Raw genomic sequence first — 113,106 nt, forward strand, 5'->3', positions numbered from 1 at the left:
CACGAATGACCTGGTACTTCAGTACCTCGCGACGCACAGCCCAGATGCTACCGACGTCAGTCGGTAGTGGTTCACTTTCTTCAAATATACCCCGCGCGGCGCGCACCCGCCCGCGTTAGCGGGCGGCCCGGCCCAACGGGAGGACGGAGCGTCAGCGACGGAACGACGGGCGGGAGGGGCCCCCTTTGCTTCGGGATCGCGGGGCTAGCGTGAAACCGGAAAGATAGCTACACTCCTCCCGATGACCGCACAAAGAGGCGGCGCGAGCAGGTATAACAAGAGGCAGGACACTCCATGACCGATATGGTGCATGGGTCCGTTCATGTGGATCCTTATGAAAATGGGGAGCCGGGATTGGCCCGGTGGTGGCGCAGCGTGGATCGCTGGACCCTGGCGCTGGTGCTGATCCTCTTTCTCATTGGCTTGTTGCTCGGGCAGGCGGCCTCCCCCCCATTGGCGGAGCGCAATGGCCTTGATCCGTTTCACTACGTTACGCGACAGGCGTTTTTCGGTGTGCTTGGCCTGACGGTCATGCTTATCATCTCCCTTATGTCGCCCTCGGCGGTGCGCCGCTGTGCGATTGTGGCCTTCATCATTGTCACCATTGCGGTGATCCTGCTTCCGGTGCTCGGCACCAACTATGGCAAAGGGGCCACGCGCTGGTATTCGCTGGGCTTCATGTCGCTACAACCATCGGAGTTCCTGAAACCGGCTTTCGTGATTTTTGCCGCATGGCTGATGTCCGCCAGTTTCACCCGAAATGGTCCGCCGGGGCGCAGTCTGTCTTTTCTTGTGCTGATGTTCCTTGTGGCCCTTTTGGCGATGCAGCCCGATATCGGGCAGGCAAGCCTTCTGTTTGCCAGCTGGGGCGTGATGGTGTTCGTCGCAGGCGCGCCTTGGGCTGTGCTGATCGGCATTGTCGGGCTCGCTTGTGGCGGGCTTTATGCTGCCTATCTTTTGTTCCCCAACCATATCGCCCCGCGCATTGACCGGTTTTTGGAAGGCGAGGTGGGTGCCAACAGCCAGCTTGAATTTGCCACTACGGCGATCCGCGAAGGCGGCCTTTTCGGCGTGGGGCTGGGCGAAGGGTCCGTCAAATGGCGGCTGCCCGACGCCCATACCGATTACATCGTCGCCGTCGCGGCAGAGGAATACGGGCTCGTGATGGTGCTCGTCCTTCTGGCGCTGTTCCTGACCATCACCCTGCGCGCAATCTGGCGGTTGCGGCTCGAAAAAGATCCCTTCATCCGCATTGCGGGCACCGGGCTTGCCATGCTGATCGCCGTGCAATCCTTCATCAATATCGGTGTCTCCGCGCGGCTATTGCCGGAAAAGGGCATGACATTGCCCTTTGTCAGCTATGGCGGCTCCTCCCTTCTGGCGGCGGGCATCACGCTGGGCATGCTGTTGGCCTTCACCAGAACGCGGCGTCAGGATGATCTGGAAGACGCGCTTTACGCAGGGCATGTGGAATGAGCGCGCCTCTTTTGGTGATCGCCGCCGGGGGCACGGGCGGGCATATGTTTCCCGCACAAGCACTGGCCGAGCAGATGCTCGCGCGCGGCTGGCGGGTGCACCTCTCCACGGATGATCGCGGCGCGCGCTATGCGGGTGGGTTCCCCGATGGGGTGGAGCGCAGGATCGTAGCCTCTGCCACTTTCGCGCGCGGAGGGGTTGGCGCGAAACTGCGCGTGCCCTTTGCCATATCGAAAGGGGTCTTGGCCGCGCGCGCGCAATTGCGCGCCGATCCGCCCGCCTGCGTTGCAGGCTTTGGCGGATATCCGACCATTCCGGCCATGGGGGCGGCAGTGCTGTTGGGCCTGCCGCGCCTGCTTCATGAACAGAACGGCGTGATGGGTAAGGTCAACCGCCTATTCGCCCGGCGCGTCGATCAGGTTGCCTGCTCCGTCTGGCCAACCGATATGCCCTCGGGGGCCAATGCCGTGCATGTGGGCAATCCGGTGCGGGATGTGATCCTTGAGCGGGCAGGGGCCCCTTATACCCTTTCACTCGATGGGGCGCTCGACCTTTTGGTGATTGGCGGATCACAGGGGGCGCAAATCCTGTCCGCCGTCGTGCCCGAGGCCATCGCGTCCTTGCCCGAGCCGCTCCGCCAACGCCTGCGCATTGCCCAACAGGCGCGTGCGGAGGATCAGGAGGCCGTCATCGCCCGATATGCCGATTTGGGCGTTTCGGCTGATATCCGCCCCTTCTTTGAGGATATTCCTCAGCGGTTGGCGGGGGCTCATCTGGTGATTTCACGCTCCGGCGCGTCCTCGGTGGCCGATATCGCCACCATCGGGCGACCGTCGATCCTTATTCCCTATGCGCTTGCCCTTGGCGATCATCAAACGGCCAATGCGCGCCCGCTCGTGACCGCCGGCGCTGCGGAGATGATCCCGCAATCCGCGTTGACGGCAGAGGGGCTTTCGGCCCATATCGCCGCAATTGTGCAATCGCCAGCGCGCGCGGCAAAGATGGCGCAAGCCGCCCTGACCGTCGCCCGCCCGGATGCCGCAACCCGCCTTGCCGATCTGGTTGAGACCATAAGCCAAAGGAGCGCCCCGTGACCCCACGCCCCACCCGCCTGCCGCAAGATATCGGACCCATCCATTTCGTCGGAATGGGAGGCATCGGCATGTCGGGGATTGCGGAGGTGATGCTCAACCATGGGTATCGGGTACAGGGTTCTGATCTGAAGGACAGCCCGATCCTTGAGCGGTTGCGCAGCCTTGGCGCGCGCACCTTCCTTGAACAACGGGCGGAGAATATCGCGGAGGCAGAGGTCGTCGTGATCTCCAGCGCGATCAAGAAGGGCAATGCCGAGCTTGACGCCGCGCGGGAGGCGGGCCTGCCCATCGTGCGCCGGGCAGAGATGCTGGCGGAGCTGATGCGCCTGAAATCCAACGTCGCCGTCGCGGGCACCCATGGGAAAACCACAACGACCTCTCTGGTCGCAGCCGTGCTCGATGGCGGCGGGGTCGATCCGACTGTGATCAATGGCGGGATCATCCATGCCTATGGCTCCAACGCGCGGATGGGGCAGGGCGAATGGATGGTCGTCGAGGCCGATGAAAGCGACGGCACCTTCCTCAAACTGCCCGCAACCATCGGGATCATCACCAATATCGACCCCGAGCATATGGACCATTACGGCGATTTCGACACGCTGCGCGCCGCGTTCGACAGTTTCGTCTCCAATATCCCGTTCTATGGCGCCGCCGTTTTGTGCATCGACCATCCCGAAGTGCAGGCGCTGGTGGGTCGTGTGACGGATAAGCGGATCATCACTTATGGGTTCAGCCTTCAGGCCGATGTCTGCGCGGTGAACCTGCGCTATGACGGCACGGTCGCCTGTTTTGACGTGATCGCGCGGGGCCGCATGGGAGAGCGGCGGCTTGAAGGGCTGCGCCTGCCCATGCCCGGCGATCACAACGTACAAAACGCGCTTGCCGCGATTGCCGTGGCGCTTGATCTGCGGATTGAGGATGAGGCGATCATCCGCGCGCTCGCAGGGTTTGGCGGCGTCAACCGCCGCTTTACGCATGTGGGGGAAGTGAACGGCGTCACGATCATCGACGATTATGGCCATCACCCGGTGGAGATTGCCGCCGTGCTGAAAGCCGCGCGCCGTGCCGCCACGGGCCGCGTGATCGCCATCCACCAGCCCCACCGCTACACCCGGGTCGAGAGCCTGTTCGAGGAATACTGCACCTGCTTTAATGAGGCGGATGTGGTCGCCATCTCTGACATCTATGCCGCCGGGGAGGCTCCGATTGACGGGATCGACCGCGACACGCTCGTCGCCGGGATCAAAAAACACGGCCACCGGGACGCCCGCGCGCTTCCGGGGCAAGAGGCGATCCCCGCGTTGGTGCGCGACGTGACCGCGCCCGGCGATATCGTCGTATTCCTTGGCGCGGGCACGATCACCCAATGGGCGCACGCGCTGCCGCGCAGCCTCGCCTGAGGATATGACGGCCATCCTCGTTTTCGCCGTCTGGGCGCTGATTGGCCAGATGATCGCGATTGCCAACAGCCGCTATCATTGGCAGGCGTTCTATGTCCTGAGTGCCACGCTGATCCCGATCCTGTGGCTGCTCTATCAGGCCCACAACTGGCCCGCCGTCGCCATCGCGCTGATCGCCGCTGCGAGCGTCTTTCGCTGGCCGCTGTGGTTTGCGGTGAGGTGGCTGGGGCGGCAGCTTGGCCTTTGGCAACGAAAGGAATAGGTGTAGCGGATGACCGATCTCCTCTCTCTCCTCCCCCCCGTGCGCGGCACGCTGACACCCGGGTTTGACCTGTCCCGTCTGTCGTGGCTGCGTGTCGGTGGGCCAGCGGAGGTGTTGTTTCAGCCTGCTGATGCGGATGACCTCGCGGCGTTTCTGGCGGGCTGTCCGGCGGAAATCCCTGTGTTTCCCATCGGGGTCTGTTCCAACATGATCATCCGTTCCGGCGGGATTGCGGGGGTCGTGGTGCGGCTTGGTCGTGGATTTAACGGGATCGAGGTCAAGGGCGATCAGGTGATTGCGGGCGCGGCAGCACTCGATGCCTATGTGGCGCGCAAGGCCGCTGCGGCAGGCGTTGACCTTACCTTTCTGCGCACCATCCCCGGCGCCATCGGCGGGGCGGTCAGGATGAACGCGGGCTGTTATGGCAGCTACATGGCCGATGTGGTCGAAGCGGTGCATGGTGTCACACGGGACGGCGCGGCGCTGACCCTGACGGGGGCGGAATGCGGCTTTGCCTATCGGTCGAGCCGGTTGCCCGATGGCTTCATCATCACCCATACAAGTTTGCGTGGCCCAATGGGCGCACCGGAGGCGCTGGAGGCCCGCATGGCCGATCAACTCGCCAAGCGGGACGCGACCCAACCAATCAAAGACCGCTCCTGCGGCTCCACCTTCCGCAATCCGGCGGGGTATAGCTCCACCGGGCAGGCGGACGATCGCCATGACCTGAAAGCGTGGAAGGTGATCGACGATGCGGGCTGCCGGGGGCTGACACGGGGCGGCGCGCAAATGTCCCCGAAACACCCCAATTTTCTGGTCAATACCGGGGAGGCCACGCCCGAAGACCTTGAAGGATTGGGGGAGGACGTCCGCGCGCGGGTCCGGGCGCATTCCGGCATTGACCTGACATGGGAAATACTGAGGGTCGGCGTGCCAAAACCGTGACAAGGGATATCGGCATTCAAGGTTTGAGCATCAGATGTGTGATTTGAACAATCTGAGCTTTGGTGAAAAGACTCTGCTCTGGGAAAGGCATCATTAAGCGCCCAATAGCCGCCCAATAGAGGAGCCGCGCCCGCGTTGTCGCCAAATCGCTTGGTAGGCCGCATTTGATGAGCAACTCTTCGGTAACGTTTATCCGGTTGGCATCCACCTTCTCAACTTCGATAGCCACCTTTGGGTGTTGCGTTGCCCATGAACGTACTGCGCGTTCCAATGCCTCACCGGATTGGAAGGTCACTTGCAAAAGGTGTTCTAAGGCTTCGCGCGGATCGGGTGTTGTTTGAGCCGTCGCGATGACCGGTCCGCTTGAGCGCTTGGACCAATGTGCAATGACAGCCGAGTGAAAGACCTCCAGACTTTCAAAATGATGGTAAAAGCTGCCGCGCGTCACGTTCAGCTTTTTCGATAGAGGAAGCGCCTTAAGCGCGCCTGCGCCATGCCCTTTCAGCTCCTCCAAGGCGAGGTTGAGCCAATCATCTGTGTGTAACGGTTTTTCTTGCATTTAGAAAACATACACATATGTATGGCATTCGCAAGCATACATAGGTGTATGGCGATGAAGCTCAGACTGGGAGGACGACTGCATGAAGCGCGCATTTACCAACATTCTAACCGATGATGTGGACGGAACCGCGTCTTTCTATGAAAGCCTTCTTGGTCTGAGACGGTCTGGTGACTTTGGGTGGTTTGTGCTTCTTGCCCATCCAGACATGCCCGCGTTCGAGCTAGGCGTGTTGGACAATTCTCATGAAACGATCCCGTCAGGGCACGATGCGTTACCCGGCGGGACCATGCTTACATTTGTTGTGGATGCGGTTGAGGCAATCCACAAAACGGCCTCCGAATTGGGTGTTGAGATTGTTCAAGCACCAACGGATTTATCCTATGGTCAACGACGTGTTTTGTTGCGTGATCCTAACGGTACATTGGTTGATGTCAGCGCGCCGATCCGCTGAGCGGCGCAGGCTCAGGTGAACTTGACGGAGTATGGCAAGAAAGGGGCTGTTCCGGCGGGCGGGATGGCGCTACACTCACCACCAATTCGACCTGAAAACAGGCGAAGCACGAGACCCCGAAAATGGGGCGTAGATTTGAGGCGGGCCCATGTCGAGCAGGACTGGTCCCCGTATCGCGGTCATCATGGGTGGCCTTTCCGCTGAGCGGGAGGTGTCTCTTGTGTCAGGCAGAGATGTCGCAGCCGCGCTGCGGGAAGAGGGATTCGAGGTATTCGAGGTCGATGCTGGCCCCGATCTGTGCTCCGTTCTGACGGATCTCACGCCCGATGCCGTGTTCAATGCGCTGCATGGGCGCTGGGGCGAGGATGGCTGCGTTCAGGGCCTTTTGGAATGGATGGGCATTCCCTACACCCATTCGGGCGTGCGTGCCTCCGCTCAGGCGATGGACAAACGGGCCAGCAAGGCGATTTTCCGCGCCAATGGCCTGCCTGTGGTCCGCGATGTGCCCGTGACCAAGGCGGAAGCGATGGCGCGCCATCCGATGGAGCCGCCCTATGTCCTGAAGCCCGTGACGGAAGGATCGTCGGTCGGTGTGTATATCGTGCCGGAGGGTGCCAATGGCACTGCGCAGATCGCTCCGAGTACCCCGGATAAGCTGATGGCCGAAGCCTTCATCCCCGGTCGCGAATTGACGGTGACGGTGCTGGATACCAGCGGCCAGCCGGTTGCCTTGGGCGTGACCGATATCGTGGTGAATGCGGGCTGGTATGATTTTGACGCCAAATATGTTGCGGGCGGCTCGACCCATATCCTGCCTGCCGACCTACCGGAGGACATCACCCGCCTTTGCTTGTCCCATGCGGTCGCAGCGCATAAGGCGCTGGGCTGTCGTGGCATGAGCCGCACCGATTTTCGCTGGGACGAAGCGCGCGGGACAGAGGGCTTGAACCTTCTTGAGACAAACACCCAACCCGGCATGACCCCGACGAGCCTTTCGCCGGAGCAAGCCGCCCATGTCGGGATCAGCTATGGTGCGTTGTGCCGAATGCTGGTGGAGGATGCCACATGCAACCGGTAAAGCCGCGCCGCGATCCCGCGCCCTCGCGCCTTGCCTATCGCATCTCCCGCTTGTGGATGCGCCGGGGCGTGCGGCGGGCCGTGACCGTTTGGCTGCCCGCGACTGTCGCGGTTTGTGCGGTGGCAGGCGTGGCGCTATACCCTTCCCATCGCGCGTTGATCGCGCAGACCTATACCGAGCTGCGGCAGGATGTGATCACCCATCCCCGCTTCATGGTGGACGACGTCACCGTCGCCGGGACCGCGGCGGATGTGGAGGCGCTGATCCGGGAAAAGATCGCGCCGGTGCTGCCGGCCTCTGCGTTGACGCTGGACCTTGCCGCGCTGCGCCTTCGGATCGAAGAAGTCCCGGCCGTGCGTAATGCCGCGCTGTCGATCAATGAGACCAACACCCTGACGATTGATATCCAGCAGCGCCGCCCGGCCGCCGTGTGGCGCCATGCGGGTGGGTTGGACCTGATTGACCGGCATGGCGTGGTCCTTGGCCCGCTGGACGCGCGCGCCGCGCGACCCGATTTGCCGCTTGTGATCGGGCAGGGTGCGGCGCCCAAGGTGAGCGAAGCACAAATCATTCTGGACGCGATCCGCCCAATCCTTGGCGACGTGCGGGGGATCGTCCGCATGGGCGAGCGGCGGTGGGACATCGTGCTCGCCGGAAATCGCCGCATCCTTTTGCCCGAGAGCCGCCCGGAACAGGCCGCGTTGCGTCTGATGGCGCTGAACCGCTCCACCGACCTTTTGCAGCGGGACATCGCGCTGGTCGATCTGCGCGACGAGGCCCGCGCGATTGTGCGTCTTGGCCCTGACGCTGTGCCGCAAATGCGCCGCTTGCGGGCCATGACCCAAGAGGAGGATGCCTGAGCCCATGACCCGGATTGCCCTCTACAAATCCCAACGCGCGATGCGTGAACGCCGCGAAGCCGCCCTGCGGCGCGGCAATGTTGCCATCGTGGATGTTGGATCGAGCAAGATGACCTGTCTCGTGCTGGAGGTGGACGCGGCCAAACTGCGCGCGCCCCGTGCCGACGGGGTAGGGCGGCTTGACGGTCACGCGGCCTTGCGGGTTATTGGCGCGTCCACCACCCAATCGCGCGGCATCGACCTTGGCGAAGTGGTGTCGATGGAAGAGGTCGAGCGCGGTCTGCGGACCGTTGTGTCCGCCGCCCAGAAAATGGCCGAAACCCGTGTCGATCATGTCATCGCCTGTTTTTCCGGTGGGCGGCCCCGGTCCTATGGCCTGTTGGGGGAGGCGGAGGTCGAGCATGGCGAAGTGTCGGCCTCAGACATTGGCGCGGCCCTCGGCAGTTGCGATGTGCCCGATTATGGCGAGGGGCGCGAAGTGCTCCATGCTTTGCCCGTGAACTTCACACTCGATAGCCGCACCGGCCTATCCGATCCGCGCGGGCTAACGGGCGCGAAACTGACCGTGGACATGCACATGATGACGGTCGCGCGTGCACCCGTGCAAAACCTTCTGCAATGTATGCGTCGCTGCGATCTGGAACTGTCAGGGCTGGCCCATTCTGCCTACGCGGCGGGCCTGTCGAGCCTGACGGAAGAGGAATTGGACCTAGGCGCTGCCTGTATCGACATTGGCGGCGGGACGACCGGGATTTCAGTCTTTATCCGCAAGCAGTTGATCTATGCTGACAGCGTGCGGATGGGCGGGGCGCATGTCACACGCGATATTAGTCAGGGATTTGGCGTGTCGGCAGGTTTGGCCGAACGGCTCAAAACCGTGCATGGCGGGCTGGTGGCCACATCCATGGATGACCTTGAAATGCTATCCCTAGTCGCGAGCGATCCGCATACCGATCCCAGCCGCAACCGGATCAGCCGGACGGAGCTTATCGGCATCATGCGTCCACGGGTTGAGGAAATCCTTGAGGCCGTGCGCGAACGGCTGGACGCGGCGAGCTTCTCCGATCTGCCGGGGCGGCGCATCGTGCTGACGGGCGGGTCGAGCCAGATCCCTGGGCTGGAGGATATCGCGCAGCATATCCTTGGCCGCCGGGTCCGCATCGGTCGCCCGCTCTATATCCCGGGTCTTCCACAGGCAAAAACCGCCCCGCAATTCGCGGCGGCGGTCGGTCTTGCGCTGCATCTCGTGAAACCGCAGGACGAATGCTGGGATTTCGAGATGCCCGACGATCGTATCGGAGGACAACGGATCAGGCGCGCCTTGCGGTGGTTTAAGGAAAGTTGGTGACAGCCCCCCGAAATGGGCGATTTTCTGCTTATGGTTGTGTGTGCTCGATTTCAATTTTTGCCGAAAAATCAGATTCTAGGCGCGGTTTGTTGAGACGGAATACCACTTCGAATTAAGGCTGACTGAAGCCAAAATCGCCACCAAATACTTACGCCACCGCGCGCAAATCTTTGAATCATTGCGGTTTTTTCGTGACGGCGAGTCCCCGTTGCGCTACCTTACGAATCAGAAGGATGGCGGCAGATCATCCTCATAATTTGAGCAGTCACATATACAGGCGGGATCTCCCATGAGCTTGAATCTCCGTATGCCGGAGCAGTCGGACCTGAAGCCGCGTATCATCGTTTTCGGTGTGGGCGGGGCCGGCGGCAACGCAGTTAACAACATGATCGAAAAAGACCTGCAGGGTGCGGAGTTCGTTGTCGCGAATACCGACGCGCAGGCGCTGATCCAATCCACCGCCGGGCGGAAAATCCAGCTTGGCGAAAAGGTGACCGAAGGGCTTGGCGCCGGGGCAAAGCCCGAAATTGGCCGCGCCTCCGCCGAGGAAAGCATCGAAGAGGTGATCGACCATCTCGCAGGCTCCCACATGGTGTTCATCACCGGGGGCATGGGCGGCGGCACCGGCACGGGTGCTGCACCAATCGTCGCGCAGGCCGCGCGGGAGATGGGCATCCTGACCGTCGGTGTTGTGACCAAGCCATTCCAGTTTGAAGGTGCAAAGCGGATGCGCCTTGCCGAAGAGGGCATCGCGGAGCTGCAAAAGCATGTCGATACGCTGATCATCATTCCTAACCAAAACCTGTTCCGCCTCGCCAATGAGAAAACGACCTTCACCGAGGCGTTCTCCATGGCTGACGATGTGCTCTATCAGGGTGTGAAGGGCGTGACCGATCTGATGGTTCGTCCGGGTGTGATCAACCTTGATTTCGCGGATGTCCGCTCTGTCATGGACGAGATGGGCAAGGCGATGATGGGCACGGGTGAGGCAACCGGTGAAAACCGCGCTGTTGAGGCGGCGGAGAAAGCCATCGCCAACCCGCTCCTTGATGAGATCAGCCTCAAGGGCGCGAAGGGCGTTTTGATTAACGTCACTGGCGGCCATGACCTGACGCTGTTTGAGCTGGATGAAGCCGCGAACCGCATCCGCTCCGAAGTGGACCCGGAGGCGAATATCATCGTCGGCTCCACGCTTGATCCTGATTTGCAGGATGTGATGCGGGTGTCGGTGGTGGCCACGGGCATCGACGTGGAGGCCAACGCACGTCCTGTTCCGGCAGTGCGCCGGTCCGAGGCGCCGGCACGGGCCAGCATGTCCGCGCCCGCCCCGGTTGAGGCAGAGCCTGCACCCGCCCCGCAGCAGCCCAACGTGTTTGTGGAGCGCCGCGTCGCGGACATGCCACCGCAGCACCATGTCGAAGAGCCGGGCCTGTTCGCGCAGCCCGCGCCGCAGCCGCAGCCAGAACCGGCTCCACGCCAGCCCGAAACGTTTATCGCGCCGCAGGCCGCCGTCCCCGGTGAGCCGACGCCCGAAACGCTGGCCCGGCTTGAGGCCGCTGTGCGCAAGGAGCCGAAAGCCCCGGTCGCAGTCCAGCGCCCCGAGCCGGTCGAGGAGCCGCGTCAGGCCGTGACTGAGGAGCGTCATCGCCGCTCCGCTATCGGGTCGCTCGTCAGCCGCATGACCGGCACGGCAGAACGGGAGGAGCCCGCGCGCGCCAACCCCGCCCTGACCCCGCGCGTTCAGGAAGACAGCCTCGACGAAGAAGAGCGCCGCCGGATGGAAATCCCCGCGTTCCTGCGGCGTCAGGCCAACTGACCCCCTGAAAACTGACCTGGCGTCACTTGGGCCGCCCCCTTATCGGGGCGGCTTTTTGCATTTAAGATCAAATGTTTAGGGATTGTTGCAAACCGACACATTCCTTGATTTGAACCTTAGGGTTTAAACCGCATATCTTGATCACATCGGACAGGGCGATATGCGTCCATCCGGTCCGGGAGAGGCAAAATGCCCACCGGCAGGACAGGAAAGAATGAGGCCGCAGGTGCAGACACATCTTCAAACGACGATCCGCCGTCCGATCACGCTGACAGGTATTGGCCTGCATCGTGGCCGCACTGCGCGTATGACGTTGCTGCCTGCTGCCGCGGAAACGGGCATCTGGTTCAAGCGGGTGGATGTGGTGGGCGCTGATCCGCTGATCCCCGCCGCCTATGACCATGTGACCGATACCCAGCTTTGCACGTTGTTGTCGAACCGCGATGGCGTGACGATTTCCACCGTTGAGCATATTATGGCGGCTCTTGCCGGGCTTGGCCTGAGCAACGTGATGATTGAGGTCGATGGCCCCGAAGTGCCGATCATGGATGGCTCAAGCAAGGTATTCGTCGATGCGATCATCGACGCGGGCATGACCGTTCAGACCGCGCCGCGCCGGATCATCCGTATTCTGGACCGGGTCGAAGTGCAGGTCGGCGGGGCGTCGGCGGCGTTGTCGCCCGCATCCGCGTTCGAAGTGGCGTTCGAGATTGATTTCCCCGATGCCGCGATTGGCTATCAGGCGCGCAGCATGAAGGTCGCCAATGGTGCCTTTGTCGAGCATTTGGCCAATTGCCGGACCTTTGGCCGGGCCTATGAGGTCGATGCCATGCGCGCGCGCGGATTGGCGCTTGGCGGGTCTCTCGACAATGCAATCGTGGTTGATGGCGCGCGGGTGCTGAACGTGGATGGCTTCCGCCACCCGGACGAATGCGTGCGGCACAAGATGCTGGATGCGGTGGGCGACCTTGCCTTGGCGGGCGCGCCGATTCTGGGCCGCTATGACGGTGTCCGCTCGGGTCATGGTGTGACCAATCAATTGCTGCGCACCCTCTTTGATCGCCCCGATGCGTGGCGCATGGAAGAATGCGGGCCGATGGATGTCTACGGCCTGCCGGGGCTTGTCCCGCAGCGGGATGAGCTGCGCCGGATCGCCTGAAACAAGCCTGCGTGAGAGGCGGCGCGGGGTGTTCCCATCCATGCGCGTTCCATGCTAAACCTCGCCAAACAGGGTGCGGAGGAAACCGGCCCAGATCAATGGCTATCGGGGGTTCCATGCGCGCGATCACAGGGTTTGTTGGTGTCTTGGCAATCATGTTGCTCGCAGCCTGTGAGCAGCCGGATGAGCAGGCCATTCTTGAAGCAACCCCACCGCAGGATATCTTTGCACAGGCCGAGGGCGAACTGAACGAGGGTCGCAATTTCAACGCGGGCGAGCTGTTTGGGGAGGTGGAGCGGCTCTATCCCTATTCCGAATGGGCGCGCCGGGCGATCATCATGTCCTCCTTCGCCTATTATCAGGCCGCCGAGTTTGAGCGCAGCCAGGCCGCCGCGCGCCGGTTCCTCGAATTCTACCCCAATGACGAGGACGCGCCCTATGCGCAGTACCTCATCGCCTTGGCCTATTACGATCAGATCACCGATGTGGGCCGCGATCAGCAGGCGACGCTCAACGCGCTACAGGCCTTGCGCGAGGTGATCGAACGCTTCCCCGGTTCGGCCTATGCGCGCGATTCCGAGTTGAAATTCGATCTGGCGATGGACCACCTCGCCGGGAAGGAGATGGAGATCGGCCGTTACTACCTCAAGCGGGGGCAATACATGGCCGCGATCAACCGGTTCCAGACCGTGATCGACGATTTCCAGACCACGACCCATGTGGAGGAGGCGCTGCACCGCATGGTCGAAGCCTATCTCGCGCTTGGCCTTGATGAGGAAGCGGGCAAGGCAGCGGCCCTATTGGGCTATAACTCCCCCGGCTCGGACTGGTATGAAAACACCTACACCCTGATGCAGACACAGGGCACGAGCAACGGGACAGAGGACCGCTCGTTCTTCCGATCCATCTGGTCCCAGGTGATCCGCGGCCGCTGGCTGTGACGCATTAGGAGATCGCGCCGCGATGCTGCGTGTCTTGTCCATCCGCAATGTTGTGCTCATTGATGCGCTCGATCTGGAGTTTCAGCCGGGCCTCAATGTGCTGACCGGTGAGACCGGGGCGGGCAAATCCATCCTGCTGGACGCGCTCGGCTTTGCGCTTGGCAACCGGACGCGCGGTGACATCGTGCGCAGCGGGGCCGATCAGGGCAGTGTCACGGCGGAATTCGATCTGCCGCCCGATCACCCGGCGCACAGCGTGCTTGCCGAACTGGACCTGCCGGATGAGCCGGGGGAGCCGTTGATCCTGCGCCGCGTGGCGACCGCCGATGGGCGCAGAAGTGGTTACATCAATGACCGCCGGGCCTCGGCAGAGGCATTGCGGCAGGTGGCCGACACGCTCGTGGAAATTCACGGCCAGCAGGATGATCGCGGGCTGCTCGATCCGAAAGTGCATCGTAGCCTACTGGATGCCTATGCCGGGCATCCGGACCTCACACAATCGGTGCAGGCAGCATGGGCTGCGATGAGCAAGGCGCGGTCGGCCCTGTCGGAGGCGCGCGCCGCCCGCGAAGAAGCCGCGCGGGACGAGGATTTCCTCCGTCACGCGGTGGCGGAGCTTGACGCCTTCGCCCCGGAACCGGGGGAGGATGCCGCCCTTGATACCGCGCGCCGCCGGATGCAGGGCGCGGAAAAGCTGCGCACGGTTGTGGAGCGCGCCGCACAGGCCATCAGCGGGGCGGACGGGGCAGAACCGCTCCTTGGCAATGCCCTGCGCTGGATCGAGGATGTGGCCGCACAGAGCGACCCGGAGCTGGCCAAACCGCTCACCGACGCGGCAGAGGCGCTCAACCGCAGCTTCGCGGAATTGGCGGAGGCCGACGCTGGCGTGCAGGCCGCACTTGGCCTGCTGGAGTATGATCCGCTTGAACTGGAACGGTGCGAGGAGCGGCTGTTCGCGCTCCGCGCCTTGGCGCGCAAACACTCCGTCACACCGGATGCGCTGCCGGATTTGGCGCGCGATCTGTCGGGCCGATTGGCGCGGTATGAGCAGGGGGAAGATCAGATCGCTACGCTGGAGGCTGATCTGGCGCAGGTGCAGGCGCGCTATACCTCTGCCGCAGAGGCGCTGTCTGCGGCCCGGCAAGAGGCCGCGACACGGCTTGACGCTGCGATGGCCGCCGAACTTGGGCCGCTGAAAATGGAACGCGCGGTGTTCGTCACGGATATATCCCCCGCCGATCACGGCCCCAGCGGCACGGATGCGGTCACTTTCACCGTGTCCACCAATCCCGGCGCGCCCTCTGGCCCGATCAACCGGATTGCGTCGGGCGGGGAATTGTCCCGCTTCCTTCTGGCGCTGAAAGTGTGCCTGACCACGCGGGCCGCGGGCCTGACCATGATCTTTGATGAGATTGACCGCGGTGTCGGTGGGGCCACGGCGGATGCGGTGGGCCGCCGCCTGCGCGCCCTCGCGGGCCAAGGGCAGGTCATCGTCGTCACCCACAGCCCGCAGGTCGCAGCCCTTGGCCAGCATCATTGGCAGATCGCGAAATCGTCGGATGGGGAGACGACGCTCACGGACGTGCGGCCACTCGATCCGCTCTCCCGCGTCGATGAAATCGCGCGTATGTTGTCCGGCGATACTTTGACGGATGAAGCAAGGGCGGCTGCCCGATCATTGATCGACAGGTAATATATAATTATACGCATGTATTTTTGTCAATGCGTGAATTCTGCGTGAATTTTATGTTCAAGCCGGTGATTGTATTGATGGCTTCGTGCGATACAAATATAGGCAAGGTGCTGATTCATATTGGAGTTTAAAATGAACGCTGCACCATTTATTATTTCCTCTGCTCTTGTGATCGCCACCACATCCGCTGCCATGGCGTGTGAAGGGTGTGCGGCCCCTCAAGCGGGATTCACCATCGGGGGCACGGCGTCCACCACTACGATCGACCCGCAAACAACCACGGATTTTGACGCGACCGGCTTTGGCGTGCTGGCGCGCTACACCCATCCGCTTTCCGCCCGGATTGGCGTTTACGGTCAGCTTGACTACCAATTCCTTGATGGGAAATCACCGACTGGCAACACCGAAACCAAGAATGGCCAATCGGTCGCGGTTGGTCTGCATCTCCAAGCTGCTGATCAGGTAAGCCTGCGCGCCTCTGCTGGGCGGGCCTTTGTTAATTCAAAGCATGTGACCTTGGGCGATGTGGAGGCCAATGGAACGGTGATCGGCCTTGGCCTTGGGTATCACTGGGATCAAAGCTCTGCGATTGTTGGCGAATACCGGACCTTTAATCTGGACGATCGGTTCGGGAATGCTGATGCCACGTCGTTTGCCATCGGGTACGAATACCGCTTCTGATCAGCGCGGCGGGCGGTAATCCACCGCCCGCATGTCACCCCTGGTGACGAGATGCGTTTCCTTGCCGGGCGCGATATCGGTGTTTTGCGCGGTCACGATCAGCCAGCCCCCCGGCTGACGGTGCAGGACGAAGGTGAACAGGTTCTGCCGATCCCCTGCCGTGCTGCCATCCGGCGCGATTTGCCCGCTCAGATGCATCCGGGATTGCACCACCGCCACATCGCCAAGATCGCGGATATTGACCCGCCCGACACGTAGCGTGCTGTCGCGGAAAAAGGTGGTCAGCCCGTAATGATGCGCCTTTTCAATCGCTTGCCGGTCATGCCACCACAAACCGGTGACATTCACAAAATCTGCATCTTCTGCGAAAAGGGCCGCGAGTGCGGCGGCGTCGCGCGCCATCCATGCCGCGACAAACAGGTGGGGTGCATCGCCGGGCGTGGGGATCAATTCAGGTCCACCACTTTGCCGGGATTAAGGATGTTTTGCGGATCAAGCGCGCGTTTGATGGCCCCCATCACGGCCCAGCCATCGCCATGCTCCTCCGCCATGTAGCGTTTCTTGCCCAGACCCACGCCGTGCTCCCCGGTGACTGTGCCGCCCATGTCCAGCGCACGTTGGTTCATGCGGTGGGCGAGGTCTTTTGCGATTTTCAGCTCCTCCGCATCTCCGGGGGCGATCAGCAGGGCGGCGTGGTAATTCCCGTCTCCCACATGGCCCAGAATCGGCCCCTCAATGGGGGAGGCCGCGATATCGGCTCGCGTCGCCTCCACCGCTTCAGCAAGGCGGGAGATCGGCACGCACACATCGGTTGTGACCGCCTGACAGCCGGGGCGCAGCCCCTTGACCGCATAATATCCGTTGTGCCGCACATGCCAGAGCCGGTTGCGATCTTCGGCCCGCGTGGCCCATTCAAAGGCGCTGCCGCCCATATCTGACATGACTTCGCCGACGCGTTCCGCCTGTTCGGCCACGCCCGCCTCCGTGCCATGAAACTCCATGAAAAGGTGGGGTTTTTCGGGCATATCCGTCTTGGCATAGGCGTTGAAACCGCGAATGCAGTCGGCATCGACAAATTCGATCCGGGCCATGGGAATGCCCATCTGGATCGTCAGTTGCACGGCCTCGACCGCGGCGGAGACGCTGTCAAACGTGCAGGTTGCCGCCGATATCGCCTCAGGCTGGCCCTGCAGGCGCACGGTCAGTTCGGTGATGATACCCAGCGTCCCCTCAGACCCGATCATCAGCTTGCACAGGTCGTATCCTGCGGAGGATTTGCGCGCACGGCTGCCCACGCGGATCGCGCGCCCATCGGCCAGAACGACCTCCATCGCCATGACGTTTTCGCGCATCGTGCCATAGCGTACGGCTGTGGTGCCGGACGCGCGGGTCGCCGCCATCCCGCCAAGCGTCGCATTGGCCCCCGGATCGACGGGGAAAAACAGGCCCGTCGCGCGCAGATCCTCGTTCAGCGCCTCCCGCGTGACACCCGGCTGTACGATCGCATCCATATCCGCGGCATGAACGGCGAGCACCTTATCCATCCGGCTCATATCAAGGGAGATGCCCCCCGATGTGGCCAGCGCGTGCCCCTCCAGCGAGGTGCCGACACCCCATGGCACGATGGGGCAGGCATGGGCTGCGCAAATCCGCACGACCTCCTGCACATCGGCGGTGCTTTCGGGGAACACCACGGCATCGGGCAGGGTCACCGCGAAATAGCTCTCATTCTGCCCATGGTGGTCGCGCACGGCGTCAGAGGTGCTGACCTTTTCGCCGAGCGTCTTGCGCAATGCGTCGATGGCGGTTTCAATCGTCATCCAATCCTCCCCGTTTTGGTCGGAGTGTACGGCGCGTTCGTTAAGAGTAAAGAAAAAAGGACAGCAGATATGACCAAAGAGCCGATTGGCGGCCATGATGGCCCCTATGCCGCGCCCCTCGAAACCGCGCCTCAGACGGTGTCCTCCGATTGGATCGACTATAACGGGCATATGAACGTGGCCTATTACACAATGGCGATTGATCAGGCGATTGACCGGCTGTTGGAAGATCACCTTGGCATCGGGGAGGCCTATGCTGCTGCCGCGCGCGAAGGACCATATGCGCTGCAATCTCATATCCATTACCTCGGGGAGATGCTGGAGGGGCAGACATTCCATTGCCGCCTGCGCCTGCTGGATCATGATGCAAAGCGGATGCATATCTTTGTCGAGTTCATCAATGGGCAGGGGGGCGTCGCGGCGACCTGTGAACAGCTTTTGATGAATGTCGATCTGGAGGCCCGGCGGTCCACACCCTATGCCGCCTCCGTGCTCAAACGGCTTGACCGGATGAAGGCAGATCACGCGCATTTGACGCCCGCGGCCCAGATTGGTCAGCCGATTGGGATAAGACGCAAAAGCTGACCCTTCCCAAGCTGTCACACGAGTGTTACGCAAGGGTAACGGGGCGACGGGACGAAACCGGTGCGCGACACCTTGAAGCAAAACTACGCCGAATTGCGCAGCTTATGCGTCGCTGGCGTGCGCAAGGTGCGCGAGGACGGCCCGAACAAGCTCCTTTTCTGGATCATCGCCCTTTTGATCGGGGTTGCGGCTGGTATTGCCGCGATCCTGTTTCGCGACGGGATCGCCCTGTTGCAAGAAACCTTCTATGGTGCGACGGATCGGGAACTGCATTCGCTGCTGGCGACCTTGCCATGGTATTGGGTGGTGGGCATTCCGATCATCGGCGGGCTGACCGTCGGCTTTATCCTGCATTTCTTTACACCTGATGGGCGCGCGCGCTCTGTCGCGCATGTGATCGAGGGGGCGGCCATCGGCAATGGCCGGGTGGAGCGCAAGGCCGGATGGGCCTCCGCCCTTGCGTCGATGATCACCCTGTCGACCGGCGGGTCCAGCGGGCGCGAGGGGCCGGTGGTGCATCTTGCAGCGCTGATGTCGTCTTATGTGTCGGACTGGATGCGCGCCAATGCCATCACGGCGCGCGATCTGATGGGATGTGCGGTCGCAGCCGCGGTCTCTGCCAGTTTCAACGCGCCGATTGCGGGGGCACTGTTCGCGCTGGAGGTCGTGCTGCGTCATTTCGCGATCCATGCCTTTGCGCCGATTGTCGTGGCCTCCGTCATGGGCACGGTGGTGTCGCGGCTCTGGAGCGGGGAGGCCACGGAATTTATCCTGCCCGCGCATACGCTTGCGTTCTATATCGAAATCCCGGCCTTCATGATCCTTGGTCTTGTCTGTGGGTTGGCGGCGGTCGTGATGATGAAAGCGATCTTTTGGGCGGAGGATGCGGGCGACGCGGTGCAAACGCGGCTCAGGATGCCCAATTGGCTGCGCCCGGCCCTTGCCGGTGCGATCCTTGGGGCCATCGCGCTTGCCTTTCCGCATATCATCGGCGTGGGCTATGAGACGACCAACCGCGCGCTGACCGGCGGCTTTTTGATGTGGGAAGCGGTGGTTTTTGCCATCATCAAGATATTCGCCGTGGCGATCACCTTTGGCGGGCGCATGGGGGGTGGGGTATTTTCGCCATCGCTGATGCTGGGGGCGCTGACGGGGCTGGCGTTTGGCCTTGTTGCGACCAATATTTTTCCCGAAGTGTCCGGCTCGGAGGCGCTTTATGCGCTGGCGGGCATGGGGGCGGTGGCAGCGGCGGTGCTGGGTGCGCCGATCTCCACCACCTTGATCGTGTTCGAATTGACCGGGGATTGGCAGGCCGGGATCGCGGTGATGGTGAGCGTGTCGCTGGCGACGGCCCTGTCGGCCCGGCTGGTTGATCGCAGCTTTTTCCTCACACAGATCGAGCGGCGCGGCGTGCATGTGGCCGCAGGCCCGCAGGAATACCTCTTGTGTACGATGCGCGCGATGGACCTGATGCGCCATCGCGGGGCGGAGAATGGGGCCTCAGATACACAATGCTGGGACATGGTGGAGCAAGGCGCGTTCCTGACCCGCAATGCCACGCTGGAGACGGCGATGCCGCTCTTTGACCGATTTGGCGCGAATTCCATTCCCGTGGTGGAGGAGAATGGGGATGGGGAGGCGCCGACCCTGATCGGGGCCTTGTTCCATGTTGATGCGCTCAAAGCCTATAACCGGGCGCTGGCAGAAACCGCCCGCGAGGAGCATTCGTAAGGGGCGCTCCCGCACGTCGCCGCCTTATGGGCATAAGGCGTCTCCCTTTGGGCCGGGCCGCCGCGTGTGCCACGCGGCGGTGCGCGCCGCGCGGGGATATTTTAAGAAAGTGAATTGGGGTGAGGTCGCAAGAGCGGCTCGGCGTGCTGTTTTTGGGGCGCAGTCATGCGCAAAGGGGCGCGCGCGGTCAGAGTTGCTCCACCGTTGCTTTATCCTCGTAGAAGGCGATATGGCCTGCGATCCGGGAGACCTCCTCCTTCGGGGTGACATAGCTCCAGCCCGCGTTTTCGATCCGGCCGCTTTTGCCCTCGATATGGAAATAGGTCGCATCGCCCTTGTGCGGGCAATGGCTGGTCTGGTCGCTGTCTTCGAGAAAGATCATCCCGATATCTTCGCGCGGGAAATAGATCACCGGGTCAGCGGACCCTTCGTAGAGTTTGAGCGCATTGCTGCTTTCCGCGATGACGGCACCCTGCGCGCGCACCACCCATGTGCCGCCTGCCGCACTGATCGTGATGTGTTTCTCTACCATGTGTCGTCTCCTTAACCGTCGCGCGCGAGTGTTCGCACGCGGTGTGACCGTTTCGTGACTGATCCCGGTATCGGGGCCCTATGTCACAGGGGGGCGCAGGCCTGAGCGAGCCAAGAGGCCGTGTCAGGCGAAACCACCGGGGTGAGCGCCGTGAGGACATGCGCGTGATAGGCATCCAGCCAGTCGCGCTCGTCATTGGTCAGGAGCATAGGGTTGATCAGCCTGCGGTCAATAGGGGCGAGGGTCAGCGTGTCGAACTGATGCATGTTGATATCGCCTCCTTCAACCGGTGCGGTCGGACGCACGACGATGAGGTTTTCGATGCGGATGCCAAACGCGCCCTCGCGGTAATAGCCCGGCTCGTTCGATAGGATCATGCCCGGCTCCAACGGGATATGGGAGGTGCGTGCGATGCGCTGTGGCCCCTCATGCACACCGAGATAGCTGCCGACCCCATGCCCAGTGCCATGGGCATAGTCATACCCCGCCTGCCAGAGGGCCGCGCGGGCGAGCGCGTCGATATCCCGGCCCGCAATCCCGGCGGGAAAGCGCAGGCGGGAGATGGCGATCATGCCCTTCAGCACGAGGGTGAAGGCGCGCCTTTCCTCCTCACCCGCCGGGCCAATGGCGATGGTGCGGGTGATGTCGGTAGTACCGTCCTGATATTGCCCGCCACTGTCCACCAGAAGCAACTCACCCGATTTCAGCGCGCGGTTCGTGTCGGTGTTGACCCGGTAATGCACGATGGCCCCATTTGGCCCCGCGCCGCAGATCGTCTCAAAGCTGATATCCTTGAGCGCGCCGGTTTGCTGTCGGAAAGCCTCCAGCTTTTCACACACGGCAATCTCCGTCAGGTCACCGGGCGCGGTGTGATCCAGCCAGCAAAGGAATTCGGCAAAGGCCGCGCCATCGCGCAGATGGGCGGCATGTGCGCCCGCGATCTCTGCCTCCGATTTGCGGGCCTTGGGCAAGGCGATCGGATCATGCCAATCGAGCGTGGCCCCGCCTGCAAGCGCCGCCTCGATCACCGCAACGGGCGTGCTGGCCCGATCCGCACTAAGCGTGCCGCCAAGCTCCTCGACATCCGGCAAGAAGCGGGCCGCGTCATGGCTGCGGATGCTGTTGCCCAGATGGCTGCGCACCTCCGGCGTGAGTTTCTGCTCCATTCCGTAGAGGTCCACCTGCCCATCCGCATGCAGAATGGCAAAGCCCTGCGCCACCGGCATCCGCGCTATATCGCTGCCGCGAATGTTGAGCAGCCATGCGATCGCATCGGGCAGGGTGAGGAGTGCGGCCTGTGCCCCGCGCGCACTCAATCCTTCCGCGATTTCCAGCCGTTTTTGCTCATGCGTGGCCCCGGCAAGCGCGTGTGGCTGGATCGTCATCTCTCCTTGCGGGGGGGCGGGCTGATCGGGCCATGCCGCGTCGATCAGGTTGGGCGTGGTTTGCAGGGTGATGCCAGCGGGGCGCAGCGCGTCGCTCAAGGCATCTATCTCTGCCACGCCGTGCAGCCATGGGTCATAGGCGACGATGCCGCCTTCTGGCAGCAGGGCGCGCAGCCAGCGGGCAGGGGCCTCCCCCGGAAAAGTGCCAAATTCGAAGACGCCCGCGTCACATTGCGTGCGCACCTGCAACGTATAGCGGCCATCGACAAAGACGGCGGCGCTCTCCCGCCCGGCGATTGCCAGGCCGGCAGAGCCGGTAAAACCCGTCAGCCATTTCAGCCGCTCATCCCGTGGCGCAACCGTTTCGCCCTGATGCGCATCGGCGCGGGGCACCAAAAACGCATCGACGCCCGCGCGGGCCATCTCCGCGCGCAGGGCGGCGATCCTTGGGGCGGCTGTGTCGGGGGAGGTCTGAATATCGAATGTTTGAAACATGCTGGTCTTGTCCTGTGCTGCATGCCGTCACAAATCCTTGACAGCATAGCCCTGTTTCGCGCGATACTTTCATGCGACCATCAGGTCAGCAAGGGGGCAGGGCGGATGACAAAACGGCGGATGTTCGGGCTGGCCTTTATGGCATTGGCAGCGGTGAGTTTTGCCTTTGACCTTATGTCGTCGGTGGTGAAGGGCGACACGCTGGCCTTTCGCGAATTTGGCCGGGTCTGGGCTGGATTTCACCGCGACAGCCTGCTGTTGCTCCAGCCTGCGGTGGAGCGGTATCTGGCCGAATGGCTGTGGGATCCGTTGATCCTCAGCCTATTGACCACGCCGCTGACCTTTCTGCTATTGGCGATTGGGCTGTTCTTTCTGGCGATCAGCGCCGGGCCGTGGAGCCGTAGCTGATCACGGAGCCGTGCAAGCCGCCTGAAGCGCAACCCAGTCATTGTCCCGCGCGGCGGGCTGATAGGCCGCAGCGCCAATCCGATCAAGGCTCGCGACGGTTTGCGCGCGCAGATCGCGGCCCTGACCGATCAGGAAATCGGCATAGGGCGTTGTGGGCAGACCTGCGGTTTCCATCATCGTGGCAAAGCGCGCATCGCTTTCCTCCGATTGGGGAAGGGTGTGCAGCGCTGTGCGCAGCATCTCCGCGTCCTGTGGGCCGGGCGTGCCATTGAGCACAAGCCGCAGCGCCATCCAGCCCATGTCGCGCGCCACCGTGCGGGGCAGCTTGAGGTCCGTTCGGCTGATCGCCTCGGCCAGTGCTGCGGCGGGCACGTCTGGGCTATTGGACTGGATCAAAAGGGATGAGGGGATCAACACCCGCCCATCGGGCACAACGAACACCTGCCCCCCATAGCCCTGTGCCACCATCAGCCGCGCTGGATCAAGCGACAGCCGCGTCGCGATCTGGCGCAGCGCGCGGTCGGGCGCGCGGGCGCAGATGCGCGCGCCGCCGCGTTCTTGCGCCAGGACAAGCGTTGACAGGCGCTCCCATGTCTGAGGCGGGATGCGCGCGGTCAACGCGGCAGTGAGCGCGGGAAGGCTCAGCCAAATCATCGCCGCCAGCACTGCCGCCGCACCCAATGTCCACAGACCCCGGCGGCCCCAGCGCCGCGCCGAAGTGTCAGTGCCGTTACTGCCGGCATGGACCTTGCGGATCGCCTCAACCAGCACGCCATTCTCGACGCTGAGCGTCTCCCCGAACCCATCCTCGGGAGAGAGGGTGATTTTGCCGTCCGGCTCCTCCCGCATCAGGATCGCCGCGATGGACCATTGCGTCAGCGGCGCATCGGCCATGTCGCAAATGGTCAAGCGCGCGTCCCCGAACTTCACGACCACCTCGCGCGCGGGCGCATCCCCTTGGCTCCATTGGGCAATCGCCTCAATGCGGCTGAACTGATCAAGCGCTGTCACGATGGGGTCAACGCCTCCTTCAGGGGGTTAGCCGGGCAATGTGTACCCTTGCGCATGAAGCTTTTTCCGCAGTTCCAGTTTGGAGATCTTGCCGGTTGCGGTATGCGGAATTTCGTCCATGAACACAACATCATCCGGCACCTGCCATTTCGCGAATTTCTGTGCGACTTGGGCAAGGATGCTGTCTTTCTCCGGCGATTTTCCAGGGACGGGTACGACGACGAGGATCGGGCGCTCATCCCATTTCGGATGGGGCACGCCAATGGCGGCGGCTTCCTGCACCTCTGGATGGGCGACGGCGGCGTTTTCCAGATCAATCGAGCTGATCCATTCGCCGCCCGATTTGATCACGTCCTTGGAGCGGTCCGTGATGCGGACATATCCATTGCGGTCGATGGTGGCCACGTCGCCAGTATCAAACCATCCATCGGCATCGGTCGCGGACGTGTCAGCATAGAGGTATTGCTCTACCACGGCCGGCCCTTTGGCCCATAATTTGCCCTGCGCTGTGCCGTCCCATGCAAGTTCGGCTCCGTCATCATCGGTGATGCGCAGATCAATGGTGAAGGGCGGGTGGCCAACGGTTTCCTGCACGTCAAGACGGCCTGACGCGTCCTTGGCCAGCACTTCGGGCTTGAAGCTGCATACGGTGCCAAGGGGCGACATTTCCGTCATGCCCCAGGCATGGAGCACTTGCACGCCATAAACATTCTGGAATGCTTCGATCACCGCGCGAGGGCAGGAGGAGCCGCCGATTACGACACGCTTGAGCGTGGAGAAGCGGCGCGACGTGTCGGCCTGCATATGTTGCAACAGCATCAGCCAGACGGTTGGGACCGCGGCGGTGAGCGTCACGCCGGTTTCCAACAATTCGTAAAGCGCGCCGGGCGTCATGTCCCGCCCCGGCATCACCAGCGACGCGCCCACCATCGGGGCGGTATAGCCGATGGACCAGCCATTGGCGTGAAAGAGCGGCACAACCGGCATCACCACATCCGCAGATCCAATGCCAAGGCTGTCGGGCGTGGCCGAGGACAGCGCATGGATCACGTTGGACCGGTGGGTATAGACGACGCCCTTCGGGTTTCCGGTGGTGCCGGAGGTGTAGCAGATACCGCAGGCGCTGCGCTCATCCACCTCGGTCCAGCCATCAAGCCCGTCTTCGGCCGCGATCAACTCCTCATAGCAAAGCGCGTTGAGCGTCGTGTCTGGCATATGGGCGCGGTCGGTCAGGACGATATAGGTTTCGACACCCGCGAGCTTGTCCGCGATCGCTTCGATCACGGGGACGAGATCGGCATCGACCATTACGATCCGATCCTTTGCATGGGTGATGACATAGGTCATCTGCTCGGCAAAAAGGCGCGGGTTGAGCGTGTGAAGGGCAGCACCCGCGCCGGGCACGCCATACCAGACCTCCATGTGGCGCGGGGTGTTCCAAGCCATCACGCCAACCACATCGCCGGGCTGAATGCCAAGCCGGCGCAACGCCTGAGCACATTTCAGCGCGCGGGTGCGAATTTCGGCATAGGTGCTTGAGACCATATGCCCTTCGGCAGCACGCCCGCGCACGGGGCGATCCGGGTGATAGCGGGCCGCGTGATCAATGATGGCGCTGACATTCATTTGCCAGTCTTGCATGAGATTGTGCATGAACCCCTCCCGGTCGTGTCCTTGTTTTGGATGAGCCTAGCGCGCCCCCGGGGCGGTGCAAGCCGGATCACACGGGTCGGTCGCGCAAACGGCGAAAGACTGTTGCTGAATTTCTGGGTTATCCTTTTTGGTGCCCGGAAATAGCTTAGATGCAGAAACAATATGGAGACCATCATGGCAATCGATCCGCGCGTGCAAGTGGGGCATGTCCATCTCAAAGTGGCCGATATTGACCGGGCTTTGGGCTTTTGGCGCGATGTGCTCGGGTTTGAGGAAACCGCCCGATATGGGGAGGATGCGGTGTTCCTGTCGGCAGGTGGCTACCACCACCATATCGCGCTCAACACATGGATGAGCAAAGGGGGCACTCCGCCTGCGCGGGGGCATACTGGTCTGTTTCATGTGGCGCTGCTCTATCCGGATCGAGCATCCCTTGGCGCGGCGGTACGGCGCGTGCTGGAGGCTGGCATCAAGCTTGAAGGTGCGTCGGATCACGGGGTCAGTGAGGCGGTGTATCTCTCGGACCCCGATGGAAATGGTGTAGAGTTGTACCGGGACCGGGCAAAGGAAGACTGGCCGTGCCATGAGGACGGTTCGCTTGCCATGATGACCGAGCGGTTGGATCTGGACGGACTTTTGACGGCGTAGGCGCTCCCGCACGTCGCTGACGCTCCCTTTGGGCCGGGCGCCGCGCCTATCGGCGCGGCGATGCCTCCGGCGGGGTATATTTGAAGAAAGTGAATTGGACTTGGTGTGGCAAGAGCAGCCTCCGCGATTCGACCGTGGGTCAAGGTCCGAGGAACGAGCGGCCTTGACGCACGGGCGAATCGTTACACCCACAATTGAGCGGGTGATTTGAGGAACAGACCTGTTCCTCAAACACCTCAGTGCAATCTTAATCCGGCGCGCAGCGCCGGCTCGGCCCAAGGGCTGGAAGGAGCATCGCGACTGAACAGCGTGCGGGAGCGCTGCCTTGCTGGGTTTGTCTATTGCCCTGATTCCGCACGGTGCCATCTCATCTGGAATAAGGTGGCACCGTGCGGGTGGGCTTTCTTATGCGGCTTTTTCTTGGTCGCTGAAGCGTCCATAGAAGGTTTCGCCTTTCTCTGCCATCTCACGCATCAGTGCGGGGCAGGCGAAGCGGTCGCCATAGGTTTCCGTCAACCGGTCACAAAGTGCGACCGCCGCCGGGATACCCATCATGTCGAGCGACGAGAACGGACCACCGGACCATGGTGCAAAGCCCCAACCCAGAATGGCGCCGACATCGCCTTCGCGGATATCCATCAGCACGCCTTCTTCCAGCGCGCGGACGGCCTCAAGCGATTGGATCAGCATCAGGCGGGATTTGACGTCCTCAAGCGATATGTTGGTTTCGTCATTCGCCCAACGGTCAAGCCCAGACCAGAAATCCTGCCGTTTGCCCTTCTCGTCATACTCGTAGAAGCCCGCGTTGGATTTGCGACCCAAGCGGCCCTCTTCAAACAAGGTAAAGAGCACCTCATCGGCGGCTGCGTTGTCGTAGTCATCGCCCATCGCCGCCTTCGTCGCCTTGGCGATTTTCACGCCCAGATCGATCGACGTCTCATCATTCAACTGCAACGGCCCAAGTGGCATACCAAAGAGCTTCGCTGCACCTTCGATAAGCGCAGGCTCCACGCCCTCATGCAGCATCCGCAGCCCTTCGTTGATATAAGGAATGATGCAGCGGTTGGCGTAGAAAAAGCGCGCATCGTTGACCACAATCGGGGTTTTGCGGATCTGGCGCACGAAATCGAGCGCTTTGGCCACCGCGCGGTCGCCGGTTTCGCGGCCCTTGATGATCTCCACCAGCAGCATCTTGTCCACGGGGGAGAAGAAGTGGATGCCGATGAACTGATCCGCACGAACGGACGCTTTCGCCAATTCCGTGATCGGCAGGGTGGAGGTGTTGGTGGCAAAGATACACTCCGCGCCGACAATCGCCTCAACCTTCTTGGTCATCTCCGCCTTCACGCCCACATCCTCGAACACCGCTTCAACGATCAGGTCGCAGCCCTTGAGCGCATCAAGATCGGTGGTCGCGGTGATCTGGCCAAGCACGGCGTCTTTCTTCTCTTGCGTGACCTTCTTGCGGCTCATGCCTTTGTCCAAGAGCGCCTCGGAATAGCCTTTGCCCTTGTCGGCGGCGGCCTGTTCGCGGTCGATCAGCACAACCTCGATCCCCGCCATGGCGGAAACATAGGCGATGCCCGCGCCCATCATGCCGGCCCCCAGAATGCCGACCTTCTTGACGGACTGATCCGGCACGCCGGCGGGCCGCACGGCACCCTTTTCCAGCGCTTCCTTGTTGAGGAACAGGGAGCGGATCATCGCGGTGGAGGACGGGTTCATCAGCACATTGGTGAACCAGCGCGCCTCGATCCGCAGGGCAGTGTCGAAGGGCACCATGGTCATTTCATAGGCCGCGGACAGCATCGCCTTGGCCGCAGGGTACACGCCCTTCGTCTTGCCATGGACCATCGCGTTTGCCCCGACGAAGGTTTGGAAACCCGCCGGATGATAGGCCGCACCGCCGGGCATTTTGTAGCCCTTCGTGTCCCACGGCTTCACGATGTCCGCGTCGGTCGCGTTCAGCACCCATTGCTTCGCGCGGGCCATCAGGTCATCCGCCGGGACGACCTCATCAATCGTGCCTGCCGATTTTGCCTTGGCGGGTGCGAGCATCTTGCCCTCCAACAACAGCGGAGAGGCCGCCATGACGCCCATCATGTGCACAAGCCGCGTGGTGCCGCCCGCGCCGGGGAAGATGCCAACGAGGATTTCGGGCAGGCCCAGCTTGGCCTTTGGGTTGTCCGCCACGATGCGGCGGTGACAGGCCAGAGCAATCTCAAGCCCGATGCCAGCAGCCGTGCCGGGGGAGGCCCACGCGACAGGCTTGCCGCCCTTGTTGGTCTTGGCGTCCATTGAGTTGCGCTCGATCTTGCGCAGCAGGCCGTGGAGCGCCATCACGCCGTCGAAAATGCCCTGCGCGGGGTTTGCCGGATTGGCTTCGGCCATGCGGCTGATCGCGTTGAGGTCCATCCCACCCGCGAAGTCTTTCTTCGCGGAGGTGATCACGATGCCCTTCACGGCGTCATCTGCGATGGCTTTGTCCATCGCGGCGTCAAGCTCGCGAATGCCGTCCTCATTGAGCACGTTCATGGATTTGCCGGGCAGATCCCAAGTGATGGTGGCGACGCCATCTGCGTCAACGTCATAGTGGAAAATGGTCATGTCTTGTCTCCATGTGCGGATCGCGTCAGCGCCGATTTGAGGCTCGGCGCCTGCCGCGTATCTCGCGAAATGTCCTTAAACCCGTTCGATGATCGTGGCCGCACCCATGCCGGAGGCGACGCAAAGCGTGGCAAGGGCGGTGCCTTTCCCGGTGCGCTCCAACTCGTCAAGGGCCGTGCCGATGATCATGGCGCCGGTCGCTCCCAACGGATGGCCCATCGCGATGGAGCCGCCATTGGGGTTGACCTTCGCGTGATCCGCGCCGAACGCGTCCATGAACAGCAGAACGACAGAGGCGAACGCCTCGTTCACTTCGATCAAGTCGATATCGTCGATGGTCATGCCGGTCTGGGCGAAGATACGCTCCGTCACGGGCACGGGGCCGGTGAGCATGATCGTGGGATCAGTGCCGATCTTGGCCGTGGCCTTGATCCGCGCGCGGGGCTTCAGCCCGTATTTTTCGCCAAACTCCTTGGACCCGATCAAGAGGCCGGAGGAGCCGTCCACGATGCCGGAGGAATTCCCGGCGTGGTGCACATGGTTCACCTTGCCAAGCTCAGGGTATTTCAGCAGCGCCACATTGTCGAAACCGGGCATCACCTCGCCCATATCCTTGAACGCGGGCTTGAGGCCGCCAAGGGACTGCATATCGGTGCCGGGGCGCATGTATTCATCGCGGTCGAGCATCGTAAGGCCGTTCTGATCGCGCACGGTCATCACGGATTTGGCAAAGCGGTTATCGGCCCAGGCTTCCGCCGCGCGGCGCTGGCTTTCCACGGCGAATGTATCGCAATCATCGCGGCTAAAGCCGTATTTCGTGGCGATAATGTCTGCAGAAATACCCTGCGGCACGAAGTAGGATTTCATCGCAACGGAAGGGTCTACCGCGACGGCAGCACCGTCGCTGCCCATCGCAACGCGGCTCATCATCTCCACACCGCCCGCGATATACGCCTCGCCGGCGCCGCCCTTGACCTGGTTCGCGGCAAGGTTCACCGCTTCCATGCCGGACGCGCAGAACCGGTTGATCGACAGGCCCGGAATACGCTCATCCAGATCGGATTGCAGAACAGCGGTGCGCGCAAGGCAGCCGCCCTGTTCCTTGACCTGCGTGGCGTTGCCCCAGATCACATCCTCGACCGCGTGACCATCAAGGCCGTTGCGCTCTTTCAACTCATTGAGCACGACAGCGGACAGGCGCGATGCCGTGACCTCGTGCAAGGTGCCGTCCTTGCGGCCCTTTCCGCGCGGGGTGCGCACGGCGTCATAGATATAGGCTTCGGACATATCAGATCCCCTTCGTTATGAGAGTATTTGCAGGCCGAGGAAGGCCGCGATCAGCATCGCGACCACGCTCAGCGTGAGTTGGTGTTTGTAAAGTGGTTGCAGCGCGCCCCGTTTCCCGGCGAGCCGCATTCCGGCCCAAAGGGCCACAACGGTAAAGGCGGGCACGATCACGCCCACATAAAACGCCGCGACCAGCACAAGACAGGCAAGCGCCAGGTTCGCCACGAAATAGGCCCATGCCGCACGCAAGGCAGGCGGCGCATCGACGCTCGTGGTGTCGGGATAGGTTTTGCGCGCAGCTTCGGTGGCGAATGCCACGCTCGCCAGCCCGATCCCTATAGCCCAGAGCATCCAGAACATCAGCCGCGCGCCTCCAGCGGATGACCGGGCATCAGATCGTAAGGGTGCTGCCAGCCCGGCAGCCCCTTGATCCGCTCCAGCCACGCGGCAATCGCGGGGAAGGTGGCGGCGTCATAGCCGAACGGCTCGGGGTAGTAGAGGTATCCGCAGGCGGAGATATCCGCGATGGTCGGGCGGTCAGCGGCCAGCCAATCCTGCTTGGCCAAATGCCGCTCCAGCACCTTGAGCGCGGTGACCACGCGCCCTTGGGCAAACGCGATCACATCCGCGTTGCGGTGCTTTTCCGGCAGGAAGTTGATCAGAAAGCGGGTCATGCCCTGTTGGGTCGAGCCTTTGTGATTGTCCCACAAGAGCCAGCGCATGACCTCCCGCCGCTCTGCGTCGGTCTTGGCCTCAAACTGCCCGGTCTGCTCTGCGATATAGTCGAGCATCACGCCCGATTGCGTCAGCCGCACATCGCCGTGGTCCAGAACCGGAACCTCACCCATTTCGTTGATCGCCAGAAACGCCGGATCGCGCGCCGCCCCGCCAAAGAAATCGACGAATTCGGCCTCCCAATTACAACCTGTGAGCGCCAGCATCAGCGCAGGCTTATAGGCATTCCCGGATTGGGCGAAGCAATGCAATGTGTAATCAGCCATTTGTCTTCTCTCCCAATGGGTTACAGGTTACGCGCGATCAATTCCTTCATGATCTCGTTGGTGCCGCCATAGATGCGCTGCACGCGGGCATCGGCCCACATCTCCGCGATGTCGTATTCCATCATATAGCCATAGCCACCGAACACTTGCAGGCAATCATCCAGCACCTTGTTCTGCAAATCGCTGAGCCAGTATTTGTTCATCGACGCGGCCTCATTGGTCAGCTCACCCTTGATATGGGCCGCGATGCAAGCGTCGTTGAAGGTGCGGGCGACGACCGTGTTTGTTTTGGCTTCCGCCAGCAGGTGGCGCATGGTCTGGAATTTGTCGAACAACGGCCCGCCGAACGCCTCACGCTCTTTCGCGTAGTCGATGGCGCGCTGCACGGCCCCTTCCATTGCGCCAATGGCCCCCGCGCCGATGGTCAGGCGCTCTTGTGGCAATTGTTGCATCATCTGGTAAAAGCCTTGCCCCTCAACCCCGCCAAGGAGGTTTTCGGGCGGCACCTGCACGTCATCATAAAACAGTTCGGACGTGCCGTTATGCTTATGGCCCAGCTTGTCGAGGTTCTTGCCCCGGCGGAACCCTTCGCGGTCCGCCTCGACCATCATCAGGCTCACACCCTTGGCCCCGGCGGTCGGATCGGTCTTGACCGCGGTTAGAATGAGGTCGGCGTGCTGGCCGTTGGTGATGAAGATTTTGGAGCCGTTGACTTTATAGGCATTCCCGTCCTTTACCGCGCGCGTCTTGATCCCCTGAAGGTCAGAGCCTGCGCCCGGTTCGGTCATAGCAAGGGCGGCCACGGCCTCCCCGGTCACCATCTTCGGCAACCAGCGCTGTTTCTGCTCTTCGGTGCCATAGGCGAGGATATAATGGCCCACGATAGGCGTGTGGATCGGGAACCCCCAGCTTGCCAGATTGGCGCGGCAATATTCCGCGATGATCACCGCGTCATGGCCAAAATCGCCGCCAGAGCCGCCATATTCCTCCGGGATCGACGATCCAAGAAAGCCCATTTCGCCCGCTTCATTCCACGCTTCACGGTCCATCAGGCCCTGTTTGCGCCATTTCTCGGCCTTGGGCTTCCACTGCTCGTTGAAAAACTGCGCGGCCATTTCCTGGAGCATCTTGTGCTCATCGGTCATCCACGGGGACTGCAATCCGGCGAAATTCATGGTCTCTCCCTTAAATGCGTGTTGCCTCTTTGCGGGCGAATTGAGGATGGGGCGCACCGTGTGGGCGCGCCCCATTTGATCAGAATGCCTCGGCGGGCAGGCCCATCACCGGGTCTGCGCCGGTCTTGATCCGGGCAAGGCGCAGGCCGGTTTCTGGCAGCAGGCGCTGCATGTAGTATTTGCCGGTGTGCAGCTTGGTCTCATAGAACGCTTTGTCGTCGGCGTTCCCGTCGAGCGCCTCAAGCGCGACCTTCCCCATCCGCGCCCACATGAAGCCAAGGCAGACATGGCCAAAGAGGTGCAGGAAGTCGGTGGAGCCTGCCAGTGCTGCGTTCGGGTTCTTCATCCCCGCCTGCATGAAGAACATCGACGATTCCTGAAGGTCTTTCGACGCGGCCTTGAGCGGATCAAGGAAATCGGCTTTCAGCGCTTCATTGCCTTCGTTTTCCTTGATGAATGTCTTGATCATCTCGAAAAAGCCCATGACGTGCTTGCCGCCATCGGTGGCGAGCTTACGACCCACCAGATCGAGCGCCTGAACCCCATTGGCCCCCTCATAGATCATCGCGATCCGGGCATCGCGGGCGAATTGGGACATGCCCCATTCCTCGATATACCCATGCCCGCCATAGACCTGCTGCGCGGACACGCAATAATCAAAGCCCTTGTCGGTCAGGAAACCCTTGATCACAGGGATCATCAGCGCGATGAGGCCAGCGGCGTCCTTGTCACCCTTGCGGTGTTCCTGATCAATCAGGGACGCACCCCACAGCGCGAAGGCGCGCGCGCCCTCGATAAACGCTTTCTGGTCCATCAGCGTGCGGCGGATGTCGGGATGCACGATCAGCGGGTCTGCCGCCTGATCGGGGGCTTCCGCGCCGGTCACAGCGCGGCCCTGAATGCGGTCCTTCGCGTATTCAACCGCGTTTTGGTAGGACACGACCGCCTGCGTCAGACCCTGAAGGCCAACGCCAAGGCGGGCTTCGTTCATCATGGTGAACATCGCGCGCATGCCCTTGTTTTCCTGCCCCAGGAGGTAGCCGGTCGCGCCATCGTAATTCATCACACAGGTCGAGTTCCCGTGGATGCCCATCTTCTCCTCGATCTTGCCACAGGCAAGGGAGTTGCGCGCACCCAAGGAGCCGTCTTCGTTGACGAGGAATTTCGGCACGATGAACAGAGAAATGCCCTTCACACCTTCCGGCCCGCCGGGGATTTTCGCCAGCACGAGGTGGATGATGTTGTCGGTCATGTCATGCTCACCAGCGGAGATGAAAATCTTCTGCCCGGTGATCTTGTAGGTGCCATCCTCCTGCGGCTCGGCCTTGGTGCGCATCAGGCCCAGATCGGTGCCGCAATGCGGCTCCGTCAGGTTCATGGTGCCGCCCCATTCGAAATTGACCATCTTGGGCAGATAGGTCGCTTTCTGCTGGACGGTGCCATGGGCATGGATCGCGGAATAGGCACCATGCGTGAGGCCGGGATACATCATCATCGCCATGTTTGCGGCGGACATCATCTCCCCCACGGCGGTGGCCATCACATAGGGCATGCCCTGACCACCATATTCGGGGTCACAGTCCAGCCCGGTCCAGCCGCCTTCGCGCAGGGTGTCGATCGCCTCTTTGAAGCCCGTCGGGGTCCGCACGACGCCGTTCTCCAGCTTGCAGCCTTCGGTATCGCCCACAACGTTCAGCGGCGCGAGCACATCGCGGCTGATCTTGCCCGCTTCTTCGAGGATCGCGGAGGTGAAATCACGGTCCAATTCGTCATAGCCGGGCACGTCGGATTGATCGACTTTCAGCACGTCATGCAGGACGAAGGAAAGGTCTTTGGTCGGGGGGGTATAGCTTGGCATGGTCCTGTCTCCCGTCAGGCTGTGGTGTTGGTATGTTTGTTTTTCGCGCATGGCAGAACCGCCGGATCAACGCCCCGCTCGGCGAGCACGTCGCGCACGAGGTCAAGCTGATCTTCAAGGTCGGCAATGGCGGTGGTCAGTTCGTCGCGCTGGGCGCGCATCTCCTGCCGCCGTTCCAGCGCGATTTCATAGGTCTTGCGCAATTGGGTGACCTGCTGGTCGCCAATATCGTAAAGGTCGAGAAGTTGCCGGATTTCCTCAAGGCTAAAGCCAAAACGCTTGCCCCGCAGGATCAGCGTAAGCCGTGCGCGGTCCCGGCGCGTGAATAGGCGGCGCGATCCGTCGCGGATCGGCATCAAGAGTTCCTTGGCCTCATAAAAGCGGAGCGTGCGCGGTGTGACCTGATAGGTCTCGCACATCTCTCCGATCGTCATGATTTCGCCAGTCATCGCACGTCCTCTCCTTCACTTGACGTTAAGGTGAGGTAGCCAGCGATTCCGATCAAGGGTGAAAGTTGACGTGCACGTCAAGTGGACGCGACGTCATATCCCGCGACCGCGTTCCGGATGGTTCACGGGGCGGTTTTTGGCTGTGTGGCGGCGGGGGCGCGTTGCAATCAGGCGCGGAAATCGGCGCGATAGGCGCGCGGTGTCGTGCCCACGGCGCGGTGAAAGGCGCGCGCGAAATGGGCTTGATCGGAATACCCGGCCAAAAACCCGATCTCCGCCAAACCCGGCCCATCCGGATCACATAGATGACCCGCGGCCACCTGCAACCGCGCCTCAGCGATGAGGGAGGAAACGGAAAGGGACTGCGTCGCCAAACGACGCTGGAGCGTGCGTGGTGACAAGCCCGCATCCGCCGCAATCTCTGCGACCGACCAGCGGCGCAACGGGTCAGCCACGATCCGCTCCCGCAGATCGGAGAGGGCGGCGTCGTGGCGGCCCGCCTGACGGGTGGGACCGTCAGCGCGCGCCTTCTCCACCCGCAACAGGACCGGTCCGGGCGCGGGCGCCACATCCCCAACCTGCCACGCGCCATCCCGCCGCAAAACCGCACCCCCGTCCGAGTGCAGCGCGACATGCCCGGAAGTGGCCCCCTCCGCCAAGATGGCAATCAGGGACACCACAAGAAGGCTCTCAATCGCGGACGGGGCAGGGCCAGTGTCGCGCGCCTGATGGGTCAAGCGAAGTGCGCCACTGGCTTGCGGGTCTGTCAAGACCCGGTGTCGGCCATGGCTGAACCGCTCCATCCGCTGCCAGCGCTGCATCAGATCCTCCAGACCCTTGGCGCGCCGCAGCGCCTCGACCACGGGTTCGGGCGGCATATGGGGTGCCGCATCGGCAAGGGCGCAGATCGCACGCGCCCCATGGCTGGCATAGATATGCCCTAACAAATCCTGTTTTTCCCGTCGCGGCACATGCGCGGTTGAGAGCGGGCGCAGGGTCACCGACAGCCCCTGCCGTGCCAGACCCGCCGCGATCAGGCGCATCATCGTGGCAGCGGCGAAATCCGCATTCGGCGCGCTGTCAGGCATCTGGCTCCTCCGTTCTGCGCAAGAGATAAACCGAAGCGGGTGGCATGTTCAAAGGGGTGAAGGCTATCCGCTTTGCCGTCAGCCCTAACCGGTCGAGAATGCGCGGCGAAATCGGGCATCTTGGGCCATAGGTGAACAGGCGACATGCCCCGCCGGGGCGCAGGGCCATGAAACTGCCCGACACGATGCGAAAAACCTTGCCCGGCGGCATCGACAGCAGGGGCAAGCCGCAGATCACCGTGCCAGCGCCACCCACGCCAAAGGGCATGATGTGGCGCAGGCGGGCAGCATCGCCTTGAATGATCATGACCTCTGGCAAGGTTGCGCGCAACGCGGTGGTAAAGCCGTTGCTGGCCTCAATCGCGGCGATCTGCGGGGCAGGGATGCCGCGCCTCAGCAACGCTTTGGTAAACACCCCCGTTCCGGGGCCAAGTTCGATCACGGGGCCGGAGTGTTGGGTGAGTCCGCGCGTCATCGCCGCCGCCAGATGCGGGCCAGAGGGCGCTATTGCGCCAACGCCCAAGGGCGCACGCAGCCATTCGCGCCCAAAAAGCGCCACTGGGGGCGCAGCGGCGGGCGGTTTGCTTTTGGCTTGGGTCAGATCGTGGATGGTCATAGTGCAAACTCCGTCGGCTGGAGGGGGAAACGGGTGGCTCGGCGCCCGGTTGCGGCGCGCAAGGCGTTGGCAATCGCCCCGGGTCCGGCAACGATGGCGGTCTCCCCCGCGCCGGAAAGCGGCCCTGTGCCCTCGATCAGGTCCACGGTGATTTCGGGGAGGTCGGTCATGCGCGGGATCGGTGCGTCGGCGAAGGTTTCGGCCACGACGCGCCCCTGTTGGGTGGGCAGATCGTCGGTAAGGATCATGCCAACGCTCCATGCAAGATTGCCCTCGCATTGGGCGCGCACTTGATCGGGATTGATCACGAAACCGCAATCATGGGCGCACCAGAGCCGCGTCACCCTCACGCTGCCGCACGCATCGACGGCCACATCCGCGACGACGGCGGCGTAGCTCGTGTCCTTGTAGATGCCGCAGGCCACGCCACGCCCGGTCCGTGCGCCCGCCACCTGCGGCGGACCGGAGGACCAATCGGACAGCGCGGCCACACGCACCAGCACATCGGACAGGCGGGGATCGGTCACATGATCCAGCCGAAAGCTCAAGGGATCGACCCCGGCGACCCGTGCCGCCTCATCGATGGCGCTCTCAATCGCCAGCCCATTTGGCCCGGCCCCCAAGCCACGCCATGGCCCAGCATGAACGGACAGGCGGATCGCGTCATAGGCCGCACGGGCCCGGCCCAGCTTGTAGGGTGCTGCCATGCCTCGCGCCACGCCGGGATCGCCAATCACCATATCGGTGCCGGTTTGCAACCATGCGGGCACCCCCGCGCCAGTAAATAGGATATGGGAGGAGACCTGCGCATGATCCCAATCCGTGATCCGCCCCTCCGCCAGCCGCGCGCGGATGCGGTGGGACGAGGGCGGGCGATGAAAGCCAAGCGCGTATTCCTGCGCCCGCGTCCACTGGATTTTCACGGGCGCTGAGGTCGCACGGGACAGGGCCGCGGCCTCTGCCTCGACCGTACACAGGGTCTTACCCCCGAACGCGCCGCCAACCCGGCAGGATGTCACGACAACGCGGTCCTGCGTGACGGAGAACGCATCCGCCAACACATCCCGCACATAAAACGCATCCTGCGTGCCGGACCAGACGGATAAGCCATCCTCCTGCCACTCCGCGACAGCGGCGCGCGGCTCAATCGGGCCATGAGCCGCGAGCGGAATGTCGAGGCGCATATCCACGTCCCATAGGCCATCCTGCGGCGCACCGTCCAGCACCAGATGAGGCAAGCCGCCCGGCGCATGGGCATCAACGTCAATGAGCATCGCCATGTCAGGCAAGGGTGCCGCGTCGTCCATGTCCCATTCGACCGCCAAAGCGCGGGCCACGGGGTCAAGCGCACCGGGCCTGCTGGTGACGATACCAAGCCCGCGCGCCTTGCCAATCGGGGGGCCGCAATCCTCGACAATGGCGACAAAGCCCGGCACGGCCCGCGCGGCGCGGCTGTTCCAGCGTCGGGGGCGGGAGGTAAGCTCGGTCGAGGCAGGTGCGCGCAGCACCCGACCGTAGAGCATCCCGGGCCGGGTCACATCGGCGGCATAGAGCGGCGCGCCAGTGACGATCGCCCGCCCATGCGCAATCTCCGGGCTGGCGCCGACGATTGGCCCGGCGCGAAAGGCACGCAGATCCGCGAAGGGGCGCGTGACGACCGTGACCTCTCCCTCACTTTGGCCGGAGGCGAGCGCATCGCGCAGCGCCGCACAGGCCTGCGCGAGTGGTTCGGCAAAATGCATGATGGATTCGCTGCCCACCGTGGCCCGCACCCGCCCCATGTTCGTGTCATGCATCTCGACCGTCACCCTGCGCCAATCGGTGCCAAGTTCGGCGCAGGCGATCTGCTTTAACGCGGTGGTGATATTTTGCCCCATCTCGATCCGGGGCAGGGTGAGCACATACGCCCCGTCCCGATGACTGATCCAGCCAAGGGCGGAGGCTGCGTCGGGCGCTGGGCGTTTGGGAAAGATCGGTGCTTGGCTCCAGACCGCCGCACCTGCCCCGATCAGGGCGACCAAACCGCCACCTGCGGCTTTGAGGAACGTGCGTCTGCGCATCACGCCCCCTCCGCTACATGGAGGATCGCCGCGCGAATGCGTGGATAAGTCCCGCACCGGCACAGATTACCGTCCATCGCCGCATCAATATCCTGATCCGTGGGGGCGGGCGTGTCGTTAAGGAGCGCCACGGCGGTCATGATCTGACCTGCCTGACAATACCCGCATTGGGGCACTGCGTGATCGAGCCATGCCTGCTGGACCGGATGGAGGGTTTCGCCCTTCGCCAGCCCTTCGATGGTTTGCACTTGGCGACCTTCCACATCGTCGAGCGTGGTGATGCAGGCGCGCGTCGGCACATTATCCACAAGCACCGTGCACGCGCCGCAAATGCCGACGCCGCACCCGAATTTCGCGCCAACGAGCCCGAAATGCTCCCGCAGGATGAACAGCAGCGGTTCATCCGCCCATTCGGCAGGAGGCTCCTGCCGGTAACCGTTGAGAATGAATGACATGAAAATCTCCCGTATGTGGTGACCCACGGGGAGGTATTTCGCGTCCAAGGCCCGTTCTTGAACAATCGCGCCAAAATGTGCGGGCGTGGTTTTAACTCAGGGCGTCCGACCGACTAGCAATACGGTCGATGAAGGGAGGGCTGATGGTTGCAGGATCACTGAGATCGAAAGGGCGCTGATCACCCCTCCTTGGCGAGCGCCTCTTCAGCCACGCTGCGCAATTCCACCAATTCCTGAATGGCTTCTTCCAGTTCGGCCTGACGTGAGCGCAACTCGTCGATCTGCTTGGTCGAGAGCGCGATCCATTCGCGATACTGCGTCTTGCCGCCATCGCCGACTTCGTAGAGTTCGAGCCATTGCCGGATTTCTTCGAGACTGAACCCGAATTTCCGACCGCGCAGGATCAATTTCAGCCGGGCGCGCTCTTTCGGGCCGTAAAGGCGCTTGCGGCCTTGCCGTTCGGGGGCGAGCAACTCGATATACTCGTAATAGCGCAACGTGCGTGGCGTGACCTCGAAGGCTTCGCACATTTCCTGCAAGGTCATTTTCCGATCTTTCATGGCCCCTCTGCTTTGCTCTTGTTGCCGCTCGACACGTCACTATGTGGCGTTTCGTTACGCTACGTCAAATATGGTGGCGAGGCTGCGTGAATTGCAAGCGCTGCGTGTGTTTGTTGACGTGCACGTCAGTTTGAGCCTATGCCTTACAAAAGTATCCTCCGACGTGGAAGGCCCCAAGGTGAACAGCACATCCGACACGCATCGTCATGAAATTGCGCGGAAATTCACCGCCGTCATTCCCCATTCGCTTGCTCTGGGAATGAGTATCGAGGATTTGGGAGATGGTGAAGCGGTGATGAAAATTCCGTATGATGAACGCTTTATCGGTGATCCCGAGACCGGCGTTCTGCATGGTGGCGTGATCACGGCCCTCCTTGACAGTTGTTGCGGCACGGCTGTGATCAGCCATCCGGCGACGAAAGGGCCGACCGCGACGCTTGATCTGCGGATCGACTATATGCGGGCCGCGCGCCCCGGAGAGGCCGTTCTGGCCTTTGCGCAGTGTTATCGGCAGACGCGCTCTGTCGCGTTTGTTCGCGCGGTGGCCTATGAGACCGATCGCGACGATCCGATTGCGACCGCGACCGGAGCCTTCACCGTGGCTCCCGCGTCGGAGCCAAAGTCATGAGCCGCAAACGCCCCGAACCCGTGCAGGTCGTCAAACAGCGGCGCGACGCGGCGATGCAGACGCTGGCGCAAGCGGTGCCCTATATCCGCTATCTGGGCGTGCAATTTGAGCGGCGTGGCAATGAATTGACGGCGGTGTTGCCCTATCGCGAGGATCTGATCGGCAATCCGATGCTTCCGGCGCTGCATGGTGGGGCGACGGGGGCTTTTCTGGAGATTACGGGCCATATGCAGGTGATGTGGGCGCAGGTCTGGCCGCTGATGGAAGGTGGCGGGGCGGCAGCGGAGGCGATTGATGCGGGCCAGTTCCCGCCATGGCCCAAAGTGATCGACATAACCGTGGATTATCTGCGCACGGGCCTGCCACGGGACGCCTATGCGCGCGCGCGCATCGTGCGGCAGGGGCGGCGCTATGCTTCTGTCCAGGTCAGCGCCTGGCAGGACGAGATCGACCGTCCGTTTGCTGCGGCGACGGCGCATTTTCTGATGCGGCAATAGGCGCTCTGCTTCGAACCCGTTGGTTGGGCCGGAGAGATGCGCGCTCGCCGCGCGGGCGAGGTATTTGTGGAAAAAAGAAACCATGGGTGTTTCGCGCTGGACAGGGCAGGGGCGCGCGTGAAAAGGCTCTGGCATGTCTGACGCCACTGCCATAACGCCGAAAGCGATCACCCATCGTAGGGTTTTGGCGATTGCGATCCCCATCGTGTTGTCGAATGCGACAATCCCCCTGATGGGGGCTGTCGATACCTTTGCCGTTGGCCAGCTTGGCCGGGCCGAGCCCATTGGGGCGGTGGCCATCGGGGCCGTGATCCTGTCCGCGATTTACTGGATTTTCGGCTTTTTGCGGATGGGAACGACCGGGCTTGTGGCACAAGCGGAAGGGCGCGGGGATGCGCAGGAAGTCTCCGCCCTGTTGTCACGCGCGCTGTTGATCGCGTTTGCGGCGGGGGCAGCGTTTATCCTGTTGCAAGGCCCAGTGATGCGCGCGGCCTTTGCCATCTCCCCCGCAAGTGCGGAGGTGGAAAGCCTTGCGCGGGACTATATCGCCCTGCGTATCTGGGGCGCGCCCGCCGCGATTGCGGGCTATGCGATCACCGGATGGCTGATCGCACGCGAGCAGACGCGCGCGGTTCTTGTGCTGCAACTTGTGATGAATGGCGGGAATATCGTGCTGTCGCTGTGGTTCGTCCTGGGCCTTGGCTGGGGGGTAACGGGGGTGGCGGCGGCGACATTGATCGCGGAATGGGTTGGGCTGATGTTGGGCCTATACCTCTGTTGCGGGGCGTTCACGTCGGGTGCGTGGCGGAACCGGGCGCGGGTGTTTGACCGCGCGCGCGTGGCGCGGATGATGGGGGTGAACGGGGACATCATGATCCGCTCCGTCCTGTTGCAGGTCTGCTTTTTGTCAGTGACGTTTCAGGGGGCCGCGCTGGGGGATGTGACGCTCGCTGCCAACCAGATCCTTTTGCAGTTTTTCACGATCTCCGCCTATCTGCTGGATGGGTTTGCATTCGCGACGGAGGCGCTGGTGGGGCAGGCGCTGGGGGCGCGCAACCGGGCGGCGCTGCGGCGGGCCGCGATTTTGGGCAGTCTTTGGGGCGGCGTGGTGGTGATCTCCCTTGCGCTGTCCTATGCGCTGGCAGGCACTCTGATCGTGGAGCGGATGACCACTGCCATAGAGGTTCAGGAGGCCGCGAAATCCTATCTCATCTGGTGTGTGATGGCGCCCATTCTGGGGCTGCCTGCCTTCATGCTAGACGGGATATTCATCGGGGCGACGCGGACGCGGGACATGCGCAACATGATGATCATCTCGGCCGCAGGCTATGGGCTGATCCTGATGGCGTTTGTGCCGCTGTTCGGCAATCACGGGCTGTGGGCGGCGCTGATGCTGTTCTTCATCCTGCGCGCGGTCACTTTGGCGGCGCGGTATCCGGCATTGGAGCGCGCGGTCTAATCCCGTTTCGGGCGGTTGCGCGCAATAAAGAGGCCCGACAGGATCAGAGCGGAGCCCGCGAGCATCCGAAGGGTGATCGGTTCCGACAGGAAGGTCACGCCCAGAAGGGCCGCCCAGATCGGGATCAGATAGCTGACCATCGACATGAACACCGGGCCGGAGCGTTTCACCGTGTAGTAGCGCAGGATTTGCGCGGCCCCGGTTTGCACCAATCCCAGCGCAAGGATCGCCATCAACGGCCCGTGCGGCGCGTCCGGCAGGGCGGTCACGAAGCCGCTTGCGCCAAAGGGTGCGAGCATCAGCGTGGCGACGATCAGCCCGGCGGCGGTGGCGCTAAAGGGGTGCAACGGCGGCATCACCTTCGTCGTGACAGAGGAGCCCGCATAGCACAGGGCCGCTGCGATCACGGCGAGTTGCGGCAAGGGCGGCGCGCCGTCAAGGATCGCCTCAATCCCGCTGAGCACCGCGATCCCGATCACACCCACCACAAAGCCAATCCATTGGCGCGGGCGGATCGCTTCCTTCAGGATCAGGCGCGCAAGCAGGAGGATGAACAGGGGGGCTGCACCGATCAGAACCCCGGTGATGGAGCTTGCCAGAGTTTGCTGCGCCCAAGAGATCAGCATGAACGGAAGCGCCAGCGACAAAAGCCCGACGGCCGTGCACCAGCCCCAATGCTCCAGCGTGCGCGGCAGGCCTTTTCCGGTCAAAAGGGCCACGCTCGTGATCACGATGGCCGCAAGGAAGATGCGGGAGAAGGCAACGACCTCCGGCCCCGCGCCACCCAGCGCCACATCCGTCAGCGCAAAGGCAGAGCCCCACATGATCGACAGGGACAAAACTCCCGCCCAACTGATCCAATCGGTTTTCATTTTACGAGCCCTCTGCGGCTGATCAATTGGCCCGACAGGATCAGCACCAAGGCGATGGCGAAGCGGCCCGGCACGTCCTCCCCCAGGATCACGATCCCCAGTGCCATGGCCCAGACCGGCACTTGGTAATGCACGAGGGTGAAAAAGCTGGGCCCCGCGCGCTGGATCACAAACACCAAAAGGAGCGTGGCAAGCCCGGTGGGGATCAGACCCAGATAGAGCACGCCAAGGGAGGCGACCATCGGCCACGCCGTCGGCAGCCCCTCAAAGGCCAAGGTGATCGGGATCATCACGGCAGAGGCAATGGCCAGACCCGCAGCGGAGAACGCAAGCGTCGGCGCCGGGGGCGACAGCCGGGTGATGATCGAGGCCACGGCATAGCAGCACGCGGCCGCCACACAGGCCAGCATCGACAGGATCGGCGCATCGACCAGCCCGGGACCGGGACCGATCAGCACAACGACGCCGATAAATCCTGCGGTCACGCCAAGCGCCTTGAGCCAGTTGAGCCGCTCTCCCGGCACCAGAATATGCGCCAGCGGCAGGATCAGGAGCGGCACCACGGCCATCGCGATGCCCGCAAACGCGCTGGTCACATTCTGCTGACCGAAGGAGATCAGGGTAAAGGGCAGGGCATTCGCCATGATCCCCATTCCGGCTGCCGCCAGCCAGACGCGGCGATCCTTGGGCATATGCTGTCCCGCAACACGGGCAATCAGGATCAGCGCAACCGCGCCGAGCACGATGCGGCCTGCCGCCACGGTCAACGGTCCGAATCCGTCAATGGCCAGTTCCACCGCCATGAAACTCGACCCCCAGATGAAACCGAGGGCCGCAATCGTGGCAAAATCGCGCCAGTCGGGCTGGTGTCGTGTCATATGCGCAGGTCCGGTGGGGTGGAGAATGCGGGAGCGCTCGCCGCGCGGGCGAGGTATTTGTGGAAAAAAGAATTTGGGGCAGTGTTTCCAAACCCGCCCGGTTGCGCAACCGATGAATTGTGAGGCGATCTATCATCACCGGTGATGCGTGTTTCCGATCGGAAACAGGTCCGCGGCATTTTGGGGGGCATAAGCGACATTTTTGGCGTTGACGGTTTCGGGGCGCAGTCATAGAGAGGCTGCGGGCAGGTCACCCGGTTAAGGGCGAACGGGGGCAGGCTCAGGAATTTCGCCCTGACGACGGAGCCGTCCATGAGCTTCCCTACAAAGCCGCAGGTTGTGCCTGCGCGTGCTGAATTTTCTTCTGGTCCATGCCCCAAACGCCCCGGTTACGATCTGGCTGAGATTGCCAAGATCGCTTTCCTCGGGCGGTCGCATCGTGCGGCAGGGCCAAAGGCGCAGATCAAAAATGTCATCGACATGATCGCCTCCACACTCGCTGTGCCCGAAGGCTACCGCGTGGGGATCGTGCCCGCCTCTGACACGGGCGCCTACGAGATGGCCATGTGGTCCATGCTGGGCGCGCGGCCGGTCGATATGCTGGTCTGGGAAAGCTTCGGGAAAGGCTGGGCCACAGATGCCGTCAAGCAGCTCAAGCTGGATGACTGCCGGGTGATTGAGGCCGATTACGGATTGTTGCCCGATCTGAGCACCGTGCGGATGGATGCCGATATCTGCTTTACCTGGAACGGGACGACCTCTGGCGTGCGGGTGCCGGACGGAGATTGGATCGCGGATGATCGCGCGGGCCTGACCTTCTGCGATGCAACCAGCGCGGTTTATGCGCAGGACATGCCGTGGGAAAAGCTCGACGTGACCACGTTCAGCTTTCAAAAGGTGATGGGCGGGGAGGGCGCGCATGGCGTTCTGATCCTGTCGCCGCGCGCGGTGGAGCGGCTGGAAAGCTACACCCCCGACCGCCCGCTGCCCAAAATCTTCCGGCTGACGAAAGGTGGCAAGCTGATCGACGGCATCTTTACCGGGGCCACGATCAACACGCCCTCGATGCTCGCGATTGCGGATGCGCAGGACGCACTGACATGGATCGCGGGCCAAGGCGGGGCGGCTGGCACGCAAAAGCGGGCTGGCGCGAATTTCGCCGCCTTGCAGGCATGGGTGGACCGCACGGATTGGGTGGAAAACCTCGCCATTGATCCTGCCACCCGCTCCAACACCTCCGTGTGTCTGAAAGTCGCTGATCCTGAGATCGCTGCGATGGATGATGCCGCACAGCAGGCTTTCACCAAGAAGATGGTCAAGATGCTGGATGCCGAAGGGGCCGCCTATGACATTGGCGGATACCGGGACGCGCCTGCGGGCCTGCGCATCTGGTGCGGCGCAACTGTGAACACTGCCGATATCGAGGCGCTGACGCCATGGCTTGATTGGGCGTTCCACACCGCCAAAGCCGATAGCTGACACATCATGAAGGGTCCGGCCCGGTGCCGGACCAGCGATCAAGGGCGCGCCGCGCCTCGCTCCAAAGGACAAGACACATGCCTAAAGTACTCATTTCCGACAAACTTTCCGAAGCCGCCGTTCAGATTTTCCGCGACCGTGGGGTCGAGGTGGATTTCCAGCCGACACTGGGCAAGGATCCAGCCAAACTGGCGGAGATCATCGGCAACTACGATGGCCTCGCCATTCGGTCCGCGACCAAAGCGACCGCTGAAATCCTCAGCAAAGCGACCAATCTGAAAGTGATTGGCCGCGCTGGGATCGGTGTCGATAACGTGGACATTCCTGCAGCGTCCCAAAAAGGGATCGTGGTGATGAACACGCCCTTCGGCAACTCGATCACCACCGCAGAACATGCTATCGCGATGATGTTTGCGGTGGCGCGGGAAATTCCGGCGGCTGACGCATCGACCCGCGCGGGCAAATGGGAGAAGTCGAAATTCATGGGGGTCGAGATCACCGGCAAAACGCTTGGTGTGATTGGCTGCGGGAATATCGGCTCCATCGTTGCGAACCGGGCGCTGGGGCTCAAGATGAAGGTCGTTGCCTACGATCCGTTCCTGTCCGCCGAGCGCGCGCAACAGATCGGCGTGACCAAGGTTGAAACGGTTGAGGAATTGCTGCCGCTGGCCGATTTCGTGACGCTGCACCTTCCCAAGACGGAAAAGACCGCGAACCTGCTGAACGCAGAGCGGGTCAAACTGTTCAAGAAGGGCGCGCGCCTGATCAACTGCGCGCGCGGTGGTCTGGTCGATGAGGCCGCTGTGGCCGAGGCGCTCCATTCCGGAGCGCTCGCCGGGGCCGCGTTTGACGTGTTCGCTGTGGAGCCTGCGACCGAAAACCCACTTTTCGACGCGCCGAACGTGGTTTGCACTCCGCATCTGGGGGCCTCCACCGGGGAGGCGCAGGAGAATGTGGCCCTTCAGGTCGCTGAGCAGATGTCGGACTATCTGATGGATGGTGCGGTGTCGAACGCGCTTAATGCGCCTTCCGTCACGGCGGAGGAAGCACCGCTTCTGAAACCATGGGTCGAGGTGGCCGATATGCTTGGCGGTTTCGCGGGCCAAGTGACCGAAAGCCCGGTGACAGAGATCGAGATCGAATTTGTCGGCGAGGTTGGCAAGCTGAACCTCAAGCCGCTCATCGCGTCCCTGACCGCGGCCATGCTGCGCCCCATCGTGGGCGAAGGGGCCGTCAACATGGTGTCCGCGCCCTTCGTGGCGCGCGAGCGGGGCATGAAGATCACCGAGACAAAGAAAGACCCGCAGGGCGCTTATGGCTCCTACATGCGTCTGATCGTGACCACCGAAAACCAGACCCGCTCCGTCGCGGGCACCGTATTTTCGGATGGCAAGCCGCGCTTTATCCAGATCAAGGGGATCGGGCTGGAAGCAGAGCCGCAGCAATTCATGCTCTACACCACCAACTCGGACACGCCGGGCTATATCGGTGCGCTGGGTATGAAGCTGGGCGATCTGGGCGTGAACATCGCGACCTTCGCGCTGGGCCGTGCGGCCAAGGGCGAAGAAGCGATTGCGCTTTTGGGTGTGGATGCGGAACTCTCCAAAGAGACGATCGCGGAGATCGCGGCGCTGCCGCAGGTCCGTCAGGCAAAAGCGTTGAAATTCTAAGAGCGAAAACGGCCCGCGCTGGTGTCAGCGCGGGCCATTCGATCAGGCGGCGTTCTTCTCATGCGCGTCGCCATCCTTGGCCAATGCGCTTGGTTTTGTGTCCTTGGACCCGAGGCGCTTTTCCGCCTCATATTTTCCAAACATCGACCAAATCAAAAGTGCGAGCATCGTAAAGAGTGCGAGCACGGGGATCAGGAATGTCACGTCGGTCATTGGTTTCTCCTTTTTCACGTCGATTGGGGGGATAACGCGGCGCCGCCCGCGCTGTTCCGCGCCTGTGCGCTCTTGCCGCAAGGCGGATATGGGTTAGGCTCAGGCAGGTCCACCACAGGAGTGCTGTTATGTTGGAAGCCCCGTTCCTCGAATTTCGGCCTGCGGGTTTTGCCTGGTTTGACGGGTTGGAGCGCGACAACTCAAAGGCATGGTTTGACGCCCATCGCGACATCTTCGAGGCGGAGGTCAAAGGGCCGCTAACCCGGCTTTTGGATGAGATCGGCGCGGAGTTGGGCGGCGCGGTCAAGATATTCCGTCAGAACCGGGACGTTCGCTTCTCCAAGGATAAATCACCCTATAAGACAAACACTTACGGTGTTGTGTCGGGCGTCGGCGGTGGCTCTGACGGACTTTATGTGTCCATTTCCTCACGCGGTGTGACGGCGGGGACGGGCTATTATGATATGGCCAAGGACCAGTTGGAACGGTTCCGCATTGCGTTGGTTGAGCCAGACAGCGGTGCTGCGTTCGCGGCGCGTCATTCCGCGGCGATTGCGACCGGGCTGGAGGATCGCGCCAATGCTCTGAAAACCGCGCCACGCGGATTTCCCAAAGATCACCCCCGCATCCAGTATCTGCGGATGAAACAGGTGCTGCTGATGCAAACGCTCGACCGGTCGGAGGCGCAGGGGCGCGTGCCGCTGGAGCATGCGCTGTCAGTCTGGCACCGGGCGCAACCGGTGATGGCGTGGATGGGGGAGCATGTGGGCGAAAGCACTGTGCCGCCTGAGGCGCGCTTTCGCCGCTAGACCCCCCGCCCCATGATCGGGGCTGGGGGGTGCGCGTTTTACGCGGCTGGTTTGATCGACACCATTTCCACGGCGAAGGTCAGATCCTTCCCGGCGAGCGGATGGTTCGCGTCGAGAGTCACTTCGCTTTCCGTCACGGCGGTGACGATGAGCGGGACGGTCTGCCCTTCCGGCGTGGTGGCCTGAAGCTGAAGCCCTTCGGCCACGGGAATTTCTGCTGGCAGATCGCTGCGCGGCACGGTTTGCACCTGTCGCGGATCATGATCGCCATAGGCTTCGGCGGCGGGAACGGTCACAGTGTGCTTGTCCCCGACCGACAGGCCGGTCAGCGCGCCATCGAGCCCGGAAATGATCTGCCCGGTTCCGAGCGTGCATTCCAGCGGATCACGCCCTTCGGAGCTGTCAAAAACGGTCCCGTCTGTGAGGGTGCCAGTGTAGTGAAAGGCGACCGTGTCGCCCGACTTTGATGCGGTCATATCTCATCCCTTCTTTTTGCGCGCCCTGCCTGACAGGCTTGGGCCGGGATGTAAACCGGGTCAGTCGGGATCGTGATCGCGCAATTCGGGGGCTGCGATTTCGCGCACGTCCACGTCGAGCGGGCTGACATCTGGGATGCTGTCGCCGCGATGGGCAATCGCCATGCCCTCGAATTTGCGGGCCTGCGGCAGGATGCGGCTTTCGGCGGTGGCGATGGTGCTGTTGTAGTCGCGCACCGTGTTGGACAGAGATTTCCCCAATTTTTCAAGCCGTTCACCCAAGATGCCAAAGCGTTTGTAAAGCTCCTGCGCCAGCAGAACGGCCTCTTGCGCGCTGGCGCTCATCCGCTCCTGTTGCCAGCCATAGGCGACGGATTTCAGAAGCGCAATCAGCGTCGTTGGCGTCGCAATAATCACCTTGTTGCGGATCGCGTCCTCAAACAAGGTCGGGTCGTTTGACAGGGCTTGCGAATAAAACGCCTCACCGGGGATGAACATCACCACGAAATCGGGGGAGCCTGCGATCACGTCGAAATAGCTCTTTTTCGCAAGGCCCTGCATCTGAGTGCGCAACTGGCGGGCATGGCCGTCCATCTGCGCGGCGCGTTCCGGCCCGTCCTCCATCCCGGCAGCGGTGAGATAGGCATCAAGCGGTGTTTTCGCGTCGATCACGATGCGCTTGCCGCCGGGCAGGTTGACGGTGGCGTCAGGGCGCAAGCGGCCCTCTTCGGTGGTCACGGATTGCTCCATATGGAAATCCACATGGTCGATCATGCCGGCCATTTCCACCACTTGCCGAAGCTGGAATTCACCCCAGTTTCCGCGCGTTTTGGGCGCGCGCAGGGCGGTGACGAGGCGGTTCGTTTCCTGTTGGAGCCTGATCTGCCCCTCCGCCAACGTTGTAACCTGCTGTCTGATGGCGTGGTAGGCACCCTCACGCGCTTTCTCGATTTCGCCCACGCGGTTTTCAAACTTGCCGAGGCTGTCATGGATCGGTTTGAGCATCGTCTCGATCCGCTCTTGCCGGGCTTTAAGGTCATGATCTGCGGTCTGCTTATGCTGCGTAAAGCGTTCCGACACGGCCTTAAGGAAGCGGTCATTGTTGGCATCAAGCGCGCGGGTCGCAAGCTCGCCGAATTTGCGCTCAATCTCCGCTTGGGCGGTGGTCAGACCTTCGAGTTTGGCGGCATGTGTTTCCCGCTCCGTCGTGAGTTGCGCGCGGGTGGCGGCGAGCGCCTCATTCGCGTCAATGAGATCGGCGGACAGGTCCGCGTTGCGCGCCTCAAGCGTTTCGGCCTGTGCCGCGCGTTCCTCCAACCGGGCGAGGGCCACGTCCTGCTCCGCACGCACGGCGCGCAGGGCCGCAAGCTCGGTCGCGGCAACAGCCACCTCCCGGCGCAAACCCCGCACCACAAGGAGCATCAAAAGAACGCAGCCAAACACCAGACCCCCCGCAAACAGCGCCCAAGGGGTGACAAGCAGCGTTTGCCAAAGCTGTGCGGGATCGGTCATCAAAGGCTCCGTTCTGAATGAGAGGGGACCATAACAGGAACATCGCTTTGCTGTAAGCGTCATTTATGGATGGATGATGCGGGAGCGCTCGCCGCGCGGGCGAGGTATTTGTGGAAAAAAGAAGCCGGGTCGGGGCAAAGGGGTGGCACGGCTCCTTTCGCCGCAGTTTCCCTGCTTCAATCCTGCGCCGACCCCTGTTAGGAAGGCGCGAAAAGCGAACGCATCAAGGAGACGCGCAAATGGCCAATGTTGTTGTGGTCGGCAGCCAATGGGGCGATGAGGGCAAGGGCAAGATTGTCGATTGGCTGAGTGAGCGTGCGGATGTAATCGCCCGCTTTCAGGGCGGCCATAACGCGGGCCACACGCTCGTTATTGATGGGAAGGTCTATAAGCTGTCGCTGCTGCCGTCGGGCATCGTGCGCAAGGGCAAGCTGTCGGTCATCGGCAATGGTGTCGTGCTGGATCCTTGGGCGCTGATCTCGGAGATTGCGAAGCTGCGCGACCAGGGTGTCGAGATTTCGAGCGAGAGCCTGATGGTGGCGGAGAACGTGCCGCTCATTCTGCCCTTGCATCAAGACCTTGATAAAATCCGCGAGGAAGCCGCCGGTAAGGCCAAGATCGGCACCACCGGGCGCGGCATCGGCCCGGCCTATGAGGATAAGGTGGGGCGGCGCGCGATCCGGCTTGCCGATTTGGCGGATGAGGCGACGCTTGACGCGCGGATCGACCGGTTGCTGGCGCATCACGATGCGCTGCGCAAGGGGCTGGGGGCAGAGCCAGTGGACCGGGCGGAGCTCAAGGCCCGGTTGATGGAGGTCGCTCCGCAAGTGCTGCCCTTCGCGGCACCCGTATGGCGGGTGATGGCGGAAAAGCGCAAGACCGGGAAACGTATCCTGTTTGAAGGGGCGCAGGGTGCGCTTTTGGATATTGATTTCGGGACATATCCCTATGTGACCTCCTCCAACACGCTTGCAGGTATGGCTGCAACCGGCACCGGGATGGGACCGGGGGCGGTCGATTTCGTGCTGGGTATCGTCAAGGCCTACACCACCCGCGTCGGCGAAGGGCCGTTCCCGGCGGAACTGTTTGACGAAGTGGGCGTGCATCTGGCGACGGTGGGCCATGAGAAGGGCACCGTAACGGGCCGTGATCGCCGCTGTGGTTGGTTTGATGCGGTGCTGGTGCGCCAGACCTGCACGACCAGCGGTGTGCATGGGATCGCGTTGACCAAGCTTGACGTGCTTGATGGCTTGAAAGAGCTGAAAATCTGCACTGGCTATACGCTTGATGGGGAGGTGATTGATTACCTGCCCACGGCGGCGGATTTGCAGGCGCGGGTCGAGCCGATCTATGAGACCATGCCGGGATGGGAGGGCACCACGGGTGGCGCGCGGTCCTGGGCTGATCTGCCCGCAGAGGCGATCAAATATGTGCGCCGGATCGAGGAATTGATCGGCTGTCCGGTGGCCTTGCTCAGCACGTCGCCGGAGCGGGATGACACGATCCTTGTGACCGATCCCTTCGCGGATTGACCTTTTTGCCGGGCAGGCGCAGTGTCCCGCGCAAAAGGACACTGTCATGCCTGTCGCACCGCCGGATGCTCCGGTCACACCGAAGCCCTTGCCCCAGCAGGATAACTTGCGGGGCATTGGCTGGATGCTCTTCTCCGTTCTGACCGCATCTGCGATGACGGTGAGCGTGCGCGCGTTGTCGGCGGATTTTTCGGCGGCGATGGTGTTGCTGCTGCGGGCTGGGGTGTCGGCGCTTTTGATCCTTGCCATCGTCATCCCGTTTACCCGGCTGCGCCGCCAGTTGCGGTTCAGCCAACCAAAGGCGCATTTGCTGCGCGGTTTCTTCATCGCGGGTTCCACCCTGATGGGTTTCTACACCATTGCCGAAATGCCATTGGCGACGGCAACGATCCTGTTTTTCACAGCACCCATCTTTGCCGTGATCCTCGCGGCCCTCGTGCATGGGGAGCGGGTGGGGCCACGGCGGTGGTCAGCGGTGATTGCGGGATTTTTGGGGGCGCTGGTGATCCTGCGCCCGGGATATGTGCCGTTTGAACTGGCGATGGTGACGGCGCTTGGCTCCTCCTTGATGTTCGCGGGTGCGTTGACCATGAGCCGGGGGATCGCGCAGCAGGATGGGCCGCTGCCCGCGTTCATTTCCTCGGTGTTTATCACAGTGATTTTTGCGATCCCGTTTGCGGCACCGTCCTTCGCGCTGCCGGTGGGCGTTGCAAGCTGGTCCATCGTGGCGGTGTTGGTGGTGACGGGGGCCGCGCGCAATATTGCCGATATTCAGGCCTACCGTTTTGCCGATGCAAGCGTCGTGGGGCCGATTGCTTATCTGCGGATCGTGTTTATCGGGATCGCGGGATATGTGCTATTTGGAGAGGGGATCGACGGGCCGACGCTGATCGGGGCGGTGATCATCATCGGCTCGACCCTCTATATCGCGCGGCGCGAGGCGATGAAGCGGCGCAAGAGCGGATAGCGCGGGAGCGCTCGCCGCGCGGGCGAGGTATTTGGGGAAAAAAGAAACCTTTAGAGGGATTTGCGGGCGCGTAGTGCGGCGGAGATCGTGCCGTCGTCGAGATAGTCCAACTCCCCCCCGACGGGCACACCCTGCGCCAGTGTCGTCACGGTGATGCCCAGCGGCTCCAACCGGTCGGCAAGGTAATGGGCGGTCGTCTGGCCATCGACAGTGGCGCCAAGGGCAAGGATCGCCTCCTTGATCTGGCCTTGGGCGACGCGGGTTTCGAGCTTCGGGAGTTTCAACTCGTCCGGGCCGATCCCGTCGAGCGCGGAGAGCACACCGCCCAGCACATGATAGCGGCCTGAGAAGACCTGCGCGCGTTCCATCGCCCAGAGGTCAGAGACGTCCTCTACGATGCAGAGGATCGTCTGGTCCCGCTTGGGGCTGGTGCAGATGTCGCACAGATCGCTGGTGCCGATATTGCCGCATTCCACGCATTCGCGCGCCGTTGCAGCGACCTCCGTCATGGCCTGCGCCAATGGGTCTAGGAGGAGGCGGCGTTTCTTGATCATCGTCAGCACCGCGCGGCGGGCGGAGCGGGGGCCAAGGCCCGGCAGCTTGGCCATCAGGGCGATGAGCTGCTCGATCTCTTTCCCGGCGCCGTCGCTCATGCCACGCGGCGCAGGATCACGGAGCCAGCGGAATAGCCCGCCCCGAAGGAGCAGATCAGGCCCAGATCCCCATCCACAAGATCGGCGGAATTCTGGGAGAACGCGATGATTGACCCGGCGGAGGATGTGTTCGCGTAGTCCTGCAGGATGTTGGGCTGTTCATGCGGCTCCGGCGTGCGGCCCAGCACTTTTTTGCCGATCAGATCATTCATCGTCTTGTTCGCCTGATGTAGCCACAGGCGCTTGAGATTGTCTGCCTCGAACCCCTCATCCGCGAGATGGCTGGTGATCAACTCATTGACGATCGGCACGACCTGTTTGAACACGCGGCGGCCTTCCTGCATGAAGAGCATGTCGCGGCGATCCTCCATCCCGCCATCGCGGGTGCGGCGCAGGAAGCCGTTATTGTTGCGGATGTTGTTGGAAAACTGGGTGACGCAGCGGGTGGAGATCACGTCAAAGCGGGGACCTTTCGCGTCCTCCGCGCGTTCGATCACCACGGCGGTGGCCACATCGCCAAAGATGAAATGACAGTCGCGGTCACGCCATTCCAGATGGCCAGAGCAAATCTCGGGGTTGACCATCAGCACCCGCCGCACAGAGCCGGTGCGCACCATGTCTGCCGCGACCTGAATGCCAAATGTGGCGGAGGAGCAGGCGACATTCATGTCAAACCCGAACCCGCCCGTGCCGAGGAGTTGTTGAATTTCCACCGCAATGGCGGGATACGCGCGCTCATGGTTCGAGGCCGCGCAGATCACCGCGTCAATATCGCTTGCCTCAAGCCCCGCTTCATCAAGCGCAATCTTCGCCGCCTTGATCGCGATTTCGGCCATGATGCCCGGTTCATCATCCGCGCGCGGGGGGAGTTCGGGATACATGCGCGCGGGGTCCAGAAGGCCGGATTTGTTCATCACATTGCGCCGCTCGATCCCGCTGGCATTGAAGATGAACTCGGCGCTGGAATGAGGTTTTGCCTTGACTGTGCCTGCCTCAATCTCTGCCGCGTGTTCGGCATTAAAGAGGTCGGCATGGGCGTTATAGGCGACGACCAATTCGTCATTGGTGATGGTTTCCTCGGGCGTGAAAACGCCGGTCCCTGTAATCGCGGGTTGATACATGGCCTTATCCTATCCCCTTGGTCGCGCGCGGACATGCTGACCAGAACAGGGCGCAAGGTGCAAGGGGCAGGTGCCCCCACGACGCGGGGTTATTCAGCCAAAACCCTGTCCAACGCTTCGGATCGGTAGGCGCTGGGGGAGGTGCCCAACCGCTCCCTGAACGCCCGGTTGAAGGGGGCAAGCGATGCGTAGCCAAGCGCATAGGCGTGCTGGATGATCTGTTCGCGCGCGCGGGCGGGATCGGACAGGCGGCGTTGCGCCTCTGCGATCCGGTGGTCATTCAGGAAGGCGTTGAAGTTGCGATAGCCAAGGCCCTGATTGATCAGGCGACGCAGGCGATGTTCGGGGATATCCACGCGCTCTGCCAGCAGGCTGATCGTCAGGCCCGGTTCAAAGCAGATGCCGTCCTCCACCGCCTGATTGAGGCGGCGCAACTCGATCCGGTCGGGGGCAGACAGGTCGGGGCTTGGCTCCGGCTCGCTCGTTTGGGTATCGACAAGCGCACCGTCGATCTGGGTGCTCCACATCGCGAACCAGAAGGCGACGGCGAAAATCACGGCGGTCTGCAAAACCGAGGCAAGGCCTGTCATCACCCCGCCATGGATCAAATCGGTGATGGTGATCGCGATGCCCACCACGGGCACCAGCACAGTGAGCCATTTGCGGAACAGGATGCGCGTGTCCACCAGATCGCATTTGCCGCTCTGGATGGCGATCACAATGACATGGGTAAAGAGCATCACCATCAGGAGGTGACCCAGCAGGTTTGCCAACTGCGGATCAATGGCCGCGACCCCATAATGAATGGCCCCCGTCGCGAGAATAGGGAGCGCGTGATACCACCTGATCTCAAACCGATCATCAAACAGCGCCAGCGTGAACAGCCAAAATAACGGCGCGGGCAGCTTTCCAAGAAAGCAGAAGAAACACGGCGCATGGAACCCGTCCGGGTTCAGCCCGTTGTAGGACACGATGATATAGATGCCTACGCTGATCTTAAACGCAGCCCCGAAAACCGGCACCAGATGGGTGTGATTGCCCATCAGCCAGCGCGTCGCCACAAACAGGCACAGCGCCGCCGTTCCACCACGCAACAACAGATCAAGTTCGGTCATGCTCAGTCTCCTGCGGACACCGTTATACCAACCATATCGGAACGGGCAGGGCTGAAATCACCGTGCGATTTCAAAAAAGAGTGTTCGATTTTTGCAATCGCACGGCATTTTCGGATTTGCGGAGAAGTGACGCAGGAGAATGCCGATCTCCTGAGCAGGCGAACAGGTCGTTCGTCCGCCCAAATGAGAAGGAGTTTCCCCATGGTCCGTGTTCTTGCGATGGTTGGTTTGGTACTTGGTCTGGCTGCATGTACCGATACGCGTCTGGCTGATGCCTCGGCTGCAATGGCACAGCCCGAAACGGCGCTTTCTGTCGGTCAGGCCGCCCCGGCCCCGATCCTGACGCACCCGCCGATTGCGGTGGGTCTGTAATCACGCCTGCCGGCGCGCCGCGCAATGGCCCGGCGCGCCAGACATATCAGATTTGCTTTTCGGGCATCCGCACGATCAGGCCATCGAGCGCGTCGCTGACTTTCAACTGGCAGGTCAGGCGGGATGTCTCCTCATCCGGTTGATAGGCGAAGTCGAGCATATCGACCTCCATATCTTCCTTCGCGGGCAGTTTTTCGACCCAAGCGCCATCGACATACACATGGCAGGTGGAGCAGGCACAGGCGCCGCCGCAATCGGCTTCGATGCCGGGGATGTTATTGTCCCGCGCGCCTTCCATCACGGTCAGGCCATTGGGCACGTCCACGACATGCTCGGTGCCATTATGCTCGATATAGGTGATTTTCGCCATTTCGCGGCCCTTTCGATCCATTCTCGGTTGGTGTCGTATCTAGTCCGACTGTGCCGATCATGCCAGTCTGATTTTTCCGCTTCTGCGAAAAGCCTGAGTGGTGTCAATACCTTCTCAATTTTAGTAAAATTTTAAGACCCTTTGAATTAACCAAAAGACTCATATTGCTTTGAATTTTAGAGGAATTTTTGAGAAATACTTGCCATCGACAGCGCCGGGGGGTGCTGGTTGCATGGGGGGCAAGCAATGGGTCGGGTGACACTCACCGCAGGACAATTCGGTTTCTTCGCGCGCACAGCCGAAGGGGAGCGTGCCGCGCCAACAGTTTTGCCATGGGATGAATTGGTGCGGACGGAGGACGCGGAGGCGTTCACGCTCGCCGGGGCTACGTCCAGCCTCACCGCCACGGTTCTGGAGCAGACGCCGGAGCGGCCCTTGGGCGCATTTGCCGATGCGGAGGTGGATGAGTTGATCTTTCGTGATCATGCAGACCGTGCAATCGGCCATATGGCGTTTGAAGGTGGGCTGACGGCATCGGCCCGGCGGGATGTGTTTGGCCCGGAGGATGTGAGCGGAGAGGCGCTTGACCTTGGCCCCGCGCTGCTGGCGGAACTGGGCGCGTCGGATTTCGTCTTTCGCGGGGCAAGCGGGTCAGATCACCTTGATCTGTCGGATCTCGTGATTGGTTGGACGGGGCGCGTGCGATTGGACGGGGCAGGCGGGCAGGATCACCTTACGGGCGGCATGGCCGGGGATTTCATCCGTGGCGGGCCGGGGCGCGATACGCTTCAGGGTGGTGCAGGGGATGACACGCTGCTGGGCAATCGGGGGCGCGATTGGCTCGAAGGTGGTGCGGGGGATGACGTGCTGACCGGCGGGCTGGGCCGGGACGTGTTCCATTTCGGACAAGGGGACACGGGGCAGGACCGGATCACGGATTTCCGGCCCGGTCGGGATGTGTTGTCTTACAGCGCCGATGTGGCGGACCGGGACGCGCTGCGATTTGAGGACACCGCACAAGGGCTGCGGATCACGCAGCAGGACGGTGATCAGGTGATCCTATCGGGCATTACGGAGGCAATGCTCAGGGAAACGGATTTCCAATTCGGTTGAGCCAGAAGGGCCGGGCGGATTGGAACGGGTGCCAGAATGGCACCGGTCAGACCTTGTGTTGCACATGCATTGACCCTCCAGTGCGGTGCTTTTCCCCCACAAGGGTCTGACCATGAAAGAAGGGCGCCCGATCCTCTTGGGCGCCCTTCGCATGTGGTTTGGCGGCGGTTTATTCGCCCGGTGTCAGCGCGACAAAACGCGGCGCGCCATTGCTGCGGATCAGGAACAGGAGCGAGTTGCGCCCGGCCTCTGCCGCGTCCTCGACACGGGAGGCCGCATCGCTAGGTGTCGCGACGGGGCGCTGGCCCACTTCCTGCACGATGTCACCGGGGCGGATGCCCTTTTCAAACGCTTCGCTGGTCTGATCCACGTCGAGCACCAAAAGCCCACGCATGGTCTCTGCCAGATCAAGGTCGGAGCGGATATCGTCGGTGATCGCCGTCAGGGTCATGCCAAGCACGACCGCCTCTTCTGCGGCGCCGTCCTCTTCCTCGGCAAGCTCAGCGACGGTGCTGTCTGCCTCTTCGAGACGGCCAAGGGTCACGTTGATCGTGCGGGTGCGCCCGTCGCGGAACACGACGACCCGAACCGCCTTGCCCACTTCGGTATTGGCCACCATACGCGGCAGGTCGCGCATTTCGATCACGTCCTGCCCGTCGAAGGTGAGGATCACGTCGCCTGCCTCGATCCCGGCATCAAGTGCGGGGCCGGGAGGGACGTCCGCGATCAGCGCGCCGCGCGCTTCCTCAAGGCCAAGCGCCTCTGCCACGCCGTCATCCACGGGTTGGATACGCACGCCAAGCCAGCCCCGGCGGGTTTCCCCGAATTCGCGCAACTGATCGACCACGTTGGACACGACCGCCGAGGACATCGAAAAGCCGATCCCGATCGAGCCGCCATTGGGCGACAGGATCGCGGTGTTCACGCCGATCACTTCGCCGTCCATGTTGAACAGCGGGCCGCCGGAATTGCCTCGGTTGATGGCGGCATCGGTCTGGATGAAATCATCGAAGGAGCCTTGCAACTGCCGCGACCGGGCCGACACGATCCCGGCAGAGACGGAGAAGCCCTGTCCCAGCGGGTTGCCGATCGCCAGCACCCAATCGCCCACGCGGGCCAGATCGCTGTCGCCAAACTGCACGAAGGGAAGCGGCGCTTCCGGCTCGACCTTAAGGAGCGCGATATCGGTGCGCGGATCGGTGCCGATCAGGGTTGCGGGCAATTCGCCGCCCTCGAACAATTCGATCAGGATCTCATCGGCCTGCTCGATCACATGGTTGTTGGTGACGATATAGCCATCCGCCGAAATGATGAAGCCGGAGCCAAGTGCCGACGCGCGGCGCGGGCCCTGCTGACCTGGCTGACGCTCCATGAAATCGCGGAAGAAATCCTCAAAAGGGGAGCCGGGCGGAAGCTGCGGCATATTCGGGCCACGTTCCTGCGCGGGGATCAATTGGCTGGTGGTGATGTTGACCACCGCCGGGCTGAGACGCTCCGCCAGATCGGCGAAACTGTCGGGGCGCCCTTGACCAAAGGCCTGCATCGGGATCAGGGCGATAAAGGTCAGCACCAGAAATGCGGTGGTCAGCACCGATCTCTGGTCGGGTTTGGGGGGGCTCATTACTTTAGCCTCTGCTCTCACGGTCATGTCCTCCTCAGACACTTTTTTCAGTCGGCACACGCGATGTGTGCGGTTGCCATGACTGTAAACATGTTTTCGAATCGTAGGATTGCAATATCGCCGGGCGGGTGGCCGATCACGCGCGGCACAACTCGGCGTGAGCGGCTCACAGGAGCAGGGCCAATGCGCAAAACCCCGCCGCTCCCAAGGCCGCCAAAACGAGACCGACCTGCCGAAGGGTTTCCTCCGGCAGGTCGATGATTTCCAGCATGGCTCGTTTCATTCCGCCCGGCGCCAGCGCAAACATGGCCCCTTCGATCAGGGCGACCAGCGCCAAGGCGGTGAGGATCGTGCCGATATCCACTTAGTTACGCGGCTGAACCGTGTCGTTTTGCAGATACTCGAAGAACTGGCTATCGGGTGAGATCACCAGCGTCGAGTTTTCCCCCTGCAACGACCGCTCATAGGCCGTCAGGGAGCGGTAGAAGGCGAAGAACTCGGGATCCTGTCCGAAGGCTTCGGCAAAGACACGGTTTCGTTCCGCGTCTGCCTCACCTCGAATGATCTCCGCGTCCCGCACAGCGCTTGAGACGATCTCAACTGCAGTCCGCTCTGCCTGAGACCGGATACGGGTGGCGGCCTCCCGGCCCCGTGCCCGCTCGTCCTCTGCTTCCCGCTGACGTTCGGCCTGCATCCGGCCAAAGGTTGCGGCAAGGTTCTGCTCTGGCAGCTCGGCGGATTTGATCCGCACGTCGATCACGTCAATGCCGAGGCTTTGCGCTTCGGCAAAGGCCGCGTCGCGGATCCGCGCCATCAGCGCCACCCGGTCCACGGACAGGATCGCGTCGGACGCGACCGTACCCAGCACACCGCGGGTTTCGGCGGTCACGATCCGCTCAAGTCGCTGTGCGCCACTGCGCAGGGCGGCGTCGCCGGACTGGCCGACAGCCAGACGGAACCGCTCCACATCGGAAATCCGCCAGCGCGCAAAACTTTCGACGACCAGACGACGGTCATCAAGCGGGGTGACTTCAAGCGGTGCGGTATCAAGCGATTGGATCCGCGCGTCATACCGGTTGACCTCCTGAATGAAGGGCAATTTGAACGCGAGGCCCGGCTCGGTCTTAACGGCGCGCACCTGACCAAACTGGGTCACGATCACTTCTTCCCGCTCGTCCACGATAAACAGGGACGACACGATCACGACCAGCGCCACGACGCCTGCGATTGCAATAATAGGAAGCGCTTTCATCAGTTATTCCCCCGGCGCAGTTCGTTCAGCGGAAGGTAGGGGACAATGCCCTGACCCCCGTCGCCACCCACACCATCTTCAATGATGATCTTGTCCACAGAGCCGAACACCCGCTCCATCGTCTCGATATAGAGACGGCGGCGCGTGACATCTTCGGCCTGCTGATATTCGCCAAGAACGGCGGTAAAGCGGGACGCCTCACCGACGGCTTCGTTGACGACCTGTGCGCGATACCCTTCGGCCTCTTGCAGCAATTGCGCGCTTTCACCACGCGCGTCTGCGAGGGTCCGGTTGGCAAAGGCATCCGCCTCGTTGCGCAGACGATCGCGTTCCTGTTCAGCGGCCTGAACGTCGCGGAAGCTGTCGATCACTTCCCGCGGCGGGTCAGCGCGGTCAAGGTTCACACGGACGATGTTGACACCAGACTGATAGCTGTCGAGCGTGGACTGGATCAGTTCTTCCACTTCCTGCGCGATCGCGCCGCGATCCCGGTTGAGGATCGGTGCGAGTTCGGAGCGCGCGATAACCTCACGCATCGCGGATTCGGAGGTGGCCGCGATGGTTTCCTCCGGGTCCGCAATGTTGAAGATGAAAGCCGCCGGGTTGTTGACGTTCCACACCACCTGGAAGTCGATATCCACGATGTTCTCGTCCCCTGTCAGCATCAGGCCATCGCCGGACCGACCACCAAAGCCGATATCAACCACACGTTCGGTCGTCACGGACACGGTTTCATAGGTCACGACCGGCCATGGCGCGAAGTTCAGACCCGGCTGCCCGATGGAGGAAAACTCACCAAAGGTCAGCTCAACCGATTGCTGGTCCGACTGCACGGTGTAAAGCGAGGCCCAAACCCAAACGCCCGCTGCTGCAAGGCCAAGGGCGATGAAGCCCCCACGGCCAAGGCCACCGCCGCCGGTTTTGCCGGGGCCGCCCGAGCCGCCACGACCGCCCATGAGGACGCGCAGCTGCTCTTGGCCCTTGCGGACAATCTCATCAATATCAGGCACTTGGCCGGGCCCTTGCCCGCCATTATTGCCACCACCGCCATTGGGCCGGTTGCCGCCGCCGCGATTGCCGCCGCCGCCGCCCGGGCCCCATGGATTGCGATTGTCGCCACCGCCGCGGTTGCCACCGCCGCCGCCGCCCCAAGGGCCGCCGGAATTTCCGTTACTTGACATGAAGCTGTCGTCCTCCGCTCAGTCAGGATGTCATTGATGCACGTACTGCTACGCTAAGTGTTCATGTTCCGCTAATTTTCAAGCCGCTTTATCGGATCCTTGAGGGTAACGAGCTCTTCTGCCGCAGTCGGATGCACCGCAACCGTGCGATCAAAGTCGGCTTTCGTCGCACCCATCTTTACCGCGATGCCGGCAAGCTGGATCATTTCGCCCGCCGCGTGGCCGACGATATGACAACCCAGCACCTTGTCGGTATCGCAATCCACGATCAATTTCATCAGCATACGCTCATCCCGACCGGCCAGCACATGCAGCATGGACCGGAACGCGGTGCGGTAGATGTCCAACTCATGTCCCAGATCCTCGGCCTGCTTTTGGGTCATGCCGACCGTGCCGATTTCAGGCTGGGTGAAAACGGCGGTGGGGATCAGGTCGTGATCGGGTTTTGTGGGGTTGCCCTTAAACACCGTCTCTACAAACGCCATGCCTTCGCGGATCGCAACAGGGGTCAACTGCACCCGGTCGGTCACGTCGCCAATGGCATAGATCGACGGAATGTTTGTCTGGCTATAGGCGTCCACCACAACAGCCCCGTTTTTGTCGAGCGCGACGCCGATCTCCTCCAGCCCCATGCCGTCGGTGTTTGGCACCCGCCCGGTGGCGTAGAGCACCGCGTCAAAGGTCCGCGTTTCGCCCTGATTGAGGTCCACGACCAGACCGTCCTCTTCCTTGCTGATGCTGGCCACATCCATCCCGAGACAAACGTCGATCCCTTTCTTCACCATCTCGGCAGAGACATGAGAGCGGATATCGTCGTCAAAGCCGCGCAGGATCTGCGCGCCGCGATAGGCCAGTGTCACCTCAGAGCCAAGGCCGTTCATGATGCCCGCGAATTCACATGCGATATAGCCGCCGCCCACGATCAGGATGCGCTTTGGCTGCTCCTTAAGGAGGAAAATCTCGTTTGAGGTGATCGCGTGCTCGATCCCCGGCACTTTCGGCAGGAACGGGCGCCCGCCGGTGGCGATCAGGATATGCTTGGCGCTGAACTCCGTCCCGTCGTCGAGCGTGACGGTATGGGCGTCCTTCACGGTGGCGCGGGTCCGGTAATGGGTCACTTCGTTGGTGTCGAGGATCCGCTGGTAGATGCCCTCTAGCCGGTCGATCTCTTTGTCCTTGTTGGCGTGTAGCGTGGCCCAGTCAAACTTGGTTTCTCCCACCGACCAGCCATAACCCGCTGCATCCTCGAAATGTTCGGAAAACTGGGAGGCATAGACCATCAGCTTTTTCGGCACACAGCCCCGGATCACGCACGTCCCGCCATAGCGGTATTCCTCCGCCAGCGCGACGGAAACGCCGGTTTGGGCTGCCACACGCGCGGCGCGCACCCCGCCAGAGCCACCGCCAATTACAAACAGATCATAGTCAAAGGCCATTGGCGGCTCCCTTCATTTCCGGCTTATTCGTCGTCATTGAGAATGTCGATGATACCGGCATTCATTGCGTTGTAGCGCGCATTCATCGCCTCCATCACGCGGGGCTGATAGGCGCGCAGGTATTGCGGCATCTTGAGCATGACCGACCGACCCAGATCAGAGGCATAGAAATCGCGCAGCGCGGTCAACTCGTCCAGCGTCATGATCGCGGCAAGGTCGGGGGCTGTCGTGGCCACAATTTCCTGATTGATCGCGGCCATCTCAGCACCCACCAGCAATTCGATCCGGCGGATTTGGTCCTCGGTCACGGTGGGGTCGGTGAGCCGGATCTGGCGCACCACGGGGCCAGCGGCGGCCTCGGCCATGCTTTCACCACTCATCTCTCCGAGGGTCATGTCGATATATTCTTGCGCCATGGCAAGGCGCGCGGCTTGCGTATCCTCCTGCGCGTGGGCCGCAGGGGTCAGCAGAAGAAAGGCTGCGGCGGCAAGGCCGATCCGGTCAAACATTCCTTATCCTTTCTGAGCGCGGGCGAGAAACGCGTCCTCGTCGATACCATCGTTGAACACCACCTGTTGACGCGTGCCGTCTTTGTCAATCGTGAGCGCATTGCCCTCAAGGTCAGCAAAGCAGATTTTGCCCGCAATCCCGATGAACAATCCGTGTTCGACAAGCCCCGTCACGCCATCAAGGGCAGATGCGAGTGCGGCAGGGTCGGGAATGGCGCCAAGATGGGCATCCAGCACCGCATTGCCCTCATCGGTGCGCACGGGCGCGCCATTCTTCATCCGCTGCTCGATTTTCGCGTCCCCGAGCCCTTGGCTCGCGAGCGCCCGGCGGATATGGCCGACCGTCGCTGACATGCCGAAATCCAGCACCTCAAGCGGCAGGGGAAAGCTGCCAAGCTGCGGCGATTCCTTGGTTGCGTCAGTGATCACGACCATCCGCCGGGAGGACAGGGCGACGATCTTTTCGCGCAGATGCGCCGCGCCGCCGCCCTTGATGAGGTTCAGCGCGGGATCGAATTCGTCGGTCCCGTCGATGGTCAAATCGAGCGTCCCCGTCTCCTCCAGCGTGGCGAGCGGCAGGCCGAGGCTTTGCGCCAGCGCGCCCGTGGCCTCTGACGTGGGCACGCAGGTCACGCTAATGCCGTGAATGCGGCATTTCTCCGCCACCAGCTTGACCAGCCACGCGGCGGTAGACCCGGTGCCAAGCCCCAGTTTCATCCCATCGGTTACGTCGGCAAGGGCCGCGCGGGAGGCAAGATATTTCGCCCGATCCTGCGGTGAAAGCGCGTTGGTCATTGGTAGAGCCCCATGGTCACTGTCGATTTAGCCGACCTTATAGGCAAGCAGGCCGCCGGGGGCGAGGGGGAAACGGCGCTAGTGTTCGGTCTCACCATCCGCCGGATCGGCAAGGCTGCGCAAAACACTGCCGCCCGGGTGCCCGTCATGCGCTGTGACCATCTCTGCCAGCGCCGTTTCCAGCCGTTGCAATCGCGCGATCCGGTCGCGCACATCGGCAAGCTGGCGCGCGGCCAAACTCCCGCCCGCAGTGCTACGCGCCGCAGGACGGGTGGCAAGGGTCAGAAAATCGCGGATCGCATCTAGATCAAAGCCAAGCTCGCGCGCATGTCGGATAAATCGCAACCGGTCGAGGGCCTCCTGATCGTAGCGCCGCTGCCCGCCCCATGTGCGCCCCGGCTCGGGCATCAGGCCGCTGCGTTCATAGGTGCGGATCGTCGTGATCTTGACCCCGGCGGCGCGCGCCATATCCCCGATCGTGTGCATGGGATGCCCCTGTTGCCCAATGTTGGCGTCAGAAGACCAGAGATGCGGCTCAAGGGCAAGGCGGAGCCGGTTTGTCTCGTGCCGCGAACCATGCGATCAAGCGTCATGACACGAACACCCGCCCGCCCGGTCCTGATCCTCGGCTCTGCCCCTGATGCCCTGCGCGCCCGCGATTGGCCGCGTGCTGCGTTTCACGCGATTGTGGTCCTTAACACCGCGTGGCAGGTGCGCCCGGACTGGACCCATAGCGTGATGTCGAACGACTATGCCGGGCCACGGCCCGCGCCACGCGGGCGGCAGTTTCTGATCCCGGATGCGCTGGTTGCGGGCGCTCTGGAGCGGGCCGGGGGCATCCTTGCCTGTGGTCCGACCATGGCGCTGACGGCGGGCTATTGGGCGGCGGAGGAATTCGCGGGCCATCCGCTGATCTGGGCAGGCTGCGACATGCTTTATCCCGATGACGGGCCAAGCCATTTCTACGGACGAGGGGAGGCCGATCCGCTGCGCGCGGAGCCGACATTGCGCAACCTTCCCGCGCGCGCGGCACGGCTTTGGTGGCATTGCCTGAAGGCCGGATGCTCGGTGCATCGGCTGAGCGCGGTGCCCCGCTCGAACTTGCCGATCCCCCGGATCAACCCGGAGGATATCGGCCAAAGCAGTCAGGCTTTGCCCGCCCAACAGGCCCGGATCCACCCCCGCATCGCGGAGGCCGCATTGCAGCATGAGGAACGGATGGGCCTGTCGCGCGTCGCGCGTTCTTCCACCCCCGGCCCACTTCATGTGGTGATGAGTATCACAGAACTTGATACCGCCGATGCGTTATGGCTGCGCGTGATGGGGTTGCCGCCGGACCTGCACACATTGCGGCCCAATCGGCGCGATTAGGGTCGGTTTCTGGCTTCGCCCGTGCTCGCCCCATGCTAGAGACAGGACAACAGAGTCGCGATCCAGAGGGCCCCTGCATGTATCTGAGCGTTTTCGATATTTTCAAGGTGGGCGTCGGCCCGTCCTCATCGCACACGATGGGGCCGATGGTGGCTGCCGCGCGGTTTCTGGAAGCGCTGCGCGATGGGGCGGATGTGATCCCCGGCGCGGGCGCGCCGGTGCGGGTGGCGTGCAGGCTCCATGGCTCCTTGGCCTTCACCGGCAAGGGACACGCGACGGATCAGGCCGTGGTCAATGGCCTGTTGGGCTTTACCCCCGATGCGTTTGACGCAGAGGAAGCCGCGGCTGCCAATACCGCGCTGCGCGACAGCGGGGTGTTGCGGCCCGATGGTCTGCCCGAGCTGCGTTTTGACCCGGACAGGGACGTGATTTTTGACTATGGCGATCCGCTGCCCGGCCATGCCAACGCCATGACCCTCACCAGCTATGACGCGCGCGACGCGGAGCATTTGCGCGTGGTCTATTACTCCGTCGGGGGTGGCTTTGTGCTGACCGAACATGAGTTGAACAACCCACCGACCAATGACACGGGGGCCGTGGTGCCGTACCCGTTCAAGACGGCTGCACAGATGCTTGAGATGTCCGCCGCGTCTGGCCTGACCATTGCCGAGATGAAGCGCAAGAACGAGTGCACCCGCATGGATGAGGCGGCACTGGATCAGGGGCTTGCGCGGATCTGGCAGGTGATGCGCGCCTGCATGGATCGCGGGCTGGCCACGGGTGGCACCCTCCCCGGTGGCCTGTCGCTGCGCCGCCGTGCGGAAGCGATCCGCGCGCATCTGGAGGAGGAGCGCGGGCGCAACCTCACCGCGCCGCATACGATCAATGACTGGATCAGCGTCTATGCCATCGCGGTGAACGAGGAAAACGCGGCGGGCGGGCAGGTCGTGACGGCCCCCACCAATGGTGCGGCGGGCGTTGTGCCCGCGACGATCCGTTATTGGCTCGACCATGTGCCGGGCGCGTCAGAGGCGCGAGTGGCAGAGTTTTTGTTAACGGCGGCGGCGGTCGGCGGCTTGATAAAGACGAACGCGTCCATTTCCGGCGCGGAAGTGGGCTGTCAGGGGGAGGTCGGATCAGCCGCGGCCATGGCGGCGGCGGGCCTCTGCGCGGTGCTGGGCGGCAGCACCGAACAGATCGAGAATGCGGCAGAAATCGCGCTGGAGCATCACCTCGGTATGACCTGCGATCCGATCAAGGGGTTGGTGCAGGCGCCTTGCATCGAGCGCAACGGTCTGGGCGCGATTAAGGCTGTGTCAGCGGCATCCCTATCCCTGCGCGGCGATGGCAAGCATCTGGTGTCACTCGATAATTGTATCGAAACGATGCGTCAGACCGGGCTCGATATGAACACGAAATACAAGGAAACATCGCTTGGCGGTTTGGCCGTCAACGTGCCGGAATGCTGATCAGCCGCAAAACCGGACCGTGCGCATCACACCGACCAGGCCGCGCACCTGATCGCGCGTGGTCTCTGCCTCATCCACGAGGGAGAGGATAAGCGCCTTGTCCTCATCAGAGAGGTCCGTCGTCTCCAGCGCCGCGTGGACCAGCGGGCCGAACCGCTCCAAAAGGTCCAACCCCACGCGGGTCAGCGCCAGTTCCTGACAGGACATCCCGATGATGCGCGTCGCCGTCTCCACGCCGACCAGCGGGAAGTCTGCTGCGTAATCAGGCTCTTGTGGCCCGGTGCAGGCCGTGAGCGCTATGAGAGCTGCGGCGAGGAGGCGAAAACGCATGGGCTTAATCCTTTTTCATCAGGGCGGTGGCGAGCATGGGCAGGCATTCGGTCGGCACGATCAGAAGGCACGGGCCGTCCATCGTGATCTCCACCGGGCCGGTTGCCCGGTTGGAGGTGCCAAGCTGCCCGGAAATGGTCATCTCCAACCCGTCGATGGGCCAGTGCAGCCCGCGACTGCGCACGCCTCTACATGCCCCCAGCGGAAAGAGGGAGATGCGGGTGCCGGGCGGCACGGGCAGGCTGATCTCAGACGGGCAGAGGCAGGCGACATCCTCTTGCCCGAGGATGATGACATGGCCCGCATCCCCACGGCCCAGCCGGCCCAGCACGGCGAGCATGTGATCCATCCGCGCGCCCGTGAACCCAACGCCAAGGATCAGGGGCGCGCGGATCACCTTGAGGCATTTGTCAAAATCGGTGCTGTTCTGATCGCTGTCATGCAGCACAGTGACCCCGTCTGTGATCCAGTTCGATTTGTCCTCTAGGGAATCAAGATCGCCAATGATGACAGAGACATGCCGCCCCAGCGCGCGCGCCTTGTCCGCCCCCCCATCGGCGGCAATGCAGACAGGGGCGAGGGTTTCTGCCCATCTCAGGGCGTCCTCCGTCACCTCCCCGCCACCCACAAGCAGGACGGGGTGGTCAAATGTCACTTCGTGGTTCATAGCCTCCGCAATCGGTCATTCCGGCGCAAGGGTCAAGCGGTGCGCTGGCCTTGCAACCGGGCGAGGGCGTCATAATATAGCGCGCAAGGAGGAGCCCGTTCGATGAAGCAACCCCGACAGGTGACGGTCAATTGCAGCGGCAGGGTCTGCGTTTTACGCGGATTTTCCAACCCGAAGCCGATGATCGACCTGTTCGCGCGCGTCGCCCGCGTGGCGGAGCGGAAAGGGCAGGACCTGACGCCCGAAGGGGTCGCGGCGGTGCTGGCAAAGCGGCGCATCCTCGGGATCAAGGTCACTGGAACACCAGAGCGGATCGTGATGGAGAAATCCACGCGCCAAACCAACATGCTGCGCCCGCGGGAAGAGGCGGAAAAGCGGATGGAGGCCGCGCGCAAACTGATCGAGGAGCGCGCCCGCGCGCATCCGCCCTCCCCCGATCTGAGCCTGTTCAATCCGCTGATGTCGCTCAGCCCGCTTGGCTATGTGTCGGGCACGCGGCCGGAGGTTGATCTGTCAAAACTCGATGCGTTCGAATGGAGCACGATCGACACGCCGACGATCACGCCCTTCGCCGCGCCGGATGTGGTGGCGGAAACACCCGACTCCGATGACGATTTTGTCATGAAAACGGATATCCCCGCGCCGGGGCAGGCCAAGGCAGCGGCCCCGTTCGATGCCCCCCACGACGCGCTTAGTGATGCGCTCGAAGCCGCGATGAGCGGTCAGATCGTCGAAGAAAAGCAAATGTCCGAGCCGTCCCTGAGCCTGTCGCTTGCCGATTACGCGGCTCCTAGGCGGCCCAAGACGCTGGAACAGGCGCTGGAGATCGCCGCCGCCTATCGCCGCTTCATCCACGGTGAGCAGGTGTTCGCCCGGCGCGACGTGCTGCTGGATGTCGATGATATCGCCATCGACGGCGCACCCTTCCCGCCGGATGTGAAACTGCGCGCCTTCAACGCATTGGTCGAGCAGGGGGGCAGCCTGATCCGCAAGGATCGCGGGCTATTCACACTCGGCAAATCGCTCGAAATGCGTTACGGGCGGTGAGGGATCATTCGGCCCAAGGGCGGATGACCACGGCTGAAATCGCGTTCTTCGGGCTGCCGTCGATCAGCCGGTCGGAATAGGTCAGATAAACCAGCGTGTTGCGCGCCTCGTCAAAGAAACGCACGACCTGAATACGCTTGAACAGGATCGACGCGCGTTCGCTGAACACGTCCTCCCCCTCTTCCAACGTGTCCAGAAAGCGGATTGGCCCGGTCTGACGACAGGCGATGGACGCGTCGGAGGTGTCCTCCGCAAGTCCAAGGGAGCCGCTGATGCCGCCCGTCCGCGCGCGGGAGACAAAGCAACTGACCCCTTCGACTTTTGGGTCGTCAAACGCTTCGACCACGATGCGGTGATTGGCGCCCAACAGTTTCCATGCGGTCGTGACCTCGCCAATCTCCTCCGCCGCGACGGGGGTGGCGAGCAGGGCAAGCGACAGCGTGAGCCAGCGTATCATGCCTCTGGCTCCTTCGGGGCGTCGGGATCGGGCTGGCCAATGCCCTTGAACACCGCCTTGAACGGCAATGCCCAGACAATGCCGAGCGCCACATAGATCACCAGTTCCAGCCAAAGCGGCGGGCGATCAAACATCGCCACGATGCTGACCGCCGCGATCATATAAAGCGGCAGTCCCACCAGCAGCAGTAGGAGCGAAAGGCGACGACGGGTTTTGTATTTCAATGCCATGGCAGGGATATAGGTCTCTGATCGGGTCAGGCCAAGCGCCCGGAGTGATTTCAGGTCTGGGCGCTCGGTCAGCCCTTGCCGGCGTAGCGGGCCTGCATCTCCTCCCGCGCCTCATCCGTGATCTTGTCGAACAGGTTGGCGGGCACGGTGAAGGCATGCCCGGCGGGCAGGGCGCTCATCGCCTCAGCGACGCTTTCGGGCCACTCCGCATCGGTGGCGTTCATCGCCTCCAGCATCGTATGGGCGGCATCGGGGATGAAGGGTTTTGACAGCACGGCATAGAGCCGGATCAGGTTCAGGGCGAGCCGGATTTGAGCCGCGGCACGGTCCGGGTCTTCCTTGAACACGGCCCATGGGGCGGCGGCTTGCAGATATTCGTTGCCCGCCACCCAGATCGCGCGCAATTCGGCCGCGGATTTACGAATATCAATCGCCTCCATATGCGTTTCATACGCCTTGAGGCGGGTCTCAAGATCGGCGATCAGCGCGTCCTCCTCCGGGCCATACTGGCCGCCCGAGGGCACCTCTTCGCTGAATTTCGAGCGGCAGAATTTGGTTACGCGGCTGACGAAATTGCCCAGCACGTCGGCCAGATCCTTGTTCACCCCGGATTGGAAGCTCTCCCAGGTGAATTCGCTGTCGGATGTTTCGGGGCAATGGCTCAACAACCACCAGCGCCAATAATCGCTCGGCAGAATATCGAGTGCCTGATCCATGAACACGCCGCGCCCGAGCGAGGTCGAGAATTGTCCGCCCTCATAATTGAGGTAGTTGAAGGATTTGATGTAATCCACCAGCTTCCACGGCTCCCCAGAGCCAAGGATCGTCGCAGGAAAGCTCAGGGTGTGGAACGGCACGTTGTCCTTGCCCATGAACTGCACATATTTCACGTCCTGCGCACCCGCATCGGTGCGCCACCAGCGTTTCCAGTCATTACCGGTCTTGTCTGCCCATTCGACGGTCGCCGCGATATAGCCGATGGGCGCGTCGAACCAGACATAGAATACCTTGTCCTCCAGCCCCGGCCATGGCGCGCCGTTGCGCGTGACCTTGATGCCCCAATCCAGATCACGGGTGATGCCGCGATCCTGCAGACCGTCCCCATCGTTCAGCCATTTCTTCGCGATGGAAGTGGTGAGCACCGGCCAATCCGTGCGCGACTCGATCCATTCAGAAAGCTGCCCGCGCATCTGCTTTTGCCGCAGGTGCAAGTGGCGCGTTTCGCGCACCTCCAGATTGGTGGAGCCGGAAATGGCGGAGCGCGGCTCGATCAGGTCGGTGGGATCAAGCTGCTTGGTGCAGTTTTCGCACTGATCGCCCCGCGCGCGGTCATAGCCGCAATTGGGGCAGGTGCCCTCGACATAACGGTCGGCCAAAAACCGCGCGTCATCGACCGAGTAAATCTGATGCTCGACCACTTCGGAAATCAGGCCCGCGCGATCCAGCGCCTCGGCAAATCCTTGGGTCAGCTTATGGTTCGCCGGATCGGAGGTGCGCCCGAAATGATCGAAGCCGATGCGGAACCCGCGCGCCAGATCGGCCTGCACCGCGTGCATTTCCGCGCAATATTCCGCCACCGGCTGCCCGGCCTTTTTCGCGGCCAGTTCAGCCGGGGAGCCATGCTCATCCGTCGCGCAGATATGCAGCACCTCATGCCCGCGCCCCCGCATGTAGCGGGCATACACGTCTGACGGCAATTGCGAGCCGATCAGGTTCCCAAGATGCTTGATCCCGTTGATATAGGGCAGGGCGGACGTGATGAGGATACGGGCCATGGTATGCTCCAAGGGGTGATGTTGGCGGCGGTGTAGCGAAATTCCGCGCCATGTGCCAGCCATTGTGGGACGGCTATTTGCGGAACAGCCGCTGTAGGATGAAGCTGGTGCGCGGGCGGTAAGTGTAGGGTGTTTTCTCGACAGGGGCAGGGCGCGCGCGGATGCGCCACAGGCTGAACAGGATCAGCGCCACATGGGCTGCTGCGATATAGATGAACAAGGCGCGCGGCCCGTAGCCCCCGATCAGGACTGAGGCGATATAGGGCGACGCGATCGCGCCGACCGAATAGGTGAACATCAGGCTTGCGTTCAATTCAACCACGCTGCCTTCGGGACAAAAATCATTGGCATGGGCGGCAGAGACGGAAAAGAGCGGGAAAGACGCGAACCCAAACAGCAGCATCGACAGGTACAACCCGCCCTCAAATGCGAACAAGCCGCCACCAATGGCCCCCGACACGATCAGGGCGGTGACCGACATCCCGATCAGCACATGCCTGCGGTCGATCTTATCCGCAAGCCAGCCCGTCGGCACCTGTGCCAAGGCACCGCCAAGCAGCCCGGCGGCCAGAAACACGCCGATCTGATCGTTGCGCAGCCCCTGTTCGGTGCCATAAAGCGGGCCGGCCATACGGAAGGCGGACATGGTGATGCCCGATACGAACACGCCCGCTGCACCAAGGGGCGAAAGGCGAAACGCGAATTTCGGGCGCAGGCGGGGGGCGGTGCCGGTCGCGGGTGGCGCGCTGGTGGTCAGGGTGATGGGCAGAAGGCACAGACAGGCGAAAATCGCCAGAATATTGTAGGAGACATAGGCGGCAGGCTCCAGAAACCCGATCATCAACTGCGCGCCCAGACCCGCAAGGATATCGACCACGCGGTAGACGCCCAGAACCCGGCCCCGGTTTGCGTTCGTCACTTTGGATTGGAGCCAGCTTTCCACCACCGTATAGGCGCCCGCCACCGCGATGCCCGACAGGATACGCAACGCCATCCATGCCTCCGCCACATCCGTGAGCGTATGACCCAAGGCCCCAAGGATGCCGCAGGCGGCAAAGGCCGCAAACGCCCGGCTTGGCCCCACGGAGCCGATCAGCCGCGGTGCCCACCAGCAGCCGATAAAAAAGCCAAAGAAATGCGATGACCCAAGCGCCCCGATCTCCCCTGCGGAGAAGCCCAACATCACGCCCGACAGCGCATCAAGAGGCCCCATCGCACCGGAGGAAAGCTGCACGAAAATCACCGACAGAAACAGTGCAGCAAACGAAATCAGAAGTCGCATCAGACAGGGGCCTTGAACCGGTAAGCGCCCCTGTTAGCGCGGGCAGGGGCTGCTGTCCTGCCCATTCGCGACATCGTGTCAAAATGCATGAAGGTCAGTGCGCCGCGCGGCAATTCCGCCACCTTACGGACCCGTGCCTTGCTCCCTTAAGGTTCCGTTGCTAAGAGCAATTAACGACGCAATAGGGAAATACATGCCAAACCATAGTGAAGAACGCGCAAAGGCGAAATCCCTTGGCCCGATCCGTGGGCTTATGCCGTTTCTCAAACCCTATCGCTTCTGGATTGTCGCGGCCCTGTTGGCGCTGACCACGACCGCCGCGCTGACCCTGATCCTGCCGGTTGCCGTGCGTCGTGTGGTCGATGGGTTCCTGACCGAGAGTGTGGCGCAGATGGATGCCTATTTCGGCGCGGCCATCGGGATTGCGGCCTTGCTCGCCATCGGCACGGCCGTGCGATATGCGCTCGTCACCATCATCGGGGAACGGGTCGTCGCGGATATCCGGCGCGCGGTCTATGACCGGGTGATCGGCATGTCCCCCTCGTTTTATGAGCGGTTGATGACGGGGGAGGTGCTGAGCCGCCTGACCACCGATACCACGCTGATCCTGTCGGTCGTGTCCTCGTCAATCTCTATCGCGTTGCGCAATGTGCTGACCTTCTTTGGCGGATTGGTGATGATGCTCTTGACCTCGTTGAAGATGACGGGGTTGGTGCTGTTGATCGTGCCATTGGTGATCGTGCCGATCCTTGTGCTCGGGCGGCGGTTGCGTCGGTTGAGCCGGGAAAACCAGGACCGGATCGCGGACAGTTCCGCGCAGGCGAATGAGACCTTGCAAGCCGCACAAACCGTGCAGGCCTACACCCATGAAGGACCGAGCCGCGCGCGATTTGGCGCGCTCACGGAGGCGGCTTTTGGCAGTGCGCGCACTCGGATCAAGGTGCGCGCTGCGATGACGGCCATCGTCATTTTCCTCGTGTTCTCCGGCGTTGTGGGCGTGCTGTGGATTGGCGCGCGGGATGTGCGCGCCGATGTGCTGACGCCGGGCACGCTGGTGCAGTTCCTGATCTATTCGATCCTTGTTGCTGGCTCTGTCGCCTCCCTTTCGGAAGTTTGGGGGGAGGTCATGCGCGCGGCGGGCGCGACAGAACGGCTGGTCGAATTGCTCAACGCCCATGACGATGTGGATGATCCGAACCAGCCGCAAAAACTGGGCCCGGTCGCGGGCCGGATCGCATTTGAGGACGTGACCTTTGCTTATCCCGCGCGGCCCGGCCAATCGGCGCTTGATCATGTGAATTTCGTGATTGAGCCGGGGCAGACCGTGGCCATTGTCGGCCCCAGCGGGGCGGGCAAAACGACGATTTTCCAGATGTTGCTGCGGTTTTATGATCCGATGTCGGGGCGCGTGACACTCGATGGGACCGATATCCGGGATGCCGCCCGCGTCGATGTGCGCAACCGTCTGGCGCTGGTGCCGCAAGAGCCGGTGATTTTTGCGGCCTCCGCGATGGAGAATATCCGCTTTGGTCGCCCCGATGCCTCTGATGCGGAGGTCGAAGCGGCGGCGCGCGCGGCGGCTGCCCATGACTTCCTCACGAAACTGCCCGATGGCTATGACACCTATGTGGGCGAGCGGGGGGTGATGCTCTCTGGCGGGCAAAAGCAACGGATCGCGATTGCGCGGGCGATCCTGCGCGATGCGCCGGTGCTGTTGCTGGATGAGGCGACCTCCGCCCTTGACGCGGAAAGTGAGCGCGCGGTGCAACAGGCCGTGGACCTTTTGTCCAAGGACCGAACGACACTGGTGATCGCGCACCGGCTCGCCACGGTGAAAAAGGCGGACCGCATCATCGTGATGGAGGATGGTGCGATTGTCGCCACCGGAACCCATGACAGCCTTGTCGCTGAAGGCGGGCTATACGCGCGGCTTGCTCGCTTGCAATTCACCGCGACCGAAGACGCGGCCTGACCGGGCCATCCTGCTGACGCAACGACAGGAAATGCACTTACGCTGCGTTTCCTCTTGCTTGGGCCAGCCCCTTCCGCCTCAATGGTAGCAACGAAAAACGCGCGAGAACGCGCTTGTAACCATTGGGAGGACGGCCAGATGCAAACTGTGGCGACCCTTGCGGACAAAATCGCAATCGAAAATGCCATGCCGGTCAGCGAGCGCTGGAGCGCAAAGACGGTCTATGAACAACTCAGCCAGACCGCTGCGGCCCATCCCGCGCGCCCTGCCATCAGCTTTCAGATCAAATCGGGCGAAAAGGATAAGGCCGAAACCCTTTCTTGGGCCGATCTGCATGGCCGTGTGACCCAAGCGGCCAACCTGTTTCGCGCGCTGGGCGTGGGAGAGGGCGACGTGGTCGCCTATCTCTTGCCCAACGCGAATGAGACGGCGATCACGCTCCTGGCCGGGGCCACGGCGGGGATCGTGAACCCGATCAACCCGCTTTTGGAGCCAGAGCAGATCGCCTCCATCCTGCGCGATACGGGCGCGAAAGTGCTGGTGACCCTCGCTCCGATGCCCAAAACCGATGTGGCGGAAAAGGCGGCCAAGGCTTGCGCGCTGGCACCCAATGTCAAAACCATTCTTGAGGTGGACCTTACCCGCTATCTCAGCCCGCCAGTGAGCTGGATCGCGAAATTGATCCGGCCCAAGCCCACGGGTGGCCACGCGGCGAAGGTGCTGAATTTCAATGCGGAAATGGCGAAATTCAACGCAGGGGCGCTTGATTTCGATGAGCCGGGCGACGATGGGATCGCTGCCTATTTCCACACGGGCGGCACGACGGGCATGCCCAAGATCGCCCAGCACCGCCATTCCGGCATGATCTATAACGGATGGTGCGCCAAGGAGTTGCTGTTTGATGAAAAGGACGTGCTGATCTGCCCCCTACCGCTGTTCCATGTGTTTGCGGCCTATCCGATCCTGATGGCCTGCCTCAGCACGGGCGCGCATATGGTCCTGCCGACGCCTCAGGGGTATCGCGGCGAGGGCGTGTTCGACAATTTCTGGAAGCTCGTGGAGCGCTATGGCGTGACCTTCATGATCACCGTGCCGACGGCAGCCGCCGCCCTGATGCAGCGCCCGGTGAATGCGGACCTCTCGACGCTGAAATACGCGCTTTGTGGCTCCTCCCCCTTGCCGTTGGAACTGATCAAACGCTTTGAGGCGGCGACAGATGTGAAGATTATCGAAGGCTATGGCATGACGGAGGCGACTTGCCTTGTGTCCTGCAACCCGCCGGGTGGGGAGCGCAAAGTCGGCTCTGTCGGCCTGCCGATGCCCTACACAGAGGTTCATATCCTGCATTGCGACGCCGATGGGAACGTGACCCATGAATGCGACGTGGATGAAATCGGGGAGATTTGCGTGTCAAACCCGGGTGTCATTCCCGGCTCCACCTACACGGAGGCGGATAAGAACCACAAACTCTTCGCCAAGGACGTGTTCCTGCGCACCGGCGATCTGGGTCGGGTGGATGCGGACGGCTATGTCTATATCACGGGCAGAGCAAAGGATCTGATCATTCGGGGTGGTCACAATATCGACCCCGCCCTGATCGAGGAGGCGCTATCGAGCCATCCGGCGGTCGGTTTCGTGGGGGCGATCGGGCAGCCCGATGCCTATTCCGGTGAAATCCCGATTGCCTATGTCGAGCTTGTCTCTGGCGCGGAGGTCAGCACGGAGGAGTTGATGGCCCACGCGAAGGAGCACATCACCGAACACGCCGCGATCCCGAAGTATATCGAGATCATGGACGAATTACCGAAAACCGCCGTGGGCAAAACGTTGAAGAACGAATTGCGCAAGGCAGCGACCCAGCGTGTGTTCTCCGACGCGCTCCATGCTGCGGGCGTCGGGGCGACGGTGACGGAGGTCTATGAGGACAAGAAACGCGGGCTGGTCGCGAAGGTCGTCAAAACGGACGAGGACGCGACGGACGAGATGGTGCAAACCGTCCTTGGCAGCTTCGCCACCCCATGGGAATGGGGCAGCTAAAAGGGGCAGGGGGCGCGGCGCGGCATTGAGCCCCGCCCCGCCCCCGTCGCCTGCGGCGATGAGTATTTGAGGAAAGATGAATTTGGGGGGTGTGAGAGTGTGCCCGATGGTGGTTCCCCTCTTTGGAGGGGAGCTCTATGGCGGCCTCCTTTTAATTGTCGGGTTGGTTTGGACAAAAAACCGGGCCGGCCCGCCACGCCGCTCGATCATTTTTGGACGTGGTGCAAGGGGCCTGATCAGGAGCGGCTTGTGTTTGCATTCTTGACAGCCGCGTGCCGCTCGCCCAAGCCTTGCCCATGATCGCATTGCGCCCTGTCGGATATGTTATTGGCCTCTTGGTGACAGCCTTGGGGGCGACCATGGTTCTGCCGATGCTGGCGGATTTGGTCGATCCGATCGGGGATTGGCGGGGGTTTGCGATATCCGCCTCCGTGACGCTGACGGTGGGGGGGCTTTTGACGCTGTCCTGTGCGTCCGGGCGGACAGGGGCGCTTGATATCCGGCAGACCTTTATCCTCACGGTGGCCACATGGGTCGTGCTGCCCTTGTTCGGGGCCATTCCGTTTCTGTTTGGCGCGCCGAATGCCACCCTGACGGACGCGTTTTTCGAGGCCGTCTCGGGGCTGACCACCACCGGCTCCACCGTGTTCACCGGGCTTGATCAATTGCCGATGGGCACGAACCTGTGGCGCGGCCTCTTGCAATGGTTCGGCGGGATCGGGATCATTGTGGTCGCGATGGCGTTCCTGCCGTCGCTGCGGGTCGGGGGGATGCAGATTTTCCGCTCCGAAGGCTTTGATACCTTTGGCAAAATCCTGCCGCGCGCGGCGGAAATTGCAGGCACCATCTCCGGCATCTACCTCGCGCTGACGCTGATGTGCTTTCTCGCCTATTCCTGGGCCGGGATGCCGTTTTTCGATGCGATGATCCATGCGATGACCACCATCGCGACAGGCGGGTTTTCGAGCCATGATGCCTCTTTCGCGGCGTTCAGCGCGAGTGCCGAATATGTCGCCGCGGCCTTCATGCTGATCGCGAGCCTGCCTTTCGTGCGCTATGTGCAACTGGTCGCAGGCACCGCGCAGCCGCTTTATCGAGACAGTCAGGTGCGGGCCTTTTTCGGCATCGTCATCACGGTCGTTGCGGTGCTGACCCTGTGGCTGTGGCTGTCGCGCGGCTGGGTCGGGGAGGAGCCGTTTCGCAAGGCGCTGTTCAACGCGGTCTCTCTGATGACCGGCACCGGCTATGCCAGCGCGGATTACGGGCTTTGGGGCGCGTTTCCGGTTACGTTGATGTTCCTCATCGGGCTGATCGGGGGCTGCGCGGGCTCCACCTGCTGTTCGATCAAGGTGTTCCGGTTTCAGCTCCTGTGGGCCGGGCTGATCACCCAGGTGCGCCAGATCGTCAGCCCGTCGGGCGTGTTCACGCCGCGCTATCAAAACCGGCCCGTCAGTCAGGATGTCATGTCCTCGGTCATGGCGTTTTTCGTGATGTTCATCATTACCCTGTTTGCGGTGGCAACGATCCTTGGGCTGATGGGGCTCGATACGCTGACATCGGTGTCGGGTGCTGCGACAGCACTTGCCAATATCGGGCCGGGGCTGGGGCCGATCATCGGGCCTGCGGGGAATTTCGCGGATTTGCCCGATGGCGCGAAATGGGTGCTGGCGATCACCATGCTGATCGGGCGGCTGGAGTTGATGAGCGTCTACGTCCTGTTCACCATCGCATTCTGGAGGGGCTGATGCCGACACTCGGGCAACGATTGGCAAAGGCGCTTGCCGCGCGGGGGGTGACCACCCTGTTCGGTATTCCGGGCGTGCATAATGTTGAACTGTACCGTGGGATTGAGGCGGCGGGGCTCTCTCATGTGCTGGCGCGGCATGAGCAGGGCGCGGGGTTCATGGCCGACGGTTATGCGCGGGTGACCGGGCAGCCCGGTGTGGCGCTTGTTATTTCAGGGCCGGGTTTGACGAATATCATGACGCCAATGGCGCAGGCATGGTCCGACAGCGTGCCAATGCTGGTGATCTCTGCCACGTTGGAGGCGCGGGATCGCGGTGCGCGCATCGGTCGGCTTCATGACATGCCGGATCAAGAGGGCGCGGCGCGCGCGGCATCTGGGCAATCCTTCACGGCGTCCACACCTGCCATGCTTTGGGATCAGTTGGAGGCGGCGTTCGCGTCTTTCGCGCAGGCGCGGCCCGGACCGGTGCATATCCAAATCCCCCTTGACGTGTTGGCCGCAGAGGCCGGGCCAGCGCCCGCACCACGCCCCCTACCGCGCAGGCCCGGGGCGGACGCTGTGGCCCTGTCTGACGCAGCCCGGATGATCGCGGCGGCAAAACGGCCCCTGATGGTGCTTGGCGGCGGCGCGTGGAGCGGGGCAGAGGGGCTGTCGGCGTTGAGCGAACGCGCCTCCATCCCGCTTTTCACCACCTATGCGGCGCGGGGTATCGCGGCGCCGGATCATCCGATGTGGCTTGGCGCGACGCTCGCGCGGGCGCGCGCGGCGGAGGTCTTTGCCCGCGCCGATCTGGTGATCGCCATCGGAACCGAATTGGCGGAGACCGACCTGTGGCGCGCGCATCCGGGCCATGACTGCCCAATGATCCGCGTGGATATCGACCCGGCGCAGTTGAGCGCGCGGCATCGCGCTGACCTTGCCATTTGCGCGGATGCGGGGGCGTTTGCCGGCGCACTCGATATGCCGGACGAGAGCCGTAGCGCGTGGACGCAAAAGGAGGTGCGCGCATGGCGTGACAATCTCACGGCATCCGCCATGCAAGAGCGGCCGGAGCCCGCGCGCGTGATCCCTCATCTGACGGAGGCGCTGACGCCCCGGTCCTGCGTGGTATCCGACATGACCGGTCTGGCCTATCTCGGCAAAGAGGTCGTGCCGCTGCCGCAGGGGGCACGGTGGCATCATCCTTTCGGCTTTGGCACCTTGGGCTATGGCCTGCCCGCAGCGATCGGCGCAAAGGTCGCGGATCCGGCGCGGGAAGTGATCTGCATCGCGGGCGATTACGGGCTGCAATACACCATTCAGGAGCTTGGCACGGCGGTGGAGTTGGGGCTGGGCCTGCCGATCCTCCTGTGGGACAATGCAAAGTTGGGTGAGATCGAAGTGGCGATGCAAACCGCGCAAATGCCGCCCATCGCGATTGCCGCGCAAAACCCCGATTTTGTCGCCCTTGCGCGGGCTTACGGGGCGGCGGGGTGCGAGTTGGCGCGGTTGCGCGATCTGGGGGCCGTCCTGCGCGATGCGTTTGCTGCTGACCGGCCGATGCTGATCCGCATCACTCCTGAGACGCCGGAATAAGGTCGGGCACGCGGAAATCAGCGATCACCGGGTAATGGTCCGTTGGCCATTCGCCATCGAATTGGCGACGCATCACCATGGGTGCACCGACAGGGACAATGCCGCCCGCATAGGCGATATGATCAATCGCGCCAAACAGATTAAAGCCCCTGTTGAAATGATAGGTGGACCCCTCCACGGGGGAGAAGGTCATCCCCGCCGCCTCATGGATGTCCACCGCCTCATCACCCGCGCGCGCGTTCAGATCACCAACAAGGAACACCGGCGCGCCGGCCTCCATCAACGGGGCCATGCGGCGGACAACCAGATCGGCGGACAATCGGCGGTTGGACCAGCTTTTGAACTCGTAATGCACGTTATAGACGGTGAAGGGCTGTTTCCCGTCCTGTTCAAACGTCACCCAACTGGCAAAGGCCGGGAAGGAGCCGTTGAAGGTGCGGGAATAGATCACATCAGGCGTATCGGAGAAAAAGAACCAGCCCTGATCCCGCACGCGGACCCTGTCCGCGCGGTACAGGATCGGTTGGGTGGAGGGAAAGCTGCGCGGATCACCCACGGCAGCGGCGGCATAGCCGGGGTTCTGGGCCAACAGCCAGTCAAGGGTGAGGTTCACATCGCCCCCGCTGCCGCCGCCGAAACTTTCCATCTCCTGAAAGGCGATGATATCGGCCTGCAATGCCTTGAAGGCCTGATCAAGCGGCCCTTTGCGCCGTTCCCAATCACCAACGGACCACGCGCCTGCCGCCCGCCCGAGGATGATGTAATGCACATTGTAGGTGCCAATGCGCAACGTGTCAGGCGCGGGGGGCGGTGGCAGGGGCGTTTCGCTGGCGCAGGCACTCAACAGGCCCACCAGCGCGCAGATCTTAAGCCATAGCCGCATGTCTATTCCCTCATCGTCCCAGGGCAGCCTATCGGGCGTGGCCGCTCCTGTCCTTCACGATAGCGTGCATACGGGCACAAAAAAACCGGCGCAGGATGGTCCTGCGCCGGTCTTTGTCTTGGGGGTTGGGCGGTGCCGTCAGTCGGCGGTGCCGACGCTGATCGTGGCATCGGGGGCCGGGCGGATCACCTTTTGCACAAAGAAGATGCCAGCCGTCGCCGCAATCCCGATCAGGTCAGTCATCAAGCCGCCCGCGATCATGAAGAGGGCGGCCACCACAAGCCCCACACGCACGAACCACGCGGCCCGCGCCCCCACAAACCAGCCCTGCACACCAGAGCTGAGCAGGAACACACCGATCACCGCCGTGACCAGCGCCCGCGCAACTTCAAAGAACGCCCCATCCATCAACAATGCCGAGTTGTAGAAGAACATGAACGGCACGATGAAGGCGGCGATCCCGATCTTGAACGACGCGACAGAGGTCTCCATGGGGTTGGAGCCGGAAATCCCCGCTGCCGCATAACTTGCGAGCGCCACGGGGGGCGTGATCGCGGATACCACCGCGAAGTAGAACACGAAGAAATGCGCCGTCAGGGCCGGAATGCCCAACTCGATCAGGCCTGGTGCCACGACCGAGGCCGCAACCGCATAAGCCGCCGTGGTCGGCATCCCCATCCCCAGAAGGATCGCGATGCACATGGCAAAGAACAGCGCCAGAAGCTGGCTCACACCGGCAAGGCCCAACAGCAGGTTGGAGAAGCGCGCACCCACCCCGGTGAGGGAGATAACGCCCACGATGATGCCAGCACAGGCACAGACCGCGATGATCTGGATCGACATTTTGCCCGCGATATCGAAAGCCTGAAGGATGCTCCGCCAGCCCATCTTATAGGGTGTCAGCCAGCTTACGACCGCCGCTGCCGCCGTCGCATATGTGCCCGCACGGATCACCGAATATCCGGCAAACAGCGCCCAGATCAGGATAATGATCGGGATGAACAGATAGACCTGCTTCACCATTTTGCGGAATTTCGGCAACTCGTCCTCACGCATCCCGCGCATACCGAGCTTGGCCGCCTCGAAATCCACCATGAAGTAGATCGACACGAAATAGAGGATCGCGGGGATGATCGCGGCAATCGCGATCTCCGTATATGGAATGCCCGTGATCTCCGCCATGATGAAGGCACCAGCCCCCATGATCGGCGGCATGATCTGACCCCCGGTGGAGGCCGCAGCCTCAACCGCGCCGGCGGTCTTCTTGTGATAGCCGACCTTCTTCATCAACGGGATGGTGAGGGAGCCAGTGGCCACCACGTTGCCCGCCGAAGTGCCGTTGATCATCCCCATCAGGCCAGAGGCAAAGATGGCGACCTTGGCCGGGCCACCGCGCGCACGGCCTGCCGCCGCAAAGGCGAAGTTCACGAAATAATCCCCCACCTTGGACGCCTGAAGGAAGGCGGCAAAGATGATAAAGAGGATGATATAGGTCGAGGACACCGCCGTGGTCGGCCCAAGGATGCCCGCATCGGTATAGACTTGGGAGAAGAACCGCTGCCATGTGATCGCGGGCGAATTCAGAAAGCCCGGCAGGTATTGGCCCAAGAACACATAGCACAAGAACACAGTAGCAATCACCACGAGCGCCAGACCGGCGACGCGGCGTGTCATCTCCATGATCAAGAGCGTGCCTGCCACCGCGGCAATCGACATGCCGATCGGGGCAAAGGGCGTCCCGGTGGAGTTGCGCATCAGCGTGCCGTAGATCGTAATGAGATAGGTCGCGACCGCAAATCCGCAGATCATCAGCACCATATCGGGGGCCGCAAATCCGCCCCGCGTGCGCTTATGAAACCATGACAGCACGATCCCGCCCACCGTGGCGATCATCAGCGGAAGGCCGAAATACCATGTCTCATTGGTTCTGATGCGGGCGTCGATACCGTTCCACATCAGGCCATTTTGGATCTCCACCGCGAAGGAGAACGCCATGCCAAGCGACATCAGCGCAGGCGCCAGAAGGGCAAGGCCAATATATCCAAGAAGCGGTGTTTCAGCCTCTCTCGTATCGGCAAAGCCGCGACCGCCGAACATCAAAAAGCCGAGCGCCAGCGCACCGGCGACGTGCACGATGCGGAAATTCCACGTCTCCATCGGGAATTGCGGGAGAAGCGGGATTTCGATCCCGGTCATGCTCTCAATGGAGACGCCATTGAGCGCTGCCATGTGGAACATCGCATAAAAGGTGGACAGGGCGGCGATCAGGAGCGCGCTATTGCCTTCAAACAGGCGGCGATTGCTCTCTACGGGTTCTTCATCGACGCCTTCGGCGAGGATGATGTCCTCGTCTGTTTGCGCTTTCTCGGTCATGGATGTCCCTCCGGGGCGGACCCGGTCTTGGTGCCGGGCGAAGTCTGTTTCAAAAAGGGCCGCGTTTCACTTTACAACGAAACGCGGCCCCCTGTCTTGGCTCAGATCAAGTGATCTGGATTACATGCCGGAATGGATCATATCTGCGGGAATGGAGGCACCATTCTCGTTGAACCACTTTGCGGCACCAGGGTGCCACGGCATGAAGGTGTTCTTGTCCCAGTTCTCCGGCAGGGTGGAGCGGGCGGCACGGTGGATGTTCACCATACGCTCGTTGTCGGACATCACGACCTTGGTCGCTTCATAGACGAAGCTTTCGGGCAGGTCGCAATTCGCAATCGCGAAGTTCCACATGGACACGGACCGTGCCGGCGCTTCCAGCGTGGTGTAGGTGTCTGCCGCGATGTTGAACGCTGCCACCGGGAAGGCTGCCATAATCGCGGCCTGCTCTTCTTCGGTGAATTCGATGATGTTCACATCGGTCTGCACCTCAAGCTGGGACACGGCCGGAACCGGAACGCCAGCGGCGAAGGCGATCACGTCCAGCAAACCATCCTGAAGCTGACCACCAAGGTCAGACCAGCCACCATTGCGACGCTCGAAATTGACGCCAAGCTCTTCCATCATACGCGGGAAGTAGGTGTCAGAGGTGGAGCCAGCAGGGCCAAAGCCGATGCGCGCGCCATCCGGGATTTCGCTGATCGACGTGATGCCCGAGGAGGACAGCGCCGTCACGGAGAACGGGGTCTGGTACATCGGGAACATCGCGCAGGCATTCGTCATCTGAAGGCCGGGTGCGATCGGGTTGGTGCCGTCATAGCTTTCGCGTGCAGGGCCCATCGTGGTCATGCCGAACGCCGCGTCGCCAGTGTGCACGAGCGCCATGTTCTGCATCGGGCCGCCGGTGACTTCGCCGCCGCCGGACACACCCAGCTCATCCGCGACAAGGTTCGCCCAGCCGGAGCCATATGCGAAATAGGTGCCGCCTTGGGATGCGGTGCCAACGGTGAAGCTCTCCGGCCAGCCGGTCCGATCCACATGGCCACCCGCAAATGCGGTGGTGCCCACGAGGGTGGCCGCAGCCGTCATCATGAAAACAGCTTTCATTCTCTCATTCCTCCTGTTTGCGCCGGATTTATCTGCCCCCGGTTTTAAGGGCGCCCGGCCTTTTGACCCTGCAAGTCACCTCGCAGGGCACAGCACGTCTAACTGTGCATGGGGACAAACTGCACTGGATCACCGCCATATCAAGCGACGCAACGTCACCAGATGGAAAAAACCCGGCTTTGGTGGGGGTGCTGTCCCGTTTTCGGCACAAGCCCCCCTCTGCCATGTGTCGAAACCGACCCATGCGCGGGGCGGGGGGCGCTATTCCGCGAATGCGTCCCGGCTCAAACCGTATTTCTGCATTTTCTCATAGAGCGCCTTGCGCGACAGACCGAGCGATTCGTAGGTTTCCTTGAGGCTACCGCCATGGGCAAGGAGGCTCGCGGCGATTAGCGCCTTCTCATGGGCGGCGACCTGCTCGGCAAGGGTTTGGCTGCTGCTGGTCGACGCCTCCCCGATATCAAGGTCAAGGCCAAGCGCGAAACGGTCGGCGGCATTGCGCAACTCGCGCACATTGCCGGGCCATGGCCGTGCCGCAACCGCATCAAGGATCGCGCCCGGCACATCCGGCGCGGGCCGTTTGTAGCGCGCGGCGGCTTCCTGCACGAGGTGCACGAAAAGGCGCGGCACGTCCTCGGGCCGTTCGGCAAGGGTCGGCAGGGTCAGGGTGACGACATTGAGCCGGTAAAGGAGGTCAGAGCGGAAATGCCCCTCCGCCGCGGCGGCGACCAGATCGCGCTTGCTCGCCGCGATGAACCGCACATCCAGCGCGATCGGATCATTCGAGCCAAGCCGCGTGATGGAGCGGTTCTGGATAGCGTGCAACAGTTTCGCCTGAAGCGGCAGCGGCATACTCTCGATCTCATCCAGAAAGACGGTGCCGCGCCGTGCATGCTCAAATTTGCCATAACGCGCCCGCGTCGCACCCGCAAACGCGCCCGCCTCATGGCCAAACAACTCGCTTTCGATCAGATCAGCGGGCAGGGCGGCGCAGTTGATATGAACAAAGGGCGCGTCAGAGCGGGGGGAGGCCCGGTGCAGTGCGCGCGCGGCGACCTCCTTCCCGGTGCCGGTCTCGCCGACAATGAGCACGTCGGCCTCCGTCTCTGCGATGGTGCGCAGGGTCTGGCGCAGGCGCACCATGACCGGGCTGCGGCCCGTCAGGCGCGCCTCTATCGCGTCGCGCCCACCGACCTGAGAGCGCAACGCGCGGTTTTCAATCGTGAGCCGCCGCTTGTCCTGCGCACGGCGCACCGTTTCCACCAGCCGGGCGGGTGCGTAGGGCTTTTCCAGAAAGTCATAGGCCCCGTCGCGCATGGACTGCACGGCCAATTCGATATCGCCATGCCCGGTCACGAGGATTACCGGAAATTCGGGGTCGATCTCCAGCGCGCGGCGCATCAACTCAAGCCCATCCATGCCCGGCATCCGAATATCGGTGACAAGAATACCGGGAAAATCGCGCGCGACCCGCGCCAGCGCCTTCTCCGCGTCGGAGAAAGCCGTGACATGCATGTCCTCCAGTTCCAAAGACTGGATCGCGGCAAGGCGCAGGTGTTCTTCATCATCGACGAACAGGATGGTTTCGCGGCTCATTCTGCGGCGACCTCTTCTTTCTGGTGCGGGCTGGCGGCCATCAGGTCGATCACGAAAACCGCGCCTTGTTCGGCGTGGTTATGGGCCGACAGGCTGCCGCCGAAATCCTTGATGATGTTGTAGGAGATCGACAGGCCAAGCCCCAGCCCTTTTCCCGGGCTTTTGGTGGTAAAGAACGGATCGAACACCTGCGCCAGCGTGTCCTCCGTCACACCGGTCCCAAAATCGCGGACCTGCACTTGCCAGCCCGGCGCGGTTGTGACGACGGAAAGTTCGATCCGGGGCGCATCCGATGTCTCCATCGCGTCGAGCGCGTTGGTCAGCAGGTTCACAATCACCTGTTGCAGGCGCACGCGCCCGCCCATCACCCAGATATCGTCACGGGGCGCGGCGTAATCGAGCACCGCGCGCGCCGTGGCGAGGCGGGGCCGCATCAGATCAATGGCATCCTGCACCACTGGCAAAAGCGGGATTGGCCCGATCTTTTCCTGCGGGCGGCGGGCGAAATTGCGCAGATGTTTGGAAATGCTCGCCATCCGGTCGGCCATCATGGAAATGCGGCTGATATTCTCGCGCGCATCCGCCGCGCGCCCACGGTCCAGAAAGGTCGCGGCGTTCTCGGCATAGGATTTCACGGCGGCAAGTGGCTGGTTGAATTCATGCGACAACGCGGCTGACATCTGACCGAGTGCTGCGAGCTTTCCGGCCTGTACCAGTTCGGCTTGCGTCTTGCGCAGGCGTGTTTCGGCGGCGGTGCGGTCCTCGACTTCCTGCTGCAACTGGCGGTTTGCAATGTTGAGGTCCACTGTCCGCTCCGCCACCCGCGCCTCAAGCAATTCTTGCGTGGCGCGCTGGGCCTCGAACCGTTCGCGCAGGCGCGCGCGGCGCTGCTGGTAGATCGCCCCGATGGTCCCAAGAAACAGGATCACCAGCACCATGATCGCCACAATGGCGAGCGCTTGCGTGCGCGCAGGCCCCGTTGGTGTCAGCACAGTGACCGTCCAGCCCGCGTCAAACAGGCGGGTGGAGGACGCGATATGCTCTCCAGCATCGCCCAGCGTCACAAGCTGGAAATCGTCGCTGAACGGCGCGACTTCGCGCGCAAGCGGCGTGATCCGGTCGAGCGGATATTGCCGGGTCGCCTCAATCTCCGCCATGCTGTCGGACGTCAGCGGAGAGAGGGCGCGAAAATGCCAATCCACTCGGTTCGACATGAACACGATGTCATAAAGATCGCTCACGATGATAGTGTCGGTGCCGCCGCGCCATGCCTCCTCAAACCGCTCAAGAGAGATTTTGATGGCAAGCACCCCGATGATCCGGGTGTTGTCCAGAACCGGGGAGGCAAAGAAATAACCCCGCTCCCCCGATGTGGTGCCAAGGGCGGCAAACCGGCCCAGCCCGCCGTCGCGCGCTTGGGTGAAATAGGGGCGATAATCGAACCGCTGGCCGATAAACGGACGGTCGGTGCGGTAATTGCTGGCCGCGATTGTGAGCCCGGTCATGTCCATCAGATACACATCCGACGCATCGAGCCGCAGCGCCGTCTGGCGCAACTGTTCGTTCACGAAGGGCAACAGCCCATCATTGTCCGGGTCTTTTAGCACCTGCGTAAGGAGCGGGCGTTCCGCGACCAGCGCGGGAAGGGGCGCGTATTGGCGCAAAGCCCCTTGCAGGCCCTCAAAGGCAAGCCGCAGCGTCGCTTCCGCCCGGGCGCCGGATTGGGTGATGACCATCCGCTCCACCCGCGGATGCACGATGACGCTGAGCACAATGGCAAGCGCCAGTGACGCGGCCACAATGCCGCCCAGCCCCTTGGGCAGGTAAGAGGTGATGCCGCCGCGTGCCATGGCGCGCAGTATGCCGCGCGCATTCACGCTTGCCTAGGCTTAGCTCGCCGGGCGCTCCGCCCAACCGGCAAAGATCTTTTCCAACAGAACCACCGCGTAATATAGAAGAATGCCCAGCACGGCGAGCGCGATCAGCACCGCAAACATCAGCGGATAATCTCCGTTCGTCTCCCCCGATTTGAAAAGCGCGCCAAGCCCGCGCTGATGGGGGGAGATGATCTCAACAAGATTGGTACCGATAAAGGCCAGCGTGACCGATACCTTCAGCGCACCGAAAAACTCCGGCAGGGTCTTGGGCAGCGCGATCTTGAGAAAGATCGTGACCTTGGACGCGCCAAGGCTGCGCAGGATGTCGCGATATTCCGGCTCCAACGTCGAAAGGCCAATCCCGACGGAGACCGCAATCGGAAAGAAGGAGATCATGAAGGCCATGAGGATCGTGTTAAAATCATGCGCGCCAATGAAAATCAGCGAAATCACCGGCACCAGTGTTGCCTTCGGGATCGCGTTGAATCCGACAAGTAGGGGATAAAGCGCATCGCGCATGATCTGGGAAAAGCCCATCAACATGCCGATAAACGTGCCCACCAGCACCGCGAGCAGCAATCCGGCCACCGTCCGCCACAGGGTCTGCCAGCCCATTTCGATAAACAGATGGCTATAGCGGCCATAGGCGGGCGGCAGGTCCGAGGGGGAGGCCATTTTGTAATTCGGCCAGCCATTCACATAGACCAGCAATTCCCACAGACCGAGGAAGATCAGGATGGCAATCGTCGGGACAGCGATCTTGCGCAGCATGTCAGTGCACCTCCGGCGCGCGCCCTTGGGCGATCTGGATCTGTTCGCGCAGGATGTGCAGCATCTCTGTCGCTTCGGGGGTATAAAGGCTCTCGATCGTGCGGTCGGCTGGCAGATCGACCTTGAGCGTGTATTGCGCATGGGCGGGGCGGCCCGACATGACGATCACCTGATCACCCAGAAAGACGCTTTCGCGCAGATCATGGGTGATGAGGACGGCGGTAAACGGCTCCTGCGCCCGCAGATCGCGCATGGTCTGCCACAGATCCTCCCGCGTGAAGGCATCAAGCGCGCCAAAGGGTTCATCCATGATCAGCACATCGGGTTTATGCACGATGGACCGGCACAGCGACGCACGCTGGCGCATCCCGCCCGACAATTCCGACGGGCGCTTGTTGGCAAAGCCGTTGAGGCCCACAAGATCGAGCAATTCATGCGCCCGCGCCTCTTTCTGTGCCTTGGGCATGGAGGGCGCGACGATCTCTAGCGGCAGGATCACGTTTTGCAGGATCGTGCGCCATTCCAAAAGCACCGGGTTCTGGAACGCCATGCCGACTGTTTTGCGCGGGGATTTGACCAACTCGCCATGCAGCCAAACCTCCCCCGTGTCAGGCTTCATCAATCCAGCAACCAGCCGGGTCAGCGTGGATTTCCCGCAGCCCGACGGGCCGACCACAGCACAAAACTCACCCTCAGGCACAGCCATGTTAAGCCCATCCAGCACCGGAAGCGGGCCAGCGGCGGTTTGATAGGCGTGGCTGACGCCTTTGATGTCGATAAGGTTGTCCATGGGGGCCCGCTTGTGTTCAGGGGTGGCGCGGGCAGATCACCGCCCGCGCCGGGTTTGGGTTACTTCAACATCCGTGCTTCTGCCGGGGGCAGATAGGCATCGGTGAAGAAAACAGACGCGTCAGGTTCGCTGTTGAACTCATAGACCGATTTGGTCTGTTCAATCGCGTTGGCCATCCGGGTCGGGTCGATGCCGCCAATGCCATTTGCGGCGACATAGTCGGTCAACACGTTCGCGTCGATAGCCATTTGCAGGCGCTCGACCTCCAGCGCCTTGTCGGCAGCCGGGTTCCGCTCCAACAGCGCGTCCACCGCAGCACCCGGATCGGCAATCGCCTGTTTCCATCCTTCGGCAATCGCACCAAGGAAGGCGGTCAATGCCTCCGGGCTGGCGTCCACGAAATCGGTATTGGCGATGATCGCGTTGCCGTAAAGCTCAACCCCTTCATCCGCCATCAGAATGACGGAAATGTCGTCGGCCGGCACGCCAAGCCGCTTGAGGTTCAGCGTGGAGGAGAACGAGAAGCCCGTCACCGCGTCCACCTGACCTTCGGCCAGCATCGGCTCCCGCGTTGGGAAGCCCACAGGCTCGACCGTGATGTTTTCGATGTTGAGGTTGTTTTCGGCAGCAAAGATCGGGAACTGCGCCCATGCACCATCAGGCGGCGGGGCACCGAGCACGCGGCCTTCCAGATCGGCGGGAACGGATACGCCCTGGCTCTTGCGGCCCACAACCGCGAAGGGCGGCTTGTCATAGATCATCATGACAGCGGTGACCGGCGCGCCGGGGTTCTGATCGAGAAACCGCATCAGCGAGTTGATATCGGCGAATCCCACTGGGAACGCCCCGGTCGCGACCTTCGGGATCGCATCGAGGGAGCCGCGGCCTTCCGCAATCTCCACCTCAAGCCCTGCCGCGGCGAAGATGCCGTTGTCGATGGCGAGGAAATAGGGCGCGGACGGCCCCTCAAAGCGCCAATCGAGCGCGAATGGCAATTCTGTCTGAGCAGCCGCAGCGCCGGTCAGCACCAGCGTCGTGGCAGCCGCAGTGATGGTTCGTTGAAACATTCCCTGGTCTCCTGAAGTGATAAGCGCTCCCCCGGATGGCGTGGGGCCAAGGGGGAGATTAGACAAAACAACAGCAATCCCGCCAGCCCCACAATGAAAACCGCGCCTGTCCAGTGCGGGCGGCCTGCCTCTGCCCTGAATCTGTGCATTTTTGCGGTGGTTTGCGCGCGGGTTCAGCACGCGACAAACAAAACTGGTCGGAATCCCGGACCAATTTTGCGGTTTTCGCGTGTGTCTGCCGCGCGGGCGTTGTTAAAGTGCCGACGAAGTAGGGACGATCAAGACAAGCAAGGGGGCGTCATGACCATCGTGTTGGGCTGCATCGCAGATGATTTTACCGGGGCAACCGACCTTGCGGGGCTTCTTACGCGCAGCGGTGTCCCGGTCTCATTGCGCATCGGGGTGCCCGATGCCCCGCCGCAGCCCGACGCCTGCGCCCCCTTTGAGGTGATCGCGCTGAAATCGCGCACCGCCCCTGTGGAGCAGGCGGTGGCGGAGTGTCGTGCCGCGCTCGCATGGCTCAGGCAGGGTGGGGCGGCGCGGTTCTTCTGGAAATATTGCTCGACCTTCGACAGCACGGCGCAGGGCAATATCGGCCCCGTGGCAGAGGCTTTGATGGCCGATCTTGGCACGGATCAGACGATCTATTGCCCGGCCTTTCCCGAAAACGGGCGCAGCATTTATATGGGCAATCTGTTTGTCGGGGAGCAGCCTTTGCATGAAAGCCCGATGAAGGATCACCCGCTGACCCCGATGCGGGACAGCAATCTGATGCGGCTCCTGACGCCACAGGTGACGCGGCCCGTGGGGTTGGCCAATCGTCAGGCGGTCGCGGGCGGAGCACTTTCCGCGCGCCTTGCCGATCTTGCCGGGCAGGGGGTGGCGCATGTGATCGTGGATGCAGTCGCGCAAACCGATTTGGACGCGATTGCCGCCGCCTGTTATCACATGCAGCTTCTCACCGGCGGCAGTGCCGTGGCGATGCCTTTGCCCGAGCTCTACCGCACGGCGGGCCTTCTTGATGCCACGGCGGAGGCGACTGCGCCCCCGGTGATCGGGCCGGGCCTGATCGCGTTGTCGGGCAGTTGTTCCGCGATGACGCGCGCGCAAGTCGCGGCCTACGCCAAGGATGCTGCGGCCTACCGGCTCGATCCGTTGGTTTTGGCGGGGGAGGGGCCGGGGGCCGCGCGCGACTGGCTTGCCCAACAGGTCCCGGAGGCCCCCAAAATCCTCTATGCCACGGCTGAGCCGGAGGAGGTGCGCCGCGCGCAGGCGCAGCTTGGCGTCGCACGGGCGGGGGAGGTCGTGGAGGCCGCACTCGCGCAACTGGCGCTTGACGCGCGCGATCAGGGCGTGCGCCGGTTTGTCGTCGCGGGCGGTGAGACATCGGGCGCTGTGACCAGCGCGCTGGGCGTCTCCCGGCTTGAGATCGGCGCGGAAATCGCGCCCGGCGTGCCCTGGACCTATTGCCAATCGGATGGGCAGGACATCGCACTTGCCTTGAAATCAGGAAATTTCGGGGCCGAGGATTTCTTTGCCACCGCCTTGCGGAAACTGGACGCGCCATGAGCCATGAAGCCGATCTGAGAGAGCAGATTTGCCTGCTTGCCAAATCCATGTTCGACCGGGGCCTGACCATGGGCTCCTCCGGCAATATCTCTGCCCGGCTCGATGATGGCCGCCTGCTTGTCACCCCAACGGGAAGCTGTTTCGGGCGGCTTGATCCCGCGCGATTGTCCCTGTTCGACGCAGGTGGCGCGCATATCGGCGGCGACAAACCGACGAAGGAGATGCCGCTCCATCAGGCGTTCTATGATACTCGAGCGACGGGCGCCGTGGTGCATCTGCATTCGTGTCACGCAACCGCCCTGTCCCTGCTGCCGGACACCGATCCTGACGACATGCTGCCCCCCCTCACGGCCTATGGTGTGATGAAATTGGGGAAGGTGAAGATGCTGCCCTATTTCATGCCCGGTGATCCCGCGATGGGGGAGGCCGTGCGCGGGCTCGCGGGCAAACGCAGCGCGGTGGTGCTGGCCCATCACGGACCTGTCGTGGCGGGCAAGGATGTGGAGGCCGCGTGCTACGCCATGGAAGAATTGGAAGAAACGGCGAAACTTACTTTGATGACGCGCGGCATGGGCGCGCGCACGCTTGGGGACGCGCAAATCCGCCAATTGGTACAGACCTTTGGCGTGGAATGGGAGGACTGACATGCCGCGCTTTTCCGCCAATCTGGGTTTTTTGTGGACCGACCGCCCCTTGCCCGACGCCATCCGCGCGGCCCATGCGGCGGGGTTTCAGGCGGTCGAATGCCATTGGCCCTATGACACCCCTGCCGCTGATGTGGCCGCAGCTCTCTCTGATACGGGCCTGCCGATGCTGGGGCTGAACACAGTGCGCGGCAATCCGGGGGAGAATGGCCTCTCCGCCTTGCCGGGGCGGGCGGACGCGGCGCGCGCGGCGATTGATCAGGCGATCTTCTATGGGGCGGATATTGGGGCAGGGGCTGCGCATGTCATGGCCGGGTTTGCCGCTGGGCGGGCCGCGCATGACACGTTCATTTCCAATCTGCGCTATGCCACGGATAGGGCCGCTGAGCATGGCATGACCATCCTGATCGAGCCGCTCAATCCTTATGACGCACCGGGCTATTTCCTCAGCACCAGCGCGCAGGCCGCGGACATCATCGCAGACATCGCTGCCCCGAACCTCAAGCTGATGTTTGATTGCTACCATTTGCAAATCGTCGAGGGGGATTTGACCCGGCGGCTGGAGGCGCTGATGCCGATCATCGGGCATATCCAGTTTGCCTCTGTCCCCGCGCGGGGAGAGCCGGATAGGGGGGAGGTGCACTATCCCCATATCTTCGCCCATCTCGATGCGCTGGGTTATGCCGCGCCCCTTGGTGCGGAATATCGCCCTCAAGGAGAAAGCGTGGAGGCCGGTTTGGGCTGGCTCTCGCCATACATCTGATCGCATCCCCCTTGACGGCTGCGGGGCAAGGTTGCACCGTCACCGCCTAATGTTGTCAGGGAGGACACATATGAAATCGTTTCTGAAAACGGCACTTGTGGCATCCGTCGCCACCGTGCTGACGATGGGAGCTGCAACGGCACAGGACGTGACCCTGCGCTTCCAGCATTTCATCTCGAATGCCAGCGCGGTGCCGAAGAATTTCATGATCCCGTGGGGGGCCAAGATCGAAGAAGAAAGTTCTGGGCGCATCGACTTTGAGCTTTATCCCGCGATGCAGCTTGGTGGCGCGCCGCCCGCCTTGTACCAGCAGATCGCCGATGGGGTGATTGATGGGGGCTGGTTCCTGCCCGCCTACACGCCGGGCCGCTTCCCCAGCTCCGAAGTGTTCGAGTTGCCTTTCGTGAGTTCCAAAAGTGCCGAGGACACGTCGCGCGCGGCTTACGAATTCTACCTCAAATATATGCAGGAGGAATTCGCGGATGTGAAAGTCCTCGCCGTGCATGTGCATGGTGAGGGGGTGATCCACACCCGGGGCCGCACGGTGGAGCGGCTGGAGGATATGGACGGCCTGAAACTGCGTGGCCCGTCCCGTCAGGCCAATGCGCTTCTGGCGGCGATGGGTGTTAGCCCTATCGGGATGCCTGTCCCGGCCTTTCCCGAGCAATTGTCGAAGGGCGTTGTTGATGGCGGCGTGATCCCGTGGGAAATCGTGCCCTCGCTCAAGGTGCACGAATTGGCCGATAGCCATACGGAGATCGGCGGCGACCGCTCGCTCTATAACACCTTCTTTGTCTGGGCGATGAATTGGGACAGCTACAACGCGCTGCCTGATGACCTGAAAGCGGTGATCGACGCGAATGCGGGCCTGGAGACATCTGGCTGGGCCGGGCGCGCGATGGATATCGGCGATGTTCCGGGCCGTGAAACGACGGTGGCCAATGGCAACACGATCATCGAACTTGATGAGGCCGAAACCGCCCGCTGGCGCGAGGTTGCAGGCCCGGTCATTACCGCCTGGGTCGCGGAGATGGATGGCCGCGGGCTGCCCGGTCAGGCGATGCTGGACGATGCGCGGATGCTGATCGAAAAGCATTCGGGCATGTAATCCACGCCCCATACCAAAATGAAAGGCGCATCCAAACCGGGTGCGCCTTTTGCGTTTCTTTTTTCCAGAAATACCTCGCCCGCGCGGCGAGCGCGACCCGGGCGGCGCAGTCCGCTCGGGTCTCCCGTCAGGCCCGCCGCTTGGCGCGCGCGCTTTGCCCGAGTGCTTGGGTATAGGCGGCAAGGGCTGACAGGGCTGCCGCCGCATCATCCGCGTTTTGTGCAGCGACCGCATCCGCGATGCGCTGGTGCAGGGCGATGACCTCTGCCCGGTCGCGCGCGGTGTAGGTCACCATGTTCATCAAGGGTTGCATTCCTTCCACCGCCCCGGCGAGTTGCCATGACAACAAAGGATTGCCCGCCGCATCCACAAGCGCGCGGTGAAACGCTACGTCCGACGCGCAGAACGCTTCATCCGACAGCCCTTTCATCCGCTGCCGGTCGAGTTCTGCCGCCATCCGGGTCAGATGCCCCTCTTGCCGCCGCGCACAGGCCAAGGGCAGGGCGGAGTGTTCCAGCGCGAAACGCGCCTCGCAAGCCGTGTCAAAATCAATGTCATGAAGGGAGATCAGAAGGGTCGCGTCGCTCGCCATATCGCGGCCTGCCTCCTCCCAACTGATCCGATGGACAAAGGCACCGCCTGCCGCCCCCCGCTCCGTCCGAATGAGTTTTTGCGCGGCGAGCCGTTTGAGCGCCTCGCGCACCGTGGGGCGGGACACGTCAAAGCGTGCGGACAGTTCCGCCTCGCTCGGCAATCGGTCATCCGCGCCAAGCTGACCGGTCAGGATGGCCTCCCGAATGGTGCGGGCAATCTGAACGGGCAGAGGCTCGGTAGAGAGTGATTTGTAATCCATAAAAGTAATATGTCAGACAATTTATCATTTGACAAATGCCTTCCGCGTGGTGGACGGTCGCGCCAGATTTTGCGGATAGGTGTCATGACGGCGATCAAACAATTCCCCGCGCTTCGCGCCCTTGGCTGGCTGAGCTTCTTTGCCGCGATCCTCGCGGCTTGGGCCGTGCTGTTCATGATGGCGCGGATGTCGGGAGTGGACGTGATCGGGCGGCCCGTGGGCATGAACATGATGCCGATGACCACCTTTGGCGCGTTGTTCCCGATGTGGGCCATCATGATGGCGGCGATGATGCTGCCGACGATGGTGCCGACCCTGCGCACCTATGATGACACGATCCGCGCCGGGGCAGGGTCGCGGGGCGGATGGTTTGGCGTGCTTGCGGGCTATTTCATCATCTGGGTCGGGTTTGCGGCCCTGATCGCGCTGGTGCAGGTCGCGCTGACGGCGTTTGGCATTGTTGATGCGCTTGGTATCGCAGCGTCGCGCTGGTTCGCGGCAGCCCTCCTGATCGTCGTGGGCCTGTTCCAGTTCAGCCGCGCCAAGGATGTGTGCCATGGCGTGTGCCACGCCCCGATGACCTATTTTCTGGGCCACTGGCGCGGTGGCGCGCGGGGTGGGCTGCGCATGGGACTTGGGCTGGGTGTGTATTGCGTCGGCTGCTGCTGGGGTTTTATGGCGCTGGGCTTTGTCGGCGGGGTGATGAGCCTCTTGTGGATGGGTCTCGCCACGCTGTTCATGATTTTGGAAAAACTGCCCGAAATCGGGCACCGGGTGGTGCGCCCCATGGGGGTCATGCTGATCCTTGGTGGTGTCGCATTGCCCTTCGTATAAGGGAGGAACGACATGTCTAATCCATTGGCCCCGCCCCGGCGGGAGGTCACGCCCGCCGATTGGGCGATCAAGGGGGAGCTGTTTCTCAACTGCTCCTGCACCGTGTTCTGTCCCTGCGTGGTCAGCCTTGGCGCGCACCCGCCGACCGAGGGGCATTGCCACGCGTGGATGGCCATCGCGATTGATGAGGGGCATTACGAGGGTGAGAGCCTATCGGGCCTCAATGTGGGCCTTCTGGTCGATATTCCGGGCCGGATGGGAGAGGGCAACTGGCGCGTCGGCGCCTATGTCGATGAGCGCGCGAGCGATGCGGCCTATAACGGCCTTTTGGCGATCTTCTCCGGCGCCGCGGGCGGCACGACGGGCCTGTTCACAATGCTCGTGTCCGAGATCATGGGCGCCGAGCGTGAAAAGGTCGAAATCATCCGCGACGGCAAGCGCCGTGGCCTTCACATCGGCAAGAAAATCCGGGGGGAGATCGAAATGATCGACGGCAAATCCCCCGATCATCCGGTTATGGTGTCGAACTCCACCTATTGGATGGGGCCGGACATCATCGCCGCGAAGGGGCTGAAATCCAAGGTGCGGGATTATGGCCGCGTGTGGGATTTCGGTGGTCTGTCGGCAGAAATCTGCGCGATTGACTGGGGAGGCTCCAAGTGAGCCCGCTTCTGTCCGTCTCGCGCCGGTTGCGGCGCACGCCGTTCTCCGACGGTGTCGAGGCGGCTGGGGTCAAGGGATACACCATCTACAACCACATGCTCCTTCCCACTGTGTTTCGCAGTGTGGAGGAGGACTATCACCACCTGAAAACCGCGGTGCAGGTCTGGGACGTGGCCTGCGAACGGCAGGTGGAATTGCGCGGCCCTGATGCGGGGCGTCTGATGCAGATGCTCACGCCGCGCGATCTGCGCGGGATGATGCCGGGGCAGTGCTATTATGTGCCCATCGTCGATGAGACGGGCGGGATGTTGAACGATCCGGTGGCGCTGAAAATCAGCGAGGACCGGTATTGGATTTCCATCGCCGACAGTGACCTGTTGTTCTGGGTCAAGGGCATCGCGTTTGGCTACCGGCTGGATGTGCTGGTCGATGAGCCGGACGTGTCGCCACTGGCAGTGCAGGGGCCACAGGCGGATGCGCTGATGGAGCGTGTGTTTGGCCATGACGTCACAAATCTGCGCTTCTTCCGCTTTGGCTGGTTCGATTTTGAGGGCAACACATTTGCCGTCGCCCGGTCCGGCTATTCCCGGCAAGGCGGGTTTGAGATCTATGTCGAGGGGCATCAGAACGGGATGCCGCTGTGGAACGCGCTGATGGAGGCGGGCCGCGATCTGGATGTGCGCGCGGGCTGTCCCAACCTGATCGAGCGGATCGAGGGCGGCTTACTCAGCTATGGCAATGACATGACGCGGGACAACACGCCCCACGAATGTGGCCTTGGCAAGTTCTGCAACACTCAGACGGCGATTGGCTGCGTGGGGCGGGATGCGCTGTTGCGCGTCGCAAAGGAAGGCCCGATCCGGCAGATCCGCGCCATTGCCATCGAAGGCAGCGCGGTGCCGCCCTGTACCGCCCCGTGGCCAGTGACGGTCAACGGGCGTAAGGTGGGGCAGATCACATCCGCCACTTGGTCCCCGGACCACAAGACCAATGTCGCCATTGGCATGGTGCGGATGGATCATTGGGACGAAGGCGCCCGCGTGGTCGTCGAAACCCCGGATGGGGCACGACAGGCCAGTGTGCATGAAAAATTCTGGTATTGAGGAGAGAGTGAAATGAGCTTTAACGCATTGGTTGTCACCAAGGATGACGAGGGCAAGACCCACGCAGGTGTAGAGCAGATCACGCTTGATCAGTTGCCGGAGGGCGACGTGGTGGTCGCGGTCGAATATTCGACCGTGAATTATAAGGATGGCCTGTGCATCGGGCCGGGTGGCGGGCTTGTCCGCAATTATCCGCATGTGCCGGGCATCGACTTTTCCGGCACGGTCGAAACATCCGAGGATGACCGCTACAAACCGGGCGACAAGGTGGTCGTGACCGGCTGGCGCATGGGTGAAAATCGCTGGGGCGGCTATGCGCAAAAGGCGCGGGTGCCTGCCGATTTTCTGGTGCCCCTGCCAGAAGGCATCACCACGAAACAGGCGATGGCCGTGGGCACAGCGGGTTTTACCGCGATGCTGGCGGTGATGGCGCTGGAAGATCATGGGCTGATGCCGGGTCAAGGGCCGGTCCTGGTCACGGGCGCTGCGGGCGGTGTGGGGTCGGTCGCGACCGCAATCCTCGCGCATCTGGGATATGAGGTTGCCGGGGTCACGGGGCGGCCAGAGACGGCGGATTACCTCAAATCCCTCGGGGCCACCCAGATCGTCGCGCGCGAAGAAATCAATGAGACCGTGAAACGCCCCCTTGAGGCTGAGACATGGGCTGGCTGCATTGATGCCGTCGGCGGCGCGATGCTTGCGCGGGTTCTGGGCCAAGTGAAATACGGCGGCTCGGTCGCGGCTGTGGGCCTTGCTGGTGGTGCCGGGTTGCCTGCGACCGTGATCCCGTTCCTGTTGCGCGGCGTGAACCTTCTGGGCATCGACAGCGTGATGCAACCCTATGACAACCGGGTGCGCGCATGGCGCCGGATTGGCTCTGACCTGCCGATGAACAAGCTCGAAGAGATGATCCAACCCGCCAACCTTGGCGACCTGCCTGATCTGGGCCGGGCCATCCTGAAAGGGCAGGTCAAGGGTCGCGTCGTGGTCGACGTCAACGGCTAAAGCTTCCATTTGCGACATTTATTTGTCGTAAATGGAACATACTACATCGCAACTGAGTTAAACCAGTAGGTGAGGCGTGTTAGCCTTCCTGCGGGTTTTGTTTTGCGAAGAACCCGGAAATTTGGCGTAACCGCGCGACATAACAGCGTGGCGAAAAGGGGAGCCATGATCACTCTGTCCTTGACGGACCTAAAGGTCATCCGTCGCGCAGCAGATACCTTCACGCGAGGATTGATACTGACAAAAAACAACATCAATAAGGAGACCACATGACCGATGAAACGGTAAATCAGGGTATTCCAGATCCCGATGGTCATTCACATACCATCGAAACAGAATACGAGGTGGGCCAGAACAATATCGAAAGCTCTGTTGGCCCCTTCGGCTTTGACATTCATAACCCGGTCTTTTTGATCTCGGGCGTCTCTATCGTGGCCTTTGTGTTCTACGCGTTGGCATTGCCGCAACATGCGGCTGATCTTTTTGGCTGGCTGCGTCCGACGCTGACCAGCAGCTTTGACTGGTTCTTTTTGGGAGCGGCGAACATCTTTGTGTTGTTTTGCCTCTTTCTGATTGTCTCGCCTTTGGGGCGTGTGCGGTTGGGCGGATCGGACGCGGCGCCGGATTACAGCTATCCGGGTTGGTTCGCGATGCTGTTTGCTGCCGGCATGGGCATTGGGCTTATGTTCTTTGGTGTGCTTGAGCCGGTCTATTACTTCGGCACACCTTGGGGGGATCAGCCGTTGGGTGTTGTCCGCCCCTTTGCCGAGGATGGCACCCTGATCCCTGAAAATGTGGAAGCCGCGCGCAGCATGGCGCTTGCCGCGACAATCTACCATTGGGGTCTGCATCCATGGGCGATCTACGCAGTGGTGGCGCTGGCTTTGGCTTTGTTCACCTACAACAAAGGGCTGCCACTCACGATCCGTTCGGCGTTCTACCCGATCTTTGGGGAGCGGGTTTGGGGCTGGACAGGACATGTCATTGATACGCTTGCGGTGTTTGCGACGCTGTTTGGCCTTGCCACTTCGCTCGGCTTCGGTGCGCAGCAGGCCAATGCTGGTCTGGAGTATGTCTATGGTATTCCCAACAATACGACCGTGCAGGTTCTGCTGATTTCCGGCATCACGGCAATTGCGCTTGTATCGGTGATGCGGGGTCTTGATGGCGGGGTAAAGGTGCTGTCGGAGATCAACATGCTGATCGCGACGGGGCTCTTGCTGTTCGTGATGTTTGCCGCAGGTATCACAGGAATTCTGGGTGACTTCATCGGTGGGATCGGTGCTTATGCGCAAAACATCCTTCCGCTGTCGAACCCGGTTGGGCGCGAAGATACCGGCTATCTGCAAGGTTGGACGGCCTTTTACTGGGCCTGGTGGATTTCATGGTCGCCGTTTGTGGGCATGTTCATCGCGCGGGTTAGCCGTGGCCGGACTGTGCGGGAATTCATCATTTGTGTTCTGTTGATCCCGTCGCTCGTTTGCATCCTGTGGATGGCAACCTTCGGTGGTGCCGCGATTGAGCAGGTGATCAACGATCCGGCTGGTTCTGCCGTCAAGGCGCAAGTGATTGACAGCTACAACCCACCGATTTCGCTCTTTGCGATGCTTGAAGGGCTGCCACTGTCTGCCATCACGTCGACGATTGGTGTGATCCTTGTGATCGTGTTCTTCGTAACCAGCTCCGATTCCGGCTCGCTTGTCATCGACACGATCACGGCGGGTGGCAAGATCGACGCGCCGATGCCGCAGCGGGTATTTTGGTGCACCTTTGAAGGTGCGGTTGCCATCGTGCTTCTGTTGGGCGGTGGATTGGCTGCCTTGCAAGCCATGGTCATTTCGACGGGCTTGCCATTCACGATTGTGCTGCTGTTGATGTGCTATGCGATTTATCGCGGGCTGCTGGATGAAAGCCGTATCCTGAAAAGCAAAGCTTAGGCACGGGCGCAGCTTGTAAGCTGCGGGCAGTTTTGACAACACTATCACGGCCCGGCAACGACCGGGCCGTGACTTTGTCTGTGGGGAGCGACAAATGACCAGATTAGACGTGGATTTCGTGCGGGACCAATTCCCGGCCTTCGCCGAACCCAGCCTTGTGGGGCAAGCGTTTTTTGAGAATGCGGGCGGCTCGTTTACCTGCAAACAGGTCGTGCACAGGCTCAACAGGTTCTATACCCAGCGCAAGGTGCAGCCCTACGCCCCCTATGACGCATCGACCCGTGCGGGGCTGGAGATGGACGAGGCGGGCAAACGCCTTGCAGCGCTCCTGAATGTGGAGGTGGACGAATTGTCCTTTGGCCCGTCCACGACCCAAAACACCTATGTTCTGGCCCGGGCATTTGCGCAGATGATGCAACCGGGCGATGCGATCATCGTGACCAATCAGGATCACGAGGCCAATTCCGGCCCATGGCGGCGATTGGCGGAGGAGGGGATCGAGGTCCGCGAATGGCATGTTGACCCCGAAACCGGCAGCCTGCATGTGGACGGGTTGAAAAAGCTGCTCGACAGCAATGTGCGCGTCGTGGCCTTTCCCCATTGTTCCAACATCGTGGCAGAGGTCAATCCGGTGGCCGAATGGTGCCAAATCATTCAGGAGGCGGGTGCTGTCGCCTGTGTCGATGGGGTCAGCTATGTGCCGCACGGGTTCCCGGATGTGCGCGCGCTGGGGGCGGATATCTACCTCTTTTCCAGCTACAAGACGTTCGGGCCGCATCAGGGTCTGATGGTCATTCGTCAGCCACTGGCCGCGATGCTGCCCAATCAGGGGCATTATTTCAACGCCGCCGATCCGCGCAAACGTTTCACGCCCGCGGGGCCGGATCACGCGCAAGTCGCCGCGTCGGCAGGCATGGCCGATTATGTCGATGTGCTCTACGCCCATCACCACAATGAGGACGCCCCGGCGGCGGAGCGGGCGCGGATCGTCACACGCCTGATGCAGGCCCATGAGCGCGAGATTTTGCAACCCTTGCTCGATTTCGTTGTGGCCCATCCCCGCGCGCGCCTTATTGGTCCGGCGGATGCGGCCCGCCGCGCGCCAACGGTCGCCATTCTGGCGGAGCGGCCGGGCGTGGACCTGGCCAAGGACCTTGCCCCGCGCGGGATGATGGCCGCGGGCGGGGATTTCTATGCCGTGCGGCTTCTGGAGGCTTTGGGCATAGACCCGGAACATGGCGTGTTGCGCGTCAGCTTCACCCATTACACCACGCAAGAGGAGGTCACCCGCCTGATCGCCGCCCTTGAGGACGTGTTGTAGGTTTTTTGAAGTTTCTTAACAAAACCTGACCCCCGACGTGATCCGATCGGGCCTGTATCCCGTATTTCTTTTTACAGAGATAGGACGTAGTGTCAGGTTTAGATGACAGATTCAGAGACGCCCAGCCTTCTATGGCTCCGCCGCGATTTGCGGCTTTCCGATCATCCGGCCTTGACCGCGGCCGTGGGGGCAGGCGCAGTCATCCCCGTTTTCGTCCTTGATCCAGAGACCGAAGCACTGGGTGCCGCGCCGCGCTGGCGATTGGAACAATCCCTTGTTTCGTTTGAAAAAACTCTGAAAGACAAAGGCAGCCGCCTGATCGTTCGCCGGGGGGCGGCGGCACAGGTGTTGCGTGATCTGGTAGAGCAGACCGGCGCGCGGGCCGTGCATTGGTCCCGGCTCTATGATCCGGTGTCAAAGGCGCGTGACACCGCCGTGAAATCCAGTCTGAAGGAGATGGGCATCACGGCGCAGTCTCACCCGGGCCACCTCTTGCGCGAGCCATGGACGGTGGAGACGAAAACCGGCGGGTTCTATAAGGTCTACACACCCTATTGGAAGGCGATGGCGCAACTCGATATGGACGCGCCGCTGCCCGCGCCAAAATCCATCCCAAACCCGCAGAACTGGCCTGACAGCCTTAAGATTTCCGATCTGGGTTTGGGCAAGGACATGCGCCGGGGGGCGTCCGTCGTCGCGGAATTTGCGATTGTGGGGGAGCAGGAGGCGCAGGGGCGGCTTGGCGCGTTCCTGTCGCACGGGATCACCGAATACGCCAGCGCGCGCGACCGCACGGATCAGGGGGGCACATCGGGCCTGTCGGAAAACCTCACCTACGGGGAGATTGGCATCCGCGCCGTGTGGCACGCCGCCCTGCGCGCCCGGGAGGAGGGCAAACCGGGGGCGGAGACCTTCCTCAAGGAGCTTGTTTGGCGTGATTTCGCGTGGCACCTCATCCATCATACGCCGCATATCACCGACGAAAGCTGGCGCCCGGAATGGCAGAGCTTTCCGTGGCGCGACGATAATGACGACGCGGAGCGCTGGCGGCGCGGCCTGACCGGGGAGCCGATGGTCGATGCCGGGATGCGGCAGATGTATATCACCGGCACCATGCACAACCGGGTGCGGATGCTGGTCGCGAGTTACCTGACCAAACATCTGATGACCCATTGGCGGGTGGGGCAAAAGTGGTTCGAGGAATGCCTGATCGACTGGGATCCGGCCTCCAATGCGATGGGCTGGCAATGGGCGGCGGGCAGCGGCCCGGATGCCTCCCCCTATTTTCGTATCTTCAATCCCGAGACGCAGGCAGAGAAGTTTGATCCCAAACGCACCTATCGCCGCCGCTTCATTGCGGGCTATGGCGGCTCGAAAGAGGCGGATGCGTTGAAACTTTTCGAGGCCGTGCCCCGTAGCTGGAATATGACCCCGGCTGATCCATATCCCGAACGGATGGTTGATTTGAAAGCCGGGCGCGAGCGGGCGCTCGACGCCTACCAAAAACATAAAGCCGCGTAACACGACGGCGCACGAGCAGGAGACTGACCTTGAAGATTGCAGTGATTGGCGCCGGGATTTCCGGCATGGGTGCAGCTTACGCCTTGGCGGAGGACCATGACGTAACGCTGTTTGAGCGTGAGGGGCGCTTTGGCGGCCATGCCAACACCGTCACGGCGCATGTGAACGGGCAGGATATCGCGGTCGATACCGGCTTCATCGTGTATAATTACCGCAATTATCCCAACCTCACGGGCCTGTTTGAGCATCTCGACGTGCCGACGAAATGGTCGGACATGTCTTTTGGGCTTTCGGTCAATGGGGGCGCGCTGGAATACGCCTGTGACGACCTTGATCAGATTTTCGCGCAGCGGCGCAATCTTCTTAAACCGCGCTTCCTCAAGGGCATTCTGGAGATCCGCAAATTTCAGACCACGGCCCCCGGCCAGCTTGACGCGGGCGATCTCGATGGTCTGAGCCTTGGTGATTGGATCGTGCGGGACGGCTATTCCGACTGGTTCCGCGATTGTTTCGTGTTACCGATGGGGGGCGCGATCTGGTCGACGCCAACGGATGACATGCTGGATTTCCCGGCGGAGAATTTCGTGTCCTTCTTCCGCAATCACGACCTGATGACGGGCCTTGAGCCGGCGCAGAAATGGCGCACGGTGGATGGTGGGTCGCGCGAGTATGTGCAGCGTCTGATTGCCCGGCTGGGCCTGCGGGTGCGCGCGGATGCAGAGGTCGTGCAGGTCAGCCGCACCGGTGGGCAGCCCAAGCTGCACTTCGCCGACGGCTCGGAAGCCGTGTTCGATCAGGTGATCATGGCCACCCATGCGCCCATCTCGCGGCGGCTATTGGCGGACGCGGATGCGCAGGAACAAAGCATCCTTGGCATGTTCAAAACCGCGCCGAACCGTGCCGTTCTGCATTCCGACCCGAGCCTGATGCCCAAGCGCAAAAAGGTCTGGTCCAGCTGGAATTTCCTCTCGGGCGGGAGGGAGGCCGATGCGGGCCGCCCCGCGCCCGTCACCTATTGGATGAACCGCCTGCAATCCATTCCAAAGGAGCATCCGCTCTTTGTCTCGTTGAACCCCGGAACGGAGCCGGACCCGGCGCTGATCCATGCCGAATTCAGCTATGATCACCCGCTGTTTTCCGAGGGCGCGTTTCGTGCTCAGGAGGATATCGGCCATATTCAGGGCCGGGGTGGCGTTTGGTATGCGGGCGCGTGGCTGGGCTATGGGTTCCATGAGGATGGTCTGCGGTCGGGGCTGCGGGTTGCGGCATCGCTCGGGGCAGCACCCGATTGGGCAAAGGACATGCCAGAGGCCTATGTCACGCCGCTCACACGGGCCGCGGAATGACGGACGCCGCGATCAGGCTCTACACTGGCCATGTCATGCATATGCGCCTGATCCCGAAGCGGCATCAGTTCAGGTACGGTGTGTTCAGCCTGCTCCTCGACATTGACCGGATGGAGGAGGCCGCGCAGCGGTTGCGCCTGTTCCGCATCGCCCGCTTTGGCGTTCTGTCCTTTGCCAACAAGGATCACGGCGCGCGCGATGGCAGCGCGCTGCGCCCATGGGTGGAGGCGCATCTGGCGCGCAAAGGATTGGCCCGCCCTGCGCGGATCGACCTGCACTGTTTTCCCCGGCTTTGGGGCTTCGTGTTCAATCCGCTGTCTGTCTATTACTGCTATGACGCGGATGGGGTGCTTTATGCCACGGTATATGAGGTGAAAAACACCTTTGGCGGGCAGGAAGTGTATGCGTTGCCGGTTGCAGGTGATGGCCCCGCCCGGCAGATCCAGCAAAAGGCGTTTTGGGTCTCTCCCTTCATCGGGATGGATCAGACCTACCGTTTTACGGCGCAGCCGCCCGGTGCGCGCATCGCGCTGCGGATCAAGCAGGCCGGGCCAGAGGGGGAGACGCTGATCGCGACGCATACGGCCACGGGTGGTCCGGCGACGGATGCGGCCATCGCGCGGGCCATCCTGCGCCATCCGCTCATGACACTGCGGGTCGTGGCGGGCATCCATTGGGAGGCGCTGCGACTTTTCCTCAAAGGCGTTCCATTTTTGGGCGCGGAAGACCCGGCTGCGAAACAGAGCGGGCCACGCGCCCCCGGCGCATTGAGCAAATGATAATTTGCGGTAAGATCGAGTAAAATATGAACCAGATGACGACCATGACAGAACCGCTCACCAGCCTTGAAGGTCAGACAGACCTGCCTCGCCTTTATGCGTCCGTGCACCAATTGCTTGGCCGCGTGCAGGCCGGAACGCTGGATGTGACGCTGCCCGATGGGCGCACGTTCCGTTATGAGGGGCCGCAGCCCGGACCATTTGCGCATGTTCTGGTCCAGAATGATCAACTCTTCTCTCGCGTGATCCGGGAGGGGGACAACGCGTTTCCCGAGGCCTACATGGACGGCTGGTGGGACACGCCCGATCTCATGGCACTGCTCGATCTGTTGATGCTGTCGAATGACGAGATCAGCCGCTCCATCCCCGGTGCTGCGATTTTCCGCGCCTATGAGCGGCTGCGCCATTGGCTGCGCTCCAATTCCAAGACGCAGGCGCGCAAGAACATCTCCTATCACTATGATCTGGGCAATACGTTCTATGGCCTATGGCTTGACGATACGATGACCTATTCCTCAGCGCTGTTTAAGGATGGGCAGGACAGCCTTGAGCAGGCGCAGATCAACAAATACGCGGCGCTCTGTGACAGCCTGAACCTCAAACCCGGCGATCATGTGCTGGAGATCGGCTGCGGCTGGGGCGGGTTCGCGGAATTCGCGGCCAAGGAACGCGGTCTGCGGGTCACGGGCCTGACGATCAGTCAGGAACAGCATGATTTCGCGGTGGAGCGGATGGCACGGCTTGGCCTATCCGATCAGGTGGAGATCGTGATGCGCGATTACCGCGACGAGACCGGGCAATATGACGGCATCGCCTCTATCGAGATGTTTGAGGCGGTGGGGGAGAAATACTGGCCCACCTATTTCGATACGGTCCATGCGCGGCTGAAACCCGGCGCGCGGGCGACGCTTCAGATCATCACCATCGCGGATGAATTGTTCCCGGTGTACCGTAAAACGGTGGATTTCGTGCAGAAATATATCTTTCCCGGTGGGATGCTGCCGTCACCATCCGTGCTGCGGCAGCATGCCGCCCGTGCGGGCCTGACCGAAGTTGGCTCAATCGAGTTTGGTGAAGGATATTCCGACACGCTGCGCCGCTGGTATGAAACCTTCAACGCGAAATGGGATCAGATCGAGCCACTGGGCTTTGACAATCGGTTCCGGCGGATGTGGAATTTCTACCTCACAAGCTGTGCGGCAACCTTTCACACCGGCATCAACGATGTGACGCAAATCACTCTGACGCGGCCCTGAACATGGGTCTTGGGCGCGGGCAGCTTTTGTCCTACGGGCTGCCGGCGCTGCCGATGGCGGGGATTTACTTTCCTGTCTATGTGTTTCTCGCGCCGTTTTACGCGGGCACGTTTGGCCTGTCCGTCGGGGTGATCGGCGCGATTTTCATCACCATCCGCCTGTTTGATGCGGTCAGCGACCCGGTGATGGGCTGGCTGTCGGATCGCACGACCCTGCGGCTGGGTCGCCGCCGCACATGGCTCGTGATCGCCACGCCCATCATCATGGTCAGCGTTTTGGGGCTTCTCGCCCCGCCCGATGGCATCGGGGTGGGGTGGTTTGCAGGCTTTCTGTTTGCCCTCACCATTGGTTGGACGATGTACCTCACCCCGTTTTTTGCCTGGGGGGCGGAATTGTCGGGTGTCTATGAGGAACGCAGCCGCATCACCGTGTGGCGCGAAAGCATCGGGCTAGTGGGCACGATTATCGCCGCCGTCCTCTATGGTATCACGGATGAGCGGGCGGGGCTGTTCCATGTGGCTCTGTTCGTCGCGATCACGCTGCCGATTGCGACGCTGATTGCCTGCGCCCGCGTGCCCGAACGGCCAAGCCTCGCGCGCGAACCGGCAAAGCTCGCGGGCATCATCGCAGCCCTCAAGGGTGAGCCGATTTTTCGGCGGTTGCTCTTGGCTTATTTCATCAACGGGGCGGCCAATGGCCTGCCTGCGGGGCTGTTTCTGTTTTTCGTGCAGTATCGTTTGGGGGCTGACAGTGCGACGGGGGGGCTGCTCCTGATCCTTTATTTTGGGGCGGCGGTGTCGGCGGCACCCTTCTGGATCTGGGCCAGCGCGCGGTTTGAAAAGCACCGGGTCTGGTGCTGGGCCATGATCTATGCCGGGGCGGTGTTTCTGTGTGCGCTCACCTTGGGGGAGGGCGACGTGATCGGCTTTGCGATCATATCGGGCCTGTCGGGGCTCGCGCTTGGCGCGGATCTGGCGCTGCCAAGCTCCATGCAGGCCGATGTTGTCGATCTGGATACCGCGACAAGCGGTCAGCACCGCACAGGGGCGTTTTTTGCCGTTTGGTCGGTGGCGACGAAAGCGTCGGTCGCGCTGTCAGGCGGGATCGCGCTGTTGATCTTGGAGGTTGTGGGATTTTCGGGGCAGGGCGGCAACAGCGCGCTTGCGATCACCACGCTCGCGGTGCTCTATGCGGCGGCACCGGTGGTGCTGAAAGGGATCGCGGTGGCGATGATGTGGCACTATCCGCTGACCAAGGCGCGGCAGGCCGATATCCGCGCGCGGATCGAGGGATCAGCGGTCGGCGGTTGAGCCGTCCCAATTCGTGGCCTTGCGCTGCGCCCAGATATAGGCGCGGTTCGGCAGGGCACCGATCGCCTTGAGGATCAGCACAAACCGGGTTGGAAACGCGATCTCGAAACCCGGCTTTTCAAGCCCATCGACAATGCGCGTCGCGGCCTCCTCCGGTTTCATCATGAAGGGCATTTCAAAGCCGTTCACGGCGGTCGCGTCCGTCTCCACAAAGCCGGGGCAAATGACGGAGAAGCGGATGCCCAGATCCTCCCCATCCATCGCGAGCGCTTCTCCCATCGCGATGAGGCCCGCTTTTGTTGCGGAATAAACAGCGGCATCAGGCAGGCCACGGTACCCCGCGACGGAGGCGGTGAGCGCCACATGCCCCGCACCCTGCGCAATCAGCACCTTGAGCACCGGATCAAGCGCGTTTGTCACCCCTTCAAGGTTCACGCGAAACATTTTGCGCGCCGTCTCCGCGCTGAAATCCACCGCCCGCATGGGGGTGTAGACGCCCGCGTTCAGGATCACGAGTGCCAGCGGTCCACGCTCCTTGATCTGGTCCACGATGGCGGTCATTTCGTCGGGGTTCGTGACATCACCGGGCGCAGGGATGATCCGCCCGTCCGGGGCCTCTTCCGCGAGGGTTTTGAGGTCATCCTCAGAGCGGGCGGTGGCAAACACCGTCCAGCCCTTGCGCGCGAGTTTCAGCGCAACCGCGCGCCCGATCCCGCCACTGGCCCCGGTGATCCATGCAGACCCTTGGGAGGGGCGGGCGATATGGGTCATCACGCTCATGCCGTATCCCACAACCGGGTCAGGCTGACATCCGGGTCTTGCGTGACGATGCGGGCGGTCTGCCCGCGCGCCTCAAAGGTGGAGCCGACCCATTCGCCGCTTGGATCGTAGTAAAGGTTGAGGTCAATATCTCCGACAACGGCGTAGCGTGTCGCGTCAAATGCCCCAACTGGCGTTTCAAAGGTGGTGACTGCATCGCGGCGCGCGTTGACGTCGAACTGGCTGCCATCCTGCGTGGAAATCCACACTGGGCGCTCCAGAAACACCGGATGCCAATAGGTTGTCGTCGCGATAGAGCCTGTCACCAGCCCGGTGAATTTGCTGGCGTCCACGTCCAGTCCATCGGGCGCGCGTTCCGCATCGACGCGAAAACTGTCCCCGTTTTCCTGAGTGCGCGAATGGATCGAGGCCACTTCGCCATCCACCCATGTTTCGCGGTTCATCATGCTGTAGGAATAGGCGTCAAAGCCAAACAGCTTCACTTTGATATCAATGTCGATATCGACCTTCAGCCCGGAGGCGGATTGCGCGATGGCAACGACCTGCTCCCCGATTTTGGTGGAGCCACGGTAAATCTCGAACCGGCGCTGCGCCTCAGCGCCTTGCGCAAACACAGGAGACGACATCAGCGGCAGGGACGCGGCCCCTGCCATCACTGCACGGCGGGACAGTTTCATCGTGTCAGAACGTTCAGCGCGCGGGAGAACCGGCCCGTAAACTGCATTCCGCCGGCCATGACGATCAGGCAGTAGCATACTTCATCTCCTACAATTTCCGGATGGTGATCGTGGGAGTGATCTGCCTGCGCCACATCGCCCTTGCGATAGACGGTATCGCCGTCCTGCATCGCGCCGGAGAAAATCAGCGTGGCCTCTTCGCCAGTGTGGGTATGGGCAAGCATCCGCGCACCAGGCTTTGCCCGGATCAGCGACACGTCCTCCCCATCAAAGCCGGAGAGTTTGTATTCATGCAGTCCGGGAAGGCGGAATTGCCACGGCAAATCGTCAAGCGGTGCTGCGATGACATCCTGAATGGCACGGGGCAGGGGCGAGGTATCGTCATACTGCGCCGCTTTCGCAGGGGCAGGGACGGACCCCTCCCCATCAATCGCGGCCAGCGCTGCGGACAGCGCCCCGTCCGACATATCCGCGTCAGATGCACACACGAACGCGCCGCCCACATCCTCCATCAGCGACACGCGCTTGCGGCATGTCGGGCAATAGGTGAGGTGGGAGGACACCAACAAGCTCATCCCGTCCGACAATGTGCCGGCGGCAAAACTTGCCAATGTTTCCAGTTCTGGATGTGCGCTAGCCATGTTGCCCTTTGCCCTTTGGCGATCACTCCATGTGATCATTTACGTCTGATACGGACACCAATCAATTTTGGATCATCATTGGATGCAGAAATATACCGAATGAGATAAGCGTCAATAAACCAATGAGACGGAGACAGGCAAATGACTGCCGATGCGATGTTCTTTTTCGGCACTTTACGCGATCCCCTGACCCGCGATGCGGTGATCGGACCAGAGGCGGCGGGGCTGTCGATCCGTGCGGCAGTGATCGCGGATGCCCGTGCACATGGGGTAAAGGGGCAGGACTTCCCGATCCTCATCGCCGAGGACGGCGCGCAGGCGGACGGCATTCTTGTCACCGGCATCACGGCTGAGGCCCGCGCGCGGCTTGCCTTTTTCGAAGGGGAGTTCGGCTATACACTTGAGCCACGTCAGGTCACGGCAGATGGGCAAACCCATGAGGTCGAGGTGTTCATCGCGGACCCAGCCGCGTTTGAGACGGACGGACCATGGGATTTCGCGCGCTGGCAGGCGGATCAACGGGCCGGGTTCGTCCGCTCCGCCGCCGAATTGATGCGCCATTACGGCACCCGGCCTGCCACGGATGCGCCTGTGCTGTGGAACGGCATCCGCGCGCGCCAATTCTCCGCCACACGGGCCGCGGACCAACAGCGTCCCGCGCAGCATCGCAGCCCCTTTGGCCGCGCGGATGTGCGGGTCAGTCGCCACGCGCAGCCCTATGCGCATTTCTTCTCCATCGAGGATCACACCCTGTCGCATCGGTTGCATAACGGCGGATGGAGCGCCCCGTTGGAGCGTGCGGTTCTGGCCAGTGCCGATGCCGTGACCGTCCTGCCATGGGATCCGGTGACCGACCGCGTGCTCCTGATCGAGCAGTTCCGCCCCGCGCCTTTCGTCCGGGGGGATCAGTCGCCATGGCTGCTGGAGCCGGTTGCGGGCCGGATGGATGGGCTGGAAAGCCCCGAGGATTGCGCCCGCCGCGAGGCGCGGGAGGAGGCGGGCATCACCCTCACAGCGCTGGAAAAGGTCAACAGCCATTACCCCAGCCCCGGCACGGTCACGGAATATGTCACCTGCTATATCGGGCGGGCTGATCTGGCCCGCGCGGGCGGGGTGCATGGGGTGGAGACCGAGCATGAGGATATCCGCTCCCACCTTCTGACATTGGCAGAGGCCGAAGCGGCGGTCGCAAGTGGAGAGATCGCCGTCGGCCCGTTGATCGTGTCGCTCTACTATCTGCGGCTGCATCATGCGCGGTTGCGCGCGGCGTGGGGTTGATGCCGCCGGACCACGGGCTTAGTTTCACAGTCAAACGCGCCCAAGCAAAGGTTTCCCATCATGAACGTGTATAAAGACCTGCCCGCCGCCGTCGGGAACACCCCGCTGATCCGCCTGCGCGCGGCGTCGGAGGCAACCGGGTGCGAGATTTACGGCAAGGCCGAATTCCTCAATCCCGGCCAATCGGTCAAGGATCGCGCGGCCCTGTCGATCATTCGCGCGGCGGAGGCAGATGGCAGCCTGCGCCCCGGCGGCACCATCGTGGAGGGGACAGCAGGCAATACTGGCATTGGCCTCAGCCTTGTTGGCGCGGCCTTGGGCTATCGCGCCGTGATCGTGATCCCGGAGACCCAGACGCAGGAAAAGAAGGACATGCTGCGTCTTGCCGGAGCGGAACTGGTCGAGGTGCCCGCCGCCCCCTATAAGAACCCCAACAATTTCGTGCGCTACTCAGAACGGCTTGCCAAAGCGCTCGACAAGACCGAGCCGAATGGCGCGATCTGGGCCAACCAATTCGACAACACGGCCAACCGGCAGGCCCATATCGACACCACCGGGCCGGAGGTCTGGGCGCAAACGGATGGTAAGGTGGATGGCTTCATCTGTGCCTGCGGGTCAGGCGGCACGCTGGTGGGCATGTCCATGGCGCTGAAAGAGCGCAACAAGGATATCAAGATCGGGCTGGCGGACCCGGACGGTGCCGCACTCTACCGCTATTACACCACCGGCGAGCTTGGCTCTGACGGCTCGTCGATTGCCGAAGGGATCGGGCAGGGGCGGATCACCCGCAACCTCGAAGGGTTCACCCCCGATTTCGCCTATAACATCCCCGATGCCGAGGGGCTGCCGGTCATGTTCGATCTGTTGCAGCACGAGGGGCTGTGCATGGGCCTCTCCACGGGCATCAACGTCGCGGGCGCAATCCGCATGGCAAAGGACATGGGCCCGGGCCACACGATCGTGACGATCCTGTGCGATTACGGCACGCGCTACCAGTCCAAGCTCTACAACCCGTCTTTCCTGCGCGAAAAGGGCCTGCCCGTCCCCGAATGGCTTGAGGCAAAACGAGACGGCATCCCCGACGTGCGTGAGGCGGTCGAATGACCGAGCCGCTGTTCCGCGATGCCTATCTGAAAGAGGCTCAGGCGACCGTCACGGGTGTTGTTGAGGGTGGTGTAATCGTGGATCGCTCCTTGTTCTATCCCATGGGCGGCGGTCAGCCGGGGGATACCGGGCGGCTGGACTGGGAAGGTGGCACCGCCACCGTCAGCAACAGCGTGAAGGGAGAGGGGCAGAGCATCGTCCTCCTTCTTGATGGCGAAAGCCCGCCTGTTGGCACTCCCGTGCGCCAAACCCTCGATTGGGACCGGCGTTATGCGCATATGCGCATCCACACTGCGCTTCACCTGTTGTCCGTCGTGATCCCGTTGCCCGTGACCGGAGGGTCGATCAGCGACGTGAAGGGGCGGCTCGATTTCGATATGCCCGACGCGCCGGAGGACAAACAGGCGGTCGAGGACGCGCTCAATGCGCTTGTCGCGGCAGATCACGCGGTCACGGAAAGCTGGATCACCG

General features: G+C 62.2%; 107 protein-coding genes (1 of these 107 only partly in view). 53 read left to right on the forward strand and 54 right to left on the reverse strand.

Translation table 11 applies throughout. The annotated features are described in order from the left end of the window. Positions 1–294: 294 nt before the first annotated feature. Genes FHS89_RS10310 through murB form a run of 5 tightly spaced genes read left to right on the forward strand, consistent with a single transcriptional unit; the run spans position 295 to position 5,177 of the window. Complete coding sequence (locus tag FHS89_RS10310; protein ID WP_184011325.1) at positions 295–1,476, forward strand: FtsW/RodA/SpoVE family cell cycle protein; 1,182 nt, start codon at positions 295–297, stop codon at positions 1,474–1,476. Next, on the forward strand, positions 1,473–2,570 hold the full coding sequence (gene murG / locus FHS89_RS10315) for an undecaprenyldiphospho-muramoylpentapeptide beta-N-acetylglucosaminyltransferase (protein WP_184011327.1): 1,098 nt from the start codon (positions 1,473–1,475) through the stop codon (positions 2,568–2,570). Before FHS89_RS10310 ends, murG begins: the two co-directional genes overlap by 4 nt. Further along, positions 2,567–3,970: a UDP-N-acetylmuramate--L-alanine ligase gene (gene murC / locus FHS89_RS10320; protein WP_184011329.1), complete on the forward strand. Its 1,404-nt coding sequence runs from the start codon at positions 2,567–2,569 to the stop codon at positions 3,968–3,970. Before murG ends, murC begins: the two co-directional genes overlap by 4 nt. A gap of 4 nt (positions 3,971–3,974) precedes the next feature. After that, positions 3,975–4,232 (forward strand): DUF2484 family protein, encoded by a 258-nt coding sequence (locus FHS89_RS10325; protein WP_184011331.1) that lies wholly within the window; start codon positions 3,975–3,977, stop codon positions 4,230–4,232. Between the two features lie 9 nt (positions 4,233–4,241). After that, the gene (gene murB, locus FHS89_RS10330) at positions 4,242–5,177 is read left to right on the forward strand and encodes a UDP-N-acetylmuramate dehydrogenase (RefSeq protein ID WP_184011333.1); all 936 of its coding nucleotides are present in this window, start codon (positions 4,242–4,244) and stop codon (positions 5,175–5,177) included. 16 nt (positions 5,178–5,193) lie between these two features. Here the strand turns inward: murB and FHS89_RS10335 are convergent, their stop codons facing one another. After that, positions 5,194–5,736 (reverse strand): TetR/AcrR family transcriptional regulator, encoded by a 543-nt coding sequence (locus tag FHS89_RS10335; RefSeq protein ID WP_184011336.1) that lies wholly within the window; start codon positions 5,734–5,736, stop codon positions 5,194–5,196. An 82-nt stretch (positions 5,737–5,818) separates the two neighbouring features. On the opposite strand from FHS89_RS10335, the gene FHS89_RS10340 reads away from it, so the two are divergent. From FHS89_RS10340 to FHS89_RS10380, 9 genes are all read left to right on the forward strand, one after another. After that, the gene (locus FHS89_RS10340; RefSeq protein ID WP_184011338.1) at positions 5,819–6,190 is read left to right on the forward strand and encodes a VOC family protein; all 372 of its coding nucleotides are present in this window, start codon (positions 5,819–5,821) and stop codon (positions 6,188–6,190) included. Between the two features lie 148 nt (positions 6,191–6,338). Continuing rightward, positions 6,339–7,268, forward strand: a complete 930-nt coding sequence (locus FHS89_RS10345) for a D-alanine--D-alanine ligase (RefSeq protein WP_184011340.1) — start codon at positions 6,339–6,341, stop codon at positions 7,266–7,268. Further along, on the forward strand, positions 7,256–8,128 hold the full coding sequence (locus FHS89_RS10350; protein WP_184011342.1) for a cell division protein FtsQ/DivIB: 873 nt from the start codon (positions 7,256–7,258) through the stop codon (positions 8,126–8,128). Before FHS89_RS10345 ends, FHS89_RS10350 begins: the two co-directional genes overlap by 13 nt. A gap of 4 nt (positions 8,129–8,132) precedes the next feature. Beyond that, positions 8,133–9,476 carry a cell division protein FtsA gene (gene ftsA, locus FHS89_RS10355; protein WP_184011344.1) on the forward strand — a complete coding sequence of 448 codons (1,344 nt, stop codon included), beginning with the start codon at positions 8,133–8,135 and terminating at the stop codon, positions 9,474–9,476. Positions 9,477–9,765: 289 nt separating this feature from the next. Next, on the forward strand, positions 9,766–11,292 hold the full coding sequence (gene ftsZ, locus FHS89_RS10360) for a cell division protein FtsZ (RefSeq protein ID WP_184011347.1): 1,527 nt from the start codon (positions 9,766–9,768) through the stop codon (positions 11,290–11,292). Positions 11,293–11,506: 214 nt separating this feature from the next. Then, complete coding sequence (lpxC, locus tag FHS89_RS10365) at positions 11,507–12,451, forward strand: UDP-3-O-acyl-N-acetylglucosamine deacetylase (RefSeq protein WP_184011349.1); 945 nt, start codon at positions 11,507–11,509, stop codon at positions 12,449–12,451. 116 nt (positions 12,452–12,567) lie between these two features. Further along, the gene (locus FHS89_RS10370) at positions 12,568–13,392 is read left to right on the forward strand and encodes an outer membrane protein assembly factor BamD (protein WP_246413778.1); all 825 of its coding nucleotides are present in this window, start codon (positions 12,568–12,570) and stop codon (positions 13,390–13,392) included. A gap of 22 nt (positions 13,393–13,414) precedes the next feature. Then, a complete protein-coding gene (recN, locus tag FHS89_RS10375) occupies positions 13,415–15,085 on the forward strand; it encodes a DNA repair protein RecN (RefSeq protein ID WP_184011353.1) in 1,671 nt (556 codons plus the stop codon). Positions 15,086–15,217: 132 nt separating this feature from the next. Then, positions 15,218–15,766, forward strand: coding sequence for an outer membrane beta-barrel protein (locus tag FHS89_RS10380; RefSeq protein WP_184011354.1), 549 nt, complete (start codon positions 15,218–15,220; stop codon positions 15,764–15,766). On the opposite strand, the gene FHS89_RS10385 is transcribed toward FHS89_RS10380, so the two are convergent. Then, positions 15,767–16,216, reverse strand: coding sequence for an SgcJ/EcaC family oxidoreductase (locus FHS89_RS10385; RefSeq protein WP_246413781.1), 450 nt, complete (start codon positions 16,214–16,216; stop codon positions 15,767–15,769). After that, positions 16,213–17,586 (reverse strand): FAD-binding oxidoreductase, encoded by a 1,374-nt coding sequence (locus tag FHS89_RS10390; RefSeq protein WP_184011356.1) that lies wholly within the window; start codon positions 17,584–17,586, stop codon positions 16,213–16,215. The genes FHS89_RS10385 and FHS89_RS10390 overlap by 4 nt, the downstream gene beginning before the upstream one ends. A gap of 69 nt (positions 17,587–17,655) precedes the next feature. On the opposite strand from FHS89_RS10390, the gene FHS89_RS10395 reads away from it, so the two are divergent. Both FHS89_RS10395 and FHS89_RS10400 read left to right on the forward strand, forming a co-directional pair. Further along, complete coding sequence (locus tag FHS89_RS10395; RefSeq protein ID WP_184011358.1) at positions 17,656–18,171, forward strand: thioesterase family protein; 516 nt, start codon at positions 17,656–17,658, stop codon at positions 18,169–18,171. A gap of 60 nt (positions 18,172–18,231) precedes the next feature. Beyond that, positions 18,232–19,902, forward strand: coding sequence for a chloride channel protein (locus FHS89_RS10400; protein WP_425502788.1), 1,671 nt, complete (start codon positions 18,232–18,234; stop codon positions 19,900–19,902). 187 nt (positions 19,903–20,089) lie between these two features. On the opposite strand, the gene FHS89_RS10405 is transcribed toward FHS89_RS10400, so the two are convergent. Continuing rightward, positions 20,090–20,434, reverse strand: coding sequence for a DUF427 domain-containing protein (locus FHS89_RS10405; protein ID WP_184011360.1), 345 nt, complete (start codon positions 20,432–20,434; stop codon positions 20,090–20,092). A gap of 83 nt (positions 20,435–20,517) precedes the next feature. Beyond that, positions 20,518–22,314, reverse strand: a complete 1,797-nt coding sequence (locus FHS89_RS10410; protein ID WP_184011362.1) for an aminopeptidase P family protein — start codon at positions 22,312–22,314, stop codon at positions 20,518–20,520. A gap of 105 nt (positions 22,315–22,419) precedes the next feature. Here FHS89_RS10410 and FHS89_RS10415 point away from each other — a divergent pair, with 105 nt between their 5' ends. Beyond that, positions 22,420–22,722: a hypothetical protein gene (locus FHS89_RS10415; protein WP_184011364.1), complete on the forward strand. Its 303-nt coding sequence runs from the start codon at positions 22,420–22,422 to the stop codon at positions 22,720–22,722. On the opposite strand, the gene FHS89_RS10420 is transcribed toward FHS89_RS10415, so the two are convergent. Together FHS89_RS10420 and FHS89_RS10425 are read right to left on the reverse strand one after the other, a co-directional pair. Beyond that, positions 22,723–23,733: a hypothetical protein gene (locus FHS89_RS10420; RefSeq protein WP_184011366.1), complete on the reverse strand. Its 1,011-nt coding sequence runs from the start codon at positions 23,731–23,733 to the stop codon at positions 22,723–22,725. A 27-nt stretch (positions 23,734–23,760) separates the two neighbouring features. After that, the gene (locus FHS89_RS10425) at positions 23,761–25,386 is read right to left on the reverse strand and encodes a long-chain-fatty-acid--CoA ligase (RefSeq protein ID WP_184011368.1); all 1,626 of its coding nucleotides are present in this window, start codon (positions 25,384–25,386) and stop codon (positions 23,761–23,763) included. Positions 25,387–25,560: 174 nt separating this feature from the next. Between FHS89_RS10425 and FHS89_RS10430 the strand changes: the two genes are divergently transcribed. Beyond that, the gene (locus tag FHS89_RS10430; protein WP_184011370.1) at positions 25,561–26,034 is read left to right on the forward strand and encodes a VOC family protein; all 474 of its coding nucleotides are present in this window, start codon (positions 25,561–25,563) and stop codon (positions 26,032–26,034) included. A 405-nt stretch (positions 26,035–26,439) separates the two neighbouring features. Here the strand turns inward: FHS89_RS10430 and FHS89_RS10435 are convergent, their stop codons facing one another. The 12 genes from FHS89_RS10435 to FHS89_RS10490 all read right to left on the reverse strand — a co-directional run bounded on the left by FHS89_RS10435 (position 26,440) and on the right by FHS89_RS10490 (position 39,190). Then, a complete protein-coding gene (locus FHS89_RS10435) occupies positions 26,440–28,641 on the reverse strand; it encodes a 3-hydroxyacyl-CoA dehydrogenase NAD-binding domain-containing protein (RefSeq protein WP_184011372.1) in 2,202 nt (733 codons plus the stop codon). Between the two features lie 75 nt (positions 28,642–28,716). After that, on the reverse strand, positions 28,717–29,928 hold the full coding sequence (locus FHS89_RS10440; RefSeq protein ID WP_184011374.1) for an acetyl-CoA C-acetyltransferase: 1,212 nt from the start codon (positions 29,926–29,928) through the stop codon (positions 28,717–28,719). A gap of 15 nt (positions 29,929–29,943) precedes the next feature. After that, positions 29,944–30,288 carry a hypothetical protein gene (locus FHS89_RS10445; RefSeq protein ID WP_184011376.1) on the reverse strand — a complete coding sequence of 115 codons (345 nt, stop codon included), beginning with the start codon at positions 30,286–30,288 and terminating at the stop codon, positions 29,944–29,946. Beyond that, positions 30,288–30,929, reverse strand: coding sequence for a glutathione S-transferase family protein (locus FHS89_RS10450; RefSeq protein WP_184011378.1), 642 nt, complete (start codon positions 30,927–30,929; stop codon positions 30,288–30,290). The genes FHS89_RS10445 and FHS89_RS10450 overlap by 1 nt, the downstream gene beginning before the upstream one ends. Before the next feature lie 20 nt (positions 30,930–30,949). After that, positions 30,950–32,104 carry an acyl-CoA dehydrogenase family protein gene (locus FHS89_RS10455; protein WP_246413784.1) on the reverse strand — a complete coding sequence of 385 codons (1,155 nt, stop codon included), beginning with the start codon at positions 32,102–32,104 and terminating at the stop codon, positions 30,950–30,952. Positions 32,105–32,183: 79 nt separating this feature from the next. Then, entirely contained in the window at positions 32,184–33,962 is a 1,779-nt protein-coding gene (locus tag FHS89_RS10460; RefSeq protein WP_184011380.1) for an acyl-CoA dehydrogenase C-terminal domain-containing protein, read from the reverse strand. A 14-nt stretch (positions 33,963–33,976) separates the two neighbouring features. Further along, positions 33,977–34,411 carry a MerR family transcriptional regulator gene (locus tag FHS89_RS10465; protein ID WP_184011382.1) on the reverse strand — a complete coding sequence of 145 codons (435 nt, stop codon included), beginning with the start codon at positions 34,409–34,411 and terminating at the stop codon, positions 33,977–33,979. 167 nt (positions 34,412–34,578) lie between these two features. Further along, on the reverse strand, positions 34,579–35,499 hold the full coding sequence (locus FHS89_RS10470; protein WP_184011384.1) for a helix-turn-helix transcriptional regulator: 921 nt from the start codon (positions 35,497–35,499) through the stop codon (positions 34,579–34,581). After that, positions 35,492–36,115, reverse strand: a complete 624-nt coding sequence (locus FHS89_RS10475) for a class I SAM-dependent methyltransferase (protein WP_221229387.1) — start codon at positions 36,113–36,115, stop codon at positions 35,492–35,494. The genes FHS89_RS10470 and FHS89_RS10475 overlap by 8 nt, the downstream gene beginning before the upstream one ends. Then, a complete protein-coding gene (locus FHS89_RS10480) occupies positions 36,112–38,175 on the reverse strand; it encodes a xanthine dehydrogenase family protein molybdopterin-binding subunit (RefSeq protein WP_184011386.1) in 2,064 nt (687 codons plus the stop codon). Before FHS89_RS10480 ends, FHS89_RS10475 begins: the two co-directional genes overlap by 4 nt. Further along, positions 38,175–38,630, reverse strand: a complete 456-nt coding sequence (locus tag FHS89_RS10485) for a (2Fe-2S)-binding protein (protein WP_184011388.1) — start codon at positions 38,628–38,630, stop codon at positions 38,175–38,177. Before FHS89_RS10485 ends, FHS89_RS10480 begins: the two co-directional genes overlap by 1 nt. A gap of 179 nt (positions 38,631–38,809) precedes the next feature. Then, complete coding sequence (locus FHS89_RS10490; protein WP_184011390.1) at positions 38,810–39,190, reverse strand: MerR family transcriptional regulator; 381 nt, start codon at positions 39,188–39,190, stop codon at positions 38,810–38,812. Positions 39,191–39,449: 259 nt separating this feature from the next. Between FHS89_RS10490 and FHS89_RS10495 the strand changes: the two genes are divergently transcribed. From FHS89_RS10495 to FHS89_RS10505, 3 genes are all read left to right on the forward strand, one after another. Beyond that, positions 39,450–39,818, forward strand: coding sequence for a PaaI family thioesterase (locus tag FHS89_RS10495; protein WP_246413787.1), 369 nt, complete (start codon positions 39,450–39,452; stop codon positions 39,816–39,818). Next, complete coding sequence (locus FHS89_RS10500; protein ID WP_184011394.1) at positions 39,815–40,315, forward strand: PaaI family thioesterase; 501 nt, start codon at positions 39,815–39,817, stop codon at positions 40,313–40,315. The genes FHS89_RS10495 and FHS89_RS10500 overlap by 4 nt, the downstream gene beginning before the upstream one ends. Positions 40,316–40,448: 133 nt before the next feature. Next, positions 40,449–41,774 (forward strand): MATE family efflux transporter, encoded by a 1,326-nt coding sequence (locus tag FHS89_RS10505; protein ID WP_184011396.1) that lies wholly within the window; start codon positions 40,449–40,451, stop codon positions 41,772–41,774. On the opposite strand, the gene FHS89_RS10510 is transcribed toward FHS89_RS10505, so the two are convergent. Next, positions 41,771–42,646: a DMT family transporter gene (locus FHS89_RS10510; RefSeq protein ID WP_184011398.1), complete on the reverse strand. Its 876-nt coding sequence runs from the start codon at positions 42,644–42,646 to the stop codon at positions 41,771–41,773. The two genes, FHS89_RS10505 and FHS89_RS10510, sit on opposite strands and share 4 nt — an antisense overlap. Next, entirely contained in the window at positions 42,643–43,524 is an 882-nt protein-coding gene (locus FHS89_RS10515; RefSeq protein ID WP_184011400.1) for a DMT family transporter, read from the reverse strand. Before FHS89_RS10515 ends, FHS89_RS10510 begins: the two co-directional genes overlap by 4 nt. 312 nt (positions 43,525–43,836) lie before the next feature. On the opposite strand from FHS89_RS10515, the gene FHS89_RS10520 reads away from it, so the two are divergent. Further along, entirely contained in the window at positions 43,837–45,003 is a 1,167-nt protein-coding gene (locus tag FHS89_RS10520) for a phosphoserine transaminase (RefSeq protein WP_184011402.1), read from the forward strand. Positions 45,004–45,080: 77 nt separating this feature from the next. Continuing rightward, positions 45,081–46,673 (forward strand): phosphoglycerate dehydrogenase, encoded by a 1,593-nt coding sequence (gene serA / locus FHS89_RS10525; protein ID WP_184011404.1) that lies wholly within the window; start codon positions 45,081–45,083, stop codon positions 46,671–46,673. A 42-nt stretch (positions 46,674–46,715) separates the two neighbouring features. Here serA and FHS89_RS10530 read toward each other — a convergent pair whose 3' ends face one another. Further along, a complete protein-coding gene (locus tag FHS89_RS10530) occupies positions 46,716–46,886 on the reverse strand; it encodes a hypothetical protein (RefSeq protein WP_184011406.1) in 171 nt (56 codons plus the stop codon). 128 nt (positions 46,887–47,014) lie between these two features. Between FHS89_RS10530 and FHS89_RS10535 the strand changes: the two genes are divergently transcribed. Continuing rightward, positions 47,015–47,695, forward strand: coding sequence for a DUF2461 domain-containing protein (locus FHS89_RS10535; RefSeq protein ID WP_184011408.1), 681 nt, complete (start codon positions 47,015–47,017; stop codon positions 47,693–47,695). 38 nt (positions 47,696–47,733) lie between these two features. Here the strand turns inward: FHS89_RS10535 and FHS89_RS10540 are convergent, their stop codons facing one another. Together FHS89_RS10540 and FHS89_RS10545 are read right to left on the reverse strand one after the other, a co-directional pair. Next, positions 47,734–48,171, reverse strand: coding sequence for an FKBP-type peptidyl-prolyl cis-trans isomerase (locus FHS89_RS10540; protein WP_184011410.1), 438 nt, complete (start codon positions 48,169–48,171; stop codon positions 47,734–47,736). Between the two features lie 60 nt (positions 48,172–48,231). Then, positions 48,232–49,683 (reverse strand): DNA recombination protein RmuC, encoded by a 1,452-nt coding sequence (locus FHS89_RS10545; protein ID WP_184011412.1) that lies wholly within the window; start codon positions 49,681–49,683, stop codon positions 48,232–48,234. Positions 49,684–49,922: 239 nt separating this feature from the next. On the opposite strand from FHS89_RS10545, the gene FHS89_RS10550 reads away from it, so the two are divergent. After that, entirely contained in the window at positions 49,923–51,215 is a 1,293-nt protein-coding gene (locus FHS89_RS10550; RefSeq protein WP_184011414.1) for an adenylosuccinate synthase, read from the forward strand. Positions 51,216–51,261: 46 nt separating this feature from the next. Continuing rightward, positions 51,262–52,182, forward strand: coding sequence for a DMT family transporter (locus tag FHS89_RS10555; RefSeq protein ID WP_184011416.1), 921 nt, complete (start codon positions 51,262–51,264; stop codon positions 52,180–52,182). A gap of 50 nt (positions 52,183–52,232) precedes the next feature. Here FHS89_RS10555 and recR read toward each other — a convergent pair whose 3' ends face one another. From recR to FHS89_RS10570, 3 genes are all read right to left on the reverse strand, one after another. After that, complete coding sequence (gene recR / locus FHS89_RS10560; protein ID WP_184011418.1) at positions 52,233–52,835, reverse strand: recombination mediator RecR; 603 nt, start codon at positions 52,833–52,835, stop codon at positions 52,233–52,235. Continuing rightward, positions 52,832–53,956 (reverse strand): beta-ketoacyl-ACP synthase III, encoded by a 1,125-nt coding sequence (locus FHS89_RS10565; RefSeq protein WP_184011420.1) that lies wholly within the window; start codon positions 53,954–53,956, stop codon positions 52,832–52,834. The genes recR and FHS89_RS10565 overlap by 4 nt, the downstream gene beginning before the upstream one ends. An 89-nt stretch (positions 53,957–54,045) precedes the next feature. Further along, positions 54,046–55,071: an AraC family transcriptional regulator gene (locus tag FHS89_RS10570; RefSeq protein ID WP_184011421.1), complete on the reverse strand. Its 1,026-nt coding sequence runs from the start codon at positions 55,069–55,071 to the stop codon at positions 54,046–54,048. Positions 55,072–55,272: 201 nt separating this feature from the next. On the opposite strand from FHS89_RS10570, the gene FHS89_RS10575 reads away from it, so the two are divergent. Further along, on the forward strand, positions 55,273–55,443 hold the full coding sequence (locus tag FHS89_RS10575) for a hypothetical protein (protein ID WP_184011423.1): 171 nt from the start codon (positions 55,273–55,275) through the stop codon (positions 55,441–55,443). Positions 55,444–55,489: 46 nt separating this feature from the next. On the opposite strand, the gene FHS89_RS10580 is transcribed toward FHS89_RS10575, so the two are convergent. Further along, complete coding sequence (locus tag FHS89_RS10580; protein ID WP_184011806.1) at positions 55,490–55,813, reverse strand: 2Fe-2S iron-sulfur cluster-binding protein; 324 nt, start codon at positions 55,811–55,813, stop codon at positions 55,490–55,492. 246 nt (positions 55,814–56,059) lie between these two features. Between FHS89_RS10580 and FHS89_RS10585 the strand changes: the two genes are divergently transcribed. Then, positions 56,060–56,926 (forward strand): calcium-binding protein, encoded by an 867-nt coding sequence (locus FHS89_RS10585; protein ID WP_184011425.1) that lies wholly within the window; start codon positions 56,060–56,062, stop codon positions 56,924–56,926. Positions 56,927–57,095: 169 nt separating this feature from the next. On the opposite strand, the gene FHS89_RS10590 is transcribed toward FHS89_RS10585, so the two are convergent. The 8 genes from FHS89_RS10590 to FHS89_RS10625 form a co-directional block, all read right to left on the reverse strand. Beyond that, the gene (locus FHS89_RS10590; RefSeq protein ID WP_184011427.1) at positions 57,096–58,547 is read right to left on the reverse strand and encodes a DegQ family serine endoprotease; all 1,452 of its coding nucleotides are present in this window, start codon (positions 58,545–58,547) and stop codon (positions 57,096–57,098) included. 166 nt (positions 58,548–58,713) lie between these two features. Then, complete coding sequence (locus tag FHS89_RS10595; RefSeq protein ID WP_221229388.1) at positions 58,714–58,911, reverse strand: DUF2065 family protein; 198 nt, start codon at positions 58,909–58,911, stop codon at positions 58,714–58,716. Then, complete coding sequence (hflC, locus tag FHS89_RS10600) at positions 58,912–59,799, reverse strand: protease modulator HflC (protein ID WP_184011429.1); 888 nt, start codon at positions 59,797–59,799, stop codon at positions 58,912–58,914. After that, the gene (gene hflK, locus FHS89_RS10605) at positions 59,799–60,980 is read right to left on the reverse strand and encodes an FtsH protease activity modulator HflK (protein WP_184011431.1); all 1,182 of its coding nucleotides are present in this window, start codon (positions 60,978–60,980) and stop codon (positions 59,799–59,801) included. Before hflK ends, hflC begins: the two co-directional genes overlap by 1 nt. Before the next feature lie 71 nt (positions 60,981–61,051). Beyond that, positions 61,052–62,416 carry a glutathione-disulfide reductase gene (gene gor, locus FHS89_RS10610; RefSeq protein WP_184011433.1) on the reverse strand — a complete coding sequence of 455 codons (1,365 nt, stop codon included), beginning with the start codon at positions 62,414–62,416 and terminating at the stop codon, positions 61,052–61,054. 23 nt (positions 62,417–62,439) lie between these two features. Continuing rightward, entirely contained in the window at positions 62,440–62,925 is a 486-nt protein-coding gene (locus tag FHS89_RS10615) for a DUF2059 domain-containing protein (protein ID WP_184011435.1), read from the reverse strand. A gap of 3 nt (positions 62,926–62,928) precedes the next feature. Further along, a complete protein-coding gene (gene rpiA / locus FHS89_RS10620) occupies positions 62,929–63,720 on the reverse strand; it encodes a ribose-5-phosphate isomerase RpiA (protein WP_184011437.1) in 792 nt (263 codons plus the stop codon). Positions 63,721–63,798: 78 nt separating this feature from the next. After that, positions 63,799–64,206: a MerR family transcriptional regulator gene (locus FHS89_RS10625; protein WP_184011439.1), complete on the reverse strand. Its 408-nt coding sequence runs from the start codon at positions 64,204–64,206 to the stop codon at positions 63,799–63,801. Positions 64,207–64,311: 105 nt separating this feature from the next. Between FHS89_RS10625 and FHS89_RS10630 the strand changes: the two genes are divergently transcribed. Together FHS89_RS10630 and FHS89_RS10635 are read left to right on the forward strand one after the other, a co-directional pair. Beyond that, complete coding sequence (locus FHS89_RS10630) at positions 64,312–65,091, forward strand: hypothetical protein (protein ID WP_184011441.1); 780 nt, start codon at positions 64,312–64,314, stop codon at positions 65,089–65,091. A 77-nt stretch (positions 65,092–65,168) separates the two neighbouring features. Continuing rightward, positions 65,169–66,560 carry an L-serine ammonia-lyase gene (locus FHS89_RS10635; RefSeq protein WP_184011443.1) on the forward strand — a complete coding sequence of 464 codons (1,392 nt, stop codon included), beginning with the start codon at positions 65,169–65,171 and terminating at the stop codon, positions 66,558–66,560. Here FHS89_RS10635 and FHS89_RS10640 read toward each other — a convergent pair whose 3' ends face one another. Both FHS89_RS10640 and FHS89_RS10645 read right to left on the reverse strand, forming a co-directional pair. Beyond that, positions 66,561–66,890 carry a hypothetical protein gene (locus FHS89_RS10640; RefSeq protein WP_184011445.1) on the reverse strand — a complete coding sequence of 110 codons (330 nt, stop codon included), beginning with the start codon at positions 66,888–66,890 and terminating at the stop codon, positions 66,561–66,563. A gap of 4 nt (positions 66,891–66,894) precedes the next feature. After that, on the reverse strand, positions 66,895–67,557 hold the full coding sequence (locus tag FHS89_RS10645; RefSeq protein ID WP_184011447.1) for a thiamine diphosphokinase: 663 nt from the start codon (positions 67,555–67,557) through the stop codon (positions 66,895–66,897). 102 nt (positions 67,558–67,659) lie between these two features. Here FHS89_RS10645 and FHS89_RS10650 point away from each other — a divergent pair, with 102 nt between their 5' ends. Next, positions 67,660–68,604, forward strand: a complete 945-nt coding sequence (locus FHS89_RS10650) for a hypothetical protein (protein ID WP_184011449.1) — start codon at positions 67,660–67,662, stop codon at positions 68,602–68,604. A 4-nt stretch (positions 68,605–68,608) separates the two neighbouring features. On the opposite strand, the gene FHS89_RS10655 is transcribed toward FHS89_RS10650, so the two are convergent. The 4 genes from FHS89_RS10655 to FHS89_RS10670 form a co-directional block, all read right to left on the reverse strand. After that, entirely contained in the window at positions 68,609–69,061 is a 453-nt protein-coding gene (locus tag FHS89_RS10655; RefSeq protein WP_184011451.1) for a CreA family protein, read from the reverse strand. Further along, positions 69,058–69,291, reverse strand: coding sequence for a DUF2842 domain-containing protein (locus tag FHS89_RS10660; protein ID WP_184011453.1), 234 nt, complete (start codon positions 69,289–69,291; stop codon positions 69,058–69,060). Before FHS89_RS10660 ends, FHS89_RS10655 begins: the two co-directional genes overlap by 4 nt. A 68-nt stretch (positions 69,292–69,359) precedes the next feature. Then, on the reverse strand, positions 69,360–71,066 hold the full coding sequence (gene metG, locus FHS89_RS10665) for a methionine--tRNA ligase (protein ID WP_184011455.1): 1,707 nt from the start codon (positions 71,064–71,066) through the stop codon (positions 69,360–69,362). A gap of 73 nt (positions 71,067–71,139) precedes the next feature. Beyond that, positions 71,140–72,348 carry an MFS transporter gene (locus tag FHS89_RS10670; protein ID WP_184011457.1) on the reverse strand — a complete coding sequence of 403 codons (1,209 nt, stop codon included), beginning with the start codon at positions 72,346–72,348 and terminating at the stop codon, positions 71,140–71,142. A 193-nt stretch (positions 72,349–72,541) separates the two neighbouring features. Here FHS89_RS10670 and FHS89_RS10675 point away from each other — a divergent pair, with 193 nt between their 5' ends. The 4 genes from FHS89_RS10675 to FHS89_RS10690 all read left to right on the forward strand — a co-directional run bounded on the left by FHS89_RS10675 (position 72,542) and on the right by FHS89_RS10690 (position 79,679). Then, the gene (locus FHS89_RS10675; RefSeq protein WP_184011460.1) at positions 72,542–74,320 is read left to right on the forward strand and encodes an ABC transporter transmembrane domain-containing protein; all 1,779 of its coding nucleotides are present in this window, start codon (positions 72,542–72,544) and stop codon (positions 74,318–74,320) included. A 138-nt stretch (positions 74,321–74,458) separates the two neighbouring features. After that, on the forward strand, positions 74,459–76,357 hold the full coding sequence (locus tag FHS89_RS10680) for an acyl-CoA synthetase (RefSeq protein WP_184011462.1): 1,899 nt from the start codon (positions 74,459–74,461) through the stop codon (positions 76,355–76,357). Between the two features lie 296 nt (positions 76,358–76,653). Next, positions 76,654–78,102, forward strand: a complete 1,449-nt coding sequence (locus tag FHS89_RS10685) for a TrkH family potassium uptake protein (RefSeq protein WP_184011464.1) — start codon at positions 76,654–76,656, stop codon at positions 78,100–78,102. Further along, positions 78,102–79,679 carry a 5-guanidino-2-oxopentanoate decarboxylase gene (locus FHS89_RS10690; RefSeq protein WP_184011466.1) on the forward strand — a complete coding sequence of 526 codons (1,578 nt, stop codon included), beginning with the start codon at positions 78,102–78,104 and terminating at the stop codon, positions 79,677–79,679. Before FHS89_RS10685 ends, FHS89_RS10690 begins: the two co-directional genes overlap by 1 nt. Here the strand turns inward: FHS89_RS10690 and FHS89_RS10695 are convergent. The 8 genes from FHS89_RS10695 to FHS89_RS10730 all read right to left on the reverse strand — a co-directional run bounded on the left by FHS89_RS10695 (position 79,657) and on the right by FHS89_RS10730 (position 90,143). Next, positions 79,657–80,562, reverse strand: coding sequence for an endonuclease/exonuclease/phosphatase family protein (locus FHS89_RS10695; protein ID WP_184011468.1), 906 nt, complete (start codon positions 80,560–80,562; stop codon positions 79,657–79,659). The two genes, FHS89_RS10690 and FHS89_RS10695, sit on opposite strands and share 23 nt — an antisense overlap. Positions 80,563–80,700: 138 nt before the next feature. After that, positions 80,701–82,935 carry a TRAP transporter permease gene (locus tag FHS89_RS10700; protein WP_184011470.1) on the reverse strand — a complete coding sequence of 745 codons (2,235 nt, stop codon included), beginning with the start codon at positions 82,933–82,935 and terminating at the stop codon, positions 80,701–80,703. A gap of 120 nt (positions 82,936–83,055) precedes the next feature. Continuing rightward, positions 83,056–84,042 (reverse strand): TAXI family TRAP transporter solute-binding subunit, encoded by a 987-nt coding sequence (locus FHS89_RS10705; RefSeq protein ID WP_184011472.1) that lies wholly within the window; start codon positions 84,040–84,042, stop codon positions 83,056–83,058. Between the two features lie 261 nt (positions 84,043–84,303). After that, positions 84,304–85,638 (reverse strand): sigma-54-dependent transcriptional regulator, encoded by a 1,335-nt coding sequence (locus FHS89_RS10710; protein WP_184011474.1) that lies wholly within the window; start codon positions 85,636–85,638, stop codon positions 84,304–84,306. After that, positions 85,635–87,488 (reverse strand): sensor histidine kinase, encoded by a 1,854-nt coding sequence (locus FHS89_RS10715; protein WP_184011475.1) that lies wholly within the window; start codon positions 87,486–87,488, stop codon positions 85,635–85,637. Before FHS89_RS10715 ends, FHS89_RS10710 begins: the two co-directional genes overlap by 4 nt. Positions 87,489–87,527: 39 nt before the next feature. After that, positions 87,528–88,286 carry an ABC transporter permease gene (locus FHS89_RS10720; RefSeq protein WP_184011477.1) on the reverse strand — a complete coding sequence of 253 codons (759 nt, stop codon included), beginning with the start codon at positions 88,284–88,286 and terminating at the stop codon, positions 87,528–87,530. Between the two features lies 1 nt (position 88,287). Beyond that, a complete protein-coding gene (locus FHS89_RS10725; protein WP_184011479.1) occupies positions 88,288–89,076 on the reverse strand; it encodes an ABC transporter ATP-binding protein in 789 nt (262 codons plus the stop codon). Positions 89,077–89,135: 59 nt separating this feature from the next. Then, positions 89,136–90,143: an ABC transporter substrate-binding protein gene (locus FHS89_RS10730; protein ID WP_184011481.1), complete on the reverse strand. Its 1,008-nt coding sequence runs from the start codon at positions 90,141–90,143 to the stop codon at positions 89,136–89,138. Between the two features lie 300 nt (positions 90,144–90,443). On the opposite strand from FHS89_RS10730, the gene otnK reads away from it, so the two are divergent. The 4 genes from otnK (at position 90,444) to FHS89_RS10750 (ending at position 94,227) form a co-directional block, all read left to right on the forward strand. Next, positions 90,444–91,712, forward strand: coding sequence for a 3-oxo-tetronate kinase (otnK, locus tag FHS89_RS10735; protein WP_184011483.1), 1,269 nt, complete (start codon positions 90,444–90,446; stop codon positions 91,710–91,712). Then, the gene (gene otnC / locus FHS89_RS10740; RefSeq protein WP_184011485.1) at positions 91,709–92,356 is read left to right on the forward strand and encodes a 3-oxo-tetronate 4-phosphate decarboxylase; all 648 of its coding nucleotides are present in this window, start codon (positions 91,709–91,711) and stop codon (positions 92,354–92,356) included. Before otnK ends, otnC begins: the two co-directional genes overlap by 4 nt. Position 92,357: 1 nt before the next feature. After that, positions 92,358–93,119 carry a hydroxypyruvate isomerase family protein gene (locus FHS89_RS10745; protein WP_184011488.1) on the forward strand — a complete coding sequence of 254 codons (762 nt, stop codon included), beginning with the start codon at positions 92,358–92,360 and terminating at the stop codon, positions 93,117–93,119. A 70-nt stretch (positions 93,120–93,189) separates the two neighbouring features. Next, entirely contained in the window at positions 93,190–94,227 is a 1,038-nt protein-coding gene (locus FHS89_RS10750; RefSeq protein WP_184011490.1) for a TRAP transporter substrate-binding protein, read from the forward strand. Between the two features lie 127 nt (positions 94,228–94,354). Here FHS89_RS10750 and FHS89_RS10755 read toward each other — a convergent pair whose 3' ends face one another. Further along, entirely contained in the window at positions 94,355–95,080 is a 726-nt protein-coding gene (locus FHS89_RS10755) for a FadR/GntR family transcriptional regulator (RefSeq protein ID WP_184011492.1), read from the reverse strand. 84 nt (positions 95,081–95,164) lie between these two features. On the opposite strand from FHS89_RS10755, the gene FHS89_RS10760 reads away from it, so the two are divergent. The 11 genes from FHS89_RS10760 (at position 95,165) to FHS89_RS10810 (ending at position 108,155) form a co-directional block, all read left to right on the forward strand. Next, the gene (locus tag FHS89_RS10760; RefSeq protein WP_184011494.1) at positions 95,165–95,914 is read left to right on the forward strand and encodes a DUF2182 domain-containing protein; all 750 of its coding nucleotides are present in this window, start codon (positions 95,165–95,167) and stop codon (positions 95,912–95,914) included. A 12-nt stretch (positions 95,915–95,926) separates the two neighbouring features. Continuing rightward, positions 95,927–96,577, forward strand: a complete 651-nt coding sequence (locus FHS89_RS10765) for a DUF1326 domain-containing protein (protein ID WP_184011496.1) — start codon at positions 95,927–95,929, stop codon at positions 96,575–96,577. Then, entirely contained in the window at positions 96,574–97,680 is a 1,107-nt protein-coding gene (locus tag FHS89_RS10770; RefSeq protein ID WP_184011498.1) for a dimethylsulfoniopropionate demethylase, read from the forward strand. Before FHS89_RS10765 ends, FHS89_RS10770 begins: the two co-directional genes overlap by 4 nt. Before the next feature lie 12 nt (positions 97,681–97,692). Next, positions 97,693–98,685: an acryloyl-CoA reductase gene (gene acuI / locus FHS89_RS10775; protein ID WP_184011500.1), complete on the forward strand. Its 993-nt coding sequence runs from the start codon at positions 97,693–97,695 to the stop codon at positions 98,683–98,685. Between the two features lie 269 nt (positions 98,686–98,954). Beyond that, positions 98,955–100,622 carry a BCCT family transporter gene (locus FHS89_RS10780; protein ID WP_184011502.1) on the forward strand — a complete coding sequence of 556 codons (1,668 nt, stop codon included), beginning with the start codon at positions 98,955–98,957 and terminating at the stop codon, positions 100,620–100,622. 94 nt (positions 100,623–100,716) lie between these two features. Next, the gene (locus FHS89_RS10785; protein ID WP_184011504.1) at positions 100,717–101,943 is read left to right on the forward strand and encodes an aminotransferase class V-fold PLP-dependent enzyme; all 1,227 of its coding nucleotides are present in this window, start codon (positions 100,717–100,719) and stop codon (positions 101,941–101,943) included. Positions 101,944–102,045: 102 nt separating this feature from the next. Beyond that, positions 102,046–103,464: a cryptochrome/photolyase family protein gene (locus FHS89_RS10790; protein ID WP_184011506.1), complete on the forward strand. Its 1,419-nt coding sequence runs from the start codon at positions 102,046–102,048 to the stop codon at positions 103,462–103,464. Between the two features lie 29 nt (positions 103,465–103,493). Further along, positions 103,494–104,810, forward strand: a complete 1,317-nt coding sequence (locus FHS89_RS10795; RefSeq protein WP_221229390.1) for an NAD(P)/FAD-dependent oxidoreductase — start codon at positions 103,494–103,496, stop codon at positions 104,808–104,810. After that, positions 104,807–105,589: a DUF1365 domain-containing protein gene (locus tag FHS89_RS10800; RefSeq protein WP_184011508.1), complete on the forward strand. Its 783-nt coding sequence runs from the start codon at positions 104,807–104,809 to the stop codon at positions 105,587–105,589. The genes FHS89_RS10795 and FHS89_RS10800 overlap by 4 nt, the downstream gene beginning before the upstream one ends. 44 nt (positions 105,590–105,633) lie before the next feature. Beyond that, positions 105,634–106,845 carry an SAM-dependent methyltransferase gene (locus FHS89_RS10805; RefSeq protein ID WP_184011510.1) on the forward strand — a complete coding sequence of 404 codons (1,212 nt, stop codon included), beginning with the start codon at positions 105,634–105,636 and terminating at the stop codon, positions 106,843–106,845. A gap of 2 nt (positions 106,846–106,847) precedes the next feature. After that, positions 106,848–108,155, forward strand: a complete 1,308-nt coding sequence (locus FHS89_RS10810) for an MFS transporter (RefSeq protein ID WP_184011512.1) — start codon at positions 106,848–106,850, stop codon at positions 108,153–108,155. On the opposite strand, the gene FHS89_RS10815 is transcribed toward FHS89_RS10810, so the two are convergent. From FHS89_RS10815 to FHS89_RS10825, 3 genes are read right to left on the reverse strand one after another with little or no spacing between them, the layout of a single operon-like run. Beyond that, the gene (locus FHS89_RS10815; protein ID WP_221229391.1) at positions 108,138–108,935 is read right to left on the reverse strand and encodes an SDR family NAD(P)-dependent oxidoreductase; all 798 of its coding nucleotides are present in this window, start codon (positions 108,933–108,935) and stop codon (positions 108,138–108,140) included. The two genes, FHS89_RS10810 and FHS89_RS10815, sit on opposite strands and share 18 nt — an antisense overlap. Next, on the reverse strand, positions 108,932–109,612 hold the full coding sequence (locus tag FHS89_RS10820; RefSeq protein ID WP_184011514.1) for a DUF6134 family protein: 681 nt from the start codon (positions 109,610–109,612) through the stop codon (positions 108,932–108,934). The genes FHS89_RS10815 and FHS89_RS10820 overlap by 4 nt, the downstream gene beginning before the upstream one ends. Beyond that, positions 109,609–110,253: a ChrR family anti-sigma-E factor gene (locus FHS89_RS10825; protein WP_184011516.1), complete on the reverse strand. Its 645-nt coding sequence runs from the start codon at positions 110,251–110,253 to the stop codon at positions 109,609–109,611. The genes FHS89_RS10820 and FHS89_RS10825 overlap by 4 nt, the downstream gene beginning before the upstream one ends. Positions 110,254–110,394: 141 nt before the next feature. Between FHS89_RS10825 and FHS89_RS10830 the strand changes: the two genes are divergently transcribed. The 3 genes in view from FHS89_RS10830 to FHS89_RS10840 are tightly spaced (at most 60 nt apart) and all read left to right on the forward strand, a layout consistent with a single transcriptional unit that may run on beyond the window. Beyond that, positions 110,395–111,531: an NUDIX domain-containing protein gene (locus FHS89_RS10830; RefSeq protein WP_184011518.1), complete on the forward strand. Its 1,137-nt coding sequence runs from the start codon at positions 110,395–110,397 to the stop codon at positions 111,529–111,531. A gap of 60 nt (positions 111,532–111,591) precedes the next feature. After that, entirely contained in the window at positions 111,592–112,635 is a 1,044-nt protein-coding gene (locus FHS89_RS10835; RefSeq protein ID WP_184011520.1) for a cysteine synthase A, read from the forward strand. Next, a protein-coding gene (locus FHS89_RS10840; protein ID WP_184011522.1) for an alanyl-tRNA editing protein crosses the window boundary here: on the forward strand, positions 112,632–113,106 show its 5' portion. 233 nt of this gene lie beyond the right edge of the window; 475 of the gene's 708 nt are visible here — the first part of the coding sequence; it begins with the start codon at positions 112,632–112,634; its stop codon lies off the right edge, out of view. The genes FHS89_RS10835 and FHS89_RS10840 overlap by 4 nt, the downstream gene beginning before the upstream one ends.

Source organism: Rubricella aquisinus (assembly GCF_014199445.1).
Taxonomy (GTDB): Bacteria; Pseudomonadota; Alphaproteobacteria; order Rhodobacterales; family Rhodobacteraceae; genus Rubricella; species Rubricella aquisinus.

Excerpts from the sequence above, each read along its gene's own strand:
- FHS89_RS10310 (WP_184011325.1), top strand. The coding sequence starts at position 295 with ATGACCGATATGGTGCATGGGTCCGTTCATGTGGATCCTTATGAAAAT.
- murG (WP_184011327.1), top strand. The coding sequence starts at position 1,473 with ATGAGCGCGCCTCTTTTGGTGATCGCCGCCGGGGGCACGGGCGGGCAT.
- FHS89_RS10325 (WP_184011331.1), top strand. The coding sequence starts at position 3,975 with ATGACGGCCATCCTCGTTTTCGCCGTCTGGGCGCTGATTGGCCAGATG.
- murB (WP_184011333.1), top strand. The coding sequence starts at position 4,242 with ATGACCGATCTCCTCTCTCTCCTCCCCCCCGTGCGCGGCACGCTGACA.
- FHS89_RS10335 (WP_184011336.1), bottom strand. The coding sequence starts at position 5,736 with ATGCAAGAAAAACCGTTACACACAGATGATTGGCTCAACCTCGCCTTG.
- FHS89_RS10340 (WP_184011338.1), top strand. The coding sequence starts at position 5,819 with ATGAAGCGCGCATTTACCAACATTCTAACCGATGATGTGGACGGAACC.
- FHS89_RS10345 (WP_184011340.1), top strand. The coding sequence starts at position 6,339 with ATGTCGAGCAGGACTGGTCCCCGTATCGCGGTCATCATGGGTGGCCTT.
- FHS89_RS10350 (WP_184011342.1), top strand. The coding sequence starts at position 7,256 with ATGCAACCGGTAAAGCCGCGCCGCGATCCCGCGCCCTCGCGCCTTGCC.
- ftsA (WP_184011344.1), top strand. The coding sequence starts at position 8,133 with ATGACCCGGATTGCCCTCTACAAATCCCAACGCGCGATGCGTGAACGC.
- ftsZ (WP_184011347.1), top strand. The coding sequence starts at position 9,766 with ATGAGCTTGAATCTCCGTATGCCGGAGCAGTCGGACCTGAAGCCGCGT.
- lpxC (WP_184011349.1), top strand. The coding sequence starts at position 11,507 with ATGAGGCCGCAGGTGCAGACACATCTTCAAACGACGATCCGCCGTCCG.
- FHS89_RS10370 (WP_246413778.1), top strand. The coding sequence starts at position 12,568 with ATGCGCGCGATCACAGGGTTTGTTGGTGTCTTGGCAATCATGTTGCTC.
- recN (WP_184011353.1), top strand. The coding sequence starts at position 13,415 with ATGCTGCGTGTCTTGTCCATCCGCAATGTTGTGCTCATTGATGCGCTC.
- FHS89_RS10380 (WP_184011354.1), top strand. The coding sequence starts at position 15,218 with ATGAACGCTGCACCATTTATTATTTCCTCTGCTCTTGTGATCGCCACC.
- FHS89_RS10390 (WP_184011356.1), bottom strand. The coding sequence starts at position 17,586 with ATGACGATTGAAACCGCCATCGACGCATTGCGCAAGACGCTCGGCGAA.
- FHS89_RS10395 (WP_184011358.1), top strand. The coding sequence starts at position 17,656 with ATGACCAAAGAGCCGATTGGCGGCCATGATGGCCCCTATGCCGCGCCC.
- FHS89_RS10405 (WP_184011360.1), bottom strand. The coding sequence starts at position 20,434 with ATGGTAGAGAAACACATCACGATCAGTGCGGCAGGCGGCACATGGGTG.
- FHS89_RS10410 (WP_184011362.1), bottom strand. The coding sequence starts at position 22,314 with ATGTTTCAAACATTCGATATTCAGACCTCCCCCGACACAGCCGCCCCA.
- FHS89_RS10415 (WP_184011364.1), top strand. The coding sequence starts at position 22,420 with ATGACAAAACGGCGGATGTTCGGGCTGGCCTTTATGGCATTGGCAGCG.
- FHS89_RS10425 (WP_184011368.1), bottom strand. The coding sequence starts at position 25,386 with ATGCACAATCTCATGCAAGACTGGCAAATGAATGTCAGCGCCATCATT.
- FHS89_RS10430 (WP_184011370.1), top strand. The coding sequence starts at position 25,561 with ATGGCAATCGATCCGCGCGTGCAAGTGGGGCATGTCCATCTCAAAGTG.
- FHS89_RS10435 (WP_184011372.1), bottom strand. The coding sequence starts at position 28,641 with ATGACCATTTTCCACTATGACGTTGACGCAGATGGCGTCGCCACCATC.
- FHS89_RS10440 (WP_184011374.1), bottom strand. The coding sequence starts at position 29,928 with ATGTCCGAAGCCTATATCTATGACGCCGTGCGCACCCCGCGCGGAAAG.
- FHS89_RS10445 (WP_184011376.1), bottom strand. The coding sequence starts at position 30,288 with ATGTTCTGGATGCTCTGGGCTATAGGGATCGGGCTGGCGAGCGTGGCA.
- FHS89_RS10450 (WP_184011378.1), bottom strand. The coding sequence starts at position 30,929 with ATGGCTGATTACACATTGCATTGCTTCGCCCAATCCGGGAATGCCTAT.
- FHS89_RS10455 (WP_246413784.1), bottom strand. The coding sequence starts at position 32,104 with ATGAATTTCGCCGGATTGCAGTCCCCGTGGATGACCGATGAGCACAAG.
- FHS89_RS10460 (WP_184011380.1), bottom strand. The coding sequence starts at position 33,962 with ATGCCAAGCTATACCCCCCCGACCAAAGACCTTTCCTTCGTCCTGCAT.
- FHS89_RS10465 (WP_184011382.1), bottom strand. The coding sequence starts at position 34,411 with ATGACTGGCGAAATCATGACGATCGGAGAGATGTGCGAGACCTATCAG.
- FHS89_RS10470 (WP_184011384.1), bottom strand. The coding sequence starts at position 35,499 with ATGCCTGACAGCGCGCCGAATGCGGATTTCGCCGCTGCCACGATGATG.
- FHS89_RS10475 (WP_221229387.1), bottom strand. The coding sequence starts at position 36,115 with ATGACCATCCACGATCTGACCCAAGCCAAAAGCAAACCGCCCGCCGCT.
- FHS89_RS10480 (WP_184011386.1), bottom strand. The coding sequence starts at position 38,175 with ATGCGCAGACGCACGTTCCTCAAAGCCGCAGGTGGCGGTTTGGTCGCC.
- FHS89_RS10485 (WP_184011388.1), bottom strand. The coding sequence starts at position 38,630 with ATGTCATTCATTCTCAACGGTTACCGGCAGGAGCCTCCTGCCGAATGG.
- FHS89_RS10490 (WP_184011390.1), bottom strand. The coding sequence starts at position 39,190 with ATGAAAGATCGGAAAATGACCTTGCAGGAAATGTGCGAAGCCTTCGAG.
- FHS89_RS10495 (WP_246413787.1), top strand. The coding sequence starts at position 39,450 with ATGAGTATCGAGGATTTGGGAGATGGTGAAGCGGTGATGAAAATTCCG.
- FHS89_RS10500 (WP_184011394.1), top strand. The coding sequence starts at position 39,815 with ATGAGCCGCAAACGCCCCGAACCCGTGCAGGTCGTCAAACAGCGGCGC.
- FHS89_RS10505 (WP_184011396.1), top strand. The coding sequence starts at position 40,449 with ATGTCTGACGCCACTGCCATAACGCCGAAAGCGATCACCCATCGTAGG.
- FHS89_RS10510 (WP_184011398.1), bottom strand. The coding sequence starts at position 42,646 with ATGAAAACCGATTGGATCAGTTGGGCGGGAGTTTTGTCCCTGTCGATC.
- FHS89_RS10515 (WP_184011400.1), bottom strand. The coding sequence starts at position 43,524 with ATGACACGACACCAGCCCGACTGGCGCGATTTTGCCACGATTGCGGCC.
- FHS89_RS10520 (WP_184011402.1), top strand. The coding sequence starts at position 43,837 with ATGAGCTTCCCTACAAAGCCGCAGGTTGTGCCTGCGCGTGCTGAATTT.
- serA (WP_184011404.1), top strand. The coding sequence starts at position 45,081 with ATGCCTAAAGTACTCATTTCCGACAAACTTTCCGAAGCCGCCGTTCAG.
- FHS89_RS10530 (WP_184011406.1), bottom strand. The coding sequence starts at position 46,886 with ATGACCGACGTGACATTCCTGATCCCCGTGCTCGCACTCTTTACGATG.
- FHS89_RS10535 (WP_184011408.1), top strand. The coding sequence starts at position 47,015 with ATGTTGGAAGCCCCGTTCCTCGAATTTCGGCCTGCGGGTTTTGCCTGG.
- FHS89_RS10540 (WP_184011410.1), bottom strand. The coding sequence starts at position 48,171 with ATGACCGCATCAAAGTCGGGCGACACGGTCGCCTTTCACTACACTGGC.
- FHS89_RS10545 (WP_184011412.1), bottom strand. The coding sequence starts at position 49,683 with ATGACCGATCCCGCACAGCTTTGGCAAACGCTGCTTGTCACCCCTTGG.
- FHS89_RS10550 (WP_184011414.1), top strand. The coding sequence starts at position 49,923 with ATGGCCAATGTTGTTGTGGTCGGCAGCCAATGGGGCGATGAGGGCAAG.
- FHS89_RS10555 (WP_184011416.1), top strand. The coding sequence starts at position 51,262 with ATGCCTGTCGCACCGCCGGATGCTCCGGTCACACCGAAGCCCTTGCCC.
- recR (WP_184011418.1), bottom strand. The coding sequence starts at position 52,835 with ATGAGCGACGGCGCCGGGAAAGAGATCGAGCAGCTCATCGCCCTGATG.
- FHS89_RS10565 (WP_184011420.1), bottom strand. The coding sequence starts at position 53,956 with ATGTATCAACCCGCGATTACAGGGACCGGCGTTTTCACGCCCGAGGAA.
- FHS89_RS10570 (WP_184011421.1), bottom strand. The coding sequence starts at position 55,071 with ATGACCGAACTTGATCTGTTGTTGCGTGGTGGAACGGCGGCGCTGTGC.
- FHS89_RS10575 (WP_184011423.1), top strand. The coding sequence starts at position 55,273 with ATGGTCCGTGTTCTTGCGATGGTTGGTTTGGTACTTGGTCTGGCTGCA.
- FHS89_RS10580 (WP_184011806.1), bottom strand. The coding sequence starts at position 55,813 with ATGGCGAAAATCACCTATATCGAGCATAATGGCACCGAGCATGTCGTG.
- FHS89_RS10585 (WP_184011425.1), top strand. The coding sequence starts at position 56,060 with ATGGGTCGGGTGACACTCACCGCAGGACAATTCGGTTTCTTCGCGCGC.
- FHS89_RS10590 (WP_184011427.1), bottom strand. The coding sequence starts at position 58,547 with ATGAGCCCCCCCAAACCCGACCAGAGATCGGTGCTGACCACCGCATTT.
- hflC (WP_184011429.1), bottom strand. The coding sequence starts at position 59,799 with ATGAAAGCGCTTCCTATTATTGCAATCGCAGGCGTCGTGGCGCTGGTC.
- hflK (WP_184011431.1), bottom strand. The coding sequence starts at position 60,980 with ATGTCAAGTAACGGAAATTCCGGCGGCCCTTGGGGCGGCGGCGGCGGT.
- gor (WP_184011433.1), bottom strand. The coding sequence starts at position 62,416 with ATGGCCTTTGACTATGATCTGTTTGTAATTGGCGGTGGCTCTGGCGGG.
- FHS89_RS10615 (WP_184011435.1), bottom strand. The coding sequence starts at position 62,925 with ATGTTTGACCGGATCGGCCTTGCCGCCGCAGCCTTTCTTCTGCTGACC.
- rpiA (WP_184011437.1), bottom strand. The coding sequence starts at position 63,720 with ATGACCAACGCGCTTTCACCGCAGGATCGGGCGAAATATCTTGCCTCC.
- FHS89_RS10625 (WP_184011439.1), bottom strand. The coding sequence starts at position 64,206 with ATGCACACGATCGGGGATATGGCGCGCGCCGCCGGGGTCAAGATCACG.
- FHS89_RS10630 (WP_184011441.1), top strand. The coding sequence starts at position 64,312 with ATGACACGAACACCCGCCCGCCCGGTCCTGATCCTCGGCTCTGCCCCT.
- FHS89_RS10635 (WP_184011443.1), top strand. The coding sequence starts at position 65,169 with ATGTATCTGAGCGTTTTCGATATTTTCAAGGTGGGCGTCGGCCCGTCC.
- FHS89_RS10640 (WP_184011445.1), bottom strand. The coding sequence starts at position 66,890 with ATGCGTTTTCGCCTCCTCGCCGCAGCTCTCATAGCGCTCACGGCCTGC.
- FHS89_RS10645 (WP_184011447.1), bottom strand. The coding sequence starts at position 67,557 with ATGAACCACGAAGTGACATTTGACCACCCCGTCCTGCTTGTGGGTGGC.
- FHS89_RS10650 (WP_184011449.1), top strand. The coding sequence starts at position 67,660 with ATGAAGCAACCCCGACAGGTGACGGTCAATTGCAGCGGCAGGGTCTGC.
- FHS89_RS10655 (WP_184011451.1), bottom strand. The coding sequence starts at position 69,061 with ATGATACGCTGGCTCACGCTGTCGCTTGCCCTGCTCGCCACCCCCGTC.
- FHS89_RS10660 (WP_184011453.1), bottom strand. The coding sequence starts at position 69,291 with ATGGCATTGAAATACAAAACCCGTCGTCGCCTTTCGCTCCTACTGCTG.
- metG (WP_184011455.1), bottom strand. The coding sequence starts at position 71,066 with ATGGCCCGTATCCTCATCACGTCCGCCCTGCCCTATATCAACGGGATC.
- FHS89_RS10670 (WP_184011457.1), bottom strand. The coding sequence starts at position 72,348 with ATGCGACTTCTGATTTCGTTTGCTGCACTGTTTCTGTCGGTGATTTTC.
- FHS89_RS10675 (WP_184011460.1), top strand. The coding sequence starts at position 72,542 with ATGCCAAACCATAGTGAAGAACGCGCAAAGGCGAAATCCCTTGGCCCG.
- FHS89_RS10680 (WP_184011462.1), top strand. The coding sequence starts at position 74,459 with ATGCAAACTGTGGCGACCCTTGCGGACAAAATCGCAATCGAAAATGCC.
- FHS89_RS10685 (WP_184011464.1), top strand. The coding sequence starts at position 76,654 with ATGATCGCATTGCGCCCTGTCGGATATGTTATTGGCCTCTTGGTGACA.
- FHS89_RS10690 (WP_184011466.1), top strand. The coding sequence starts at position 78,102 with ATGCCGACACTCGGGCAACGATTGGCAAAGGCGCTTGCCGCGCGGGGG.
- FHS89_RS10695 (WP_184011468.1), bottom strand. The coding sequence starts at position 80,562 with ATGCGGCTATGGCTTAAGATCTGCGCGCTGGTGGGCCTGTTGAGTGCC.
- FHS89_RS10700 (WP_184011470.1), bottom strand. The coding sequence starts at position 82,935 with ATGACCGAGAAAGCGCAAACAGACGAGGACATCATCCTCGCCGAAGGC.
- FHS89_RS10705 (WP_184011472.1), bottom strand. The coding sequence starts at position 84,042 with ATGAAAGCTGTTTTCATGATGACGGCTGCGGCCACCCTCGTGGGCACC.
- FHS89_RS10710 (WP_184011474.1), bottom strand. The coding sequence starts at position 85,638 with ATGAGCCGCGAAACCATCCTGTTCGTCGATGATGAAGAACACCTGCGC.
- FHS89_RS10715 (WP_184011475.1), bottom strand. The coding sequence starts at position 87,488 with ATGGCACGCGGCGGCATCACCTCTTACCTGCCCAAGGGGCTGGGCGGC.
- FHS89_RS10720 (WP_184011477.1), bottom strand. The coding sequence starts at position 88,286 with ATGCTGCGCAAGATCGCTGTCCCGACGATTGCCATCCTGATCTTCCTC.
- FHS89_RS10725 (WP_184011479.1), bottom strand. The coding sequence starts at position 89,076 with ATGGACAACCTTATCGACATCAAAGGCGTCAGCCACGCCTATCAAACC.
- FHS89_RS10730 (WP_184011481.1), bottom strand. The coding sequence starts at position 90,143 with ATGTTTCAACGAACCATCACTGCGGCTGCCACGACGCTGGTGCTGACC.
- otnK (WP_184011483.1), top strand. The coding sequence starts at position 90,444 with ATGACCATCGTGTTGGGCTGCATCGCAGATGATTTTACCGGGGCAACC.
- otnC (WP_184011485.1), top strand. The coding sequence starts at position 91,709 with ATGAGCCATGAAGCCGATCTGAGAGAGCAGATTTGCCTGCTTGCCAAA.
- FHS89_RS10745 (WP_184011488.1), top strand. The coding sequence starts at position 92,358 with ATGCCGCGCTTTTCCGCCAATCTGGGTTTTTTGTGGACCGACCGCCCC.
- FHS89_RS10750 (WP_184011490.1), top strand. The coding sequence starts at position 93,190 with ATGAAATCGTTTCTGAAAACGGCACTTGTGGCATCCGTCGCCACCGTG.
- FHS89_RS10755 (WP_184011492.1), bottom strand. The coding sequence starts at position 95,080 with ATGGATTACAAATCACTCTCTACCGAGCCTCTGCCCGTTCAGATTGCC.
- FHS89_RS10760 (WP_184011494.1), top strand. The coding sequence starts at position 95,165 with ATGACGGCGATCAAACAATTCCCCGCGCTTCGCGCCCTTGGCTGGCTG.
- FHS89_RS10765 (WP_184011496.1), top strand. The coding sequence starts at position 95,927 with ATGTCTAATCCATTGGCCCCGCCCCGGCGGGAGGTCACGCCCGCCGAT.
- acuI (WP_184011500.1), top strand. The coding sequence starts at position 97,693 with ATGAGCTTTAACGCATTGGTTGTCACCAAGGATGACGAGGGCAAGACC.
- FHS89_RS10780 (WP_184011502.1), top strand. The coding sequence starts at position 98,955 with ATGACCGATGAAACGGTAAATCAGGGTATTCCAGATCCCGATGGTCAT.
- FHS89_RS10785 (WP_184011504.1), top strand. The coding sequence starts at position 100,717 with ATGACCAGATTAGACGTGGATTTCGTGCGGGACCAATTCCCGGCCTTC.
- FHS89_RS10790 (WP_184011506.1), top strand. The coding sequence starts at position 102,046 with ATGACAGATTCAGAGACGCCCAGCCTTCTATGGCTCCGCCGCGATTTG.
- FHS89_RS10800 (WP_184011508.1), top strand. The coding sequence starts at position 104,807 with ATGACGGACGCCGCGATCAGGCTCTACACTGGCCATGTCATGCATATG.
- FHS89_RS10805 (WP_184011510.1), top strand. The coding sequence starts at position 105,634 with ATGACAGAACCGCTCACCAGCCTTGAAGGTCAGACAGACCTGCCTCGC.
- FHS89_RS10810 (WP_184011512.1), top strand. The coding sequence starts at position 106,848 with ATGGGTCTTGGGCGCGGGCAGCTTTTGTCCTACGGGCTGCCGGCGCTG.
- FHS89_RS10815 (WP_221229391.1), bottom strand. The coding sequence starts at position 108,935 with ATGAGCGTGATGACCCATATCGCCCGCCCCTCCCAAGGGTCTGCATGG.
- FHS89_RS10820 (WP_184011514.1), bottom strand. The coding sequence starts at position 109,612 with ATGAAACTGTCCCGCCGTGCAGTGATGGCAGGGGCCGCGTCCCTGCCG.
- FHS89_RS10825 (WP_184011516.1), bottom strand. The coding sequence starts at position 110,253 with ATGGCTAGCGCACATCCAGAACTGGAAACATTGGCAAGTTTTGCCGCC.
- FHS89_RS10830 (WP_184011518.1), top strand. The coding sequence starts at position 110,395 with ATGACTGCCGATGCGATGTTCTTTTTCGGCACTTTACGCGATCCCCTG.
- FHS89_RS10835 (WP_184011520.1), top strand. The coding sequence starts at position 111,592 with ATGAACGTGTATAAAGACCTGCCCGCCGCCGTCGGGAACACCCCGCTG.